Here is a 109,980-nt window from a genome sequence, read left to right as displayed (position 1 = left end):
GCTGTGGCGACGAGCAACGGCTTTGACTGATGTGGAGGTCTTGCAGGCCTCTTTGGCAACCTGCAGTTTGAAACGAGCGTCATATCTGTTCATGTATCCCTCGGGGTTGGATCTGGCGTCCAACTCCCGGGGGTCACTTCAAGGATGGGTTTACGGCGTCCCCCGACCCCCCTACCCACCCGGCAAAGCCCATGAACCCAGCTTTCAGCGACCAACCCAACCCACCACGGAGGGGCTCCGCCGTTCGCCGACCCTCGCCGAAGGCGCGCCTCCCGCGCTGCAACATGCCCACGCGCAGACCTGCGCCATCATGGGCACCCCGCCCCCGCCAGGACCGCGCCATGCAGCAGTACCTGCTCCTGATCTACATCGAGCCTGCCCTGCTGCAGGCCCTGCCCATCGAAGAATTCAACGCGCTGATGCGCGACTGCCTGGCCCATGCCGACAAGCTGCAGGCCGAAGGCACGCTGCTGGCCGCGCAGAAGCTGCAGCCGGTCGACACCGCGCAGACCCTGCGCGTGCGTGATGGCCACAGCCGCGTACTGGATGGCCCCTTCGCCGAAACCCGCGAACTGCTGGCCGGCTTCAACCTGATCGTCGCCCGCGACCGCGACGAAGCCATGCGCATCGCCCGCGACTTTCCTTGGGCACGCTTCGGCAGCATCGAAGTGCGGCCGCTGGAAGACATGGACGCCGAGCGCGAACGCTGCGGCGCGCCGGCTGCGGCTGCGGCTGCGGCTACGGCAGCAGCCGTACCCTGATCTCGCGCGGGCCGATGCCTTCATTGCCGCTGTAGTCGCGCACGCTGGCGCGCACGATGTACTCGCCCGGCGGCAGCGCCGCCGGCTGCCAGCGCCCGGTTTCCATCAGGCCATCGCGCACGGTGTTGGTGGCCAGGTAGCGGAAGCGGGTCACCGCGCTGCCATGCACGGTGATGCCGCTGTCCGGTGCGTAGGCCACGCGCACCGCTTCCCGCTGCGGCGGCATGCGGTTGAACACGATGTTCCAGCGTGGCTGCTCGTAGCCCTGCAGCGGTTGGCCGCCCGCATCGAGAATCTGGTAACCCACCTGGTACATGCCCAGGCGCCGCCGCGGCAGGTTGTTGTCGACCTGGTCCCAGGCTTCGACCACGATCTGCACACCTCGTCCCTGGCGCGCCACCATCACCACGCCATCGCTGCCTGCGGCCATCGGCTGGTCGTTGTCGTCCAGCAACGCCACATCGGTGATGCGCGGTGCGAAGTGGTCGGCGTAGTTCTGGAAGCCCAGTGCCACGGCGTTGGTCTCGAAACCACCGGTGCCGACGGCCAGGTGCACATGCGCCTGGTTGTTGATGCTACCCAGGCGATCGCCGACGTGAATGCGCATGCCGCGCCGCACGCGCATCCGCTCCAGCTTGCCCTGCTCGTCGTACAGCGCCTGCCAGCGCGCATCGAACGGTTCATTGCGTGGGGTGCGGCCCACCCGCATGTGGATGTACTTGAGGCGATCCACGGCCAGGCCCTCAGCCTGCTCGCCCAAGCTCCAGGCCGCCATCGGGCTGCTGATCTTGCCATCGGCAATCGCCAGCACGGTCTGGCCCACATCACCGCGCACGTCGAAGCCCCCGTGCAGGTGATGGCGACTCTCGCCCTTGAAGTTGCCGCGCACTTCGCCGAGCGTGCCGACGACTTCGTGCCAGCCCTGCTGCGGCGCCAGCGGCCAACGGCCGCCGGTATCGGGCAGCGCGGCATCGGCGGCCGGGCCGGCCAGCGCCGGTGCGGGCAGTTCCCCCACCGGTAGCGGGCGCAGGCGGTGCAGGCGATAGGCCGTCGCGTCGGCCACCAGCACGCTGCCGTCGGCGTCCATCGCCAGGCCACTGGGGCGGGCCAGGCGTGGCAGTCGACCGTTGCCGACCAGCGCGATCTGATGGCCCTGCGGCGTCACCTGCACGATGCGGCCATCCATGTCGCCCACGTACAGCACGCCATCGTGGGTGGTGGCCAACGACAGCGGCCCATTGATCACGCCACCACCACCCACCACGGTGCTGACCGTGCCATCGGCACCGACGCGGCGCACCGCGTTGTTGAACAGGTCGGCCACCAGCAACGCGCCCTGCGCGTCGAAGGCCAGTGCCACCGGCGTATCGAAGCGCGCAGCGGCGCCCGTGCCATCGGCCAGGCCCGGCCGATCGCCACCGGCCAGTGTGCGCACGTTGCCATCGGTACCGATCACCCGGATGCGGTCATTGAAGGTATCGGCCACGTAGACCTGGCCCTGCGCATCCACTGCGATGCCCATCGGCGCATCGAAGCGCGCCTGCGCGGCAGGTCCATCAACGTGGCCCTGTTCACCACCGGCCAGCGTGGTCACCTGGCCGTCGGTGCCGATGCGGCGGATGGCATGGTTGCCGGTGTCGGCCACATACAGGTTGCCCTGCGCGTCGGCGGCAATGCCCGAAGGCGTGTTGAAACTGGCCTGCAGTGCCGGGCCATCAACGCGCCCCTCGCCCTGCCCGGCCACCGTTTCGACGCGGCCATCGGGCAGGCGGCGACGGATCCGGTTGTTATCACCGGCATCAGTGAAATAGACACTGCCATCGGCACTGCGCAGCAACGCATAGGGATCGGCGAAGCGTGCCTGCGCGGACGCGCCGTCGCGGTCACCGGGGTGGCCATCGCCGGCCAGCGGTTCGATCTGCGCGGTCCACGCCAACGGCGTTGGAGCCGGGCCCGCCGGTTCAGCCAGCGTATGCAGCGGTGTCTCCCACCAGGTCGCAGCCAATGCCACTACCGTCGCCAACGCTACGCCTGCCGCCATCCATTGCCACCGTGCCATCGTGCTGCGCTGCCTGCCTGCTGCCTGAAGAGGCACCGACAATAGACGCTGAACGCACGATCCGCCATGGCCAATCGTACGGCCAAACGCCAGAGTTCCATCCATCGCGCTTGTTCTCGCTGGCTGCAGCAGGTTCAATGCGGTTCCCACGGATGGAGATCCTCCATGCCCCGCATCCTCCCCCTTGCTGCCCTGCTGGCCGCCGCATTGGCCAGCACATCCGCCACCGCTTCGATCACGGTGGCGCCGCAGAAGCCGTCAATCACCGCCGATGTGATGCACATGGCCTATGCCACGCGCTGGGATGAGGCCATCCAGCAGTCACGCAGTGGCAACACGCTGGGCGCGCTGATCGCGATGGAACGGCTGATGGAAGATCCGATGCTGGATGACTTCGATGCCGAACATCGCGGCCGCGCCGCGCAGGTGGCCGGCTGGACCGCGATGGTGCAGAAGAAGCCGGACCAGGCCCGCCGCTACCTGCAGCGCGCACAGGAAGCACTGCCAGACGACGCGCAGATCCTGCTGACCCTGGTCTCGGTGGAACTGTCCGAGAACCAACCAGCGCCCGCCACGAAGCACCTGGTGCAGGCACTGAAGCATGCCGACGCGCCGTTGCCGGTGGACCACCACGCGATCAACTACCTGCAGTTCCGCCTGCGGGACCAGCCCCAGCAGCGCATGGAACTGCTGCAGGCGCTGTTCGACAACGGCTGGAAGAGCGGCGGCCTGGAACCCACCGGACTGTGGCTGGCACTGGCAACACTGCAGGCCGACAATGGCCGGGGCGACGACATCCCGGCCACGTTGGCGCGCATCACCGGCCCGGCCGAGATCATTCGCCTGCGCAGTGACAAGCGGTTTGATCGCTATGTCGACCGCGACGATGCCCGCTTCGACCCAGTGCAGGCTGCACAGAAGCACCTCGACGAACTGCGGGTTTCCGGCCTGCTCGACCGGGCGCTGGACGCACGCATGGCCGAGTTCAGCAGCACGCTGCTGATGCTGGACCGCAACGAGGAAGTGCTTGCGCTGACCGATGGCATGGCCGGTGTGGCGGCCGAAGGTGAGTCGCCCTCGGCGACGGAAGCCGAATGGGTGGCGTGGCTGCTCAACAGCCGGCTTATGGCGCTGCGCCGGTTGGGCCGTAACGATGATGCGCTGGCCACAGCCAGGCTGGCCGCACGCATCGGTGCGCTGGGCCCGGATGGTGCCGAGCACCAGTTCAACGTCGGCTTCTTGCTCAGTTCGCTGGGCCGCATGCAGGACGCTGCTGTCGCGGTGAATGACATGCCGGGCCTGGCCGGTTACGGCAAGGCGGCCCAGGCACTGCTGCAGTTCGTTGCCGCCCGTGAACGTGGCGATGCCAAGACCGAACAGGCCGCGCGCGCAGCCATCCTGGCCCAGGGCGATGACGCGCGCCTGTTCCAGCGCGAGATGCTGCTGGAGGAAGGCAATCTGGACGCGGCCGCTGCGGTGCTGATCGAACAGCTGCGCTCACCGGTTGAGCGCGGCGAGGCACTGGCCTCCCTGCAGGACATGCGCACCTATCCGTCGCTGCCCGGCGACGTGAAGATCGATGCCGCCTGGCGTGTGCTGAAGCAGCGTGCCGACGTGCAGGCCGAGGTGGCACGCGTCGGCCGCATCGAGCGCTACGACCTGGTCAGCACGTCCACCTCGCGCTGAGCCGATTTCCTGTGGAGCCGAGCGTGGGCTCGGCACTACACCTCCCGCCTAGCGGGCTGGCACTTCGGTGCGGATGCCCATTGCTTCGCGGTAGCGCGCGTACAGCGCCATCACCTTGTCCACATAGGCCAGGGTTTCGGCGTAGGGCGGCACGCCCTTGTAGCGGGTGACTGCACCGATGCCCGCGTTGTAGGCAGCCGCCGCCAACGGGCGATCGCCGTTGTAACGGCGCAGCAGCGCGCGCATGTAGCGCGCGCCGCCCTCGATCGACTGCTGCGGCGAAAACGGATCGCGCACGCCATATTCCTGTGCGGTCTCCGGCATCAACTGCATCACGCCCTGTGCGCCCTTGCTGGACACCGCCAGCGGATCGAAATTGCTTTCGGCATGGGCGATTGCGCGCAGCCAGGCATCGTCGACGCCCGTGGCCTTGGCCGCGGCCTTGAACTGCCTGGCGTGCTGCGCCAGCTGCGGCTTGCCCACCTTGCCCAGGCCTTCGTGGGCAGGCTCGCCCGGCGGCGTGGCCACGGTGAACTTCAGGAATACCCGCGAGCCGGGCAGGTTGCGGGTGGAGTAGACCAGCACGCCATCCTGCTCGCGCTCGTACAGTACGCCGCTGAACACGCCCATGTTGCCCCACAGGTTCGGGGTCTGGATGGCGTTGTCGTCGATTTCCTTCGGGCTACAGCGCGAACCCGGTTCCGGCGCGGTGGCCAGGCTGACGGTGTTGCCCTGCACACAGCGGTAGACGGTGCGTGCGGCGGCCAGCCCGGGCCACAGGCTGGGCAGCAGCAACAGCACAAGCAGGAGAGGGCGACGGGACATGGCGGCCGGATCATCCGGCCGCGCCCGCGAATGTTGGGTGAATGGGGGTCGGCAGGGCTGCGCCCCACACCTGCGCCGGCGCCCGCAGCGGTAGAGTCGACTGTCAGTCGACTATCGCGCGCAGCGCGGGGTTTTCCGGAAGCCCATGGAAGAGCAGTCGACTAACAGTCGACTCTACCGATTTCCGACGTTCTCGATTTCCGGCGTTGCCGAAACCCCGCATTCCCGGTCATTTCACCGTTCTGAGACGCACCCGGTACCCCACGCCCAGCAGCACGAACCACACCGGGCTGGCGATCAGCGCCTGGCGGGTGTCAGCCTGCAGGCTCAGCAGCACCAGCACCGCGGCGAAGAACACCAGGCAGGCCCAGCACATGGCGACGCCGCCGGGCATCTTGAAGATCGACGCAGCGTGGCGTTCCGGGTAGCGGCGGCGATAGGCCATGTAGGCCACCAGGATCAGCGACCACACGAAGATGAACAGCACCGTCGCCAGCGTGGTCACCAGGGTGAAAGCAGTCACCAGGTTCGGAATCAGGTAGATCAGCAGCGTGCCACCCAGCAGGCACAGGCACGAGAACAGCAGGCCACGGGCAGGCACGGCAGCGCGCGACAACTTCGACAGCCCCCGCGGTGCGTGGCCTTCCTCGGCAAGGCCGTACAGCATGCGACTGGTGGAGAAGATGCCGCTGTTGGCCGAGGACGTGGCCGAAGTCAGCACCACGAAGTTGATCAGGCTGGCGGCGGCAGGAATGCCGGCCAGCACGAACAGCTGCACGAACGGGCTCTTGTCCGGCACCACCTGGCGCCACGGGGTGACGGCCATGATCGCAATCAGCGCCAGCACGTAGAAGATGATGATGCGTACCGGAATCGAGTTGATCGCCTTGGGCAGGTTGCGCTCGGGGTCGGCGGTCTCGGCGGCGGTGGTGCCGACCAGCTCGATGCCGACGAAGGCGAACACCGCAATCTGGAAACCGGCGAAGAAGCCGACCAGGCCCATCGGGAACAGGCCGCCGTCATTCCACAGGTTCGACAGCGACGCGGTGTGGCCACTGGGCGAGGTGAAGCCCCATGCCACCAGCCCAGCGCCGGTGATGATCAGCGCGCAGATCGCCACGATCTTGATCAGCGCAAACCAGAACTCCATCTCGCCGAACAGCTTCACGGTCACCAGGTTCAGTGCCAGCAACAGCAGCACGCAGGCCAGCGCCGGTATCCACGCATCCAGCCCGGGGAACCAGAACTGCGCATAGGCGGCAATGGCGATCACATCGGCGATGGCGGTCACGATCCAGCAGAACCAGTATGTCCATCCACAGAAGAACCCGGCCCATGGGCCGAGCAGATCCGTGGAGAAATCGATGAAGGACTTGTACTGCAGATTCGACAGCAGCAGCTCGCCCATCGCGCGCATCACGAAGAACAGCATCGCGCCGATGATCAGGTAGACGAAGACGATGGAGGGTCCGGCCAGGCTGATGGTCTTGCCCGAGCCCATGAACAGGCCGGTGCCGATGGCACCGCCGATGGCGATCAGTTGCAGGTGGCGGTTGGAAAGGCTGCGGCGCAGGTGCTCGGGGGGCGTTGCGGGCTCGGTCATGGGCGCGGGCAAGAGGGCGGCGAAGCGTTCGACGGTAGTCCTCCAGCGCCCGGAGCGCCAGCATCGGACGGGTCAATCACGTCAAACTTGGCCGCTTTCATCACAATGTGACCGAATACCGGATTGATCCCATTCCGCCCGGCCCTGCGCCATGCTCAGATAGCCGTTCCTGCCCAAGGATCGGCCCGCCCATGTGCCCTGCCCTGCCCACCCCGCTGGAGCCCCGGCCATGAGCCGGCTGCGCGTGATCATCGGTGGCACCGCGCTGGCGATTCTGGCCGCGGCCGTGCCGATCGCGGTGATGGCCTATGCCACCTGGGACCGGGCCGTCAGTGTCGAGCAGCAGCGCCTGCGCGATATCGCCGGTCGTACCCTGCGCCGCGCCGACCAGTCCTACCGGGAAGCACTGGCGGCGCTGCAGTCGGCCGAGGCCGGCGCCCAGGACGCCTGCGGGCCGGACCATATCCGGCGCATGCAGACGCTGGTGATGACCTCGCCGTCGGTTGATCAGATGGGCTACTTCGAGGGTGGCAAGCTGCGCTGCACGTCGTGGGGGCCGTTTCTGTCCGACGTGAACCAGCCCAGGGCCGACCACGTCACCAGTGATGGCGCCGGCATTGCCGTGGATGTGCGCCCCGAGGCAAGCGGACGGCGCCAGGTGCTGTCGATCCTGTATGGCAACTACGACGTCCTGGTCGATCCGCGCCGGTTTGTCGATGTCATCGCCGACCCGAACGTGCGCCTTGCCCTGGCCAGCCCGGATGGCCGCCTCCTGGCCAGGCAGAGCGGCATGGATCCCGCGTTGCTGGAGACCCTGCTGCGTGCGCCCGAGGAAGGCCTGGACCACAACACCCTGTACGCCACCGCGCGCAATGAAGAGTGGCTGGCAATCGCAACCACGCCGCGTACCGCGCTGGCTGCAACCTTCCGCCAGCAGGCGTGGCTGTTCGTGCCGATCGGTGTTCTGCTGGCCGCTGCCGGTGCCGGCCTGGTGGTGTGGCTGTCGCGTCGCCGCCTGTCCCTGCGCGGCGAACTGGCCACGGCGATCCGCCGCCGCGAGCTGTACCTGCACTACCAGCCGATCATCGAGCTGGATACCGGCATCTGCGTCGGCGCCGAGGCCTTGGTGCGCTGGCAGCGCCCGGATGGCACGCAGGTACGGCCGGACCTGTTCATTCCGCTGGCCGAAGAGGCCGGCATGATCGGCGCGATCACCGATCTGGTGATTGAGAACGTCGTGCGCGACATGCGCGATCTGCTGGTCGCCGACCGCAGCGCACACATCGCGATCAACCTGGCCGCCGAAGACATCAGCAGCGGCCGTGCGCTGAAGATGATCTCCAAGCACATGACCGGCAGCGGCATCCTGCCGCAGCAGATCTGGATGGAAGCCACCGAGCGCGGCTTCCTCGATCTGGACCGCGCCCGCACGATGCTGGCGCAGGCACGCCGCGCCGGCCACAGCGTGGCCATCGATGATTTCGGAGTCGGCTTCTCCAGCCTGCAGTACCTGGAGCAGCTGCCGCTGGACGCGCTGAAGATCGACAAGTCGTTCATCGATGCGATCGACACCGAGAGCGCGACGAGCCCGGTGACGCCGCACATCATCGACATGGCCAAGGAGCTGGGCCTGTGGGTGGTGGCCGAGGGCGTGGAGACCGAGGCGCAGTTGGCATATCTGCATGCGCGCAAGGTCGAGTTCGCGCAGGGCTGGCTGTTCTCGCGGCCGCTGCCACGGGACGAGTTCGTGGTGTTCCACCACAAGCGGCAGCAGCGCTATGGCGCGGCGCGGGAGCACATGCAGAATCCGCGCAGCGTGCCGATCGAGCGTGAGGGCGCGGAGTAAGGCGGCGAACGGCGGAGCCCCTCGTGGTCGCGCCCGGTGAATCCATCAGTTGGGGCCGGGTGGATGGGGCGCGCAGGAGGCGCTGCGCTCGGTAGATCCACGCCATGCGTGGATGGCGGGGACCACGGTAGTGCGGGCCGCTGGCCGGCACCGCGCCATCACTGACTCGCCGCCTACGCCCAGGCCTTCGGCCGTGCCAGCAACCACGCCACGCTCACCGCCAGCAGCAGCAACGGCAGCCATCCCAACTGGTTCGGGCCGCCCGCCTGCAGCAGCACACCCCCTGCAACGCCACCGGCAGCAATGGCCAGGTTCCAGCCGGTCACCAGCATCGACTGCGCCAGATCTGCGGCGGCACCGGCACGCCGTGCCAATGCGGTCTGGAACAACGTAGGCACCGCGCCGAAGGCCACGCCCCACAGCATGGTCGCCAGCAGCAGCGCGGTCGCTTCGCCCGGCCACAGCAGCAGCGCGAGCACCGGCACGATGAAGCCGATCACGGCCGCCCACACCAGCGTGCGCAGGTGGCGATCCACACCCCAGCCAGCGATACCGATACCGGCAATGGCCGCCAGCCCGAAGGCCAGCAGCAGGCGGTCCAGCCACGGGCCGGCCCCCGCCTCCACCGCCAGCGGTTCGATGTAGGTGTAGAGCACGTTGTGTGCCAGCACGTACAGCACCATTACCGCCAGCGCGCTGCGCACGCCGGGCATGCGCCACACCGTCGCCAGCGAGGTGCGCCGGCCGGCTGCCGCCGCCGGCAGCGCGGGCAGCGCCCAGCGTGCGTAGGCAAGCAGCACCACGGCCAGCACGCTCATCAGGGCGAATGCCCAGCGCCAGCCGAGCTGCTGCCCCAGCAACGTGCCCGCCGGTACGCCCAGCGACAGCGCCAACGGCGATCCGACCATCGCCACCGCAATTGCCCGGCCCTGCAGCGAGGGCACCACCATGCGCGCCGCATAGCCGGCCACCAGCGACCACAACAGGCCACCACTCACCCCGGCCAGGAAACGTGCGGCCAGGATCAGTGGATAGCTGTTGCTCACTGCGGTCAGCGTATTGACCACCACGAAGCCGGCAATGGCGGCCAGCAACAAGGCGCGTCGCGGCAGGCGCTGGGTCAACGCAGTCATCGGCAATGCGGCCATCACCGAGCCCAGTGCGTACACGCTGACGAGCTGGCCCACCGCCGCATCGCTCACGCCCAGGCCTTCGCCCATCGGCCGCAGGACGCCCGCCGGCAGGGTCTCGGTCAGCAGGGTGATGAAACCGCCGCCGGCCAGCGCCAGCAGCCCCGCCCACGGCAGGCGCGTGGCTTCACCGGCCGGGCCAGCCGCATCGATGGCATGGCCGCTCATCGGGCGGCCTCCAGATCGGCGTAGACCGCATCACGCAGCTCATCGACGAAGGCGCCATCCATGCCTTCGTACAGGGTGTTGGTCAGCGCCACCACGCTGAGCCCACGCGCAGGATCGACAAACCAGCTGTGCCCGTAGGCGCCGCCCCAACGCCATGTGCCTGCGCTCTGCGGCGTACCGCTGGCGGCCGCATCGCGCAGCACCGCAAAGCCAAGGCCGAAGCCCCAGCCGGCCGGTTCCGGCGGCCCCTGTTCGCCCACCTGCGGGCTGGCCATCTCCGCTGCCAGTGCCGGCGGCAACAGGCCTGAACGCTGCACATCACGCAAGGCCTCCAGCACCGCCATCACTTCATCGGCGCTGCCGACCAGGCCTGCCCCGGCCGAAGGGAAACGGCTGGCATCGGTGGCGCGCGCGAGGCTGTACTCGATACCGACAGTACCCTCGAACGGAGCGACCACCTCGCCTTCGCGCAGGCGGTGCGGCTGCGGTGTGTCGCTCACATAGGGCGTGGCCAGCCGTGCCGCGTTGCGCGCAGCGAAGGCGGTGTCACGCAGGCCCAGGGGTGCGGCCAGCAAGCGCTCGAACAGTGCCTGCAGGGATTCACCGGTCGCTGCTTCAGCCACGGCACCGGCAACGTCCACGCCCAGCGAGTACAGCCAGTGGCTGCCCGGCGCGAACAGCAGCGGTGCCTGCGCGATGCGGCGCACGTTCTCGGCCAGCGAGAGCGGGTTCGCGTCCAGGCCATCGCTGACCCCGGCGCGCGCATAGGGGCCGTCCACATCGGCTTCGAGGAAGCGGTAGCCCAGCCCGCTGCTGTGGCTGAGCAGCTGGCGCAGGCTGATCGGCGGCGCAGTGCCATCGGCCAACGCCGGGCGGAAATCCGGCAGCCAGCGCTGTACCGATGTGTCCAGGTCGAGCACACCCTCGGCCACCAGGCGCAGGATCACCGTGCTCAGCAGCGGCTTGCTCACCGACGCCAGCCGGAACAGCTGGTCGCGCTGCATCGGCGTGACCGATTCACGATCGGCCAGCCCGGTCGCGCTGGCATGGCGCAGTACGCCGTGCTCGCGCACCAGCGCCACCGCGCCGACCAGGCGCTGCGGGTGGACCTGCTGCAGCAGCCGCTGCACCGAAGGCAGTGTCGGCGCAGGTTCGAAGGAAGGAGCGGCATTCATCGCGGTGATCCGTGGGGGAGAGGCCGCCACGTTAGGCAGCGGGTGGCCGCGCAAAAAGCCGGTTGCCGCTCCGGGCATCATGGACCGTGTAGTCCGCAGTCGGCATGATGGCCGGAACCGCAAGGCCGCAACGGTCTCACCGCAAGGCCGCAACGGTCTCCACGCCACCCCGCACCACAGTGTTGCGATGGCGGAGCCGCCCGCTACAGCCGCGCCGGCCTACCCTGCCGCTTTCATTGCCCGCACGCCCATGTCAGTCCTGGACAACCTCGCCAACCTGCAGACCTTCGTGCACGCGGCCGACACCCGCAGCTTCGTCGAGACCGGACGCCTGCAGGGTATTTCCGCCTCGGCAGCGGGCAAGTGCGTGGCACGGCTGGAGCACGCGCTGGGCGTACGGCTGTTCCATCGCAGCACGCGCAGCATCACCCTCACCGCCGAGGGCCAGCTGTTCCTGGCGCGCTGCCGGCGCATCCTGGACGAACGCGATGCCGCGCGCACCGAGCTGGCACAACCGCACGCCTCGCCCCGTGGCACCCTGCGCATCAGCCTGCCCCTGGTTGGCGACCTCACCCTGCCGTTGATGGCCGAGTTCATGGCGGCGTACCCGGATATCCGCCTGGACCTGGACTTCAGTGACCGCCTGGTTGATGTCATCGAGGAGGGCTTCGATGCGGTGTTGCGCGTCGGCGAACCCAGCGACTCACGCATGAACGCACGGCGCCTGGGTGTGTTCCCGCGCCGCGTCGTTGCCTCGCCGGGCTACCTGCAGCGCTGCGGCGTTCCGCGCACGCCGGCAGGCTTGATGCAGCACACGCTGCTGCACTATCGCTTCCCCACCACCGGCAAGCTGGAACCGTGGCCGATCCACTGGCCCGACGATGAAACGCCGCAGGAGCTTCCGGTGCACATGGTGGCCAACACCATCGAAGCGCGGGTAGCGCTCGCACTGCGCGATATCGGCCTGGCCTTCGTGCCGGTGCACTCGGTGCGCGATGCCCTGGCCGACGGCCGCCTGGTCACGGTGCTGGACGAACACGTGCATTCCTGCGGCACCTTCCATCTGCTGTGGCCGTCGGGCCGACACGTACTGCCGAAGCTGCGGGTGTTCATCGACTTCGTCGGCGACCGCCTGGGTACCGTGCCGTAGATCCACGCCATGCGTGGATGCGTCTCGCGGCGAAAGGAAGCCGAGCATCGGCTCGGCTCTACAGAACCGCCCGACCATCGGTAGCGCCGGGCCATGCCCGGCGGCCGCACACCTGACCATTCAGCCACTGCCGCTATACTGGCCGCTCATTCCTCCAAGAGGCTCGCGACCAATGCGCCATTGATGCCGCCGTCTTCCCACCAGACGGCCTGACTCTTCCCGCCCCCTGCGCGCAGGGGAGAACCCGGCATCCATGGAGGTCGCATGACCCCGCATTCCCTCACGCTCGATCGCGTGTCGTATCGATTGGCCGACGGCCGCCTGCTGTTTTCCGATCTGACGTTTTCCTTCGAACCGGTTGCTACCGGCCTGGTCGGTGCCAATGGCGCCGGCAAGAGTGTGCTGGCACGCCTGCTGGCTGGCCGGCTGCTGCCCGACAGCGGCCAGGTACGCGGCAGTGGCCGGGTGTTCCTGTTGCCGACGCCCGGTTATCCACCCGCCGGCACGGTTGGTGAGCTGGCCGGCGTCGGCGCGGAACTGGCCGCGTTGCAACGCATCGAGGCCGGCAGCGTGGATGAGGCCGACTTCGCCTGCATCGGCGACCGCTGGGATCTGCGCGAATGCCTGCAGCAGCAATGGCAGATGCTCGGGCTGCCCGATGACCTCGACCCCGCCCAGCCTGCCGCGCGTCTCAGCGGTGGCCAGGCGATGCAGGTGGCGCTGTCCGGTGCCTGGGCCAGCGGTGCCGATTGGCTGATCCTGGACGAACCCAGCAACCACCTCGATGCACGCCATCGCCAACAGCTGTACGAGCAGTTGCAGCAGTGGCGCGGCGGCCTGCTGGCGGTCAGTCATGATCGCGAGCTGCTTGGGCACATGCAGCAGATCGTCGAGCTCGATGGGCGCGGGCTGCATCGTTACGGCGGACCGTGGCAGCACTACGCCGATGCGCGCGCCGCCGAGCGCGAAGCTGCCGCCGCCCAGCTCGACCATGCGCGCGCCCAGCACCGGCAGCAGCAACGCAGCGCGCGCGAACAGCACGAACGGCAACAACAACGTCAGGCGCGTGGCAATCGCGACGCGAAGCAGGCCAACCAGGCCCCCATCCTGCTCGGCCGGCAGAAGCAGCGCGCCGAGGCCAGCCACGGCCGCGCGCAGCTGGTACAGGCCGAACGCCTGCAGGCCAGCGCAGAGCAGCTGCGCGCAGCGGCATCGGCGGTGCATGCGGCGCCGGAACTGGCGCTGTTTGCCGGTGCGGGCGAGCGTGGCAGCGCGCGTCTGCTGGAGGCCGAGGCGCTGGTGCTGCCACATGGCTGCAGCGCCCCGCTGCAGCTGGAGATCCGCCGGGGGCAGCGCATCGCCGTGGTCGGTGACAACGGCAGCGGCAAATCGACCCTGCTGCGTGTGTTGGCCGGCCAGCTGCCTGCATGCAGTGGCACCGTGCAACGGCATGCGCCCCTGGCCCTGCTCGACCAGCAGCTGCTGGGGCTGTCCGGCGAGCGCAGCATCCTCGACACCGTGCAGGCCGCCAACCCGCGCGCGGCCCCCGGCGAACTGCGCACACGGCTGGCCCTGCTCGGGCTGGACGCGCAGCGCATCCAGCGGCAAGCCAGCAGCCTCAGCGATGGCGAACGGGTGAAAGGCGCGCTGGCCAGCGTGCTGTATGCCGATCCCGCACCGCAGCTGTTGCTGCTGGACGAGCCGGGCAATGCGCTGGATCTGAGCGCATTGCAGGCGTTGGAAGAATTGCTTGCGGCGTGGCCGGGCGCACTGGTGATGGTCAGCCACGACCGGCACCTGCTGCAGGCATTGCGACCGACGCGGGTACTGCGAGTCACCGCCGACGCTTGGCAATGGCGCGACGCCTTGTAGATCCACGCCATGCGTGGGTTCGATTCTGTAGAGCCGAGCCCACGCTCGGCTGACGCATCACGCATGGCGTGGATCCACTGCAATTGCAGCCGAGCGTGGGCTCGGCTCTACAAGGCGGGCAAAGACCGGTTGAACCGCCATCCACGCATGGCGTGAATCTACTGGAGCCGTTCGCTCACCGCTTCCACACCGGGAACGCCTGCGGCAACTGCTGCCACAGCAACGGCCCCGCACGCAGTTCCTGATCGTTGAGCAGGCACGCGTCCAGCTCCGCTCGCACCGCGCGCTCATCCATGTGCACGCCGATCACCACCAGCTCCTGGCGGCGATCCCCCCACAACGGATGCCACAGGCGCTGCATCGCCGAATGCGCGGCCGCATCCGGGAAGTCCTCCGGCCCCGGCAACGGTGCGCTCCAGCAATCGGCCTGCTGCCGTGCCCAGCCGAGGTCGCTGTACGGCAGCGGCGTGGGCGGCAGCAATGGCGCGGTGTCCTCCAGCCCAGCGCGCACGCGATCACGCGCGGCGTACCAGAACCCCGCCGCCTGCGTGCGCGTTGCTGCGCCCACGGTGTTCAGTTCGCCCACCCAGTCCATGCGGTTGGCCAGCCAGAACCAGCCCTTGCTGCGGATCACGCCAGGCATGCCCGACTGCAGCGCGCGGGCGAAGCGGGCGGGATGGAACGGTCGCCGCGAGCGGTAGACGAAGCTGCCGATGCCGTACTCTTCGGTCTCCGGCGTATGCTCGCCACGCAGTTCCTTCACCCAGCCCGGCGCACGTTGCGCACGCTCGTAGTCGAAGCGGCCAGTGTCCAGCAGCTCGGCCAGTGGCACGTCACCGAAGCGGGACAGCAGCAGCTTCGCGTCGCGGTTCAGGCCGCGCAGCACGGCCAGCGTGTCCTGCAGCAAGTCATCTTCCGTCTGATCGACCTTGCTGACCACGATCACATCGGCGAATTCGACCTGCTCGCACAACAGGTCGACCACGCCGCGATCGTCGTCCGGCCCGGCCTGCTGGCCACGCTCGGCCAGGCGCAGCGTCGAGCCGAAGTCGGCGAGGAACGCGCTGCCATCCACCACCGTCACCATCGTGTCCAGTCGCGCGACGTCACTCAGGCTGAAGCCATGCTCGTCGCGTACGGCGAAGGTGGCTGCCACCGGCATCGGCTCGCCGATGCCGGTCGACTCGATCAGCAGGTAGTCGTAGCGGCCGGCGTCGGCCAGGCGCCGCACTTCCTGCAGCAGGTCATCGCGCAGCGTGCAGCAGATGCAGCCATTGCTGAATTCCACCAGCGTCTCCTCGGTGCGGCGCAGTTCGGCCCCACCCTCGCGCACCAGCTGCGCGTCGATGTTGACCTCGCTCATGTCGTTGACGATGACCGCCACACGCAGGCCCGCGCGGTTGCGCAGGATCTGGTTGAGCAGGGTGGTCTTGCCGGCCCCCAGGAAGCCGGACAGCACGGTGACCGGAAGGCGACGGTCGGCGCGGGAAACAGTGTTCATGTCGGAGCGGGTTGGCTGCGGAACGGAAATGTTACTGTATAACATCTGTCGCGCAAGGAGCCTCCCCCGATGAAGTCGCCGTCTGCCGCCCTGCTCGATGCCGGCGCTGTCGCCCTGTCCAGCCTGTGCCTGCTGCACTGCCTGGCGCTGCCGCTGCTGGCCGCCGCGTTGCCGCTGTTCGGCGCGTGGGCCGAGGCGGAATGGGTGCACTTGCTGTTCGTAGCCATCGCCCTGCCGCTGACCGGCTACGCGCTGTGGCGGGCCGAGCGTCGCCGTCGCCTCCCCGTGCTGGCCTGGGCCACCGCCGGCGCCGGGCTCGGCCTGCTGCTGGCCGGCGCGCTTGCGCTGCCCTCGCACGACTGGGAAACACCGATGACGGTCACCGGCAGCCTGCTGCTGGCCGCCACGCACATCTGGAACGCGCGGCACCGCCACGGGGGGTAGAGTCGACTGTTAGTCGACTATCGCGCGAAGCGCGGGGTCTTTCGTTGGTTGTACGAAGAGCAGTCGACTGACAGTCGACTCTACCGCCCCTCGGCCTATTTGCCGTAGCGGCGCAGCAGCTCGACCAGCACCTCGGCCTCGGCCGCCCGCTGCTGCGGGTCTTCGGCGCCCACCACGTGTTCCTGCAGGTGCTCGTGCAGCAGCTCCATCAGCAGGCTGTGGGCGGCACCGCGCACGGCGGCGACCTGCACCAGCACGTCCGGGCAGTCGCCGGCTTTACCCTCGGGCTGGTCCAGCGCCTGCTCCAACGCCGCCACCTGGCCCGCGATGCGGCGCACCCGGGTCAGCAGCTGCTTACGATTTTTGTGTACGTGCGCCATGGCGGGATCATATACCCTATGGGGGTATCCACTCCAGCTCCCGCCCCCATGCACTTGGACGCCCTCGCCGCCGCCCGTCGCCACGAACACCGCTTCGACGACGGCAACCCGCTGGCCGAACGCAATACCCGCCGCGCCCTGTGGCTCACCGTCAGCATGATGGTCGTGGAGATCGTCGGCGGCTGGTGGTTCAACTCCATGGCCGTGCTCGCCGACGGCTGGCACATGAGTTCGCACGCGCTGGCGCTGGGCCTGGCGGTGTTTGCGTACCGCTGCGCGCGCCGCTACGCGCACGACCCGCGCTTCGCCTTCGGCACCTGGAAGATCGAGATCCTGGCCGGCTACACCAGCGCCATCGCCCTGCTCGGCGTCGCCGCGCTGATGGCCGTGCAGTCACTGCAGCAACTGTGGGCACCGGCGCCGATTCACTACAACGAAGCCATCGCCATCGCTGCGGTAGGCCTGGGCGTGAACCTGCTCTGCGCATGGTGGCTGCACGACGGCCCGGGCCACGCGCATCACCACCACGGGCATGACCATGGCCATCATCACGGGCATGACCACGAACACCACGATCACGGCCATGCGCACGGTCACGACCTCAATCTGCGCTCGGCCTACGTGCACGTGCTGGCCGACGCCGCCACCTCGGTGCTGGCCATCGTCGCCCTGCTCGGCGGCAAGCTGCTGGGCCTGACCTGGCTGGACCCGGTGATGGGGCTGGTCGGCGCCGTGCTGGTCACGGTGTGGGCGGTGGGCCTGCTACGCGACAGCGGCCGCATCCTGCTCGACGCGCAGATGGACGCACCGGTGGTGGCCGAAGTTCGCGAAGTGATCGAACAGGGCCCCTGGCCGGCGCGCCTGGCCGACCTGCACGTCTGGCAGGTCGGTCGCGGCAAGTACGCGGTCAGCGCCAGCGTGGTTACCAGCGACGCCCGTCTGGATGCCGATACCGTGCGCAACGCACTGGCGATCCATGAGGAGCTGGTGCATGTGACGGTGGAGATCCACCGTAGCTGATCCTGCGCGACTGCGGTCGAATCTGTAGAGCCGAGCCCATGCTCGGCTTGCCGTTGCCTTTGCAGCGCCGAGCCATGCTCGGCTGTCGCAGGCCATCAGCCGAGCACGGGCTCGGCTCTACAGTCAGAGCTTCAGCATCATCCGCAGCAGGTACATCAGCAGCGGCAGCGCACTCAGCACCGCACCACCGATGCCGATCCATGGCCAGCGCTCGCCGCGCACGCGCGACGCCACCGCCAGACCGCCGCCCACCAGTGCCGCACCCAGCACGCCCACGCCCAGCCCGGCCGCCATGCCATTGCCGCCTGCGGCCACCGCCGCCTGCGCAGCCAACGTGCCGGCGCCCCAACCCACAGCGATCCCCAGCCAACTGGCCACGCCGCACCACGGTGCCTTGCCCTGCGCCATCCGAAAACCCCTGTGTCCTTGCCGAATTTCTGTACGGGCCACGCCCGCATGCTGCCTACACTAGCCGCACCTGCCTTGTAGGGACATCCCATGCGCACGCTCCGCCTGCTGCTGCCCGGTGCCCTCCTGCTGCTCACCGCCTGCAGTGGCGACGCCGGGCTTCCTTTCAGCGCCGACCCGTTGCAGGGCTGCTTCGCCACCGGCGCGCGCAAACCGGCCGATTTCCGCATCGACAAGGAAGGCGGCCAGTACTTCATCTCCTTCAGCCGCGGCGACCAGTGGCAGCGCGAGCCCAATGCCCTGCACAAGGCCACCCGCAGCGAGATCAGCCGCTACTTCCGCGATGACGCCGAGCAGATCGACAGCGCGTTGATCCGCATGGCCGGTGGCTTCGGCATCTTCCACTTCAACAAGGACGCGACATTGAAGGGCAAGGCCAGTGATAGTGACTACATGGCGCTGATGCTGATCGGTGCTGGGCCGGTGTATGCGGTGAAGTGCGATTGAGCGATGGATCAACATTCAAACTAGTAAGAAAAGTTTGAAATCTGGTCAATTACGGTGCGGGTCACAATCTGAAAACTGAACATTGTTGAGCCTAGTGTCTCCGCAACCGTAGAACGGAGACGCGCAGATGAGTAATCGCACACTGATCCTGTGTCTGGCAATCGCCACGGCCTCGCCTGCATTCGCAGGAACACCATTGAGTGTCGACAGAACGGAGCTCAGCGCCAAAGGAGAGATCATCATTGTTCGCCGTACAACTTGGCCAGACTTCGATGGGGGACAGATTCAAGTTGATCAGCATCTGAAGCCTGATGGATTTGGAAGACTGATCTATCGATACAGCGACCAGTCGGAGGCGACCAAGCTCTATCACCAAGCTTTCTGCCTTTCCATGGATATGGAACCATCTCAAGGGGAAGGGACGATTGAAGGGCCGGCAGCAGGCTGGGTATGCACTCGCGAAAACACCCCTGGAAATCCAACCTCAAAATTGAATTCGAAGAGTATTGACTGGGTTACGGCAACTGCGCCGAATGGACGTGTTCCTGTGGGCGTCTCCTATTACTCAATAGGCCAGATGAACGCAGAGAGCTCCGTCGCGGGAGCCCGAACAGCCAAGATCGGCATTGACAACGGCAGATGCTACTTTAGCGATACACGTCATTATTCATCCCCCTTCTATCTCAGCGAGGGAATTGGCGTCATTTGCACCGTAATGGAGTCGCGATTCGTGAGCACCTCGCTGGACGTGTGCATACCAAGGCAATGCGCTTCCAATCGCGGAACTCAGTTCGCCCAGTAGGCAACTGATTTTAGGCGGCCTTCAGCCTTTCACTGAAGGCCGCGTCGCGGCACCCCGTCATACTGATTAGCTGCACATGCCCCATAGACCGTTGTTTTCAACGACCATGGTAATAAATCACTCTTTCAACCCATCATGCGCCCTGCGGTACCATGCCCTCCCCCGAAACCGCCCCGGTACCCGCCGTGCCCCATTACACCGGCCCCCTGCTGACCCGCGACAGCGCCGACACCCTGCACCGTGCCCATGACAAGGGCGCTGCCGAATGGCAGGGCTCGCTCGACCTCGGCCGCAGCCAGGACAGCGTGGTGCTGGATGCCGACGGCTTCCACTTCCGGGGCCAGCCCTACCCGTGGCCGGGCAAGCTGAAGGACCGCACGCTGTACTACTGGGATGGCGAGGACTTCGCGCCGATCTCGCGCTACAGCGGCTCGCTGATCAAGCTGGTGCCGACCGAATGGGGCGCACCGACCTTCGAGATCGACGGCATCAAGATGCTGCCGACCTCGAAGCTGTCGCCGTTCGAGGATGCGCGCCGCAAGGTGGAGCTGGTCGCCCCGGCCGGCAAGGTCATCCTCGATACCTGCGGTGGCCTGGGCTACTTCGCCGCCTGTGCGCTGGAAGCCGGTGTCGGCCAGATCCGTTCGTTCGAGAAGAACGCCGATGTGATGTGGCTGCGCACGCTCAACCCGTGGTCGCCGGATCCAGACTCGGCTGCCGCCGGTGGCCGCCTGCAGTTCAGCCACGGTGACGTCTCGCAGCAGATCGAACAGGTGGCCAGCAACAGTGTCGATGCGATCCTGCACGACCCACCGCGCTTCGGCATCGCCGGCGAGCTGTACTCCCAGGTGTTCTATGACCACCTCGCCCGCGTCATCCGCAAGGGCGGCCGCCTGTTCCATTACACCGGCGCGCCGAACAAGCTGACCAGCGGCCGCGACGTGCCGCGTGAAGTGGCCAAGCGCCTGGAAAAGGCGGGTTTCAAGGCCGAACTGGCGCTGGACGGCGTGCTGGCCGTCAAGCGCTGAGCGTCACTCCGAGTCGACCTTGGCCAGCTTCATCACCCACGCCGGCACCTCGGGTTCGCCGGCGTAGAAGTCCTTCGGCTTGTTCTGCGCCATCGCCCAGCGGTGCAGCCAGCTCGGGCCATAGCGGCCGTTGTAGCCCTCGGCACCCCGCGCGTAGGCCGGGTCACGCATCGCCTCGTCCAATGAAATGAAGCGATAGCCGCGACGCTTCGTGGCCGCGACCAGTTCGGCAAAGGTCGCCGCGTTGAGCTCATTGGCGTGCATCAGCCACACCTGCGGCAGCGCGTACCCAAGTAGCGCCTGCGACTGCTTCTCGTAATAGTCCAGCTTGTTCAGCATGTACGGCACGTAGCCCTTGCGCAGCTGCGCCAGCGTCGCCGCGCGCGCGGGCGAATCCGCCTGCTCGTTCATCACGTTGGCATAGGCGAACGCCCACACCCACTCGCCGTTGTCCACCGTCACCGGCGCCACGCGGTAGCCAAGCTGCTTGAAGAACACGTCCATTTCCGCGCGGTCTTCCGGCGTGCGCCCCGCGCGCAGATAGGGGTGACGCATCCACTGCGGCTTCAGCCCGCGCTCGGCCAGCAACGGCCGCAGCACCGTCTCGCCACGCAGGAAATCCCGCTGGAACGCAGGCACGCCCTTGGCGTTCAGGTCCATGTGCGAGTAGGTGTGATTGCCCAGCATGTAGCCGGCGTCCAGCCAGTCGCGCAGCATCTGCACCCGCGCCGGCTGCATCTGCCCGTCGATCTCAAGCTTGTTCTCGTTGACGAAGCCGACCACCGGCACGCCTGCCTCGCGCAGCTGGTCCATCAGCGCTTCATGCCGCGCCTGCAGGTCAGGCGGAACGATCTCATCCACCCGCGCCCAGGGCAGGTCGTCGATGGTCACCGCAATCCGGCGATCTACTTCAGCGGCGTGTACCGCCAACGAACAGAGCAGTAGCGGTACAGCGCGAAGCAACCAACGCATCAGCACTTCCTTGCAGGGGCGAAGTACGGACTTTAGCGTGATTGAGAACGCCTGGTCGGGCATGCAGCTGCTATGGGCTGGGCGACTGCACCTCCCGCTCGCGCACGATCGCCCGCCACAACATGAATCCTGCAGCCATCGCCATCAGCATCACTGCGACCAGCACCAGGGCCAGATCATCGGGATTGCGCAGCAGCGGGGCATGCTCGTGGGTGAGGATCTCGAACACCACCTCCTGCGCCTGTGCCAGCGGCAAACTGCCCTGTTCCCCCAGTTCCATCAGGCAGGTTGTCGGCGCCAGCTTGGCCACACTGGTCCATGCCATGTCGTACAGATGCAATGCCCGCACCGCCAGCACCAGTACCGCGCCATGCAGCATCATCAAGACCCGGTTGGCCCGCCGCAGCCGTCCGGACAACCGCCCCAGCCGATAGACGCTGATCGACATCGCGCCCAGCAGCGCCAGCACCACGCCCGCCATCGGAATCCACTGCAACGGTTGCCACGGTGCAAGCGCAGTGGATCGCGCCAGCAGCTGTTCGGCCACCTGTATGCGTGCGGCCGCGTCGGGCCCACCGCATGCGTCATCCACCGGCTCCAGCAGCAGTCCCACACGGTAGTGGAAGAAGCCGGCTGCAATGCCTACCGCCAGCAACGCCACCACCTGCAGGGCCAGCAGGATCGGGCCGGGACCACAGATGCGACAGAAGCGGGCAGCGGCAGAGACCATCGGTTCATCCATGACAACAAAGGACCATCCTAACCAAGCATCCTGTGCCTGTCGGCTGGCGTATACGACAACCACCGCGTGGTCCCGGTAGGATGTAGACGAGCATGGATGGTCGTATGTAGAGGTGTTGTGGATGGTCACGCTGTATCTGTGGGTGCGAACCCTGCTCCCGCTGCTGGCGTTCGTGATCGCGTGGATGCTGCTCTCGCGCCTGATCCAGGCCCGCGTGGCGCGCCTTCCGCGCGTTCCCTTGAACCTGCCTGAGCACAGCAGCAGCCCGCGCAGGAAGGACCGGCGCATTTACGCGCGCAAGCTGCGGCGCAAACCGGGGCTGCGCAACGCGACTCGACCGGCCACCGCGCCGCGCAGCTGGATCCTGGCGGCGGTATTCGTTTCGCTGTGCGTATTGATCGCCGCCGTGCTGGCCGTACCAGATGGCGCGCGCTTCCAGGTCATGGTCGAGAGCCTCACCGGCTACCCAGCCACGATTGCTGAAATACATGTTCCCGCTGCCGGGCAGCCCCTCGTGCTGCAGGCGTGGCAGCCCGCACTGGCGCAGCTGTCACGGCCGGTAACAATGCGCTACCCGATCGGGCGCACCGGCGGCCAGCAGGACGCGCGTGCCACGCTACCGGTACAGGTGAGACATCAGGGTGATCGGCTGCAGGTGGCTACGGCCGTGCCGGTGGATTCCGAGCTGCTGCGTGCAGAGCTTGCGCGCTTGGCGGGGCTGCCGGCTGAGGCCGTCACGGTTCGACAGAACAAGATCGCGCCCTGGCTGGAACCCGGCTGGAAGCCGCTGGCCAAGCTGTAGAGCCGAGCCCACGCTCGGCTGCTCTTGCAGTAGATCCACGCATGCGTGGATGGATGCAGAGCGGAGTCGAGCATGGCTCAATTCTACAGATCACAGTCCGCGCGGCAGCTTGGCGGCCCACATGTTGTCCACCAGATTCGGATAGCGCCGGCCGTTCTCTTCCGCCCGCTGCCGCGCCGCCTCCTTCTGTGCAGGAGACAGCGGCTGCGAGGTCTGGCCCTTGGGGTTGGGCTTCTTCCACGGTGGCATCTTCGGTTCGCGCATGGCCGCAGCTTACCGCTTCAGGAAGTTCAGCAGGGCAAGATTGAAGTGGTCGGCATGGCTGGTATTGCAGCCGTGCGGCGCGCCTTCAAGGATCACCACTTCGCTGCCCGCAATGGCCCGCTGCGTGCGCTGGCCAGAGCCTTCAAACGGAACGATGGCATCGCTGTCACCGTGCAGGATCAGGGTGGGCACTGTGATCTTCTTCAGATCATCGCGGAAGTCCGTGGTGGCAAACGCTTTCATGCAGCCCAGCGCCGCCGTCTGGTCGGACTGATGACACAGCGCGATCGCCGCCTGGCGCGCTTCCTCGGTGACCATCAGCTTGCCGTTGGCGCTGAAGAAATCGCGGGTGAAGCCGTCGAAGAACGCTTCGCGATCCTTCTCCAGACCACTGCGCATTTCATCAGCCTTGTCCTGGGTCAGCGGGCCTTCCGGGTTGTCATCACTGCGCAGCAGGTACGGCGGCACGGCGGCAGCAAACACCACGCTGTGCAGGCGCTCCTGCCCGTGGTTGGCCACATAGCGCGCCACCTCACCGCCGCCCATCGAGAAGCCGACCAGGGTAACGTCGCGCAGGTCACGTTCCTCGATCAACCCCGCCAGGTCCGCCGCCAGCGTGTCGTAGTCATAACCTTCGGCCGGCTTGTCGGAGCGGCCGAAGCCACGCCGGTCGTAGCTGATCACCCGGTGTTGAGCGTCGCGCAGAATCGTCACCTGCGTCCTCCAGGCATCGGCGGACAGCGGCCAGCCGTGGATCAGGATCACCGGGCGGCCGTGGCCCCCTGTGTCTTCAACGTGCAGGCGGATGCGGGAAGCAGGCATGGGCGCTCCTGTGGAAAGGGAGGCGTTCAGGCTAGTGGCCGTGCCCTGTGGCGGCCGTGAGGGAATCCCGGCCGCTCATGACATCGCCTGCACAGCCAGGGCCCCGACGCTGGCGCCGGGCCGCCAATGCGGGCGTTCACTCCGTGGAAGGGCCGTTTCGTCGGACGCCGGCTGCAGTGGCCCAAACGCCATGCGAGCCTGCGTGAACCCTCCCTGGAGCCTCACCATGCTGCTGCCCACCCTGCCCTTGCTGGCCGCCGGCCTCGTTGCCGCGCCAGCGCCCGCCGACTCCCTGCGCGAGCAGATCCACCAGGCCGACACCCAGCTGTTCGCCGCCGCCTTCGAGGCCTGCAATGCCGACAGGGCCGCCGCGATGACGACCGACGACATGGAGTTCTTCCATGACAAGGACGGCAAGTCGGCCAGCAGCCGCGAGGACTTCCGTCGCAGCGTGGCCACCCTGTGCAGCAGCGCGCGCAAGGGTGGCTGGCAGCTGCGCCGCGAGCTGGTGGAATCTTCGCTGCAGGTCTTCCCGCTGCACGATGAGCGGGCGCTCGAAATCGGCAACCACCGCTTCCATGAACGCGGCAAGGATGGCGTGGAACGCTGGACCGGCCAGGCCCGCTTCATCCAGGTCTGGCGCCGCGTGGACGGGCGCTGGTTGGCCGAACGGGTGATCAGCTACGACCATCGGCCGGCGGACTGACCTTTCCGGCGCCCTTCACCGGCCGGATTTATACTGAAGGGGTTCACCCCGACCCACCGCTACCGTTCGATCGCCATGGCAGAACTCACCCCCAACCACCCCGACTACGGCCTCAACCAGCAGGTCCGCCAAGGCGTGGCCGCTCTGGATGCCCAGCATGGCCGTGCGTTCGACCAGACCAGCGAACGCCTGACCGCCAGCCTGACCGTGCTGGCCCGCGAGCAGGGCCTGCAGCAGGTCGACCATGTGCTGGTCAGCAACGCCACGGCCCAGCACCCGGCCGGGCACAACGTCTTCGTGGTGCAGGGCGACCCGGCCAATCCGGCGCACCTGCGCGCGATGATGCCGACCGCGGTGGCGGCGCAGACGCCGGTGGAGCAGTCGATGCAGAAGCTGGGGTTGGCCCCGCAGCAGCCGGCCGTGGGGCTAGTGCCCGAACAGCAGGCCCGTGAGCAGGAGCAGCAGCAGAACCCGGCACACCATCTGGGCTGAGCCGCCTCCAGCGTTACTGGCGGCCCAGCGCGAGTACGGCGGCTCGCCGTGGCGCTTGCTGCGCTAGGCCATGCGCGGACCGGACTGCTCCTGCACCTGGCGCTGCTGCAGCTCATCCTGCGTACGCACCTGTGCAGACTGCGACAGCTGCTCGGCACGCTCGAACGAAGTTTCTGCCGGTGTCTGCGCAGCCACCGCTGTTGGCATGCTGGCGCGCAGCTGTGCCGGATCGTTGCGCTCGCCCTGCACGATGAAGATGTTCTGCGCAGCGTCGGGCTGCGCAGTGCGATCGCTCAACAGCACATGGTCAACCTGGGTCAGGCCATTGGCTTTGGCCAGCGCGTACAGGCTGGCACTGATGTTCTCGCTGGTGGCATCGAAGGCACGGCCCCGCTCTGCATCGAGCCGGGCTACGCCCTGGTGGATCTGCGAGAGCAGCGGGTCGTTGCTGTGCCGGGCCAGACGATCACCGCTTCGTTCGCCCATGCCCTCAGCATCACTCAGCATGTGTTGCTTGAGACTGCGCTCCGGCATGGGATTGGTTTTCCTCTGGTTGAGCTCGCTGTCCGGAAACGGCGGATCAATGCTGTCCACACCGTGGATGTTGCGCAGCGGCCGGAATGCGTCCTTGCCCGCCCCCTTGATGTCAAGAGGAATGCGAACATCCGGAAGAAGCTGGCCAGCGGGACCTCCCAACGCGTTCACGTCGATGCTGCTTTTCCGCTGGATGCCTGCGTGGTTCAAGGCTTCCCAGGTGAAGTCCACGCAGTTGTTGCGCACGTCCTTGTATTGAAGATCGAAGCCGTACTTATCCGGGTGCGCACCGAAGGCCTCAAGCTTTCTGTACTGTTGCTCGCTGATCTCGAGCGTGCGGCTGTAATGCGGGTTCCTGTACTCGACCGCATCGGTCTTCATGACCTCGCCCGGCCCGTTCATGCTTCCATGCTCCGTAGGCGCGAAGCCGAAACTCCGCGTGGTCTTGTCCGGCCCATGGAGCACGTAGAACATGTGTCCGGGCCCGGATGTCTGCGGAACCCCGTCCACAACTTTCTGTACACCTCTCTCGTCCACCAACGGCGTACCAGGTGCGGCAATGACGATTTCTACGGTGTAGCGCGGCTTATCCATAAGAAAAATCCTTCAGTTCCTTCCAGCAGTGGGATGACGTCTATTTTCCAGAGAGTGGGTCGGCATGAACCCGCAGCTGCGCCGGGTAATGCTGGAGCGCAGCGGTGGGCTGCACCGTGCGCACATCCAGGCGGTAGCGGGCACCCATTTCTATCGGCAGCGTGACGATGCTCAACCTGTATCGGCTGGCGTCCATCGATACCTGCTGCGCGTAACGCCAGTCTGCCGACTCATGCCATTCGGGGAGCGGCTCACCCAGATTGCGCGCCCGTGCCTGATAGACATCAGACGTTGCAACGTCCTGCCAGGCACCTGCGACCCAGCGCTGCAGGGACAGCTGAAAGGGAACATGAACATTGTCCATGTCAGGCTCACTGTCAGGCCCGGGTCCATGTCGCTGCACTTCAAGATCCAGAACATAGGGACGACCCGGATAGAAGTTGCGGGCATTCGTCTCGAACTCGAACCGCACCGCTTGGCCGGACCCGGCCACGTCGATCGGCTTGACCAGATCCAGCGGCTCCGGCGCATCCGGTACGCGGCTGCTACAGGCGCCGAGTGCGCCCGCCAGCGTGAAGATCAGGCCGGCGCGCAGCCAGCGGTGGATACCCAGCATGATTCAGATCCTTTGGCTCCCTGCCCTAGGGTTCAACCCTAGCGGGTTGGCGCTCGGCACTGCAACCCGGCAAAAAAGAAGGCAGGGCCTGCACCCTGCCTTCTTCATGCGGCACGCTGCCGGGCGAGCCCAGCGTCAGCGCATCACAGCTGGATGCGCGCCACGCTCTCGTCAGCGCCCTTGTCATCCTTCTCGCCGTTCTTGATGCTGACGAACAGCACGTTGTTCTTCGCATCCAGCGCCAGGCTGTTCGGGTGGGTCGGCACGGTGTAGGTGGCCACCTTCTGGTAGCTGTCACTGTTGTAGGCGGTCACCGTACCGGCTTCGCGGTTGGTCACGTACAGGCGCTTGCGCGGTGCATCCAGCAGGATGCCCAGCGGGCCGGCGTCGGTCGGAATGCTGGCCAGTTCCTTGCCGGTGCTGCGGTCGAGCACCAGCACGCGCTGGCCCGGGTGCTTGCTGACCAGGCCGCTGCTCTTGGCCTGGTAACCACGCAGGAATTCCGAGCCCTGGTCGGTCACGAACAGGCGCTTGCCGGCCGGATCCAGCGCGATGTTCATCGGCTGCTCGGCGGCGATCCTGTGCTGCGCCACTACCTTGTTCGAATCGGTGCCCACCACCACCAGGTCGGCCAGCAGGTTGCTGGTGTAGACGCGCTTGTTGGCCGCATCCAGCGCCAGGCCCGGCGCCTTGGCATTGCCCAGGCCGTCGATGGTGTTGATCACCTTCAGCGTGGTGGTATCGATCACGAACAGGACGCTGCTCACGTCCGGCTGGCTGCTGTGGCCGGTCACGTACAGGCGGTTGGCCGCGCTGTCGACCACCAGCTCGCGCAGGTCGTGGGTGTAGGCGGCCTTGCCGTCCTTGCCGGTCTTCTTCTCCATCAACTGGATGGTGCCCACGGCCTTGTTCTGCGCGGTGTCGACCACGGTCACCGACAGGTCCACGGTGTTGCCCACGTACAGGCGGTTGTGGGCGTCGTCCAGCACCACGCCGAACGCCTTGCGCTCCAGCGGGATGCGGGTTTCCACGGCCAGCGTGGCCGGGTTCAGGCGCAGCACCTGGGCCGGGCCGGCGTCATCGCCGAAGCCGCCGGAGGAGGCCACGAACACGGCGTTCTGCTTCGGGCTGTAGGCCAGCTCGTACAGGCCCTTGGCCACGGCCTGGCGCTGCACAGCGGCGGTGGCACTGGCGGCGGGAGCGTTGTCGGCGAAGGCCGAGGGCGCGCCGAGGCTGAGCGAAACGGCAACGGCCAGGGCGGCCGAGCGGAAGAGAGGAGTACGGAACATGCGAGCGTCCTTGAATGGGCACGGGAGGGTGTCCTGGCTCGCTGGGCCGTACTGCGACGGCCCGCCCCGCATCTGTCTGCGCGGGGTGGGCTGGCTGGGGTTGCGGGGGAATGGTAGCAGGTGGGGGGCGTGACGTGCGCCGGCGCGGGCATGGCCGACGCTCGACCTCGATGCTGCGCCCGCGGCTATGCCATCCGTGGACCGTGGCTCTGCTGAAGCTGCTGCTCCTCCTGCAGGCGCTGCGCGTCTCGCTGCGGCTCGTTCTGCTGCAACTGCGCGACGCGATCGAACGAGGCCTCCACCGGTGCCTGCGCAGCCAAATCCGCCGGCATGCTGGCGCGCTGGTGTGCCGGGTCACTGCGGTCACCCTGCACGATGAACAGCTTCGGTGCGGTATCGCCGCGCTGCTCGCCCAGCACCACTTCGTCCACGCGCGAGAATTGCTGCTCCTTCGACAGCGCGAGCAGGCTGGCACTGACATTGCCGTTGCGTGCACCGAAAGCGCCGAGGTCGGCCACCTGCTGGTGGATCTGGTTGAGGCGGGCATGATCGTCGTGCGCCGGGTCTGCGGGCGTGCCGCTTGCCGCGAGCACGCTGTTGCCGCGCCACTGCTCGCCGTTCTCGGTGAACATCCACTCGCGGAACGTCTGCTTCGGCATCGGGTTCCACTGCACCTTGTCCAGCTCGCTGCCCTTCACCTGCTGCGGAATGGCATTGACGGCGCGGATGTTGTCCAGGACCCTGGTAGCGCCCTCGTAGTTGGTGATCTCCCCGGCCAGCCCCACCGGGCGCAGCCCTGCGTGGTTCAGGGCACCCCATGCGAAATCGGTGCAGGCGTTGGAGAAGAAGTCGTAGTTCATGTCGAAGCCGTGCTTCTTCGGATCAGCCGAGAACTCGAGGATGCGGTCGTACTGCTCCTTGCTGATCTCGATCGTGCGCTCGAAGCGGGGCTTGTCGTAGACCAACACATCCATGTCATCGACTTTGCCCCTGTTCGGCTCGTCCTTGGTGCCTGCGTGGGTGAAACCCATGCTCTCCGGGAAGGGTTCACCCGAACGGCGCAGCGACAGGAACATGTGCCCCGCGAACGATGGCTCCAGCAGAAACCTGTTTCCCTCAGCATCACGGCCGTAGCGCGGCGTGCCGGGGGCCGCCAGATGAATGGTTACGCTGTAGCGTTCGGCATCGTCCTTGTGCATGTCTACTTTCCTAGTGATTGGTAGCCAACGATCAGTTCTGCTTTCAGGCCATTCAGCTGGGGTCGATCCTCCACAAGGTCGACCCGCAGAACGTAGCGCCCGGGTGCAATGCCTCCGACCTGCGCCAACTGCAGCGTGCGATAGAGCACGTCTTCAGAGTACAACCCGGCCTCGGCCAAGCTGTTGATGTCCACGCTCCCCGTCGTCAGGTCTGTTACCACGCCATCCTCCCCGATTTTCTGAGAATCGCGTCCATCGCGAGTACGCTGCCAGAGCTGCACAGGACCAGGTGCACCGCCATCAATACGCTCCAGGCGCAGCCGCGTTGGCAGCCGTCCCAGCGTGATCTTCTCCGAAGCATCCAGCAGCCGTCGCGCATCGGTATCCTGCAGCCGCAACCCGATGTTCAGGATCGGAATGGCCGGCTTCTGGGGCGCCGGCAAATCAAACGTGACCTCGGCAATCCGACCGGCCTTCTGCAACTGCACGGCCCGCGTGAGCGGCACAACCGTGCGCGCCTCGGCCTGTGCGCGCGTCAGCAGGGGCGGCGCAACCTCCGGCGCTGGTGACGCACGGCATGCCGCCAGCGCGCCCAGCATCGCCAGTAACACCAGCCTCCGCCGCAGTGGCCGCATCATTGCTCCTTCAACCGCAGCGAATCGGCCACATCGGTCTTGGCCGCCACCTCGGTGGCGATGCTGGCGCGGCGGTGCCCCGGGTCGTTGCGGTCCCCCTGCACGATGAAGATGCTCTCCGCCGCATGGCTGCTCTTCGTCGGCCGGCTGAGCAGCACGTGGTCCACGCGCGAGAGATTGTTCTGCTTGGCCAGCACCAGCAAGCTGGCGCTGATGCGCTGGCTGGCGGCATCGAACGGGCGCCCGTGCGCGGCATCGAGTTCGGCCACTTTCTGGATCAGCTGCGAGAACAGGCGGTGGTCTGGATGCGAGGGGTCCAGCAGCGTGCCGGCCACTTCAATCGGCGTCGGCGGCGGCTCATCGCTGGCACGGTCGCCCTGGCGATGATGTTCGGCCTCGCGCTCGGGCATCGCGTGGTGGGTTTCGGCATTCAGATCGCTGCCCGGGAACGGCGCAGCAATGCACTGGATTTCCGGCAGGTTGAACAGCACCGCGAACTCGCCCAGGTTGCTGCCGCCGTCCAGCGGCGCCGGCAGCGGATGCAGGCCCGCGTAATGCAGCGCCGCCCATACGAAATCGCTGCAGCGGTTGATGGTGGCCGAGCGATCCACGTCGAATTCGAACTCGGCCGGTTCCTCGGCGAAATCACGCAGGCAGCCGTAATGCTCCTCAGTGATTTCCAGGGTGCGGCTGTAGTACGGGTCCAGATGTTCGTCGGCATCATCGTGGCGCACCTGCGCGTACTGCACGCCGGTGCGGGCTTCGCCCGGCGCGTGGCGCGGTGGCGCGAAGCCGTAGCTGTGGGCCTCGTCGCCCGCGGCCACCTGCAGGTACATATGGCCGCGCGGCGAGATGCCCCCACTCTTCAGCGGGGTGCCGGGGGCGGCCAGATAAAGGGTTACCGTGTAGCGTGTTGCCTGCTCCATGCCTGTTCAGCCTTGATGGGTACTGCGGTCCTGGCTGGATGATGGCATAGGTGGGATCGGGGGTAGGTGGAGGGATAGAAGGCGTCGATCGCGACTTGCTGAATATGTGAGCCAGCATGCAGTAATGGACCCGGGCGCGAGCAAGGTCCCGACAGCGACTGGAGCTTGCCATTCCACCGTTCTATAGTCGTTTCGATCATGCAAGGGAATCGCCCATGAGCAGAGCACCGGCTTGCCGGCTTGCCTCCTTCGCCCTGGTGGCCGTGTTGAGCACCACCGCCTGCGCGAAGGCCCCATCCACGGAAAAGGACCCGAACGGAACCCCCATGTCCGAAACCGCAACCAGCCCACGTACGGTGGGCGGACAGACCTACACAATGCAGCCGGTGGAAGCTCGGCTTGGCCCGCACCGCTTCATGTTCCCGGCCAACCTCTACTACAACCAGACGGGCCCCTTGGCCGATGGGGGCGTCATGCTCACTGTGTTCTGGCCTGATTTCGATGCAGCGCCTCCTGGTGATCGCCCGGTGCGCAGCACGCAGGACAGCCGGCGGCAGGTACTGGTCGAGCTTAGGTACATCGATCGCGTTCCCATCCAGAACTATCTGGCACGTCGGTCCAGCAGTGAGGCCACCAGCGCGCCGGGGTCGCTGGAGCGAAGAGACCCGGTAGAGAATCTTGCGCTACGCGTTGCACAACCCGAGCGATGGGGTCTGACGCCGTATGCGATCGACCCATCGTTGATGGAAGCCTATGCAAAGGAGTCAGAGGCTGCGCTGGGCAGGCCTTACGTGCACAACCCGGGGATGGAGCCAGACTGGTATGTGGCCCGCTCGGCGGAGGGACAACTGACAACGTTCATCAGCTGCGACCCGGCAGATCGCATTCCTGACGGACTTGTAGCTCAGGGAAAGACACTTGAACGCGTCGGAGAAGGCCAGATCGCAATGTGCCGCCATTCCATCGTGGATGTGGGCGACAGCATCGCCATCGAGATGAACTATGCACGCGTAATGCTGAGCGACTGGCAGCGTCTGGAAACCAGCGTGCGTGATCTTCTGAGCCGCTATCGCGTTCAGCCGTAAACCGCATCTCAAGGATGAATCATGAGCGGACTTACCGATAAGGATATTCGTGTCCTGTCCTCCTACGCGAAGGAGGGAAATCGCGAGCTGTATTGGAACTATCTCGCGCAGCTTCCCGACAATGATGGCTACGGCCTGCTTGCGTTGGGTGTTGTGCGCAACGACAGCCTCCCCGGCCGGGTGGCCAACAGCTTTGCAACCGCCGTTGCCGAGCAACAGGCCACGCTGTTCGGCAACGAGAAGAACGTAGCGTTCACCGAGCGCAGGCAAGAAGCCTTCGGCCAGGATCTGATCAGGAACGACCTGGCGGAGCGCAGAAGTTGGATGGAGGCCGGCAGGCCCGATCTGGCACTCAACCTGCCCTACACCAGCACGCTCAAATCCCACGATGTTTCGTTCGAAAAGAACGACCTCAATGTGAACTGCTGGACGCCACGCTTGCTGCTGGTGTCCACGGAGCACAAACGCGGCGAGCAGGCAGCCGAAAAGGTCTGGCAGAACATGCTCGACAACAGCGCTGCCGGCGCATTCCGTGCTGGCAAGACGGCCGTCAGCGTGCACCTGGATATGCCGCAGCCCGCTGGGCATTTCTACTTCGTTGAGCTGAGCAAGTTCGAGGGCGCAGCGCTCCTGCAGCGCGACGCCGTAGATCCGAACGTGATTGGTACCATGTTCGACTATCACAGCTACGACGCCAAAGACGGCAGCTGGAACCGCACAGTGGGCGTTCCCCCGCTCGATAGAACAACCAAAGAGACCGATCCCGCCGAGATTTCCGCGTTGAACGAGACCCGCGAGGTTCGCCTGGAACGCGAGGTCAAGGCGAAGCAGTTTCATCCTGAAGATCCCTACAGAGAGATCGCCAAGAGCCCGCGCGTGGTGTCTACGCAGGAGCCCGAGCCTCTCTTTACGGAAGGACGCCGCATCGCGGCGATAGAGCCAGGCAGCCCGGACTATGCCCTCCATCAGCAGATTCGCCAGGGCGTCGCTGCACTGGACCAGAAGCACGGCCGCCCCTTCGACGCGACCAGTGAGAACCTCGCCGCCAGCCTGACAGTGAGGGCACGCGAGCAGGGTCTGGAACAGGTGGACCATGTGGTGCTGAGCAACGCCACAGCCAATCAGGCGGCGGGTCACACCATCTTTGTTGTACAAGGCGACCTATCTGACCCTGCGCACCTGCGTGCAGGAATGCCCACTGCCGTGGCTGCACAAACGCCGGTGGCTGAGTCGCTGCAGCAACTGGCTGTGGTTGGCGATCAGCGCGAGCTCGCCCGTCAAAATGAGCAGCAGGCGCTGGATGCACGTACGCAGGAACAGCAGAGCCACGCCATGCGCATGGGCTGAGCGCCCAGGTTGAGGCGGCCTCCCTCGGCGCCAGAGATCTCAGTCCCTGAGACCTTCCCAGGTCATCCTCCCCTGCTTCGGGAGGATGACCATGACCAAGATCGACCCTGCATGGCTGGAAGCTTTCGACAAGGAGCTTCTCTACCTGTTCGCCATCGATCATGGTGACGCAGGCATGGATGAGTACCTGCTGGGCTGCTACGCAGACCTTCCTCCACACGACGCGGCGCTGGCGTTCGGCAGCGACTACGACCTAGAGCGCGACGATGCGCTGTGGCCACGGCCGGGCGTGGCGCTGCAAAGTTGAGCTGTGTCGCAATCGGCCCGCTGCACGTGTCAGCTCGGCGGGCTAGGTGTCGCTTTTGGGATTCTACACGGCTGCAAACCGTACTTTTTGAAGCACATTGGGGCGGTAGCTTAACAACGGCCCAAACCGCTGCACCGCAAGGGTTCTGTCGCGCGTGCGCCATGCAACAATGCCGTAAGCGTCAGCATTTGCGGCCTCTGCGGCCTACGGTTTCTTGGCATCTCGCAGCCATGCGAGTACACCTTGGCATGCCACCTCACACAGGGTGGCACGGGCGTCGAAAACCCGGTCAACAACCATGTGTTTGCGCTTGTCAGCCGGCGTCACGTTCGTGTGACGCCGGCTGGCAATCCGTTCGCGGTCCATGGCGGGCGGTGCGTGGGGGTCTTCGGACCCGCCGGATTGGTTGTTGACCGGTTTTCGAGCCTCGCATCGTCCGCCACTTTTATCGGTGGCGCTGCTGTCTGTCCTGTACGGAGCATTGCCATGAACACATCGGACTTCCGTTCCCTGCACGCGCAGTACGATCCGGACAACGCCGAACCCGAGCGCGAACCGTCCGTCGATCCCAACGCCTTCGTCGCCACGCTGCACCGCATCGGAACCGGTGCGGCTGCGGATGGCCAGCCTTGGCCTGAACGGCATCAACTGCCTGGGCGTTGTCTTCAGCTGGCTGATGCGGATTGCGCGCTAGCCGGGCTGCGCGTGGTGGCGGAGCTGATGCTGGCTGCGGAGCGCACCCGGCAGAACGGTGCGCCCGAGGAGTACCTCGGGGATCGGGTGATGGAAGGGTTGAAGATGGCGTGTGTGGCGTTGACTGCACAGGTGACTGAGCGGTTGCAGGTGCGGGAGTAGCACGTGTGCATGAGCGGCCGGCTCAGATAGTTAAGGGAACCCAGCTACTGAGCTCGCCGCTATGCGCGGCGGGTGGGCTCACTTGAGGAGAGACGTTGCCATTCGGCCTCCAGTGTTCAGGCATCACCAGCAATCCACGCTCTAAATCAAAGGGCAACACCCAAAGCTGTAGTTCGGCGCTGAAATCGAAGGCGGAAAGGGGCTGCGCGAATCCCGCGTGCTGCGGATAGACCAGCGCCATCTGCCCTGCTCCACCCAGGTAGCTCTGCCCGTAGGCAAACATTTGATAGAAGTCGGATTGTTTGAGCCCGTACTTCTCACGCGCATCGCTGGCCGTCGCATCCAGCACCTTCCACTTCGTGTCAAGTACGCGGAGCTCATCGCCTCGTCGAAGCAGAAAATCTGGAATCAGATTGAACCAGCTTGCCCCGCCATGGCTGCACAGGTACTCCGACGCTGCACCGCCAACCCGCCACTCCGGCGCGAACTGGCGCGCTAGGCAAGCGCCCACGTAGCGCTCAAACAGCCGCTCCATGGGGAACATCATGCTTGGGCTGCGCCAATCGCCCGCCAATGCCAAGGGGCTCTGGCCCGACAAGATCAGCTCGCATAGCGGACGGACTTCACGATAGTGGGCCATCAGCCGGTCGCTGCCCCAAGCGCGCAGATCGTTAGCCACCTGGGTACTTCGTGGCACGCTAGCCATACGCGTAGAAAACTCCTGGGCAAGTCTCCAGGTTCCCGCGTTGCGCGTACGTGCACACACGCGATCCAGCGCGACGCGCAGTAGCCGGTTCTCAGGCCTGTCCTCGCTAAACACATCGTGCTCGATGTTGAAGATGTGGGCACGAGTGGGCGACTGACGGAGCTGACGCGAAATGTCCAAGCGACCACGCAGGAACAACTGCTCCTCGCGGACCCGTGTGTAGTCGAAGCGAAGTCCGCGCATTAGTAGTTCATCCAGCGCGCCGATGAATCGCCCCATGACCCATTCATTTAATGGCGTATCGAACAGAGTCACGTCGGCAGGACTACCTTCCCTCGGTGGGAGGTCTAGCACGGTGCATAGCATGCGGCGCAGCAACCGCCTCGCGCCGAGCGCATCATCTACATGTGCAACGTGCTTCGGCAGCACCTCCAATGTGGTGCCATCGGGACATTCCACTACACCTACATACTGGTCCAGACGCAGCCAGCGTGCGCCATCGCGCTGCATGAGCGGCGTTCCGCCCGCGCGCAAGCGCTCGAACTCACCACAGAGCCAGTCAAAGGACGCCTGCGGGAAGAAGGCGGCATCCAGCCCCTCCTGCCGCGGACCGCCTTCTGAAACGCCGATCCGCGCATACTCGCGCACAGTCAGCACAGCCATCGGTCAGTCTGCCTGGCCGACGAGAATTCCCCTGTAACTGGCTGCCTGCTCGAACGCTGCCTCATGGATATACCAATTGGCAGTGTCAGGTGCGAGCTGTGCCTCCGGAGCAAACAGGCGATTCAACTGCAACTCGCGCTGGCGCAAGAAGCGCTCACCCTGCGGCTTCGCGTCATCGTTCAGCACCCAAGCGATGCGACGCCAGTCTTCGAAGAAGTACTCCTGCAACAACGGCAGAATGCGCGAGCGGAACGCCTCAGCCAGCCCAGGCAGATCCTTGGCGCCCATCAAGTACGCATGACCGATGAGGTGATCCCGGCCGAGCAATACTTCGATACGATTGTTTAGGGTGCTTAACAGTTCACCCACGCGAATACCGTCGACGTCCCAATTAAGCAACTCCGGCTGGGGCGGCATTTCGATGAACCGGAACCGTCGGCGCAGTGCTACGTCCATCGCAGCCAGCGAGCGGTCCGCAGTGTTCATCGTACCGATGAGATGCAAGTTGGCTGGCACCGCAAAATCTTGCTTGGAGTACGGCAAGCGAACGGACAACGCTTCATCCATCCCCTGCCGCTTGCTGGGCTCAATGAGGGTAATGAGCTCGCCGAAGATGCGGGCGATGTTTCCCCGATTAATCTCGTCGATTATGAGTACGTATGGCAGGTTGCTGTGCTGCGCATCGATGCAGAGTTCGAGAAAGACCCCATTCTCGACGCCATACTCGAGCGCACCGCTTGCACCGGCACGAGCCTTCAGGCCCTCCACGAAGTCCTCATAAGCGAAGCTCTGGTGGAAGGTGACGAAGCGGATGCGTCCTTCTTCATGCAGAGTGTCGAAGCGTTGCTTGAGCACGGCTCGCGCGCCAGCCCCCTGGCCCTTGGTGGCGGCCAGCAACTCCGGATCGAGGATCTCCAGAGCCTGATCCACCACACCATAGGTCTTGCCGGTACCGGGTGGGCCATAGAGGATGGTGTTGGAGGGAGCGCGCATCACCTGCATGTCGTCATCCTGTTCCACAGCTTCATCTTCTTGCTCCTCAGCTTCTGCACCGTCGCCACGCTCATAGGCGATGGCCACCCAAAGGAATGACTGCACGTCGATCATGTCTGCGGGTGGCCAGCCGTCTTCCGACAGGCGATCTGCGAGGCGGCGCGATAGCGCACCAATACGCTCCCACTCTTCGCTGGTCATTCCGCCCTTGCGGAAGTCGAAGGTCGGATCGAGCAGTCCCAGGGCGTGGCGCATCTGCCCCGTCTTGATGAAGAAGTAGCGTTTGGAGTCTTCGAGCGTGAGCAGGAGGCTTGAGAGCGACCGCTGGCCAGCAGCCTGTAGCGGCGGACTCAGGTTGGACGAAGACTCGTTGAAGGCCTCCAGCGCGGCGTCGCCGCGTTTGCCTGCAAGCAGTGAAAGAACCGCGCTGCCCAGCGCTACTCGGTCGTCCTCCGACAACTCGGCCAACTGCGCGACGATTCTCCAACCGACGACGTTCTGAGGCTGCGGATTCTCAGCACCGACACGCACACGCAGTAGCTTGATCAGTGCAGACCACACTTCGACTGGTTGTCTGCCATCCAGGGCAGGAAGCATGATCGCCTGGTACTGCTCTACCAACTGGCGCTTGTAACTGGTCTCCCGCAGCAAACGCTGATCTTTAGAGAAGCCGGTGAAACCGGGGAAACGTGCGAGGAAGCGCTCGCGCAGGCGTACGTAACCGAGATCAAATGTGTCTCGACTGCCCTTGCGCACCTCAACTCGGTACTGCCCGATTGTCTCTTGAATGATGAGCAGCGAATCGCCAGCCGTTACCCCAAGACGTCTAAAGGCAGGCGCAACCCGTGCGCGGATGCGAGCTGAGCCTGGTCCATTGGGCCGCAAATCGGAGGTGATATGATAACCATCCGGGAACGTAAAGGTAGCTTCTCTTCCTGACGCTACGTCTGGACGGCCCAGCATGGCTGCATCGAAGCCTGACCAACTGGGGTCAACTGAGATGTAGCCGTTGCGTATGGCGCCTTCGGCGAGCACGACTTCCCAGATCAGCGGGCCACTCGCCACAGCGGGCGTAGGGGCAGCGAAGGAATTTGCGGTTGCTGGAGGCAGGATCTTTCCGTCACCCTTCAGTCGCACCTGGCGCGCAGAGAACTCGGTTGGGGAGACGCTAGGGCGCCACCGCAGGATCTCGGCCAGGCTGTCGCCATGACCGGTTCCAATGTCGACCGCATCGAACAGGCACGTAACAGGATGCTCCCCGTCCATCGCCACGAAGTCGAGCTTTCCGCAGTAGACGAATGGGACCGCATTGGAGGCGCCGCGAAACTTTGCCCTCATCCGCGCGAACAGATAGGTGGGCGAACCGCCTGAGATCCTGCGGATGATCGGGGAGCTTTGACTGTTCCTATTCTGGCTTTCCCAGTAGAAGTCGGTGCCGTCGAAAACGTCGAGGTAGTTGGCTTCCCCCTCCTTCTCGAGTGTTACGAACAGCAACACAGCGTTCTCGAGTTCTAGGATGCCGTCGGCCCACGGGGTGCCATAGATATCGGAGGGGGCGGGCAAGCCACCAAGCTGTGCAACGTCCTGGCGGGAGTATTCGGAGCCGATTCGGAATTTTTCGATCTTGATCGGCGAGCTGATGCGCCCCATACACTAATCTTCAAAAAATTGATCCAGATCCCATCGTAATTGACAGAGCTGTTAGCGTCACCATGCGACGCGAAACGCCGCAGGACGAACTGGCCTCGGTCATTAGCGGACTCTGATCGCGCCCCAATCAACGAAAGCTTTCAAGGGACTCCCATTCCGGCGAACAGTCTTGCGTGAAAAACAATCGAACAGCTAGGGATAAAATTTCCTTTAACCCCAAAACCTTGCACCTGAAACAAAGAAAAATAAGCCGGTGAAGCTTTTCGCCCTAACGATCAATTGATATCAATAAAACTAAATTCTCCAGTTTTCTCAAATATTCTAATTGAGCATTCTTTCCCACTAGAATTTTTCCAGATGCGAGCATCCTTGGCCGCTGCAGCTACAGCAGATTCCTTAGTAGGATAGGCCGTTCGATGCCCATCGATTTCCACCACCCATCCGGAAGAGACATCTCGAACATCCCAGGTCTTACTGAAACTGGAAGATGCACCCTCGTATTTATCTGATATTTGTACACTTGTAGCCGAAGAAAAATATCTTCCATGCGTCTTACGTAGGGCAGCTTCGTCATCAGCCTCCAGCACAACAACCTCGTAACGCTGCCCAGCACTTAGAACTTCGAGCTCCACACGCAATTTTTCCTCGGACGCCTCCCGCGGATCTACGAACCCCTTGATTGTAAGAGGTGTAGATTTCGACCTGTCGTATTTTATAAGAAAAATCATTTTACTAGATATCCACGAGCCTCATTAATTATGAGCTTTATATTATTGGAAGCCATTCTCAACGCATCGGCGTGCCTCTTTCTTTCCTTCTTCTTCAACTTCAGATAGCCACCAATTTCCGCGCCACTTCCTATTCGATTGAACTCTAGATTCCGACGACCTACAGCCTCAAACTTTGCAACTGCGGCAGAGAACCGCGAGAGAAACTGCACGACATGCCCGGCGCCCTTTCCATACTTCACATCCTGTCCGTGAATATCCGCAAGCCTCTCCGATATGTCCGCCCATACATGCTGAAGCTCAGTTCTGATCTGAATCTCTATGCTACGCCCAGCTATTTTTGGAATGGCATGAAGAGCTCTATATCCATTCGTCGGCAGCTCCCTTTTGTCATCCATGACGATATGATCGAAGAAAACTGACAACGAGTGACTGAGTGAGTCTTGCGCAACAACAGTCGGGACAATTATTCGACAACCTGCAATATCCTGTATCTGACTCAACCTTATTGACTGACGCCGGAGTTTTTCCGTAATCGCAACAGTAGACTTTGCCGGTCGCCCCGTAACTTGATAGCCCAGTCGATCCCTGAGCAAAGTCTCGACTGCCTTGTACGCGCCTGAAAATTCTCCCCGATACTTTTCGAGCGTTTCGATAACACCGCCGTCGACATCTCCAGATTTTAGCCTCTGCCCAACTCGGTCAACCTGCGATTTACTCAGCATCATCCGGTCATTCCTTGGCAAAAAAATGGGCAGCTCGGGCTGCCCATTAATTATTTTACTGCGACTAAATCAAACCCCAACAGGATTAGCCTTCTCCGGATCAATCTTGTACTGCTTGATCGCCCGGGCCACATCCTTCGCGGTCATCTTTCCTTCCTTCGCCAGCGCCGCAATCGCGGCATGCGCGATGTAGTAGCGGTCAACCTCGAAGAACCGGCGCAGGTTCGCACGCGTATCCGAACGACCAAACCCATCCGTACCCAGCACGGTATACGACATCGGCACGAACGCGCGGATCTGGTCCGCATACGCACGCACGTAGTCGGTGGCGGCAATCGCCGGGCCCTGGCGGCCTTCCAGCAGCTCGGTCACGTAGGCCTTGCGCTGCTCACCTTCCGGATGCAGGCGGTTGGCACGCTCCACGTCGAAACCATCGCGGCGCAGTTCGTTGAAGCTCGGGCAGCTCCAGATATCGGCGGTCACGCCGAAGTCCTTGTCCAGCAGCTCGGCCGCGGCAATGGCTTCGCGCAGGATGGTGCCCGAACCCAGCAGCTGCACGCGCAGCTCGCCCTTCTTCGGCTTGCCGGCGTCGGTCAGCAGGTACATGCCCTTGACGATGCCTTCGGCCGCACCTTCCGGCATTTCCGGGTGGGTGTAGTTCTCGTTCATCAGGGTGACGTAGTAATACTCGTCCACCTGGTCTTCCATCATGCGCTTGGTGCCGTGCTGCAGGATCACCGTCACTTCGAAGCCGAAGGTCGGGTCGTAGCTGCGCACGTTCGGGATGCCACCGGCCACCAGATGGCTGAAGCCATCCTCGTGCTGCAGGCCTTCACCGTTCAGCGTGGTGCGGCCGGCGGTGCCACCCAGCAGGAAGCCGCGGGTACGCATGTCGGCGGCCTGCCAGGCGATGTCGCCCACGCGCTGGAAGCCGAACATTGAGTAGTAGATGTAGAACGGCAGCATCGGCACGTTGCTGACCGAGTAGCTGGTCCCGGCGGCCATCCACGAGCTGATCGCACCCGGCTCGCTGATGCCCTGCTGCAGCACCTGGCCGCTCTGGTCTTCGCGGTAGAACATCAGCTGGTCGGCGTCGACCGGCTTGTACTTCTGGCCGAACGGCGCGTAGATGCCGATCTGGCGGAACAGGCCTTCCATGCCGAAGGTACGGGCTTCGTCGGCCACGATCGGCACGATGTGCGGGCCCAGTTCCTTGTCGCGCAGGGTGATGTTCAGGCTCTGCACGAACGCCATGGTGGTGGAGTAGCTGCGCTCGCCGCTGCTCTTCAGCAGGCGTTCGTACGCTTCCAGCTTCGGCGCCACGAAGGTCTTGTCGGCCTTGCGGCGGCGCTGCGGCAGGTAACCGCCCAGCGCGGCACGGCGTTCCTGCAGGTACTGCACTTCCGGCGAATCCGGGCCCGGGTGGTAGAACGGCACCTGGCCGTCAGCCAGCTGCGCGTCGGTCACCGGAATGTTGAAGCGGTCGCGGAAGTGGCGCACCGCTTCGTCGTCCAGCTTCTTGGTCTGGTGAGTCGGGTTCAGTGCCTCACCGGCGCTGCCCATGCCGTAACCCTTCACGGTCTTGGCCAGGATGACGGTCGGCATGCCCTTGGTGTTCACGGCCTGGTGGTAGGCGGCGTACACCTTGTGCGGGTCGTGGCCACCACGGTTCAGGCGCCAGATGTCGTCGTCGCTCAGGCCGGCGACCATCGCGGCGGTTTCCGGGTACTTGCCGAAGAAATGCTCGCGGGTATACGCGCCACCGAAGGCCTTGCAGTTCTGGTATTCGCCGTCGACGGTTTCCATCATCAGCTTCTTCAGGACGCCGTTGGTGTCCTTGGCCAGCAGGGCATCCCAGTAACCGCCCCACAGCAGCTTGATCACGTTCCAGCCGCCGCCACGGAACACGCCTTCCAGTTCCTGGATGATCTTGCCGTTGCCGCGCACCGGGCCGTCCAGGCGCTGCAGGTTGCAGTTCACCACGAAGATCAGGTTGTCCAGGCCTTCACGGCCGGCCAGGGCGATGGCACCCAGGGTTTCCGGCTCGTCGCTCTCGCCGTCGCCGATGAAGCACCACACCTTGCGGTCGGACTTCTCGATCAGGCCACGGTTTTCCAGGTAGCGCATGAACTGCGCCTGGTAGATGGCGGCCAGCGGGCCCAGGCCCATCGACACGGTCGGGGTCTGCCAGTAGTCCGGCATCAGCCACGGGTGCGGGTACGAGGACAGGCCACCGCCGTCCACTTCCATGCGGAACTTGTCCAGCTGCTCTTCGCTGATGCGGCCTTCCAGGAAGGAACGCGCGTAGATGCCCGGGGCGCTGTGGCCCTGGATGAACAGCAGGTCGCCCGGGTGGTTCTCGCTGGGGGCGCGCCAGAAGTGGTTGAAGCCCACGTCGTACAGGGTGGCGCCGGAGGCGAACGAGGCGATGTGGCCGCCCAGGTCACCCGGCTTGCGGTTGGCGCGCACCACGGTGGCCATCGCGTTCCAGCGGATGATCGAACGGATGCGCCATTCCAGCTCGGCATTGCCCGGGCTCTTGGCCTCGAACTGCGGTTCGATGGTGTTGACGTATTCGGTGGTGGGAGAGAACGGCAGGTAGGCGCCCGAACGACGGGTCAGTTCCACCATGCCTTCCAGCAGCTGATGCGCGCGCTCGGAGCCCTCGACATCAATAACGGCCTTCAACGACTCGATCCACTCCTGGGTTTCCACAGGATTCGGGTCGTTGTTCAGCACCTCGTTCAACCAGTTCATTAGCGCTCCCATGACCGCACGCACGCGCGCGACTGTTGTATAGATTTCTAGACCGCAAAGTGTAGCGCACCAAGGGCTTTCGTCACTTGGCTACGCAGGCGTATGGATGCATGCGGCCAGTGTCCGCAAGGCATGTCCCGCCCTGTCCAGCAGCAGGACAGGCCCCTGTTTCCGGCCGCTACGGCCTCTTGCGGCCGGTGCCCCGCTGTCGCATCAGGCCCGCTGCGTCCATGCGCAGGACGCAGTGTTACTGCTGCCGATGACGCTTCTGGGGCAGGTTTGGTGTCGGGGTCGGCCGCTTCCGGCGCCGGGCACTGAACCAGCGGCAACATGCCGCATCCGGCACTGGAAGTGCGCCGCTGGCGGCCGCAGGGTAGAGACCGAGTGCTGGCCCCAAGGCCCCGCTCCCTTCCACAGTTGCTGCCGGGGCGCCCTGCGAAGGGCGCCCCGTTTCTACGCGCGCCGCCCGCCGTGGCCCAAAACAGACCCGCTTGTGGCCGGATCGAGTGTTGTCGCGTTCGACATATCGATATATCGTTTGCACACTCGTTTACCGATATATCGAAATGAGCCGTTCCCCTTCTCCCCGAGCCCGTTCCACCGATCCGGCGGTGCCCCGCCGCAACGGCCAGCCACGCGTGCTGAGCCGCGGTGACCTGCGCCTGCTGGTGCTGGCCCTGATCGGCGAGCAGCCGCGCCATGGCTACGAGCTGATGCAGCTGATCAGCAACCAGTTCATGCAGGCCTATACGCCCAGCGCCGGCACCATGTACCCGCTGCTGGCCAGCTTCGAGCAGGCCGGCTGGATCGAGGCCGAGGAAGTGGACGGCAAGCGGATCTTCCGCATCACCGCTGCTGGCGAGTTCGAGCTGAAGGTGCAGCGCACCCAGGTACGCCTGGCGCAGCGGCGTGCCTTCGACCGTGCCCGCGAGATCACCAAGGCTTCGCTGCCGCCGCCGCTGGCCACTGCCCTGCGCGAGTTCAAGCGGGCGCTGGTGCATCACCACGGCCGCTGGGCCGAGGGTGAGGCGGACGAAGTGGCGGCACTGCTGACGCGGGCCTCGGCCCTGCTCAACGGTACCGCCGGCAGCGAGAGCCCACCGTTTTCAACGACCCAGCCAGACTGACTCCAGCCAGGTCTCCCCCATGCCGCGCGCCCCCGCGCGACACCTTTACAGGTAACCCCCATGACCGAACACAACAACACGCGCCTGCGCCTGGATGTGCGCTTCCGTGAATTGACCGTGCTGCGCACTGAAGAGGTCACCCCGCACATGCGCCGCATCGTGCTGGGTGGCGCAGAGCTGGCCGGTTTCGATTCGCCCGGCGCCGACGACCACATCAAGCTGTTCTTCCCCAACGCTGCGGGCGAGATGGTGCTGCCGGTGCTGACCGCCGAAGGCCGCAGCTACCCGGACGGCAAGGTGCCTTCGCCGTCGCGTGACTACACCCCGCGCTGGTGGGACCATGAAGCCGGCGAGCTGGCCATCGACTTCGTGCTGCACGACCAGGGCGTGGCCGGGCCATGGGCCGAACGCGCACAGCCGGGCGACACGCTGGTGATCGGCGGTCCGCGCGGCTCGTTCGTGGTGGCCGACACCTACGACGCCTACGTGCTGATCGGCGACGAGACCGCACTGCCGGCCATCGCCCGTTGGCTGGACGTGCTGCCGGACGGCGCCGAGGTGCAGGCCTTCATTGAAGTGCGCGACGAAGCCGAACGCCAGGACCTGCCGCAGTACGAGAACGTGCGCATCCACTGGCTGGAACGCAATGGCTTCCCGGCGGCCAGCAGTACGCTGCTGGAAGACATGCTGACCGACTTCGAGGCCCCGGACGGCGATGTCTTCTACTGGATCGCCACCGAATCGCGCCGCGCACGGATGATGCGCAAGTTCATCGAAGGCCACCTGGGCGTGCCGCGGGACTGGATTCGTTCCACCGGCTACTGGAAGGCCCACCCGGACGAAACCGACGGCGATTGACCGGGCGGCCGGTGGGTGCGGACCCTGCTTGGTGGGTGCGGACCGTTGGTCCGCACACCTTTGACCATGTAGAGCCGAGCCCATGCTCGGCTGCTCTTCGTTCCGCGATCGGCGAACCCTCGCGCTGCGCGCGATGAGCCGAGCGTGGGCTCGGCTCTACAGGTATTCCGCCGCCCGGTTCAACGCATCAGCCGCCGAGCAATGCGACAATCGCGCTCCTTTCCTGCAGCAACGAGGCTCACATGGCCAAACTGACCCTGGCCAGCGTGGATGCGCTGCGCACCCGTTTCGCTGATGACGCCGCCTGCGATGCGGCGCTGGCCGCCTTCGCCGACACCGTTGCCCTGCGCACGCCGCTGCGCGAACTGGTGGAAGCACAGCACCGCTACCTGCAGGCCGAGTTCGAAGTGGCGCAGGTGGCCGATGTGCTGCGCCGCGACCAGAAGTACGCACCGGTGGGCCGGCCTTCGATCAACATCGTGCAGCTGCGCAAGCAGCAGGCTGCCACCAAGCAGGCGGCGCTGATCGCCCGCCAGAGGGTGGCGCAGGCGGCGCAGACGTTCGTGCGCGTGAGCGGGATGACGGTGAAGGCCAAGCAGAGCCCCAGCGAGGCGTGCGTGGCATGGTTGGGCGCGTTGCGCTGAGGGATCGTGCGGACCAACGGTCCGCACCCACCGACGTGGTAGTGCCGGCCGCTGGCCGGCAACCCCTGATCATCGGCACCTCGCATGCAGCCGGCCAGCGGCCGGCTCTACCGGAACCCAGAAAAGAAGGCCCGCTTTTCAGCGGGCCTTCTGCCTTCTCACGACGAGTGAGTGGGGTGCATCAGGCCGCCGGCTTTTCGCCGGTGGCTTCGGTGGTGATGCGGATCTTCACTTCATCGCTGACGTTCGGGGCGTAGGCGCCGACGCCGAAATCGCTGCGCTTCAGGGTGGTGGTGGCATCGAAGCCAGCCGCCGGAACCTTGGCCATCGGGTGCTCGCCGCCGCCGTTGACGGTGACGTCCAGGGTGACCGGCTTGGTGATGCCCTTGATGGTCAGGTCGCCGGTGACGGTCAGCTTGTTGGTGCCGGCCGCTTCCACCTTGGTGCTCTTGAAGGTGGCATCGGCGAACTTGGCGGCGTCGAAGAAGTCGGCGCTCTTCAGGTGCTCGTCGAACTTGGCGGTGAAGCTGTTCAGGCCGCTCAGCGGCAGCTTCACTTCCACGGTGGACTTGGTCACGTCTTCGGCGTTGTACACCAGGGTGCCTTCGACGTTGCCGAAGTGCGCGCTCGGGTTGGAGAAGCCGAAGTGGCTCCACTGCGCCAGCACGTCGGTGTGGCTCGGGTCCAGCTTGTAGGTGCCCGAGGCGATCTTGATCGCTTCGGCGGCCGGCGCGGCAGCGGCGGCATCGGCGGCCGGGGTGGCGGCCTGCTCGGTGGTGGCCGGGGCGGCGGCATCGGCAGCCGGGGCAGCGGTGTCGGCCGGCTTGGAGCAGGCGGCGATGGCCAGGGTCAGGGCCAGCGGCAGCAGCAGTTTACGGGTGGCGCTCATCTGAGGAACTCTCCGGATCGTAGGGTGGGTACACGGTGCAGCAATGGCCCGCCGCGGGACAGCGGGCCCGAAACCGATACAGCGACTTACGCGATGCGCGCCGCTTCGTCGAACGACAGGCGCGGCAGGCGCGGGAACAGGCCCGCCGGATCACCGTAACCCAGGTTGACCAGGAAATTCGATTTGATGGAGGTGCCGGCGAAGAAGGCTTCGTCGACCTTGGCCGGGTCGAAGCCGGACATCGGGCCGGCATCCAGGCCCAGCGCGCGCGCAGCCAGGATCAGGTAGGCACCCTGCAGGCTGCCGTTGCGGATGGCGGCTTCGTGGCGGCCTTCCTGCGGGCCGTCGAACCAGGCCTTGGCATCGGTGTGCGGGAACAGGTACGGCAGCTTCTCGTGGAAGTCCAGGTCGAAACCGATGATGACGGTGACCGGCGCGGCCATGGTCTTGGCCAGGTTGCCTTCGGACAGCGCCGGGGCCAGCTTGTCCTTGGCCTCCTTCGAGGTGACGAAGACGAAGCGCGCAGGCGTGGTGTTGGCCGCGGTGGGGCCCCACTTCACCAGGTCGTACAGTTCCTTCAGCAGGCTCTCGGGGACCGGCTTGTCGAGGAAGGCGTTCTGGGTGCGGGCCGTACGGAACAGCTGATCAAGGGCGGCGGCGTCGAGCGCGTGGGACATCGGTGGATCTCCAGGGCGGCGAAAGGAAGTCAGTGCCCGCGGGCGGCGCGGGGCGAAACGACGAGCCGCAGTGTAGAGTGTCGCGACTGTTGCAACACCCAGCAGGGCTGAAACGAATTAATGCCAATGGTGAAACGATCGAGCGCGCCATGGACGGTCACCGACGGCCGTGCGGGCAATGTCCGCCAGGCGGTCGCGCTGGCCTCGGCACTGCGCCAGGGCACCCACCGACCGCTGCTCCTGCAACCGCGCGCACCCTGGCGCTGGCTGTCGCCGCGGCGCCTGCCCGGCGATGTGAATGGCTATGGCGAGGCCTTCGCGACACTGGCTGCCGAGGCCCCGGCGCTGGCGATCGGCTGTGGCCGCCAGGCCGCCGGTGCCCTGCGCGTGCTGCGCGCACGCGGCAGCCAGGTGGTGCAGATCCTCGACCCGCGCATCAGCGCCCGCCATTGGGACGTGGTGGTGGTGCCCGAACACGATGCCCTGCGTGGCAGCAACGTGCTCACCCTGCTCGGCAGCCTCAACCCGGTGGACGACGACTGGCTGGCCTGGGGCCGCGCCGCGTTCGCCGGCTTCAGTACCCTGCCTGGCCCGCGCACGGCGCTGCTGGTGGGCGGGCCGACGCCGCTGGCACCGTGGGACGAGAACGCGATGGTCGGCGTATTCCAGGCGCTGGCCGAGCAGATCCGCAATGAAGGCGGCAGCCTGCTGGCAACCACCTCGCGACGCACGCCGCCGGCCCTGGCCGAGATCCTGCGCGCGAAGTTCGCCAACCTACCGCACGTGATCTGGGGCGATGGTGGCGACGGTACCAATCCCTATGGCGGCCTGCTCGGCTGGGCCAACCGCGTGGTGGTCTCGCCCGATTCGGTGAACCTGCTCTCTGAAGCCTGCGCCACGCGCATGCCGGTGATGGTGGCGCTGGCCGATACCGCGCAGGGTCGGCTGGCGCGCTTCCAGCAGCAGCTGCGCGAGCGCGGGCGGTTGCAGGCGCACTGGCTGGACTGGCAGTACGACCGCATCGAGCCGCTGCGCGAGACCGCTCGGGTAGCGGCGGAAGTGAAGCAGCGCCTGGCATTGGGGTAGTGCCGGCCGCTGGCCGGCAACGCTGTGCGCATTACCGAACACCGCCGATGCCGGCCAGTGGCCGGCACTACCGGGATGCACAGCGATTTCTGAACATTTCAATCTGCCCATACCGTTAGAGTCCGGTGCCCCCCACCGGACCGAATGCCTTCATGCGCACCCTGCTCCTGCTGCCCCTGGCCCTGCTCGCCGCGTGTTCGACCGCGCCCACCGAGCTGGACCCGATCTCCTATCAGTGCCAGCAGCAGCTGGACGCGTACCGCGAGCAGCCGGCGCTGCGCGATCCGAAGACGGGCGAGCGCCCGCCGCTGCCGATCGCCCCGATCAGCGATGCCTGCGACAGGGAACTCCAGCGCAAGGGCGTGGATCGCCCGCTGCGCTGAGCAGCGTATGATCGGCGCGCGGGCCTGCCCGCCGCCGAAGGTACCGACATGGATCGTTTTGCCCGCCTGCCCCGTGCCGCGCTGCTGATCGCCAGCCTGCTGGCGACCGCACCGGCCTGGGCCGACAGCACCGCCTGCCGCGAGCGCTACCCGAGCGTGGCGTCGCAGGCGGCGATGCTGGACGTGGCCTGGACCACCGCCGAACGCCTGGACGCGCTGCCCGATGTGGACGTGGTGGTGGCCGCGCGCGGTGGCCAGGACCTGAGCCGCTACGGCCTGCGCCACAGCCACCTGGCCTTCCTGCTGCGCGAGGACGACGGCCGCTGGCGCGCGATGCACCTGCTCAACCGCTGCAAGACCGACAGCTCGCAGCTGTACCACGAGGGCCTCGGCAACTTCGTCGGCGAGAGCGGCGGCCATACCGACCTGCGCATCGGCGTGCCGTCGGCCCCCTTGCGTGCGGCGCTGCGCGCGATGCTGGTGCCGCCCTCGATCCAGCCCAAGGCGCTGCACGAAACCAGGTACAACGTGGTCGCCTACCCGTTCGCCACCGACTACCAGAACTCCAACCAGTGGGTGCTGGAAGTGCTGGCGGCGGCGATGGCGCAGACCGAAGGCGCGCCGGCCATCGTCAAGCGCGAACAGGCACAGCAGTGGCTGCGCCAGCAGAAGTACCAGCCCAGCGTGCTGCATATCGGCCTCGGCAAGCGCGTGGGTGCGCGCCTGTTCGTAGCCAACGCCACCACCACCGACCATCCAGCCGGCGAACGCATCTCCGGCAACTATTCGGTGGTGACGGTGGAATCGGTGTTCGACTTCCTGCACCAGCGCAGCCAGCTGCAGCAGGAACTGGTGATCCCCCATGTGCCGGTGGCCGGTGCAACTGCCGCCACGCCCTGAATCCCGCAAGGAGAACGACATGCGTCCGCTGCTTACCTCTGTGTTGTCGATGGTGATCGTCACCGGCCTGGCCTGGTCCACGGCCGCCCACGCCGAACGCCGCATCGTGATCATCCACGACCCGGGCCCGCAGGGACCAAGCCTGGAAATGTCCACGCAGATGGTGGCCTCGGCCCGCGCTGCAGCGGCCAAGGAAGCGCAGGATGCCGCCGACGCCGGCCAGCCGCTGGCCCGCCCGCAGCAGATCAAGCTGCCGCAGATGGAGGTGAGTGCCATCTCCACTACCGTGGATGGCCGCCGCGAAGTGCTGCTGCGTGATGCCAACGATCCGCAGAACACCGCATCAATGCAGTATCCGCGCGGCGTCGGCGACCCGGCCGTGCAGTTCACCGTGGGCCAGACCGTGAATTTCGAGCCAACCGGCAACGACCAGGGCTGGCAGCTGAAGGACAACCAGGGGCGCCCGCTGGAGTACCTGCCCGAGGCCACCGGCCCGCGCGATATCTTCGATACCCGGCGCTGAGCCGCCGTCTCCCCCCTGACCAGGAGGTCTCCATGTTCCGTTGCCTGCGCGTTCCCGCTTCTGCATTGCTGCTCTCCGCGCTGCTGGTGCCCACCGTCCATGCCGGCGCCGCGCCGCAGTTGAACAGCAGCGAGGCCAGCGTGCTGATCACCTCGCTGATCGTGGTCTCGGTACCGCTCGCTGCATCGGCGGGCCTGTCCGAACTGTCCAAGGCGCCGTTCAAGGCCAGCGAACGCAACGGCCGGGCCACGCGCACCAAGGCCGTGCCGCTGCCGCCGATGGAGGTGAAGAAGGTGGAGACCACGCCGGAGGGCGAGCGCCAGGTACAGCTGCAGGTGCCCGACAAGGCCGATCAGACCGCCACCCTGCGCTGGCCGGCGCGCGTACATGAAGACCAGACGGCGGCCTTCGTGGTCGGCCAGCGGGTGCATTTCGAGCCCACCGAGGCCGGTGCCGGCTGGACTGTGAAGAGCGCGCAGGGCCAGGCCCTGGCTTACGTCCCCACCGCCTACGCCGCCGGTGACGTGATGAGTGAAGCGCTGTAAAGCTGAACGACCGTTTTTGGTTTTGCCACGGCCCGGGCGGATAATGGGTGATCCCCTTTCTCCCCCTGGCTCGCCATGTCCGTGCGTCCTGCCCCTCTGTTTGCCCCGCTGACCCCGCGCGCCCTGGTGCTGGCGGTACTGGCGATGGGCGCGGTGGTGCTGCTGTCCAACGTGCTGGTGCAGTACCCGATCAACGATTGGCTGACCTGGGGTGCCTTCAGCTATCCGGTCGCGTTCCTGGTCAGCAACCTGATCAACCGCCGCTTCGGCCCGGGCCCGGCGCGCCGCGTGGCGTGGATCGGCTTCGCGGTGGCGGTGTTGTTGTCGATCTGGGTGGCCACCCCGCGCATCGCCATTGCCTCCTGCTCGGCCTTCATCGTGGCCCAGCTGCTGGACATCACCGTGTTCGACCGCCTGCGCCGCGGCAGCTGGTGGCGCGCACCGATGGTGGCCACGACCTGCAGTGCGACGGTGGATACCACCATTTTCTGGTCGATCGCATTTGCCGGCTCCGCGCTACCGTGGGTGAGCTGGGCCGCCGGCGACCTGGCAGTGAAGCTGGCGATCGGCGTGTGCCTGCTGGCCCCGTTCCGCGCGCTGCTGTGGAAGATGGCGCCGCTGCGCGCCACCAGCTGACCGCCATTGCCCTGGTAGGTGCCAACCTTGGATGGCACATGAGCACGGTAGGTGCCGACCGTTGGTCGGCACGCCCCATCAGAGTTCATCACCGCTGACAGATTGTGCCGACCAACGGTCGGCACCTACCAACAGCGGATCATCCCCGGGCAATTGCTCTAATGGGTGCACCACTCACCCGAACGGCAACGCCGCCGCTCTGCACGCCGCCGTAATCGCCGCACACGCGTCTTCAATCGCGGGCGTGGTCGGTGCCAGTCGCGGGCGCCGGTCCAGCGTGCAGGCCAGGCCTACGTCGAGCAGCGTGGCATGCGCGGTATGCAGTGCCTGCGCGGTGGCACCGGGCAGGAAGCCCGCAACCGCCAGCGCATCTATCAACGACGGTGTATCGCGCGGCTGCAGCAGCGCGGGATGCTGCGCACTACGCGCCAGCACGCCGGTCTGCAGCAGGAACTCCAGGTCCACCACGCCACCGGCACCCTGCTTCAGGTCCAGTCGCGCAGCATCGCTGCGGTCCAGTTCGGTGCGCATGCGTCCACGCATCTTCAACACATCGGCATACAGCGTGGCCGGATCGCGTTCGCGGCCCAGCGTCTGTGCACGCACCTGTTCGAAATCGGCCAGCAGGCTGGCATCACCGGCCACGCCGCGTGCACGTACCAAGGCCTGGTGTTCCCAGGTCCACGCGCGTTCGCGCTGGTATTCGGTGTAGCTGGCCAACGAAGAAACCAGTGAGCCCTTGCCGCCATCCGGGCGCAGGCGCACGTCGATGTCGTACAGACGGCCGGCGGCGGTGACCGCACCGAGCAGCGCCATCACCTTCTGCGCCAGCCGCGCATACCAGCGCCCCGGTTCCAGCGGACGTGCGCCATCGCTGGCCTCCACGCCGGCCGGATTGTCGTGCAGGAATACCAGGTCCAGGTCGGAACCGAAGCCCAGCTCAAGCCCTCCGAGGCTGCCGTAGCCGATGATCGCGAAGCGCCCACCAGGAATCACGCCGTGTGCCGCGCGCATGTCCGCTTCGGCCATCGCCAGCACGGTGGTGACCACCGCCTGGGCCAGCTCGGCCAGTTGCCGCGTGCTGTCCACTGCGCCCTGTCGACCGTCCAGCGTGGCCATCGCCATGCGGAAGCTGAGCGCCAGCCGCGTCTCGTTGAGCCAGCGCAGTGCGGATTCGGGGTCTTCCACCGCCAGCACCTGCTGGCACTCGGCCAGCATGCCGGACGCATCGGGCATCGGTCCGGACACGCGCACGTCCAGCAGTTCGTCCAGCAGCAGCGGGTACGCGGCCAGCCGCTCGGCCAGCAGCGCGCTGCGCGCCAGCACATCCACCAGCCGCGCCAACGCGCTCGGTTGTTCGTCCAGCAGCGCGAGATAGCTGGTCCGGCGCAGCACCGCCTGCAGCAGGCCAAGCACGCGCTTGAGCGCGGCATCGGGTTGCGGCGAGCGCGTGGCCGCATGCAGCAGCGCCGGCAGTACGCGATCCAGCCGTGCACGCGCGGCGTCGGACAGGGACTTCACGCCGGTGCCCTGGGCGAAATCGCGCAGCGACTGATCGGCGCCATTGGCATCGAGGAAACCGGCTTCCGCCAGCAACGGCGCGTTGCTGCCCTCGGGCAGGCTGCGCCAGTAGTTGGCCAGCGCGTCGGGCGCGGCCTGGCCCTTGCGCGGGGCCAGCAGCGCGGCGAATTCGGTGCTGACCCGCTGCTGCTGTTCGGCCAGTGCCGCGCGCAGTACCTCCCAATCCGGGTAGCCGAGGCCAATGGCAATGCGCGCGCGGTCCAGCGCGTCGCTGGGCAGCACGTGGGTCTGCGCATCGCGCAGCATCTGCAGGCGGTTCTCCAGCCGGCGCAGGAACAGGTAGGCGTCACGCAGCGCGCTGCCATCCTCGGGCGCGATCTGCCCCGCGGCCACCAGCGCGTCCAGTGCCACCAGCAGGCGGCGCTCGCGCAGCGCAGGTTCGCGGCCACCGCGGATCAGCTGCAGCGCCTGGCACAGGAACTCGATCTCGCGGATGCCACCGGCGCCGCGCTTGATGTCTTCGTGCAGCTCGCGGCGCGCGACTTCGGCGGTGATCGCTGCCTTCATCTCGCGCAGGCCATCGAGCGCGGTGAAATCGAGGTAGCGGCGGTACACGAACGGGCGCAGGGTCTGCAGCCACGCTTCACCGGCGGCGATGTCGCCGGCGACCGCGCGCGCCTTCAGCCACGCATAGCGCTCCCAGTCGCGGCCTTCGCGCTGGAAATACTGGTCCATCGCCGCGAACGACAGCGCGACGCGGCCGGCGCTGCCGAACGGCCGCAGGCGCAGGTCAACGCGGTGGCTGAAGCCATCGACGGTGGTTTCGTCCAGCAGCTTGGCCAGGCGCTGGCCGAGGCGGGCGAAATACTCTTCGGCGGCCAGCGCGCGCGGGCCGTCGGATTCGCCGCCGTGCGGGTAGGCGTAGACCAGGTCGATATCGGAACTGAAGTTGAGCTCGCCGCCGCCGAGCTTGCCGAGGCCGAACACCACCAGCTGCTGCGCGGCGCCTTCGCCATCGCGGACCACACCGTGGCGCTGGGCGAATTCCTGCTGCAGGGCGTCCAGCGCCAGCCGCAGGCAGTCCTCGGCCAGGGTGGTGGCGCCGGCGAGGGTCTGCGGCACGTCGTCGAGGCCGGCCAGGTCGCGCCAGATCAGCCGCGTGGACATGGCGGTGCGCCAGCGCCGTATCTGCGCCGGCCAGTCGCTGGGCTGAAGCGGATCGAGCACCGGCGCCGGGATCGGCGGGCAGCCGGGCGCGGCCAGCTGCGCCAGCAGCGCCGGTTGCCGCACGAGGGTGTCCAGCGCGAAGTCACTGGTCACCGCCAGCCGGGTCAGCAGCGGCAGCAGTTCGGCAGGAATGGGCTCGGGCAGGACCTGGGCCAGGCGCGCCAGGGCGCGGTCGACAACGGGCTGGAGGGCGGCGGACAGTTCGGCGGGGGCGAGGGTCATGGGCGGATTGTATCGACCCGGTCGGGACGCGACGGACCCGGTAGTGCCGGCCGCTGGCCGGCAGATCCCATGATCCTGCCGAAGGTTGCTGCAGTTGCCGGCCAGCGGCCGGCACTACCGATAATGGAGGCCGCGCATTCATACTGGGCGACAGGCAATAAAAAAGCCCGCTTGCAGCGAACTGCCAGCGGGCTCTGCTCCCTCCCCCACGTCGGGATGCAGGGCCATCGTGCGGGCTGCGAAAGCACTTTGCACGCTGCACTGCAAAACAGAACCGATGGGTATGGGTGAGCCCCTTGGGGGAAAAGCCATTCCACGAAGGTAGAACCCCCCGTACGGATGAGGATGGCCGATAATCGGGATTCCCCCCAGAAACACTGTCGTCATGTCTGTTGATCGCATCGCCAACGCGCGTCTCCGTGACCGCGTGGTCTCCGCCGAGGCCGCAGCCGCGCTGATCCAGCCCGGTGAAACCGTGGCCATGAGCGGCTTTACCGGCTCCGGGTATCCCAAGGCCGTTCCCGTGGAACTGGCCCGCCGCATCGAAGCGGTGCACGCCCAGGGCAATCCCTTCCAGATCAAGCTGATGACCGGCGCGTCGACCGCGCCGGAACTCGATGGCGCGCTGGCCAAGGCCGATGGCATCGCCATGCGCATGCCGTTCCAGAGCGACCCGGACGCGCGCAACCGTATCAACGAGGGCAAGCTGGATTACATCGACATCCACCTCAGCCACGTTGCCCAGCACGTGTGGTTCGGTTTCTACGGCGAGATCGACACCGCCGTGATCGAAGTCTCGGCCATCCGCGAGGACGGTTCGCTGGTGCCCTCCACTTCGGTCGGCAACAACAAGACTTGGCTGGACCTGGCCAGGAAGGTGATCGTCGAGGTCAACGAATGGCAGCCGGCCGGCGTTGACGGCATGCACGACATCTACTACGGCACCGCGCTGCCGCCGCACCGCAAGCCGATTCCGCTGGTGAACGCCAACGACCGCATCGGCGACACCGCGCTGCGCTGCGACCCGGACAAGATCGTGGCCGTGGTGCGCACCAACGGCCCGGACCGCAACAGCCCGTTCAGCCCGATCGATGCAACCAGCGAACAGATCGCTTCGCACCTGATCGAGTTCCTCAAGCACGAGGTGAAGAAGGGCCGCCTGCCGCCGAACCTGCTGCCGCTGCAGTCGGGCGTGGGCAACATACCCAATGCCGTGCTGGCCGGCCTGGCCAAGAGCGGTTTCCGCGACCTGGCCGCGTTCACCGAAGTGATCCAGGACGGCATGCTCGACCTGCTGCGCGACGGCGTGCTGAGCTACGCCTCGTGCACCGGCTTCGCGCTGAGCCCGCAGGCCAACGAGACGTTCAAGGAGAACATCGATTTCTACCGCGAGCGCATCATCATGCGCACGCAGGAAATCTCCAACCATCCGGAACTGGTGCGCCGCCTGGGCTGCATCGGCATGAACGGCATGATCGAGGTGGACATCTACGGCAACGTCAATTCGACGCACGTGATGGGCACGCGCATCATGAACGGCATCGGCGGTTCGGGTGACTTTGCCCGCAATGGTTTCCTGTCAGCGTTCCTGAGCCCGTCCACCGCCAAGAACGGCACCATCTCGGCGATCGTGCCGATGGCCAGCCATGTCGATCACACCGAGCACGATGTGTCGGTGATCGTCACCGAACAGGGCCTGGCCGACCTGCGCGGGCTGACCCCGCGCAAGCGCGCGCAGGTGCTGATCGACAACTGCGCGCACCCGGATTTCCGCCCGCAGTTGCAGGATTACTTCGACCGTGCCAGCCGCGAGAGCTACGGCAAGCACACCCCGCATCTGCTGCCGGAAGCGCTGTCGTGGCACCAGCGCTGGCTGGATACCGGAACGATGAAGGGCTGACCCCAGGGTCCGGACATCGGGTAGAGCCGGCCGCTGGCCGGCTTCCCCAACAGCCGGCCAGCGCCCGGCTCTACAAAGGGGCCGCTCCGCAGAATCCCTGTAGAGCCGAGCCCACGCTCGGCTCCACGGCAAGCGGTTTACCCGCGCAGCGCCGCCAGCGATTCGGCCTGCAGCCGCTCGTAGATCTCGAACTCGTCGTTCACCGCCACGCCCAATGCCTGCTCGAAGGCCTCGCGGTTGGCATGCGCGGCATAGGCGCGCTGTTCTTCGCCACCCAGGTTCGACTGGAAAATACCTGCGGCGCTGACCGGCAGGAAATCCTCGTAGACGATCGGATCGGCCGTGGCCAGGCCGGCGGCCACCAGCACTTCAGCGGGAAGATCGGCCACGCGCTCCGGCGCGGCGCGGCCGGCGTCGGTCAGCTGGTAGCGGTAATACCCCAGGCCTTCCTGGCGCAGCGTGTCATGGTCATCCGGGAAGCTGGCGAACACCGCCTGCAGGCGCTGGCCGTAGTCGCCGCCGGTGCTGCCTTCGCCACCGGCGTCGCGGGCCTGCGACAACAGTTGGTCGTACAGCGCGCGGCCCTTCGGGGTCAGCGCCAGGCCGCGTTGTTCGATCTCGCCGAAGCGCGCGGTATGCGTGCCGGCGTCACCACCTTCGGCATCCGGGAAATGAACGGCTTCTTCCAGGGCCTTGAAGCTGGTCTGGCGCAGCAGGATCGGGCAGGCACGGCGCGGCGGACCTTCGATGACCGCCTTGGCCGCCATGCCGTGCTCGATCATTGCCGCCTGCGCCGCGTCGATGTCCAGCGTGCGCGGGGTCAGGTGGTTGATGTGCGGGCCACGGAAGCTGACCACGTCGGCCACCAGCCGGTGCGCGTTGTGCAGCGCGCGGTAGGTCGGCAGGTCGACCGTGGCGTCACCATGCCAGCGGAAGGTTTCCAGTGCTTCATCGACGAAGCGCTCGGCATCGGCCTGCGACAGGCCGCCGTCACGCTCGGCCTGCTCGATCAGTGCCAGTGCGCCGTCGGTAAAGATGCGGCGGCGTGCCAGGATCTTCGCCGACTCGGCACGCAGCGCTTCATCTTCGATCAGTTCCAGGCGCAGCAGCGAGGTGAACACGCGGAACGGATTCTGTGCCAGCGCCGCGCCGGTGAGTGGGCGGAACGCGGTGGAGTGCACCGGCACGCCGGCCACCGACAGGTCGTAGTAGCCGACGGGGTACATGCCCATCACCCCGAACAGGCGGCGCAGCGTCGCCAGCTCCTGCGCGGTGCCGACGCGGATCGCGCCATGACGCTCTTCATCCAGGCGCGCACGCTCGTCGTTGCGCTGCAGCTGCGCGGCCAGCGCCGGGTCATGGGCAAGCACCTGCGCGTTGATCCGCTCCACCAGTTCCACCAACGTGCCGTACAGCGGCACTTCGGTGCGGTACATGCGGGACATGGCCTGCGCAAACAGGCGGCGGATCACATCAGGCGAAACGAAAGAGGCGCTCATCAGTCACTCGATTACGGGAACGGGGAACAGCTCGGACCCGTATTGTCGCCGGAGCGCCCGGCGGCGGCGATACGCAGAGCAACATAAGGAAACCGGTAGTGCCGGCCGGTGGTCGGCAACCTCCGGATGCCTGGAATGGTGCAGGTGCCGGCCAGCGGCCGGCACTACCGCTTGAGCTGGCGCTTCAGGGTGGCATCCAGCGTGATCGGCCGGTCCCAGTGCTGGTAGCTGGCCACGATGGCATGGCGCACAGCCCGGTAGTGCAGATTGTCCGGCTTGGTGGGCATGCGCTTGACCACCGCCTCCCAGCCGCCCTCCGGGTCCTGGCTGAAGGCACGCACGCTGTCGCGGCAGGTCTGGCCACTGGCCTTGGCCCAGAAGCAGGCGAAATAGATGTCTCCGGCCTGCCAGCCGTGGGTGGTGAACAGCGCGCTGATGTAGCCGCGCGGCACGTCGGCATAGCGCGACACTTCGTCGAGGAAAGCGTCGGGGTAGCGTTCGGCGTAATGGTTGATGTCCCGCAGCTGGGCATCGACCCAGCTGTCGCCGGTGTCCACTTCGTAGGCGCTTGAGCGCTCGGCGGTCTGCTGGGCCAGCACGGTGGCCGGCGCCAACAGCAGGGACAACATCAGCGCGCGCAGTCGGTGGTTCATGCCCCGATTCTGCCGCAGCCGACGGGCCCTGTCAGGCCGCAGCGGCCTTGGCCTCGATCGCCGCCAGTGCGGCCGGCCAGTCGTGGGCGGTATCGGCAGTGACCATGCGCGGTTCGTCGTCGGCCACGCCATGCTGGGTCTCGTGGGCCCAGGTCACTGCGTACGGGGTATGCACGCCCCAGCCACCCAGGGTGACCACCGGCTCGATGTCCGAGCGCAGCGAGTTGCCGACCATCACGAAGCGCTGCATCGGCAGGTCGAATTCGGCCAGCACGCGGGCGTAGGTCTCCGGGTCCTTCTCGGAAACGATCTCGATGCGCGGGAAGAGCTCGGCCAGGTTGGCGACCTTGATCTTCGCTTCCTGGTGGAACAGGTCGCCCTTGGTGATCAGCACCACCGGGTAGTGCTCGGCGATGGCCGCCACCGCTTCGCGCACACCGTCGATCAGCTCGACCGGGTGGCGCAGGGTGTCGTGGCCAATCTCCAGGATGCGCTGGATGTCCTTGGCCTCGATGCGCTGGCCGGTGATGTCGATGGCCGCTTCGATCATCGACAGGGTCATGCTCTTGACGCCGTAGCCGAAGGTGCCCAGGTGGCGCTGCTGCACTTCCAGCAGGTGGCGCGCGGTCTGGGTGTCATGCACGTCGACGTAGCGCGACAGCAGGTCAAGATAATCCTGCTCGGCCTTGCGGTAGTAGTCCTCGCTCTTCCACAGCGTATCGTCACCGTCAAAACCGACCAGGCCGATGGCGCGCGACGGCGCAGGCGTGGAGGTGTTCATCGCGCAAGGATACAGGGGCCGTGGTGACGAAAAAAACCCGGGCGGCCGAAGCCGCCCGGGTTCCCATACGCCCCGATACAGGTCTTACCTGCCCTGCGCACCCTGCGCTGCGCCGCCGGCGCCGGCCTGCTGGGCGGCCACATAGGCCTTGTACTCATCGGCGCTCAGCTCACCGTCCTTGTTGGTATCGGCCTGGTCGAACACCTGGGCCAGGCCGGCGTTCACCTGCGCCTCGGTCTTGCTGATGGTGCCGTTGCCATCGGTATCGATGCTGGCCCAGGTCTGGCCACCGCCGTTGGCCTGGGCCGAGGCCGCTGCGGCCGCATTGGTTGCCTGGTCAGCCGCCTGGCCCGCCTGTGCCGCTGCCTGCTGCGCCTGGGCGGCCTCGTTCTGTGCCTGCGCGGCCTGCTGCTTGGCCGACTGGGCCATCGCCGGGATGGCCAGCACGCTGCCGGCGGCGACGATCAGGGCGATCAGGGGCTTGCGGTTGCGAATAGTCATCAGGGGTGTCTCCTACCGATTGGGTGGTGTTGCGCGGCGTGTTGATTCCGCACGGCACCTACCCTGCCACCGCGTTTCTGAATCGATTTTGCGCCGCGACCGGCGCCCACACGCGCGATTAACCACTGGCCTCCACGCATGCTTTAGCGCGGTGGTTAGGGTGAAGTGAGTGGCTCATAAGATGCGCATTCAGCGCCTCTGCATTTAACCGGCAGGCAACGAAAAACCTGCGTCAGTCGACGGTTTTTTCCGATGACCGCGAACTGAACAACACCCATGCAAGAGCAACACCGGCGAGCGCACCGGCGATTTCCAGCACCACACGGCTGCCGAGCTCGTTGGGATCGTGGATGGTGGCCAGGAAGATGCGCGCGTACAGCGGCGATTCCAGCCGCACGATGCCCATGTAGAACAGCTTCCATGCATCGATGCCGGCGGAGATGATCACGGCGATGACGCAGGACCAGCCGATCGCATGCCCCGCTGTCCAGTGCAGGAGCCGGCACAGCTGCGACCACAGGAAGTACACCAGCAGCCCGACCAGCATGGCGATGGCGCCGGCTTCCAGGGTACCGAGCAGGCCGAAGTGCAGAGGAAGGTTCATCGGGTGGGCAGGGATGAAGAGGCGGCCAGTGTAAGGGATCTGCGCCGGACCCAATCCGGCAGCCATAGTAGATCCACGCCATGCGTGGATGAATCTCCATCCAAATCGAATATCTCGACGATTGAACAAGGAGCAGCCGAGCATGGGCTCGGCTCTACAACGGACCACGCGGGAAACTGCCAGAGGCGGGGCGGTGCCCTGCCGATACCGCCTAAAGCACTGGCACGTCGTACGCGGTGCCGGAATCCGGTTCGGGCTGCAGGGTGTAATGCCACCACTCCTGCGGATAGTTGACGAAGCCACGGCGCGCCATCGCCTGCACCAGCTGCTGGCGGTTCGCCTGCTGCACAGTGCTCAGCCCGCTCGTCTGCGTATGCGCACGTGGCCCGAAGAAGTCGAAGTCGGTGCCCATGTCCAACGGCGCACATGCACCGCTGCGGCAATCCAGCAGGCCCAGATCCACCGTGGCACCGCGGCTGTGGCCGGAGCGCTCGGCGATGTAGCCGTCAGCCAGCAGGCGTGGCTTGTCCAGATCCGGGTACTGCTGCGCCTTGCGCGAGCGCTCGCGCGGATCGTTCACCCAGGCCATGAACGCCTGCACTGAACGCACCGGCCGGTAGCAGTCGTAGAGGCGCAGGCCGAAGCCATCGGCGCGCAGGTCCTGTTCCACCTGTGCCAGTGCCTTTGCCACCGGCGCCAGCAGATAGCACGATGGCGCCTCGTAGCCGGGCACGCGCGCACCGGTGAAGTTGTTGGCACCCGCATAGCGGATATCCAGGTCGATTCGCGGCGACAGCGTGCGGATCTCCACCAGTCCGGCGCTGGCCGCGTCGGTGGCCGGTGAAACGCGCGGTGGCTCAGCGGCGCCGGTGGTCGCCGCCAGGGCAATCGCCAGTACGAGTGAAATGCAGGTCCTGGAAGTCATAGCTGAAGTCGATGTCCGGATCGATGGCGCGCAGGTCCAGTGTCGGTGCCGGGCCCTCGCCCGGCCGCAGCCACGCCTGTGCATCGTCACCCAGCGTATCCCAGCGCAGCAGCCAGCGCCCCTGCAGCTGCAGCACGGCTCCCTGCAGGCGGGGCGACTTGTCCACGCTGAAGCGCAGGCCGTCCTTGCCTGGGCACAGCGATGCGGGCCCCAGCCAGGGATCGCTGTAGCGCCCCTGCCAACGCGGCAGATCGGAAGCCGACGCCTGCCGCGCATCCGACGTCGGCGGCCGCTGGTGCCCGGTTGCCGCACGAGCGGCCTGGTCCGCCTTCAGTTCGGCCAGGTATTCCATCGCCGGGCGCGCATCATTGGGGGCGGTGAAGCGTTTCAGTGCGGCCTGCATCAATGCGGTGCGCGCATCCTCGCCTTCACCGTTGATCAGCATCACCACGCCCACCTTGCGGTCAGGCAACAGCGCCAGCGACGAGTACATGCCCGACAGGGTGCCGGTGTGCGCCACCTTCCACTGCCCATCCATGTCCGACACCCGCCAGCCATAGCCGTAGCCATAGAAATGCGCGTTGTCCCAACGCCGCTGGCGTTCACCCAGCGCCATCGGCATGTGCAGGGTCCACAGCGTACGGCGCTGCTCAGCGTCCAACCAGCCAGGTGCCAGGGCGGGATCGAGCAGCACCTGCATCCAGCGCGTCATGTCGCGCAGCGAACAACGGATGCCGCCGGCCGCCATCGACGGCAGGTCCGGGCTGATCGCTCCATCCGCGTTCACTACCGCGTTGCGATCACCGCGCCAGGCATGCGGCTGCGCCACGTTGCCCACGCGCTTCACCGACCACGCCCCCACCTGGCAGCGCGTCATGCCCAGTGGTTCGAACACCTGCTCGCGCATCAGCTGGTCGTACGGCTTGCCACCCGCTGCCGCCGCCACTTCCCCGGCCACCACGTACATCAGGTTGTCGTAGGCGTAGCGGCTGCGGAAGCTGCTGACCGGTTTCAGGTGCGCCAGCCCCGCGATGATGTCCGCACGGGTGAACGCGTTCGGTTCCGGCCACAGCATCAGGTCACCGGCGCCCAGGCCCAGGCCGCTGTTGTGGATCAGCAGGTCGCGCACCTGCATCTGCTCGCCCACCCACGCATCGTGCATGCGGAAGCCCGGCAGATATTGCTGCACCGGATCCTCCCAGCGCAGCTTGCCCTGCTGCACCAGCCGCGCCAGCAGCGCGGCGGTCATCGCCTTGCTGTTGGAGGCGATCTTGAACAGCGTGTCCTGGTCGATGCGGCCGCCGTCGCCACGCGCGCCTTCGGCGTGGCGATAGACCACCTGCCCGTTGTCGACCACCGCCATGGCCAGCCCGGGCAGGTGCTCGTGCTGGACCACGGCGGCGACGTCGGCATCGAGGGAGGCGATATCGGTCGGCGAAGCGGACGGTGCGGCCAGTGCCGCCGCGACGATCAGCAGGTGGTACATGCGCGCAGCCCCTCCATTGCCCGCGCCGTCACGGTGGGCGGCGCGGATCGTGGCCTCAGAAGTTCCAGGTCACCACCAGCTGTGTATAGCGAGGGGCCTGCCAGCGCGTCCCGGTGGCGAACGTCGCTTCGCGGTACTGGCCGGGCTGCGCTTCATAGCGCTGGTGCACGTTGATGGTCTTCTGGTTGTTGAACAGGTTGTACACAGACAGCCGTGCACTGAGATCGATGCCCTCCACCGGCAAACGCCAGGTCACGTTGGCGCCCATGGTCCAGGTCCACGGCAGGCGACCGAACGCACCGCGTGGGCTGTACTCGAACTGCCGCTGGTTGTACGGGCCGGAACAGTTGGCCACGCACAGCCAGCCGGTACCACCGCCGCTACCCTCGCTGGAAGTACTGCCACCGGCGATGGAATCGTTTGGCCACATCACGCCGTAGGCAGTGATCGGGCCACCGGACTGCACCTGCAGCGTGGTACCGAACGACCATTGCTTGTTCAGCGCGTAAGCGGCACGCAGCTTGAACTGGTGGCGGAAGTCGTTGAACAGCACGCCATAGCGCTCGTTGGTGGCCGGATGGTCCCAGAACTGGACCATGCCGGTGTCGCCGTAGTTGGTATCGGAATTCACCGGGCCTTCGAAATTGCCCTCGCTCTTCGACCACAGGTAGGACGCGTTGAACATCCACTTCTCGTCCCAGGCACGGTCGATCTGGAACTCCAGTGCCTTGTAGGTGCGCTTGGGCTTGGAGTAACCGATCACCTCGCCGCTGCCGCCCTTCCGATAGCCGCTGTTGGCGGTGTCAATGGTGATCCAGCCTTCGGTGGCGCAGCCGATGCTCCTGTCGCCCCAGATCGTCAGACTCTCGCCCGGGTTGGCGATCGGCCACAGCGTGCTGGGGGTCGGGCCGCATGGGGTGTAATTGATGCGGATGTCGTCCAGCGCACGGGTCATGCGTCGATAGGTGGCGTTGACGCCCCACGACCATGCCTGGTTGATCATGTTCTGGAAGCCCAGGATGTACTCGTCCTGGTAGACCGCCTTGAGGTCGCGATCCACACTCTGGCGCAGGTCGGCACCGCCGGTGTTCATGCGGGTGTCGGTCGGCCCGATCTGCTGGCCGACGACCGGTGCCATGTACGGTGAGCCGGTCGGCGAGGTTTTCCGCTCCCAGCCATTGAGCACGTAGTAGCTGTACTCGTCGGTCAGGCCACCTGCGAAATTCACGTTGATGTTGTTGGTGACAGGCAGGTAGTAGCGGCCGGCGTTGCCGAACAGCTTGGTGCTGCCATCACCGCGCATGTCCCACGAGAAGCCGACGCGAGGTGCGATCAGGTCATCCATCTTGATGAACGCCTTGCCGGCGGCGGTACGGTTCTCGAAACGGTCCCAGCGCACGCCCAGGTTCAGCATCAGGTTCGGGGTGATGTTCCAGATGTCTTCCACGTACAGCGCATTGGCTTCGGTCTCGAACGTGCCGCCCGACTTGCGGTTGCGCGCACGCAGCATTTCGGTAACGCCAGCCGGTACGTAGGCATTGGCACCGTCCCAGACTTCATCGCCGGGGCGCGCCACGTAGGCGGTGTAGCTCAGTTCGGTCGGGCCGGGGTAGCGGGTGGACTGCTTTGTGGTCATCAGCTCACGGTCGACACCGAAGCGCAGCAGGTGGTCACCCAGCTGCCATTCGAAGTCCAGTCGCGCCACGTCACGGGTATCGTCACGCTCGGCCACTGCCGTGCCCGTGGGGTGGCAGCCTGCGCGCAGGCCCTGCAGCTTGCCCAGGCGCGGGCCGTAGGTACTGTCGGTGAACACGGGGCTGCAGGCCTGATCCAGCGATGAATTGGTGAAGGCACGCTGGTTGTTCTGGCCGACCATGGCGCGCGCGGTGAAGTTCTGTCCGAAGTGGCCGGTGTAGGTGGCCGACCAGTTGCGGCCGCCGGTCTCGGTGACCGAATCGCCGCCCCAGGCGCCGAGCTGGTCGGCGTTCCAGTTGTAACCGTACGACGCATTGGTGACATCGCCCTCATCCGAGAACGCCAGCAGCGCCAGGCTGTGGTTGTCGTTGATGTTCCAGTCCAGCTTGGTGCCCCAGAAGCCGTTGCCGGAATCGTTTTTGAACCAGGTACTGCCATCGGACGAGGTGTTGTGTCCCTTGTCGCTGCGGTCTTCGTACATCGCGAACAGGAACAGCTTGTCCTTGACGATCGGGCCGGAGCCCCACACGTTGGTCTTCAGGAAGGAGTTGTTGTCGCGGCTGCCGTAGGAATGCGGGGTGCCGTCGCGGTGGAAATGATCGCCGCCACTGGCGCGCCACGCACTGGGCTCGGCGGTGACTTCAACACCGCCCTCGAATTCGTTGCTGCCCGAACGGGTCACCGCATTGATCACGCCACCGGTGGAGCGGCCGAACTCGACCGAGTAGCCACCGGTCTTGACCTGGAACTCCTTGAAGAAGGCGAACGGCGCGGTGCTGAAGCCGCGACGGGTATACATGTCGGTGACATTCAGGCCATTGATGAAGACCGCATTCTCGGCCACCGATGAACCAGCGAATGACAGGCCGCCGAATGACGAGTTGCCGCCGACCACGCCCGGCGCCATCAGCGCGACCGCAGACAGGTCCTGCGCCACCGGCAGCCGCGAGATCTCCTGGCGGTTGATGTTGAAGGATGTCTCGGTGGAGTAGACATCCACGCGGTTGACCACGCGGGTGCCGACCACCTGCAGCGCATCGAGATTGGTGACGCCGCCGCCACTGGCCAGGTTGACCGTGGTGGTTCCGCCTACTGCCACACTGACAGCAATCTGATCGCCCAGCTTCTGGCCATCGCGGCTGAGCTGCAGCTGGTAGTCACCTACCGGCAGCTGGCCGAGGCGGTAGCTGCCGTCGGCGCCGACGGTGACGGTACGGGTCAGACCCGTACTGTTGCTGACCACGGTCACCTGGTCGCCCGCGGTTGCACGGCCGGCAACTGCGCCGCTCACGTTCTGTGCCATCGCGATGCCGGGCAGCACTACGCCCAGACACGCCCCAAGGGCGACGCACAACGCCGCCCGCTTGATGCTGTAAGCCTTCATCCCCTGCTCTCTCCTGCAAGAATTGAATGGTGTGGAATGCGGTGTGTCGCGCTAGCGTTGCCTGGCTGGCAGTACCCGCCACTGGAAGTCGTAGCTCCATTGGTCGAAGTACAGGTTGCCGCCTGCCCACTCGGCCTCGCCGCGCTGCGAGTCGACCGTTTCCGAGCGGAAGTGCTGCTTGGCCGGCACGAAGGGCTGGCCGAAATCGTCGTTGAAGGCGATGCGGTAGCCGTCGAGGCCACCCAGGTAGAAATCGCGCAGTGCAGGCACATCGCTGGCAAGCGCGCCGGTGGTCACGTCCATCGGCAGCCAGCCATACGGCGCCAGGTAGACCTGCCCCCAGTCATGCAGGTTGTTGTAGCCGCTGCCATCGCCGGAGAACACCATGCCCGACTGCCAGCGCGCGGGAATGCCGTTCATGCGCAGCAGCGCGATCAGCAGCAGGGTCTGTTGGCCGCAGTCGGCATGGCCGGCATGCAGCGCGTAATCGCTGATGTTGCTGAGCGTGGAGTATTCGCGCGCACCGGCCCAGGGAATGCGATCCACGGCAGCAAACAGCTTGCGCAGCACTTCATACGGACGTGTCTCGCCCTGCAGTACCTGGTCGGAGAACAGCTTCAGCGCCGGGGTGAAGCGCACATGCGGCAGCTGCTCGGCCAGATAGGGCTTCAAGGCCGGATCAGCCGGGGTTGGCTGTACCTTGGCCGGGTCGATCGCGGTATGCCGGGCGAGGATCGTGACCGCGTAGCGGATCTCGAAGCGCGTCGGCTGCCCAGCCACTGCCTTGGCTTCCAGGTACGCGGTGCGCTGCAGGGTACTGGCCGGTGCCACCCGCGCCTTGCCCGGGGTGCTGCCCAGCCACTGCACCTGTTCCTGCTGCCCGGGGATTTCGCGCGGGTACGGAATCCAGGCCCGTACAGTTTCGCCGGCCGGGACGGCGTCGGCCTTTACCGTGAGCGACTGGGTGAATTCGTAGCGCTGCGGCAGTACCGACGCCTGGCCACTCTGTTCGGCCGCGGCAACCACGCCTGCGTGGTGGGCGTTGAGCACTTCGTTGGGGCCCGGAGGCGGCATCGGTGCATCCGTGCGGCGGCGCGCGCGTGCTTCGTCGCTGAGCAGGAACAGGTTCGACGGTGCGCGCTTGAAGTACCAACGCTCGCCATCGGTATCGAGATGCTCGATCAGGCCGAGTTGGTCCCAGCGCGCAAATTCCTCGTCGGTCAGATCGGGAATCCAGCGGCGCACGGCCGCCTTGGCCGCGGCCTCGTCGAGGGAAAAATCCAGGCGGATGCGGCGCATGCGCTCGCGCTGGAAGGTCCCCTCGGTGGTATCGCCTGCCGTTGCCAGCAGCGCTTCGGCATCGCTGAAGCGACCGCTGTCGATCAGGTCGATCACCTGCGTCTGGCGCGCCCGCTGCTGGCTGCTATGCCCATCCGTCGCGTGCGTGGCCGACACCCACAGCAGCAACACGGCACCCAGGCCGGCGGCGGCAGTCAGACGCGGTTTGCGAACGGCAGGATCCACAGCGACACTTCCCCAGCGCGGGTGGTAATGGCTGTGTAACACGGGCCGGGATGCCGGTCAATAATTTATTCTTGCTTTCCATGCCGAAAGGAATAAATATTCCAACAGGCATTCGAGGAGGGTGTTCACCGCATGAGCCTGGCTTTCCGCGAACGGCACCGGCATTGGCCGCGCCGCTTGACCCTGGCCCTGTGCCTGCTGGCCGCTCCGGCCTTTGCACAGGCGGCCCCACCGCCCGACCCGGGTGCGCCGCTGCCCTATGTGATCGGCCTGCACGAGGCCTATCTGACCCCGCAGTACTGGGCCGCGCGCCTGGACAACGCCGATGCGCCGATTCTGGATCGCGCGCAGATCGAAGCACAGAACGCGCGGATGCGGGCGCAGGACAGCCACATCCAGGACATCGCCGCACTGCCCGCCCAGCTTGATGCGGCGACGGTTCGCGCCAGCATCACCGCGCTGTCGAGCTGGCCCACCCGCGCCCTCTACAACGACAAGGGCCAGGCGATCGCACCCGCGCTGCGCAGCGCGATCGAAGCCAACCTCGGCCTCGATGCGATCCCTGCCAAGGTGGCACCGGCCTACGGGCTGGTGGTGAAGCGCGCGGCACTGCGTACCTTCCCCACCCGCGAGCGGGTCTTCAGCACTGCCGGTGACACCGACATCGACCGCTTCCAGGAATCGGCACTGTTCCCCGGCGACAAGGTCGCCGTGGTCCACCGCAGCGCCGACGGCCGTTGGCTGTTCGTGCACAGCGAGCGCTACAGCGCGTGGATCGAAGCCGACGCCATCGCCGGCGGCGACAAGGCCACGGTGCTCGGCTACGGCGCAAAGGGCCCGTACCGGATCGTCACCGGCGCCACCGCACAGACCGCCTATACCCCGGAGGAGCCGCGCGTCTCGCGCCTGCAGCTGGACATGGGCGTGCGCCTGCCGGTGCTGGCCGACTGGCCCGCTTCAGAACCGGTGAACGGCCAGCAGGCCCACGCCTCGTGGGTGGTGCAGTTGCCGGTGCGCGAAGCCGATGGCCGCCTGAAGCTGGTACCAGCGCTGCTGCCGCGCTCGCAGGACACCGCCGCCGATTACCTGCCGCTGACCCCACGCCTGTTGCTGCAGCAGGCCTTCAAGTTCCTCGGCGAGCGCTACGGTTGGGGCCACGACTACGACACGCGCGACTGCAGCGGTTTCGTTTCCGAGATCTACCGCAGCTTCGGCGTGCTGCTGCCGCGCAATACCAGTGCACAGGCGGTCAGCCCGGCACTGGATCGCCTGCCCTTCACCGACAAGGTCGGCAAGGCCGCGCGCGACCGTGCGGTCACCGACCTGAAGGTCGGCGACCTGGTCTACATCCCCGGCCACGTGATGATGGCCATCGGCCACGTCGACGGCCGCACCTGGGTGATCCACGATACGGCGGGCGGCAGCTGGTTCGGTGCCGACGGCACGCGCGTGCAGGCCCATCTCAATGGTGTTTCGGTCACGCCGCTGGAGCCGATGATGGCCAGCGACACCGTCCGCTACATCGACCGCATCACCAACATCCAGCGCCTGCGGGCCAAGACTCCCGAATGAAGATCACCGCCATCGAACTGGGCATGCTGCGCGTGCCGTTGAAGACACCGTTCAAGACCGCGCTGCGCACGGTGGAAACCGTGGAAGACGTGGTGGTGCTGATCCGCACCGACAGCGGCAACACCGGCTATGGTGAAGCCCCGGCCACCGCCGTGATCACCGGCGATACGCACGGCTCGATCATCGAGGCGATCCGCCACTTCATCGCCCCGCGCCTGATCGGCCAGGACGTGGTCAACCTCAACCACCTGTGCACGCTGGTGCAGACCGCGATGGAGCGCAACACCAGCGCCAAGGCCGCGGTGGAGATCGCCCTGTACGACCTGTGGGCGCAGCTGCACGGTGCGCCGCTGTACCAGATGCTCGGCGGCGGCGACCCGGTGATCACCACTGACATCACCATCAGCGTGGACTACATCGACAAGATGGTGGCCGATTCGTTGTCAGCGATCGAACGCGGCTTCGAGTCGTTGAAGATCAAGGTCGGCAAGGACATCGGGCTGGACATCGAACGGGTCAAGGCGATCCATGCCGCCGTGGAAGGCCGCGCCCTGCTGCGCCTGGATGCCAACCAGGGCTGGACCGCCAAGCAGGCGGTGCATGCGATGCGCACGCTGGAGGAAGCCGGCGTGGTGCTGGAGCTGCTGGAGCAGCCGGTGAAGGCCGCGGACATCAGTGGCCTGAAGTACGTCACCGACCGCGTCAACACGCCGGTGATGGCCGACGAAAGCGTGTTCAGCCCCAGCCAGGTGATGGACCTGATCCAGCAGCGCGCGGCCGACATCATCAACATCAAGCTGATGAAGACCGGCGGCCTGTCCAACGCGATCCGCATCGCCGACATCGCCGGCATCTACGGCGTGCCGTGCATGATCGGCTGCATGATCGAATCGAGCATCAGCGTGGCTGCGGCTGTGCACCTGGCCGTGGCCAAGAGCGATGTGATCACCAAGGTCGACCTCGACGGTCCCTCGCTGGGCCAGTTCGACCCGGTCAGCGGCGGCGTGCATTTCAACGAATCGGAGATCAGCATCAGCGACGTGCCGGGGCTGGGCATTACTGAGGTGCGTGGGCTGGAGATGCTGGGGTGATTTCTGCCTTGCGGCTGACGTTGCGTGCCACTGGCGCTGGGTCGCGCGTTACTTTTCTTTTCGCGAAAAGAAAAGTAACCAAAAGAAACGCTCCGCCGGCCGCTAGCCGGTGCTACGCACCGGTTCCCTGCGCTCCTCGGCCCGTCGAGGGACGGCGCGGGAACTCGCTACGCTCAGACACCCGCGCCTCTTCGCCCTCGCCGGACCTGCGGTGCCCGGCTCGCTTGAAGGCGGACTCAACGTCAAAAGCAACAACTGCGCTCCGTAACCTCTTCGAGGCTGGAACCCGCTCGACCCATTCCATGACACGCTCTACGCTGCCAGCCGCAACGCGCCCACACATGCCCGGACACCCCGCATGCCGCCCCTGCTGAAGATCCGCACCGAGCGCGGGCAGATGTCGGCCATCGAGCGCCGCATCGCCGACTTCATCCTCGACAACGCCCACCTGCTGCGCGACTACTCGTCACAGCAGCTGGCCAGTGCGCTCGGCATCAGCCAGTCCAGCGTGGTGAAGTTCAGCCAGAAGCTCGGCTTCAAGGGCTACCCGGACCTGAAGTACTCCATCGGCCAGGACGTCGCCCGCGCCGGTGCCGATCCGCAGCAGGCGCCCGACGAACCCGACAGCGGCGATGACTACCTGCGCCTGGGCGAGGCGCTGCGCCGCAGCAAGGCGCAGGCCGAGGAGGAAACACGCCAGGCCAATCCACGCGCGGAGATCGAGCGCATCGTGCAGCTGCTCGACGGTGCGCCCAAGCTGTTCGTGTACGGCCTGGGAGACGACGGCCTGTTCGCCCGCGAGTTTGCCATGCGGCTGTCGCTGCTTGGCCTGCTGGTGGTACCCCACACCGACCCGATCCTGATGCTGGCCAACCTCTCGGCCGCGCGCCCGGGCGATGCGCTGCTGGTGTTCTCCGAATTCGGCAACCTGCCGCAGCTATCGCAGCTGTCGCGCCAGTTCCAGGACATGGGTGGCAAGATGATTTCCATCACCCGCCATACCGCCAACCCGCTGCGCGCGCATGCTGACGCAGCGCTGGTGGTGTGCGCGCACGATCGCACGCCGCAGGTCGCGCAGCTGCTGTACCGTAGCGCCATGCACGCCCTGCTCGATTTCCTGTTCGTGCTGCTCTGCCACACCAATCCGGACCGCCAGCAGCAGCTTGCGGTGAACCTGGAGCGGATCGACCACCTGCTGGATTCCTGACCGGAGCACCTGTTGATGAAATCACTGGTCCGTCTCGCTACCGCTGCACTGCTGCTTGCTACGGCGGTGTCCGTTCACGCGGCGCCGCTGGATGGCGCGCGCCAGCTGATCGTGGTCACCAGCGAAGGCTGGGACAGCACCCAGGGGCAACTGCAGGCCTATGTGCGCGACGGCAAGGGCTGGCACGCGCATGGACAGGCGTTCCCGGTGGCGCTCGGCCGCACCGGCAGTGCCTGGGGCCTGGGCCTGCACCCGGCGCAGGCCGACGGCCCGCAGAAGCAGGAAGGCGATGGCCGCAGCCCGGCCGGCATATTCGCGCTCGGCAGTGCGTTCGGCTATGCCGTCACCCGCCGCGGCACCGCCATGCCCTACCAGCCGATGCTGGACAGCAGCTACTGCATGGACGTGCCCGGTTCGCCGTTCTACAACCGCATCGTTGATGAAAAGAAGGTCGGCAATGCAGCGGTCAAGGGCTCCACCGAGCCGATGCGGCTGGATCTGCACAACAAGGGCGACGTGCGCTACCGGGAGGGCTTCGTGATCGCCCACAACCCGCACAACCAGCCCGGCAAGGGCAGCTGCATCTTCGCCCATCTGTGGCGCCAGCCCGGCGAGGCCACCGCCGGCTGCACGGCCATGCCGCAGGAACGCATGCAGGCACTGCTGGACTGGCTGCGGCCGCAGGACGCGCCGCGTTTCGTGCTGCTGCCGCGCGCCGAGTACAGGCGACTGCAGGCGCAATGGGAGCTGCCTTCATTGAATGGAGACGGCCATTGAGCGCACAGGACGAACCGCAGCTGCAACGCGCGGTCAGCCGCTGGCAGATCGTCGGCCTGTCGATCAACGATGTGATCGGCAGCGGCATCTACCTGCTGCCGGCCGCCACCGTCGCCCTGCTCGGCCCCTTCAGCCTGTGGGGCGTGGTCGCCGCCGGCATCGTCGTGGCCTTGCTGGTGCTGTGCTATGCGCAGGCCGCCAGCTACTTCGATGAACCCGGCGGCAGCTACCTGTATGCACGCGAGGCGTTCGGGCGCTTCGCCGGTTTCGAGATCGGCTGGATGATCTGGCTGACCCGCATCAGCTCGGCGGCCGCACTCAGCAACGCGCTGGCCGATGCCGTCGCGCGTTTCTGGCCGTGGGCCGGTGCCGGCATGGGGCGCATCGCGGTGATCGTGGTGTCACTGGGCTTCCTGACCGGCGTCAACATCATCGGCGTGCGCTCGGCCGCGCGTACCGGCGTGGTGCTGGTGATCGGCAAGATGCTGCCGCTGCTGCTGTTCGTGGCCATCGGTGCGTTCTACATCGACCCACAGCTGGCCTTCTCCGGCCAGCGTCCGGACCCGCATGACCTGCAGCGCATGGGCGAGGCCGCCTTGCTGCTGCTGTACGCCTATGCCGGCTTCGAGAACATCCCGGCCGCCGCCGGCGAGTACCGCAATCCGCGTCGCGATATTCCGTTCGCGCTGATCACCATGATCATCACCGTCACCGTCATCTACGGCGCGGTGCAGGTGGTGGCACAGGGCACGCTGGTCGGCCTGGCCAGCTCGGCCACGCCGCTGGCCGATGCCGCTGCCGGCTTCGGCGGCGAAGCACTGGCGCTGATCCTGACGGTCGGCGCCACCATCTCCATCCTCGGCACCAACAGCAACACGATGATGATGGGCCCGCGCTTCCTGTTCGCACTGGCCCGCGATGGCTATGGGCCGAAGATCCTGGCGCAGGTGCATCCGCGCTTCCACACGCCGGCCGCGTCGATCCTGTGCCAAGGCCTGATCGCGCTGGGCCTGGCCCTGTCCGGTTCGTTCGTGCAGCTGGCCCTGCTGTCGATGACCACGCGCCTGTTCGCCTACATCGGAACGGCCGCTGCGGTACTGGTGCTGGCCAAGCGCTATGCGGACCGGCCGGGCGCACTGAAACTGCCGGGTGGCCCGCTGATTCCGGTACTGGCGCTGCTGCTGTGCCTGGCCCTGTTCGCCAGTGCCAGCTGGCAGAACATCGCAGCTGCACTGATCGCGTTCGCCATCGGCGCGGTGATCTACAAGCTGCCGCGCAAGGATGCCGACGCCGGATGACCGGTAGCGCCGGGCCATGCCCGGCGGATTGATCTGGTGATCACGCTGCCGGACCGGGCCGTTAACCGCCACGCAGGCACGATCAGGCTTCGTCCACAACGGAGCCTTCCATGACCGAGTACCAGATTCCCGGCCGCGTACCGGACGACAGCACGCCGCGCGATGCGGTCAGCAACTACTGGCGCGAGCGCTACACGGCCGAGCCGTACTACGACGACCAGCTGTTCTTCGAGGACTACGAGCCGGCCTACCGCATCGGCCACGCCGCGCGTGCGCAGGACATGATCCGCGCCTACGAACAGGTCGAAGCCGAGCTGGAATCGCGCTGGGCCAATGAACGTGGCCGCAGCCGGCTGGAATGGGCGCAGGCACGCAATGCCGTGCGCCGTGGCTGGGACGACGCGCACCTGGCGGACCCGCTGTTGAAGCGATAGCGCCATGCTTCTGTAGAGCCGGGCCTACGCTCGGCTCTCGCACCACGTCTGTAACGTCGAGCCATGCTCGACTGAGCCGAGCATGGCTCGGCTCTACACCGGATCGATCATTCCTGTTCCGGCAGCGGCGGCACGATCGCGCTGTGCTTGCTCCCGCCACCACCGGCGGCGATCAGGTCGCGGGTGTTCTTCTGCACGGCCACCGCGCCGAACAGCGACAGTGCATACGCCATGCCGTAGAAGCCCTTCTCGCTCGGTGCCAGCGTGGCATTCCACAGGCCAACCAGCAGCAGCATCAGCGCCGACAGCAACGCGAACCAGCACAGCGCGTAGTACAGGCCACTCACCGCAATGCCTTCAACGCGGTCGCGCACGCTCTTCTGCAGCGACACCGCCGCGAACAGGCCGAACAGCAGCAGGGTCAGGTAGTAGCCCTTCTCGTTGAGCGCCATCGTGGCATTGAACAGGCCGATCAGGTAGGCCGCCGCACCCAGCAGCAGGGCCACCCATGAGGCGGCGATGAAGGCGGTGGAGGGCTTGTGGGGCATGGCAGTGTTCATTGCAGGTCCTTGGCAGGCAGACGGGCACGCTTTGCCCGGGCGTGCCCACCCTAGACGATCCCGCCGCGCTCGCACAGGGGTCGCAGGACCTTCGGGCCACGACGCTCACGGCGCCAGTGGTATACAAGGGACAGCCCGGCCATCCGCATCCCCGCACTGGAGATACCCATGACCCGCACGCCCCTGCTGCTCGCCCTCGGCCTTGTGCCGATCCTTGCCACCTCCGCCTGCAATGCCGCCGACCCGGCCGCCAACGGCGCCCAGACCGCAGCGCCCGCAGCCTCCACCACTGCCGACCAGCGCCCGTTCACCGCCACCGAAATCAGCCGCTTCGACCAGCCGTGGGCGATGACCTTCCTGCCGGACGGCAGCCTGCTGGTCACCGAAAAGCGCGGCAAGCTGCAGCACCTGGACCTGGCCAGCGGCCAGAAGCATGAGATCACCGGCGTTCCGAAGGTCGCTTACGGCGGCCAGGGTGGCTTCGGTGACGTGATCCTGCACCCGCAATTCGCGAGCAACCACGTGATCTACCTCAGTTATGCCGAGGAAGGCACGCTGGACACCCGCGGCGCTGCCGTGGCCCGTGCCACGCTGGCGCTGGACGCCAACGGTGCCGGCCAGCTGAAGGACCTGAAGGTGATCTGGCGGCAGAGCCCCAAGGTCAGCGGCGAGGGCCACTACGGGCATCGCCTCGCGTTCGGCCCCGACGGCAAGCTGTGGATCAGTTCCAGCGAGCGCCAGAAGTTCGATCCGGCCCAGGACATGGGCGGCAACCTCGGCAAGATCGTCCGTCTCAACGACGATGGCAGCCTGCCCGCCGACAACCCGTTCGCCTCACAGGGCGGCGTTGCCGCGCAGGTGTGGTCGCTGGGCCACCGCAACATTCTGGGCATGGCCTTCGACGCGAACGGCAAGCTGTGGGCACACGAGATGGGCCCGGCCGGCGGCGACGAACTGAACCTGATCGTGCGCGGCGCCAACTACGGCTACCCGATCGTTTCCAATGGTGACCATTACGACGGCCGGCCGATTCCCGACCACGACACGCGCCCGGAATTCGCCGCGCCGAAGGTGACCTGGACGCCGGTGATCTCGCCGGCCGGCTTCGTGATCTACAGCGGCAACCTGTTCCCGCAGTGGAAGGGCAGCGGCTTCATCGGTGGCCTGTCGTCGACCTCGCTGGTGCGTGTGGCCTTTGACGGCGACGGCGCGCGCGAAGCTGAGCGCTTCAGCATGGGAGAGCGCATCCGCGAAGTGGAACAGGGTCCGGATGGCGCCCTGTGGCTGCTGGAAGACGGCAGCAAGGCGCGCCTGCTGAAGCTCACCCCGAAGACCTGATGCCCCGGTAGTGCCGGCCGCTGGCCGGCACCTGGATCCTTCCGGCATCCGGCGGTTGCCGGCCAGCGGCCGGCACTACCCTGCCAAACGGCCCCGCACGCGGGGCCGTCTGCGTTTACTGGATGGTGATGACCTTCACCTCGGTCTTCGTGCAGGCCTGGTCCAGGCACTGGCCGCTCAACCACACCTGGCCGCTGCCGATCATCACGCCCTGCTGGTTGACGAACACCTTGCCGAAGTCCTGCTCGGACACCGCCTTGACCACCTCCGGGGTGATGATCTTCTCGTAGTTGCGCTGGAACTCTCCGGGGCCGGAGATCTTCTTTCCGCCGCTGATGTTCAACGGGAATCGCACTTCCTCGACCACCGCAGCGCGATGCCCGCCAACCACGGCGGTCTTGAACGCATTGAAGACCTTCTCGAACTGCGCGGCATCGCCAAGCAGCGACTCGATGCGCGCACGCGCATCCGCGGCGGGCGCCTCGGCTGCCGGTGCGGGCGGTGCTAAGTCGGCGGGTCCAGCAGCCGGCGCTGTCGGTTCAGCGGCAGGCGTCGCTGCCGCGCTGGCCTCCATCGGCGGCGGCGCATCCGCCGCAGGCTCGGCCGGCGGTGCCGCCGGCTGCGAACAGGCGGCCAGCATCAGGGCGGGAATCAGGTAGGCCATCCGGCGCATGCGCGCACTCCATCGAAACAGGAGGCCCGATGGTAGCGCCGCCACAGTGACGGCAACAAAAAGGGGACGGAGGGGATTAAGTCGTTTGTGCCACTAACGACTTAATCCCCTCCGTCCCCTTTTTCTTCAATCAGGCCTTCAGCAGTTCGAACTGCACCGCTTCGCCAGCCGCCGAGGACGCGCACACCCACAGGTCGAACAGGCCCGGCTCGGCACGCAGCACGCCGTCGCGGCCGGTAAACGCCAGCTGCTCGCGGGTCAGGGTGAACACCACGTCGGTCGACTCGCCCGGCTGCAGTGCCACCTTGCGGAAGTCCTTCAGTTCGCGCACCGGACGCACGCGGCTGGCCACACGGTCGTGGATGTACAGCTGCACGACTTCCTCGCCAGCAACGCTGCCGGTGTTGGTCAGCGTGGTGGTGATGGTCAGGGTGTCGTCCCAGCCGAGCTGTGCAGTGCTCAGCTGCGGCACGCCGTAGGCGAAGGTGGTGTAGCCGATGCCATGGCCGAACGGGTACAGCGGTTCGTTCGGAATCTCGCGCCAGCGGGCCTTGAACTCCGACATCGTTGGCAGTTCCGGGCGACCGGTGCGCGGGTGGTTGTAGAAGTACGGCTGCTGGCCGGACACCTGCGGGAAGCTGACCGGCAGGCGGCCGGACGGGCTGTAGTCGCCGAACAGCACATCGGCCACGGCATGGCCGGTCTGCGTGCCCAGGTACCAGGTCACCGCCACAGCCTGTGCATTGCGCACCGCGCCCTGCAGCGCCAGCGCGCGGCCATTGCGCAGCAGCACCACCAGCGGCTTGCCGGTCATCGCCACGGCCTCGGCCAGCGCCTGCTGTGCCGGCGGCAGGGTGATCTCCACGCGCGACTGTGCTTCGCCGCTGTAGCGCTGCGGTTCGCCCAGCGCCAGCACCACCACATCGGCGCGCAGCGCGGCAGCCACCGCCGCTTCGGTACCGCCCGGAATGGCCGCTTCCAGTTCGCAGCCCGGCACGATTTCCAGCATCGCTTCGTCGCCGATGGCGGCACGCACGCCGGTCTCCAGGTCCACGTAACGCTGCTTGTCGCCGAACAGCGTCCAGCAGCCTTCGATGTTCTCGCGGTCCTGCACGAACGGGCCGATCAGCGCGATCTTCTGCCCGGTCTTCTGCAACGGCAGCACGTTGTCGCGGTTGTTCAGCAGCACGATCGAACGCCGCGCGGCGTCGCGCGACAGTTGGTCATGCGCGTCGAGGTACGAGGTATCGGCTTCGCGTGCCGGGTCAAGCGAACGGTACGGGTCGTCGAACAGGCCGATGGTTTCCTTCAGCCACAGGATGCGCCGCACGCCCTCATCCAGCACCGCCATCGGCACCTCGCCGCTCTCGACCAGGCCCGGCAGGTGCTCAGCATAGAAGCCGCTCTGCATGCTCAGGTCCAGGCCGGCGGTGAACGCCTTGGCGGTGGCATCGCGGTCGTCGGCGGCATAGCCGTGGGCGACCAGCTCCATGTCAGCGGTGTAGTCGGAGATCACCACGCCCGGGAACTTCCATTCGCCGCGCAGGATGTCGGTCAGCAGTTCAGCGTTGGCACTGGCCGGCACACCGTTGATGTCATTGAACGAGGACATCACGGTGATCGCGCCGGCGTCGAAGGCGGCCTTGAACGGTGGCAGGTGCACGTCGCGCAGGGTCTGCGGCGAGATGTCCACCATGTTGTATTCCATGCCGGCCATCACCGCGCCGTAGGCGGCGAAGTGCTTCGGCGTGGCCAGCAGCGAATCGGCGGCGCGCAGGTCGCTGCCCTGGAAGCCGCGCACGCGGGCGGCGGCGAACGCACAGCCCAGCACCACGTCCTCACCGGCCCCTTCGGCGCCACGGCCCCAGCGCTGGTCGCGGGCGATATCCACGGCCGGGGCGTAGGTCCAGTGCAGGCCAGCGGCCGTGGCCTCGATGGCGGTGGCGCGCGCGGTGCGCTCGGCCAGGTCCGGCTCGAAGCTGGCGGCCTCGCCCAGCGGAATCGGGAACACGGTGCGCATGCCGTGGATGACGTCGGCGGCCAGGATCACCGGGATGCCCAGGCGGCTCTCCTCGGTGGCGACCTGCTGGATGCGACGGCCCAGCTCGGCGCCCACGCCATTGAACAGCGAGCCGACCTTGCCCTCGCGCACCTGCTGCAGCACCTGGTCGGCATTGCGCACGTTGGCTTCCGGGTTCACGTCCGGGGCGAACGGGCGGACCATGTCCGCGAAGACACCCAGCTGGCCGACCTTTTCCTCGACGGTCATCTGGGCAATGAGGGATTCGATGCGTTCGGAGGCCACCGGCAGTCCTTGATGAAAACGTTTACAAGCCCGGCATTCTAGCGATCCCGAGCCATTTGGCGAGAGGTTTCTTCATTCAGTTTCAGCCACCAGCGGGGTCCGTATGGCTCCGCCGGGGCCACCGCAGCTTACTCCGAGCCGGCCAACTGGCGCTGCCCGGCCATCAACATGGCGTCGCTGGACGCCTGGAACACGCGCAGCCCGAAGGCTGGCAGGATCGCCAGCAGGTGGTCGAAGATGTCCGACTGCACGGCCTCGTACTCGCCCCAGGCGGTGCTGCGGGTGAAGCAGTACAGCTCCAGCGGCAGGCCCTCGGTGGTCGGCTGCAGCTGCCGCACCAGCAGGGTCATGTCGGTATGGATGCCCGGATGGCTGCGCAGGTAGCGCTCCACATACGCGCGGAACGTGCCCAGGTTGGTCACCCGGCGGCTGTTGACCTCGGCCATGCCCTGCTCGCGCAGGCGCCCGTTCCACTGCCCCAGTTCCTGTTCCTTGTCGCGCAGGTAGTCGCGCAGCAGCGCGACCTGGCCGAGGAAGGCCAGGTCGCCCTCGTCCAGGAAGCCGACGCTGTGCTGGTCCAGGTACAGCGCGCGCTTGATCCGGCGGCCACCAGCTTCCTGCATGCCGCGCCAGTTCTTGAACGACTCGGTCACCAGCTTCTTGGTCGGGATGGTGGTGATGGTCTTGTCGAAGTTCTGCACGGTGATGGTGTGCAGCGCGATGTCGATGACGTCGCCGTCGGCGTTCTGGCTGGGCATCTCGATCCAGTCGCCGATGCGCACCCGGCCATCGCCGCTGATCTGCACGCTGGCCACCAGCGACAGGATGGTGTCCTGGAAGATCAGCATCAGCACCGCCGTGGCCGCGCCCAGGCCGGTGACCAGATAGCGCAGGTCGACGCCCGCCAGGGTGGCAACGATCGACAGGCCGGCGATCACGAAGAGGACGATCTTGGCGACCTGCAGGTAGCCCTTGATCGGCTTGTTGCGTGCCTCGGGGCGGCGCTCGTACAAATCGTTGGCCGCATCCAGCGCATGCGAGATGGCCAGCACCACGGTCAGGATCGCCCACGCCTGGCAGGCGCCGATGATGAAGCTGACCAGGCCCGGCGGCAGGTCCGGCACGATGCGGATGCCCGAGGCGATCACCTGGCTGGGCACCACGTTGGACAGGCGCGAGATCACCCGCATCAGATGGCTGCCGCGGCCGGTGTCAGCGCCGGGGAGGCGGCTGAGCAGGCGCCGCAGGCCACGCAGCAGGATGCGCTTGGTCACCCAGTTGGCCAGGCCGGCCGCGATCAGCAGCGCCGAGATCATCAACGCCAGGTAGGCGCCGGGATAGGGTTCCAGTGTGTTCTGCAGCCGTTCCAGCCACTGTACCGCCACCACCGCATCCACCATCAGTTGTCTCCTGTCTGTTTCGTTGTTGCCAAGGTTGCTGGCCAGCGGCCGGCACTACCGGGGTTTCCCGCCGTCAGCCGGATTTACCGGGTCAGTCCCGCGAGCGTTCGATGATCACGCCCACCGCGCGCGCGCCGCGCACCGCGCCCGGTTTGCTCAGCTTCAGGCGCAGCCACTTCACGTCGAATTCGTCCAGCACGATCTGCGCGCAGCGCTCTGCCAGCGTCTCGACCAGGCCGAACTCCGACTCGCGCACGAACTGCTCCAGGCGCTTGCTCACCGCCTTGTAGTTCAGGGTGTGGGCGATGTCATCGGTGGCTGCGGGGCGACGGTTGTCGAAACCCATTTCCAGGTCGAACACCAGGTCCTGGCGGATCCGTCGTTCCCAATCGTAGATACCGATCAGGGCGTCGATCGTCAGCCCTTCGATGAAAACCTTGTCCATTGCGCTTACCGGCACGAATACAGGCGGCCATGGTAACGGCACGGCGGTGAGCCTGCCCGGAACGGGCGGTGGGCCACCGGCGTGGGGCGGCCCGGAAAAAACAAAGGGCCCTGCTAGCGGGGCCCTTTGGTACTACCGTTTGTCCCCAGGGGGAGCTGGAATCCAGCCGCGAGTCCCGGTGGCGCAGGCACGCAGATTAGGCAAGGACCAGATCGCCGGTCAAGGCCAAATCCGACAGGACAGGTCAGGTATTCGTCCGAGGCAAAACGCAGAAAATCAGCCGCGCGGACAAGGACGTTCCCTGATGGTCGCCGCCGCCCACTCTCGCGAACATCGATCCCTCCTTCACCACCGCACATGACGATGGCTCCATACGATGTACTGCGGCGCGCGTTGTCAGCGGAGCGTCTGTCTACTTACGAGAGAATCGCATCGACCTGCGGCCCCGACGTCACAGCCGAATCCCTCTACCTCTGGAACATGCGGCTGTGCAGTGCACTGATGATGCCGGTCCATCTGTGCGAGGTGGTCACCCGCAACGCCGCGGCAATGGTTCTTGTTCGGCAGCACGGTCCACGTTGGCCCTGGAATGATGCCTTCAGACGCAGGCTGCCAACTTCGTCCAGTACTTCTCCACGCACGGCACTGGAACAACTTGCCAGTCGCGCAAGCGATACACCTGAAATCGTCGCCAACCTGCCTATGGTGTTCTGGCAGCAGCTATTCACATGTCGCTTCGATTCCACGCTGTGGATACCGGCACTCAGCGGAGTCCTGCGCCATGCGCCTTGCGCCCACCCCAGTGTCATCCGGAAAGCCATCCACGCGGATATTGGCCGCATCCGCCACCTGCGCAACCGCATCGCCCATCACGAGCCCATCCTCGAGCGCGACATCGGCGCCGACCTGGCCGCGATCGGGCGGCTGATCCATGCCCGCTGCCCACACACCCTTGGCTGGCTGCAGCGCCATGAGCGGGCGACAACCGTGCTGGCGGCGTCGCCGTTGGCAGTGCATCGGTAATGCGTCCGCCGGGCATGGCCCGACGCTATCGGTTCACACCGCCGGCAGGGTCGCCATGTCCCAGCGCGGGGTCACATCCACCTTCGGCGGGCTGTGCTGGCCAGCCTGCAGCCGCAGCGCGCCAGCGAAGGCGATCATCGCGCCGTTGTCGGTGCACAGTGCAGGCCGCGGGAAGCAGGCGCGGCCGCCGAGGCGCTCGGCCATCTGCTGCAGGCGGGCGCGCAGGCGCTTGTTGGCACCTACACCGCCGGCAACCACGATCACGTTGGTCCCGGCCGCTTCCAGCGCGCGCTCGCACTTGATCGACAGGGTCTCGACCACCGCGTCCTCAAAGCCCCGGGCAATATCGGCGCGGGTCTGCTCGCTCTGGTCGCTGTCGCGCCAGGCCATCAGGACCTGGGTCTTCAGGCCGGAGAAGCTGAAATCCAGCCCCGGGCGGTCGGTCATCGGCCGCGCGAAGCGGTACGCGCCCGGCGTGCCCTGCTCGGCCAGCCTGGCCAGCTGCGGGCCGCCCGGGTACGGCAGGCCCATCAGCTTGGCGGTCTTGTCGAATGCCTCGCCAGCCGCATCGTCCAGGGTTTCGCCCAGCAGCCGGTACTGGCCGATCGCATCCACCGCCACCAGCTGGGTATGGCCACCGGACACCAGCAGCGCAACGAACGGGGCCTGCGGCGGGTCGTCTTCCATCAGCGGTGCCAGCAGGTGCCCTTCCATATGGTGTACGCCGACGGCCGGGACCTCCAGCGCCCAGGCCAGCGATCGGGCCACGCCCGCACCCACCAGCAGCGCGCCGACCAGGCCGGGACCGGCCGTATAGGCGACGCCATCGATATCGCCTACACCCAGACCGGCGTCGGCCAGGGTCTGGCGCACCAGCGGCAGCAGCTTGCGGACGTGGTCGCGGCTGGCCAGTTCGGGCACCACGCCACCGTATTCGGCGTGCAGGGCGATCTGGCTGTAAACCGCATGGGCGCGCAGGGCTGCGCTGCCGGCCAGGTCGGTGTCATACACCGCCACGCCGGTCTCATCACAGGAAGATTCGATGCCAAGGACTCGCATGCCTGCTATTATGACGCCCCTGCCGTCCCCTCGGGGAGCGTGCAGATCTCACTGCTTTCGAACCGCCGGCCCGTATTCAGGGTTGGCCGCTTGCAGTTTGTCGATTCGCCGCTATAATGTGCGGCTCGCCGGGCGTGACCCGGTTCTACTGTGTCCCGGAGATTCCATGCCCAGCGTCAAAGTCCGCGAGAACGAGCCCTTCGAGTTTGCTCTTCGCCGCTTCAAGCGCACTTGCGAAAAGGCCGGTGTGCTGGCCGAAACCCGCAAGCGCGAGTTCTACGAAAAGCCGACCCAGGAGCGCAAGCGCAAGGCCGCCGCTGCTGTGAAGCGTCAGCTGCGCCGCTCGTCGCGCGACGTCACCAAGCGTCAGCGCCTGTACTGATCGGACGCATCTTCATTGCGGCGGGCCTGCCCGTTGCGATGGAGCCGAAGCCGGCACGCGCGAGCGTCGCCGGCTTTTTGCGTTTCCGGGTTCGGGCATTCGCCCCGCCCCACCTACCACCACGAGGTTCCTCATGAGCATGAAGCAGCAGCTCACCGAAGACATGAAGGCCGCCATGAAGGCGGGCGAGAAGCACAAGCTGGGCGTGATCCGCCTGATCAATGCCGCCATCAAGCAGCGCGAAGTGGACGAGCGCATCGAGCTGGACGACACCGCCGTGATCGCCGTGCTCGACAAGATGGTCAAGCAGCGCAAGGACTCGGTCAGCCAGTACGAAGCCGCCAACCGCGAAGACCTCGCCGAGATCGAGCGCGCCGAGATCGTGGTCATCGAAGCCTACCTGCCGGCCAAGATGGGCGAAGCCGAGATCGTGGCCGCCATCCAGGCCGCCATCGCCGAGACCGGCGCCTCCGGCCCGGCCGACATGGGCAAGCTGATGGGCGCCCTGAAGCCCAAGCTCGCTGGCCAGGCCGACATGGGCCTGGTGTCCAAGCTGGTCAAGCAGCAGCTGGCGTAATCCGGTACACGGAGTCGGATCCCTTTCGCAACGCGAAAGGGCTCTGGCCCCATTGATGCACCCGCTTCACCGCACCTTCGTCGGTCGCCTGCTACAACCACACCCATGGTTGAACCCGAGCCCAACGTTCCCGTGTCCCTGCACAAGTACCTCAAGCGCCTGCAGGACAGCTTTCCGATGGCGGTGGCCAAGCGCTTCATCGACGTCGACGTGCTGACCCAGGCCGCCTCCGTTTCCTTCTACGCCCTGCTGTCGATGGCCCCGCTGCTGGTGCTGCTGCTGTGGTTGACCGCTTCGCTGTACCCGCCGGCACAGCAGGCGCTGATCGACCAGATCAGCTCGGTGGCTGGCAGCAGCGCGGCTACGGTGGCCGAAACCGTCCTGAAGAACGCCGACAACCAGCCCGACGTCGGCTCGTTGGCGGGGCTGTGGAGCACGCTGCTGCTGTTCGTCGGCGCCACCGCCGTGTTCGCGCAGCTGCAGAACGCGCTCAACCTGATCTTCCGCACCAGTGGCGAGCGCCTGGAGGGCATCAAGGCCTGGCTGCGCAAGCGTGTGTTCTCGTTCGGCGTGGTGCTGGCCCTGGGCTTCCTGCTGATCCTGTCGATGACGGCCACCACGGTACTGCAGGTGGCCTTCGCGCAACTGCCCTCGATCCTCCCCGCGCTAGGGTACGTCACCAGCCTGCTGCTGTACGCGGTGGGGTTCGCCTTCATGTACCACTACCTGCCCGACCGCCGCGTGGCATGGCGCCAGGCCTTCATCGGCGGTGCCATCACCTCGGCGTTGTTCGCACTGGGCCGCTACGGCATCGGCGTCTACATCGCCACCGTGGCCCCCGGCAGTGCCTACGGCTCGATGGGTGCGCTGGTGATCTCGCTGGTCTGGATCTACTACGCCACCGTCGTGTTCTTCGTTGGCGCCCTGATGACGGCGGTGATCGATGAGCGCCTGCGCGCGCGCCATCACCTGGCCGCCGCCGGCATCGATCCGGCCACCGCCAGCTAGGTGCCCGACAGGGGGTAAACTAGGCCGACCGCCCCCGGTTCCGTCGCGTGGTCCTGCACCGCGCCCTGCCCTGTTGCCCATGGCCCGTATCCCCGACGCTTTCATCGACGACCTGCTCGCCCGCACCGACATCGTCGAGGTGGTGGGCAGCCGCGTGCCGTTGAAGCGCCAGGGCAAGGAATACGCCGCACGCTGCCCGTTCCATGACGAGCGCTCGGCGTCGTTCACGGTCTCGCCCACCAAGCAGTTCTATCACTGCTTCGGCTGCGGCGCGCACGGCACCGCGATCAGCTTCCTGATGAACTACGACCGCCTCGAGTTCCTCGACGCGGTGGATGAGCTGGCCAAGCGTGCCGGCATGGAAGTACCGCGCAACGAAAACCCGCGCAGCCCCCAGCAGCAGGACGACAGCCGCGAGCTGTACTCGGCGCTGGACGCCGCCACCAGGTTCTTCCAGAAGAATCTGGAAGGCAGCGAGAAGGCACGCGCGTATCTGGAAAGCCGTGGCGTGGACGAAGCGAACCGCGCGCGCTTCCAGATCGGCTACGCACCGGATGGCTACAGCGGCCTACGCGATGCGCTGGGCAAGGACGAGCGCCGCATGAAGCTGCTCGACCGCGCAGGCCTGTTCTCCAAGAATGATCGCGGCCACGTCTACGACAAGTTCCGCGACCGGGTGATGTTCCCGATCTTCGACCGTCGTGGCCGGGTGATCGCCTTCGGCGGGCGCGTGTTCGAGAAGGACGACGGCCCCAAGTACCTCAACTCGCCCGAAACCGCGCTCTTCCACAAGGGCCGCGAACTGTACGGCCTGTGGCAGGTGCGCCAGGCCAACCAGAAGATCGAGCGGTTGATCGTGGTCGAGGGCTACATGGACGTGGTCTCGCTGTTCCAGTTCGGGGTCACCCAGGCGGTGGCCACGCTGGGTACGGCGACCACGCCGGACCACGCCGAGCTGCTGTTCCGCAACGCACCGGACGTGTTCTTCTGCTTCGACGGCGACGCCGCCGGCCGCCGCGCCGGCTGGAAGGCCCTGGAGTCGGTGCTGCCACGCATGAAGGATGGCCGCCAGGCCTTCTTCCTGTTCCTGCCCGATGGCGAGGATCCGGACACCATCGTGCGCAAGGAAGGCGCCGAGGCCTTCAACGAGCGCCTGAAGCAGGCCACGCCGCTGTCGCAGTTCTTCTTCGATGAACTGACCCGCGAGATCAACCTGGGCACGCTGGACGGCAAGGCGCGCCTGGCCGAACGCGCAAAGCCGATGCTGGCGCAGATTCCCGACGGTGCCTTCGGCGACCTGATGAAGCAGCAGCTGGCGCAGCTGACCGGCCTGGGCGGCACTGCCCAGGCCACGCGCGCGCCGATGCCGCAACGCCAGCCACAGCGGACGATCCAGCCGGTGGCCAGGCGCAGCCTGGTGCGCGGCGCGATCGCCGTGCTGCTGCAGCAGCCGTCGCTGGCGCTGACCCTGGGCGGAAAGCATCACTTCCAGGGCCTGCGACTGCCGGGCGTGGAGCTGCTGCTGGAACTGCTGGGGCTGGTCGAACAGCGCCCGGACATCAGCACCGGCGCCCTGCTGGAACACTTCGACGGCCGCGAGGAACAGGCGTCGCTGCACACCCTGGCGGCACAGACCCTGCCTGGCACCGAGGCCAGCTGGACCCAGGAACTGCACGACGCGGTGGCACAGCTGGAGAAACAGCTGCTGGTGCAACGTCTGGAGGAGTTGTTGGCAAAGCAGCGCCAGCAGGGCCTGGATGATACTGACAAATACGAACTGCGCGAGCTGCTGAAGGCCCGCGCCGGGCTGCGCCTGTAGCGGCAGAATGTTTTCACGGAGAGGACCATGCTGCTGCGCCTGACCTGCCTGCTGTTGTTGTCGCTCTGCCTGCCACTGGCGGCCCTGGCCGCAGATGGCCCGCTCAGGGAAGTCCGGCCGGGCCTGTATGCCGGCGGCCAGCCCTCCGCCGCACAACTGCGCGAACTTGCCGCGCAGGGCGTGCGCACCGTGATCGACCTGCGCCAGCCCGGCGAGGACCGGGGGTTCGACGAAACGCGCGTTGCCGAATCATTGGGCCTGCGCTACGTGCGCATTCCGGTGGCCGGTGCCGAGGGGCTCGATGCCGCCAACGTGCGCGCCGTGCACCAGGCCCTGCGGCAGAGCCAGGGGCCTGTGCTGCTGCACTGTACGTCCGGCAACCGCGCCGGCGCCGTGCTCGGCCTGGTCAACGCACGCTACGAACATGCCAGCCCCGAACAGGCCCTTCAGCTGGGCCAGCGTGCTGGCCTGACCTCGCTGGAAGCCGCCACCCGCCAACGCCTGGCCACGCCATCCATTTCGCCCTGACTCCACCGCACCAAGGACTCTGCCCACCATGACCCGCTGGTGGTCGCGCCTGCGACCGGACAACTTCACCCTCGCCCTGCTGTGCACCGTCGGTCTGGCCTCCCTGCTGCCGATGAAGGGCGCCGCCGCCATCGTCCTCGACGATGTCACCACGGTCGCCATCGCGGCATTGTTCTTCCTGCATGGCGCACGCCTGCCGCGCGAGTCGATCATCGGCGGCATGCTGCACTGGCGGCTGCACCTGACCATCCTGGCCTGCACCTTCCTCCTGTTCCCGCTGCTGGGGCTGATGTTCAAGCCGCTATCGGGCTGGCTGCTGACCCCGGAGCTGTACCTGGGCGTGCTGTTCCTGTGCACCCTGCCCTCCACCGTGCAGTCGTCCATCGCGTTCACCTCGATGGCGCATGGCAACGTGCCCGCAGCGGTGTGCAGTGCCTCGTTGTCGAGCATTCTCGGCGTATTCCTGACCCCGCTGCTGCTGACCGCGCTGGCCGGCACCTCCGGCGGCGTGCACGACCCGCTGCATGCGATCGGCGGCATCATGCTGCAGCTGCTGGTGCCGTTCGTGGCCGGCCACCTGCTGCGGCCGTGGATTGCCGGCTGGGTGGAGAAGCAGCGCGCGCTGCTGCGCTACACCGATCAGGGCACGATCCTGCTGGTGGTGTATTCGGCGTTCGGCGAAGCGGTGACCGAAGGGTTGTGGAGCAAGACGCCGCTGCTTTCGTTGCTGGCCGTGGCCGTGGTGGCTGCCGTGCTGCTCGGCATCGCCATGCCGCTGATCACCTTCATCGCGCGTCGCCTGCGTTTCAACCGCGAGGACGAGATCGCCATCGTGTTCTGCGGCTCGAAGAAAAGCCTGGCCACCGGCGTGCCAATCGCCAAGGTGCTGTTCGCCGGCGGCAGCCTCGGCGCCATCGTGCTGCCGGTGATGATCTACCACCAGATCCAGCTGATCGTCTGCGGCGTGATCGCGCAGCGGTACGCGCGACGCAAGCCCTGACCCGATGGGGAGAACATCCACGCATGGCGTGGATCTACTGCAGAGCCGAGCCCACGCTCGGCTGACACCTGTGATCCGGAGTAGATCCACGCCATGCGTGGATGGCTTGCCTGACGCTACGGATCCACCAGCGTCCCGACGCTCAGTTCCGGCATCCATACCCATAGGTCGTGCTGCCGGCCTGCATGGGCATCGACCCGAGGCCCACGGGCCACCCGTTCGGGCAATGACCGCGCCATGCAATGGTCCGCGCACGCCCACGCCTGGCCACGCAGTGCACCCAACCGCACGCTGTAGATATCCAGGTCCCGCAGCTGGGAGGCCATCGGCCGCCTCTGCATTTCCGGCGGCATACCTTCCGGCCGCCGCAGCATGGCGTGGACATTGCCAGTCAGCACCAGCATGCGTGCATTGTCTGGCAACCCTCGATAGAGCCGTCGCAACTCGGCTGCCATGAAGTCATCGCGCGCCTGGTTGCCGCCACTGCTGGCATTGACGTCATAGCCAACCACTTCGATCACGCGCCCCTGCGCCTTCAGCACACGCAGGCCTTCGATCATCGCCAGCATGTCACGGCTGCGGCGACCATCATGCTGGTCATCGCGCACGGTCCAGAACGCGCGGCCGCGCAGGTGCCGGCGCGCCGTGGCCCCGCCATCGGATTCCAGATAGCCGCGCAGCACAGGGTTCTCGGCGCGTGGCAGTTCCAGCGCCAGCAGGACCGGGCCGTTGCGGCTGTAGTCGTCCACCAGCTGGCGTACCAGCAATGGGGTCTCGCGGGTGCCGTGGAATTCGCCCAGTACCAGCAGGCGGTGCTCACCGGCATGCTGGCGGATCTGCGCGGCGGTGTCATCGGCATGCGCGGTGAGGGCCACACCCAGCGCCAGCAGCAGCGCAGCGGTCCAACGGAAGATCGAATGCATCCCTGCGCCTTCCTTTCCTTTGCGGTCAGGAACAGCAATGGCGACGCCGCTGGAAGAGATCAAGTGTAGAGCCGAGCCCACGCTCGGCTGCTCTTCCAACCACCCCTCAGCCGAGCATGAGCTCGGCTCTACAGGTGGCGCTTTACAACCAGGGCAGGATCCAGTGGTCCACCAGCAGGAAGGCGAACAGCGCCATCAGGTAGACGATGGAGTAATAGAACATCTTCATCGAGAACAATTCGTCCGGCGGGTTGAGCATGCGCCAGGCGTACCAGAGGAACACGGCGTTGAGCACGATCGCGCCGCCCAGGTAGAACGCACCGCTCATGCCCACCAGGTACGGCAGCAGGCAGACCAGCGCCAGCACCACCGAATACACCATGATCTGCTTGCGGGTGTGCGCCACGCCGTGGGTCACTGGCAGCATCGGGATCTCCGCCTTCGCGTAGTCCTCGCGGCGGAAGATCGCCAGCGCCCAGAAGTGCGGCGGGGTCCAGATGAAGATGATCAGCACCAGCAGCGACGAATACGCCCAGTCCGACGAACCCTGCATGCCGGTCACCGCGGCCCAGCCCAGCATCGGTGGCATCGCGCCGGCCAGGCCACCGATGACGATGTTCTGCGAGGTCGCACGCTTGAGGTACACGGTGTAGATCACCGCGTAGCCGATCAGCGAGGCGAAGGTCAGCACGGCGGTGATCAGGTTCACCCACAGCACCAGGATGGTCATCGACAGCACGATCAGCACGCCGGCAAACACCAGCACCTGCCATGGCTTGACCTTGCCCACCACCAGCGGACGCCACGAGGTGCGCGCCATCTGCGCATCGATGTGCGCGTCCAGCAGCTGGTTGATGGCGGCTGCGGCCGAGGCCGCCAGCCAGATGCCGAGGAAACCGAGCAGGCCGGCGCGCACCTGCTCCCAGCTGGGCACGCCCGGGATTGCCAGGACCATGCCGACCAGGGCGGTGAAGACGATCAGGGCAACGACCTTGGGCTTGGTCAGGTCCCAGTACTGGCGGTAATTGGAAAACATGGAGTCAGTCCGGGGCGCGCAGGCGGGCCAGCAGGCTGACCAGCACGAACAACAGGGCAACGGCCACGCCGTTGTGGGCCACCGCCACTTCCAGTGGCAGCGCCAGCTTCACATTGAGGATGCCGAGGGTGACCTGCAACACCAGCAGCGCGATCAGCGCGCTGGCCCAGCCGCGCATGCTCGGCAACCGGAACAGGCGCACGCCCAGCCACAGCAGGTAGATGGCCACCACCGCCGCGAACAGGCGGTGCGCCATCTGGATGGCGATACGCGAGGCGCCATCCAGCACGCCGCCTTCGTAGTCCACGCCGATGCCACGCCACAGGGTGAAGCCTTCGACGAAGTTGTGCTGCGGCCACCACTGGTTGGCACAGCGCGGGAAGTTGTCCAGCGATGCACTGCCGCCGCCGCAGGCCAGCGCCGCGTAGTTGGCACTGACCCAGCCGCCGAGTGCGATCTGGGTGACCAGCACCGCCAGGCCGATGCGCAGCAGCCACTTCAGCTTCGGTGCCTCGGCCAGAGTGATCGGCATGTGCGTCGCACGCCAGGCCATCCAGGCCAGCAGCGCGAACATCAGCATGCCGCCCAGCAGATGGCCCATCACCACGATGGGCTTGAGCAGCAGGGTCACCGTCCACATGCCCAGCAGGGCCTGGAAGATCACCACCGCCAGGGTCAGCAGTGCAGCGCGTGCCAGGTCGATGTTGCTCCAGCGCAGCGCGGCGATCAGCAGGATCGCCTCGCCGACCAGAGCCAAGGTACTGGCGGTGCCATGCCAGCCCATCATGTACAGCGGTATGCCGGCGGCCACCAGCACGCAGGCGGTCACCACCGCCGTGCTTCCGAATCGCCGCTTGCGCGTGGCCAGCAGCGCCAGGGTCAGGATCTCGATGCCCAGTGCGCCGGCCAGGAACCGGTGCACCTGTTCACGCCAGGCCTTGTGGGTCTCCAGCGGGCGGATCTCCGCCGCCGGGTGGCCGATGGTCTCTTCCACGTGCTGCGGCCAGGTGGCCTGGCCATAGCAGGTCGGCCAGTCCGGGCAGCTCAGGCCGGCATCGGACAGGCGCACGAAGGCGCCGAACATGATCGTGCTCGCGGTCATGATCATGGCGAACCACGCCAGGCGGTGGAAATTGCGGTGCAGCGCCGGACGCGCGGAAAGGCTCATCAAACGGGACTCACTTCAGTTTCAGCAACGTGGCCATGTCCTTGCGCAGGCCGCCCAGATCACTACCGGGGGCATGGCGCATGATCACGAAGCCGTTCGGATCGATCACGTAGACCGGCGGTCCAGCCGGATCATCGACGCCGGGCAGCGCCGCGCGCAGGGCTGGCGACGGAGCCAGCGGCCGCAGCGCGGGCAGCGAGGCGATCGACGCCGGTGGCGTTCCCAGCCACAGGATCTCGACATTATCGGCGTTATGGCCGAACAGCTGCCACACCTTGCCCAGTCCCTGCGACAAAGTGACGCACGGCGCGTCGCAGGCGCCGGACGGTGCCACCAGCAGGCGCCAGGTACGGGCTTCGGGGTTCCACGGGTAGGGCTGGCCGTTGGCCAGGGTTGGTGCCTGCTGGCGCAGGTCCACGGGCGGCTTCAGCAGTTGGCCGGCATTGCGGTGCCCGGTGGGCTGCCAGCCAGAGAAGCGCAGCACGGCGGCCAGCGCCATCGCCCCGAAGAACACGGCAAACAGCAGCACCAGGGTCCGGCGGCCGGAGCCGCGCGCCTGCGGGGACGTAGCAGTGTTCATGCGGGGCATTTTCTCATGGTTGGGTGAGGGATGCGGGTGTGACGCTGCGGTAGTGCCGGCCGCTGGCCGGCATCCAGGAATGCGGGGGTTGCAGGCCAGCGGGCGGCACTACCGGGCAGCACGTCGCCTGCGCCACTCCAGTACCAGCACGACCACCAGCACGGTCAGGGCCAGGCCGAACCACTGCACGGCGTAGCCCAGGTGGCGCTGCGGCGGCAGCGTGTTCGGTAGCAGGTCCAGGTCGCGCTCATCGCCGAAGGGCAGCGCCGGGTCCAGGCGCAGGACCCGTTCCGGCAACGCCGGCACACCCAGTGCTGCGGCCAGGCCCTCGGCCGGCAACCGGCTGGCCAGCCAGCGCCCCGCCTCACTGGTGGCAGAAAATGCCGGCCCCAGCACCAGTCCCGCCGACGGTGGCGGCGCGAGCAACCCGCGCACGGCCACCGGCGAAGGCGGCGACGGCACCTCAGGAAGCGTGCGATCCGGCGGCAGCGCGCGCCAGCCCAGATCGACCAGCAGCACGCTGCCCTCGTCACTGCGGAACGGGCGATAGATCTTCACGCCGGCGCGGCCATGCCGGATCTGGTTGTCCAGCAGCACCACGCCGGGCAGGAAGCGGCCATGGTCGACCACGCCATGCAACGCGCCCGGTGCGGCCAGCGCCTGGGCCAGCGACAGCGTCTGAGCCACGGCTGGACCCTGTGCATCCAACATTGCCTGTTTGGCATGCATGCGCTGCAGCTGCCACAGCCCCAATGCGGTGAATCCGGCCATCGCCAGCACGGCCAGCAGCCATCCGAACACGCGCGTGTGCTGGCGCATCATGACAAGTCCGCGCAAACGCGGTCAGATAGGCACATCCACCCTGCCCTCGAGGCGCGCATGAGTGATTCGCTGAAGACCCTGCTGGTAATCGCGTTTCTGATCGTCATCGTCTGGAATCTGGGCGCCGGCCTGTACTACCTGCTGGTCGACCGCGGCCAGACCAAGCGCACGGTCAACGCGCTGACACGTCGCATCGCGGTGTCGGTGGCATTGATCGTACTGGTGATCGTGAGCATCTACATGGGCTGGATCAAGCCGCACGGCGTCGGCGGCTGAGGCCACCGATGCGTGCGCGGTCAAAGCACGTAGACGAACAGGAACAGCATCAGCCACACCACGTCGACGAAGTGCCAGTACCACGCGGCGGCTTCGAAACCGAAATGGTTGTCGCGGGTGAAGTGTCCCTTGGCCGAACGCAGCCACATCACGATCAGCATGATCGTGCCCAGCAGCACGTGCGCGCCGTGGAAGCCGGTCAGCATGAAAAAGGTTGAACCGTAGATGCCCGAGCCGAGCGTCAGGTTCAGTTCCTTGTAGGCGTGGATGTACTCCTCCGCCTGCAGGGTCAGGAAGCCCAGGCCAAGCACCACGGTCAGGCCCAGCCAGATCAGCAGCTGGCGGCGGTTGCCGGCCTTCAGCGCGTGGTGGGCGATGGTCAAGGTCACGCCGGAGGTCAGCAGGATCAGCGTATTGATCAGCGGCAGGCCCCAGGCCGGGATGGTCTGGAACGCGCCACCGATCGCCGCCGGCCCGTTGGTCGGCCAGCCGGCGGAATAACCCTGCCAGAGCAGCTCGTTGGTCATCACCCCGCGGCCTTCGCCGCTCAGCCACGACAGGCCCAGGTTGCGGGTGTAGAACAGCGCGCCAAAGAAGGCGCCGAAGAACATCACTTCGGAGAAGATGAACCAGATCATCCCCATCCGGAACGAGCCATCGACCTGGTGGTTGTAGTTGCCCGCCTGCGATTCGCGCACCACGTCGCTGAACCACCAGAACAACGTCAGCACCAGCATCGCGATACCGATGTAGAACGTCCAGCGCCCCCAGCTGGCATCGTTGAGCCAGCTGGCTACGCCCACCATGGTCACCATCATCGCGATGGAGCCCACGAACGGCCATTTGCTCTGGGCCGGGACGAAGTACACGTTGGCGTCGGTCGGTGTCTGGGCCATGTCGGTATCCGGGTCAGGGTGCGGCGTGCGCGCCGTCCGAGGTGGCGGCCGGGGCCAGCCGATCGGACAGCGCGTCGTTGCGGTAGAAGGTGTAGGACAAGGTGATCGTCTTGATCTCCGGCGGCAGGTCCGGATCGACGATGAAACGCACCGGCATGTCGCGCTTCTCGCCGGCCTGCAGCGTCTGCGCGGTGAAACAGAAACATTCGGTCTTGCTGAAGAAGCCCGAGGCACGCGCCGGCGCCACCGAAGGCACCGCACTGCCAACGACTGCCTGCTGGCTGTCGTTGCGGGCGAAGTACAGCGCCTCGTTGAGTTCGCCGGGCACCACATCCATGGTCAGCTGCTCGGGATGGAACGACCACGGCAGGCGCGAATTGACGCCGCCATCGAACTCCACCCGCACGGTGCGCTTGCCAGCTGCAGCACCCGTACTGGCTTCACCACCCGGGCCGCGTTCCAGGCGCACGCCGAATACCTTTTCGCAGGCAATGCGGTACAGCGGCACCAGCGAGAAGGTCAGCAGGAACACCGCCACCGCCACGCCGATCAGGCGCGGCAGCCCGGCACTGCGAGACGGTGTGCTGGCTGGCGCCTCGCTCATCGGCCGATCACCCCGCTGAGGATGAAGCCGACGTAGACCAGCACCGCGATGGCGCCCACCCACATCGCCGTGCGCCTGGCGCGCTGGCGCTGCTGTTCGATGCCGTTTTCCGGGGCGTCGCCCGGGCTGTTGTAGAGCCGAGCCATGCTCGGCTGCTCCACGTCAGCCGAGCATGACTCGGCTCTACAGGTCTGCAGTGGGCTCTCGTTATGCATGCCCCACCTCAATGCGTGATGTCGTCATGCGCCAGATCCCCCGGGCGGATGGTCGGCGGCGTGGTGAAGGTGTGCGCCGGTGCCGGCGACGGCAGCGTCCACTCCAGCCCGCGTGCACCTTCCCAGCTGCGTGCTTCGGCCTTCTCACCGTTGCGCAGCGACGACAGCAGGATCGCGGCCATCATGAACGGGGTGACGAACATGCCGAACGCACCGATCGAGCTGATCAGGTTCCAGTCGGCAAACGCCACGCTGTAGTCGGGAATGCGGCGCGGCATGCCGGCCAGGCCGAGGAAATGCTGCGGGAAGAACAACAGGTTGACGAATACGATCGACCACCAGAAGTGCACCTTGGCCCACTTCTCGCTGTACATCCGCCCGGTCCACTTCGGCCACCAGTAGTACACCGCGGCGATCAGCGCGAACACCGCACCGGTCACCAGCACGTAGTGGAAGTGGGCGACCACGAAGTAGGTGTCGTGGTACTGGAAGTCGGCGGCGACGATCGCCAGCATCAGGCCGGAGAAGCCACCGATGGTGAACAGGATGACGAAGGCCACCGACCACAGCATCGGTGCCTCGAACGTCAGCGAGCCACGCCACATGGTGCTGACCCAGTTGAACACCTTCACGCCGGTCGGGATCGAGATCAGCATGGTGGCGAACATGAAGTAGATCTCGCCGCCCAGCGGCATGCCCACGGTGAACATGTGGTGGGCCCAGACGATGAACGACAGGAACGCGATCGCGGCGGTGGCGTACACCATCGCCTGGTAGCCGAACAGCGGCTTGCGGCTGAAGGTCGGGATGATCTCGCTGACCACGCCGAAGGCGGGCAGGATCATGATGTAGACCTCGGGATGGCCGAAGAACCAGAAGATGTGCTGGTACATCACCGGGTCACCGCCACCGGCGGCGTTGAAGAAACTGGTGCCGAAGAACTTGTCGGTCAGCAGCATGGTCACCGCACCGGCCAGCACCGGCATCACCGCGATCAGCAGGAAGGCGGTGATCAGCCAGGCCCAGCAGAAGATCGGCATCTTCAGCAGGTCGATGCCCGGCGCGCGCATGTTCAGCACAGTGGCGATGATGTTGATCGCACCCATGATCGAACTGATGCCGGCCACGTGGATGGCGAACACGCTGAAGGCCACGTTGTAGCCGCCCTGCAGCGACAGCGGCGGATACAGCGTCCAGCCACCCGCCGGGGCACCACCGGGTAGGAACAGGGTCAGCAGCAGCAGGCTGAAAGCCACCGGCAGCAACCAGAACGACCAGTTGTTCATGCGCGGCAGCGCCATGTCCGGCGCGCCGATCTGCAGCGGGATCATCCAGTTGGCCAGGCCGACGAAGGCCGGCATCACGCCACCGAAGATCATCACCAGCGCATGCACGGTGGTCATCTGGTTGAAGAACTCGGGCTTGACGAACTGCAGGCCCGGCTGCGCCAGCTCGGCGCGGATCACCACGCTCATCGCCGCGCCGATGATGAACATGATGAAGCTGAAACCGAGGTACAGCGTGCCGATGTCCTTGTGGTTGGTCGAGAAGAACCAACGCTCGAAGAAGCTCTGGTGGTGATGGTGATCGTCGTGCCCAACTGCCGAGTGCGCCATTGCAAAACACCTCTCAGAATCGGTTGTCACCACGGCCGCGAGCGGCCGCGGGCTTTACATCACGCTCCGCTGGCCGCGCTGGCAGGCGCGCTGCCCGCTTCGGCAGCAGCAGGCGCAGCCGGTGCCTCGCCCGCCGGTGCAGTCGGTTCGGCAGGTGCCGCAGGCGTGGCGGGCTCGGCGGGCGGCGCCGGCTTGCGCTGCGCCAGCCACTTCCTGAAGTCCTCCTTGGACACCGCCTCGACCACGATCGGCATGAAGCCATGGTCCTTGCCGCACAGCTCGGCGCACTGGCCGCGGTAGACACCGGGCTGCTCGATGCGGGTCCAGGCTTCGTTGATGAAGCCGGGGATGGCGTCCTGCTTCCAGCCCAGCGCCGGCACCCACCAGGCGTGGATCACATCATCGGAAGTGATGACGAACCGCACCTTGGTATCGACCGGCAGCACCAGGCGGTTGTCGACATCCAGCAGGTAGTGCGGATGGCTTTCGCGGGTCGGCACGATGCCACTCTGCCGCACGCGGTCGGACTCGCGGTCCAGGCGGCTGGTGAAGGTGACGTTCTCGCCAAGGTATTCGTATTTCCACATCCACTGGTAGCCGGTGACCTTCACCGTCATCTCGGCATCGCGGGTGTCGTACATCTTGATCAGGTTGGCGGTGGCCGGCCAGGCCATCACGATCAGGATGATCACCGGGATCACCGTCCAGATTACTTCGGCCTTGGTGTTGTGGCTGAAGGTGGCGGCGACCGCGCCCTTGGATTTGCGGAACTTGAAGATGGCATAGGCCATCGCGCCGAACACGATGACGCCGATCACCGTGCAGATGATCAACGAGAGATTGTTCGATTCCCAGGCCAGGCGCGAGGTCTGGGTCACCCCCTTGCCCATGTTCAGCTGCCACGGCTTGGGATCGGCCGCCTGGGCCCAGGCCAACGCCGGCATCAGTCCCCCGGTCGCCAGCACTGCGGCAACCGCGTTCACGCACTTCGTGCCCCACCTGCTGCTTTGCTTCATTGCCTAGACCCTTAGCGTCGTCGGTTGCCGCCATCGCTGGCGGCGAGCAAGCTTTCAAGTGTCTCTGCAAGCGTCTGACGTTCGGCCGGCGCGAGGAAACTCCCCACCTCCACCTGCCGGCCGCTGGACGCCAGCCGGACCCTCTCATCGTCGGTGAGCAGGCGCACCCAATGGGGGTGGGCCCGGAACACCGGCGATCCACCGGGTACGGGGATGACCTCCACGTACGCCGGCACTACCCGGATCTCCTCCTGCCGTTCACCGCTGCGCCACAAGGCACGCAGCGCCGCCGCCAGCACCAGGCTGTACAGCAGCGCGAACAGGGGGGCGAACGCATTGCCGGCCAACCACCCGAGGGCGGACACCAGCCACATCGCACCCGACAACACGGTGAACAACAGGACGAACTGCCGGGCATCGAGCGCCCGTGGGGGACGCAGCCGCAGCTGCGTACCTGACCCATCCGGAGCTGGAAGCACCTCGATCATGTCGCAACCGCGTTCCTGCCGCGGGAAACGTCTCGATGGTAGCCCCGCCCTCTCGCCGGTAGCAAGGGTGCATTCACACTTTTTCCGATGCTGCAACACAGCATGCGGTCGGCGGCACGGATGACGAATTCAGCACAAATATCGCCGGGTTTGCTGAACACGCCGAATCCACCACCGTTAGTGGCTATCAGCCCTTCATGAAGGTGTCTGCGTGGCACTTCCGAAGGCCGCAAAAATGATTAAAATCGCCAAGTTTTCCACTGGCCGGACCGGCATGAACGCACCTTCCTCCTCCCCTGCCGCCCACGACGCCCCGCGTCCGGGCGCGCTGCTGTCGCCGGAACTGCCGGCGCCCCCCAACCCGTTCCGCCAGGCCATCACCGATGCCTGGTTGAAGGACGAGGCCAGCCACGTCCGCGAGCTGCTGGCGCAGGCGCGCCTGCCCGCCGAGGAACAGGCCAGGGTGCAGGCGCTGGCCGCCGACCTGGTCGGCCGCGTGCGCGTGCGTGCCAAGGACCAGGGCGCGATCGAAGCCTTCATGCGCCAGTACGACCTGGGCAGCGAAGAAGGCGTGCTGCTGATGTGCGTGGCCGAAGCGCTGCTGCGTATTCCGGACCAGGACACCGCCGACAAGCTGATCCGCGACAAGCTGGCCGATGCCGACTGGGAAAAGCACCTGGGCGGCAGCGACTCGGTGCTGGTCAACGCCTCCACCTGGGGCCTGATGCTGACCGGCAAGCTGGTGCAGATGAACGACGCCACCCGCGCCGATGCCCCCAGCGCGTTCAAGCGCCTGGTCGGCCGCGTCGGTGAGCCGGTGGTGCGCCTGGCCGTGCGCCAGGCCATGAAGATCATGGGCCACCAGTTCGTCATGGGCCGCACCATCAGCGAAGCGCTGGCGCGCTCGCACAAGGGCGACAACGCCAGCTACCGCTACTCGTTCGACATGCTGGGCGAAGGCGCGCTGACCATGAAGGACGCGCTGCGCTACCTGGAAGACTACCGTCGTGCGATCCACGCCATCGGCGGCGATCACAAGGCCCGCGGTGGCCGTCCGGACGGCGACGTCAACAACGCGCCGGGCATCTCGATCAAGCTGTCGGCGCTGTACCCGCGCTACGAGCACGCCAAGCGCGAGCGCGTGCTGAAGGACCTGGTGCCGGGCGTGCTGGAACTGGCACAGCTGGCCAAGAGCTACGGCATCGGCTGCACCGTCGACGCCGAAGAGTCCGACCGCCTGGAACTGTCGCTGGACATCATCGAGCAGGTGTTCTCCGACGCCTCGCTGGCTGGCTGGGATGGCTTCGGCGTGGTCGTGCAGGCCTACCAGAAGCGCACGCCGTACACGATCGACCACCTGGCCGACATGGCACGCCGTGCCGGTCGCCGCCTGCAGGTGCGCCTGGTCAAGGGCGCCTACTGGGATGCCGAGATCAAGCGCGCGCAGATCGAAGGCTACCCGGGCTACCCGGTGTTCACCCGCAAGCAGAACACCGATGTGTCCTACCTGGCCTGCGCCAAGCGGCTGTTCACCCATGCGGACGCGATCTACCCGATGTTCGCCACGCACAACGCGCACACCATCGCGGCCGTGCGCAGCATCGCCAACGGCGGCGTGTACGAGCACCAGAAGCTGCACGGCATGGGCGACGACCTGTACGCCGAAGTGGTGCCGGCCGATCGCTTGAACCTGCCCTGCCGCGTGTACGCCCCGGTCGGTTCGCACGAAGACCTGCTGCCGTACCTGGTGCGCCGCCTGCTGGAAAACGGTGCCAACTCCAGCTTCGTCAACCGCATCACCGACGAGCGCGTGCCGATCGCCGACCTGATCCGCGATCCGGTCGAGATGGTCGCCTCGTTCGAATCGATTCCGCATCCCAAGATCCCGCTGCCGGTTGACCTGCTGCGCAGCCAGAACCACGACAGGAAGAACTCCATGGGCGCCAACCTCGCCAACGACAACGAACTGCGCGCCCTGGCCGAGCAGCTCAACGCCGCCGTGAAGCCGTGGCAGGCCTCGCCGCTGGTACCGGGTGCCAACCCGGCCGGCGCCGCGCTGCCGGTGACCAACCCGGCCGACACCCGCGAAGTGGTCGGCCAGTGGCTGGCCGCCGATGCCGCCACCGTGCAGAAGGCCCTGGCCAACGCCGTGGCCGCACAGCCGGCCTGGAACCGCACCCCGGCCGCCAGCCGCGCCGCCATCCTCGAACACGCCGCCGACCAGCTGGAAGCGCGCATGCCGGAGTTCATGGCGCTGTGCGTGAAGGAAGCCGGCAAGAGCCTGCCCGACAGCATCGCCGAAGTGCGCGAAGCCGTGGATTTCCTGCGCTACTACGCCAAGCAGGCGCGCGAGCAGTTCAGCCACGCCGAGAAGCTGCCCAGCCCGACCGGTGAATCCAACGAGCTGCAGCTGCACGGCCGCGGCGTGTTCGTCTGCATCAGCCCGTGGAACTTCCCGCTGGCGATCTTCCTGGGCCAGGTCGCCGCCGCACTGGCCGCCGGCAACAGCGTCATCGCCAAGCCGGCCGAGCAGACCAACCTGATCGGCTACTACGCGGTGAAGCTGCTGCACGATGCCGGCGTGCCGGCCGAGGTGGTGCAGTTCCTGCCGGGCGACGGTGCTACCGTCGGTGCCGCGCTGACCGCCGACCCGCGCGTGGCCGGCGTGGCCTTCACCGGCTCCACCGAGACCGCCCGTGCGATCAACCGTGCGATGGCCGCGCGTGATGCCGCCATCGGCGTGCTGATCGCCGAGACCGGTGGCCAGAACGCCTTCATCGCCGATTCCTCGGCGCTGCCGGAACAGCTGGTCAAGGACGCGATCGGTTCGGCCTTCACCTCCGCCGGCCAGCGTTGCTCGGCCGCGCGCGTGCTGTTCGTGCAGGACGACATCGCCGACAAGGTGATGACCATGCTGGCCGGTGCGATGAAGGAACTGAAGGTCGGCAACCCGGGCCTGCTGTCTACCGACGTCGGCCCGGTGATCGACGCCGACGCGCTGAAGATCCTGCAGGAACATGCTGAGCGCATGGACCGCGAAGCGCGCCTGATCGCCGCCGCCGAGCTGTCCGCCGAAACGGCGCACGGCACCTTCTTCGCGCCGCGCGCATACGAACTGAAGGACCTGGGCCAGCTGCAGAAGGAAGTCTTCGGTCCGGTCCTGCACGTGATCCGCTGGAAGGGCGACCAGCTCGACGCGGTGATCGACCAGATCAACGCTACTGGCTACGGCCTGACCCTGGGCGTGCATTCGCGCATCGACGAAACCGTTGACCGCATCAGCAATGGCGTCCATGTCGGCAACGTGTACGTCAACCGCAACCAGATCGGTGCAGTGGTCGGCGTGCAGCCGTTCGGCGGCCAGGGCCTGTCCGGCACCGGCCCGAAGGCCGGCGGCCCGCACTACCTGCTGCGCTTTGCCACCGAAAAGACGGTGACGGTGAACACCACCGCCGCCGGCGGCAACGCCTCGCTGCTGACCCTGGGCGACTGACCGCCTGCTTGGTGCGGTAAACAAGAAACCCCGCGAATGCGGGGTTTCTTGTGTTTTGCTTCCTGTAGCGCCGGGCCCATGCTCGGCTTTTCCGGCGCAGCCGAGCGTGGGCTCGGCTCTACAGGAATTCAGGTGCCGTCGTGGCCTCGGCCTGCATCAGATTGCGCCAGTGCCGGAGGGCGACCAGTGCGTTGATCCAGAAACCGATGTACAGGATCGAGGTCAGGTGCAGGCCACGGCTGTAGTACAGCGGCACCGCGACGGTATTCACCAGCAGCCACACCCACCACGATTCCAGCTTGCGCCGCATCATCAGGATCTGGGCGATCACGCTCAGCACCAGCACCGCCGAATCGATGTAGGGCGCGTAGGCGTTGGTCAGGCGGGTCAGCATCCAGCCGTAGCCGAAGGTGGCCACCACAGCCAGTGGTGCCAGCCACGCCCAGGCACGCGGTCGCAATGAAGTAATCGGCAACGGCGCACCATGATCGCCGCGCAGCCACTGCCACCAGCCCAGCACGCTGATCGCGATGAAGAAGAACTGCAGCACCATGTCCGCGTACAGGTGCGAGCGTTCGAACACGGCAGCAAACAATGCACAGCCGACGATGCCCAGCCACCAGGTGTGCACGTTGTTGCGGCCGGCCAACAGGATCGAGCCGGCGACGGCGATGTTGGCGGCCAGCTCCAGCTGGAAGCTCGGGTCGGACAGGTTCATCGCACCATTGTCGCGTAGATCCGCGCCCTGCGTCGTCGGACCAATAGATCCATGCCATGCGTGGATACCCTCCGCAAAAAGAAAGCCCCGCTTGCGCGGGGCTCTCCTCGTACTGCTTCAGGCCATCGCCCGAATCAGAACTTGTACTGCATCGACGCCGCCAGCACGTCGCCGCTGACCTTGTACTTGCCGGTCACGGTGTTGCCGGTGGCCGAGGTCGAGGTGATGTTCGGATCCTTGGTGAACAGGTGGGTGTAGCCCACGCTGTATTCCATCTTGTCCGAAGCGGCGTAGGTCATGCCCAGCGACAGCCACTTGCGGGTGGTGTCCGGCACGCGCACGTCACGGTGGGCGTCGGTGGTCGGGGTCTGGTCGTAGGCCAGGCCGCCACGCAGGGTCAGCTTGTCGTTCACGCGGAAATCGGTACCGATCGACGCGAAGGTGGTGTCGCGGTAGTGGAACGGCAGCACGCTGTCCGGCTGGTTGGAGTCATAGTCGACGGTGACCTGGTCGAACTTGCTCCACGCCGTGCGCGTGACCTCGGCCATGATCTGCCACTGGTCGTTCACGCGGTGGGTGAAGCCCACGGTGGCGCTGGCCGGCAGGGTGATGGTGGCGCGGCCGTTGCTGTCGATGAAGGTACCCGGGGCAGCAGTGGCCAGGAAGGCCGCCGCATTCTGCGGAGTGCTGAAGTGCGCCTTGCCGTCGGTGATCTTGTGCTCGACCTTCGAGCGGTAGCTGAAGGCGATGTTGGTGCCTTCCACCGGGGTGACGGTCATGCCCAGGGTGTAGCCCATCGACACTTCGTCACCCTTGATGCGCAGGAAGCCATCGGCGGTGCCCGGGGCGAAGCCCTGCTGGGCCAAGGCCGCAGCGGCCTGCTTCGAGGCAGCAAGGGCCTGAGCCGGGGTGCCACCGGCGGCCAGCACGGCAGCGGCTGCCTTCTGCTGGGCGCTGGCGTTGATCGCAGTGCCGGTGTCGACAGCGCTGGTCAGGTCGACGTTCAGGCGCTCGGCGAACACCGACGCACCGAACGACAGGTACGGGTTGACGTCATAGGAGAACGCCACGCCCAGGTCGATCGCCTGCAGCTCGGTCTTGACGCCATTGTAGCGGCCGACCCAGTCGCGGTCGTATTCGGTCTTGAAGCCGAACGGCACGGTCAGCGATGCACCGAAGTGCATGTTGTCGTTCTCGCCAAACGGCACGTGGAAGTACGCGGCCGGAACCGGGGCGATCATGCCGGCGTCGCCGCCGTTGCCACCGGAAATCGGCGCGCCGTTGCCGTACTGGCCCTGGCCGCGGAACTTGGCGCCGAAGCTGATGGCGCTGACGTCGCCCTGGACCAGGGTGCCGTCGAGCAGGCGCATGGAGGCCGGGTTGGTGGCGATGACCGAGGCGTCACCTTCGGTCGAGGTGGAGCCGGCGAACGCGCGGCCCAGGCCCTTGGCGCTGTTTTCCTTCAGCTGGAAGGCGGCAGCATTGGCATCGGCGGCGGCCAGCGCACCGGCAACGCCGACGGCCAGCAGGGTCAGTCGGGCAATGGTGGAAGCGGTTTGCATCGTAGTTCTCTCTCTCTCCGGTAAGCGGTGATGGTGCTCTGAGTGCGCCTGCGCCCGACAGGTCCTGGGACCCATCGGAGCGCGCCGGATTCCCCTCCCGACATACGACGCCGTATGCGAGTATTACCCAGAGCCGTTAATGAAACAATAACGGTGCGGTCGGTTTTCTCGTCTCGAAAGCTGAACAGGACAATCCCCGCCGCAAGCGCCCGCACGCTAGGCTAGTGCCATGTTCGTCTCCCTCCCGTCCCGCAAGAAGGCGGCCCTGCGCTGGGCCACGCCCGTGCTGTTTGCGGCACTGTGGTTGGCGTTCCTGTGGTCGATCTCGCGGCCGGACGATGCCCGCGGCAGCCTCTGGCTGGACTGGGGCGCCCTGTCCACCGGACTGACCCACCCGCTGGACTGGTGGGCGACCCTGCAGGACGGCAGCGTGCTGCGCCTGTTCACCGCCCTGTTCCTGCACGCCGACTGGTCACATCTGCTGGGCAACCTGGTGTTCCTGCTGATCTTCGGCCTGCCCGCCGAGCGGGTGCTGGGGCCGTGGCGGCTGCTGCTGCTGTTCCTGGTCGGCGGCGCAGTGTCGAACCTGGTCGCGATCTACACCATGGGCAGCCCGGACCAGATCATCATCGGCGCCAGCGGCGCGGTGTCGGCCCTGATCGGCGCCTATCTGGCCCTGTTCCCGGGCGCGCGGCTGGGCGTGGTGATCCCGCTCGGCCTGTTCCTGGAGTTCGTGCGCGCCCCGGCGTACCTGCTGATCGGCGTCTGGGCGGCACTGCAGGTGGTGTTCGCCCACATCGGCCCAAGCTTCGGCATGGTGGCCTGGTGGGCGCACATCGGTGGCTTCGTGTTCGGCGTCGTGTACGGGGTCTACGTGCGGGCTGCGATCGCGCGCCGACTGCGCAAGCGCCACGGCTTCTGACGCCGGGTAGTGCCGGCCGCTGGCAGGCATTTGTTTTCTTCTTCCGCCCTTGAGCCGACGCCGGGCACGGCCCGGCGCTACCGTCAGGGCTTGGCCGGGGCCGGTGCGGGCTTTGCTTCCGGCTTTGCTTCCGGCTTAGGTTCGACCTTCGCTTCCGGCTTCGCCGCAGCGGCCTTCGCGGTCTTGGCGGCATCCGCCTTCTCGGCCTCGGCCTTCAACCGTACAGCCACCGAACCGGGGTTCTTCAGCTCGGCCAGCGCGTCGTTGATCGGGCCGTCGCCCGGCAGCACCGCACCGGCGTGGTAGCCCTCGGTGCCTTCGTCGTCGCCGCGCAGATGGCCTGGCAGGGTGGCTTCGCTGTAATCGCTCAGGCTGGCCGGCAGGGCATCCTCCGCCGACGTAGCGGCGGGCTTCAACTCAACATCCGGCACGATGCCGGTGGCCTGGATCGACTTGCCGCTGGGCGTGTAATAGCGCGCGGTGGTCAGCTTCACCGAATCACCGTTGTCTAGCGGCAACACGGTCTGCACCGAGCCCTTGCCAAAGGTGCGGCTGCCAACCACTCGGGCGCGCTTGTTGTCGCGCAGCGCGCCGGCGAGCACTTCCGAGGCACTGGCCGAACCGGCATCGGCCAGTACCACCACCGGTGCACCCTTCAGCAGGTCGCCTGGGGTCGCGTCGAATCGGGCATCGCTGATGCTGATGCGGCCACGGGTGCTGACGATGTTGCCCTTGTCGAGCAGATCGTCGGCTACCTGCACGGCGGCCGTCAGCAGGCCACCCGGATTGCTGCGCAGATCCAGCACCAGGCCCTTGAGCTGGCCACCGGACTGCTTCTGCAGCTGCTGCACGTGCTTCTGGAAGTCCGAGCCGGTATCGGCCTGGAAGGTGCTCAGGCGGATGTAGCCATAGCCGGGTTCCAGCAGGCGGCTGCGCACGCTGGTCACGCGGATGGTCTGGCGGGTGAGGCTGACATCGAACGGCTTCGGCTTGCCTTCGCGCACGATGGTCAGCACCACCTTGCTGCCGGCTGGGCCGCGCAGCGGTTCACTCGCATCGATGGCGCTGATCGGCTTGCCGTCGATGGCGATGATCAAATCGCCGGCAAGGATGCCGGCCTTGGCTGCCGGCGTGTCGTCGATCGGCGCGATCACCTTCATGCTGGCGTTGTCCGGCTGCTGCTGCAGCTCCACGCCGATGCCCTCGTAGGCACCGTTGGCCTGCTCGTCGAAAGCCTGCGCGTCTTCCTTGTTGAAGTAGGTGCTGTGCGGATCAAGGTCGAGCAGCAGGCCACGCACGGCTGACTGCATCAGCTTCTTGTCATCGACCGGGTCGACATAGGCGGCGCGCACCGCGTTGTACACGGCCACGAACCGGCGGATTTCCTCCAGCGGCACCTTCGAGGTCACCGCCTCCTCGCTGTTCGCTGCCTGCCCGCTGGTTTCCTGGCTTGGGGCAGGCGCGGTCTGCTGCGCCCAGGACAGCGCTGGCAACAGGGCCAGCAAGAGGGTGGCGGTACGGGCTGCGCGCATGGATCACTCCTGTCGACGGTGGCATGGTGCCCAAGGCACATGCACCGATTATGCGCGAAGCACAGCTAAATTCCCGTTGAATCCGGCCCGTGCGTAACGAGCCGGGTTCAGCGCCGCTGCAGCCAGCTGTCCGGGTTGACCGGCTGCCCGCCACGACGCAGCTCGAAGTACAGCGCGGTGACACCTTGGCCACCCGAATTGCCGACCTTGGCCACTGCATCACCGCGGCTGACCCGCGCACCGGCATCCTTCAGCAGGGTGTCGTTGTGCGCGTACAGGCTCATGTAGCCGTTGCCGTGGTCGACGATCAGGATCATGCCGTAGCCGGTCATCCAGTCGGAGAACACCACGGTGCCATCGGCCACGGCGGTGACCGTGCTGCCAGCCGGTGCGCCGATCAGCACGCCACTGCTGGTGCGGCCATCGGGCAGCTTGCCGCCATAGCGGGCCAGCAGGTTGCCGGACAACGGCCAGCCCAGGCCGCCCACCTTCGGCGCCGGTGCCGATGCGACCGCAGGCGGCACCTTGGTCGGTGGCGGTGGCGGCCGGCCCTGTGCGGCGGCTTGGCGTGCAGCACGTTCGGCGGCGGCCTTCTCCGCTGCCGCACGGCGTGCAGCCGCGCGGCGCTCGGCCTCGGCACGGGCAGCGGCCGCTCGCAGGTTGGCCAGCAATGTTTCCAGCGCCTTGGCGTCCTGGCCCAGCGCCTGTTCCTTCTCGCGCTGGTCCTTGAAGCGCTCTTCCAGCGAGGCAACGGTCTTTGCGCGATCGCGGCGGTCCGCTTCCAGGGCGGCTGCCTGCTGTTTCTGGTCCTGCTGCGTCCCCTGCAGCTTCTGCTTGCGCTCGGCGATCTGCGCCTGCAGTGCTTCCAGTTCCTTCAGGTCGGCGGTCAGCGTGGTGATCCGCTGCGCACGCTCGCGCTGCAGGTAGCGATGGTAGGCCAGGGCGCGGTTGGCATCGGCCACCGTGTCTTGCGACAGCAGCAGCTTCAGCGGTGCGTGGTTGCCCAGCTGATACGCCGCGCGCAACAGCCCGGCCAGTTCGCGGTGCTGCTGGGCCAGGTTGCCCTGCAGCGTGCTGCGGCGCTGCTCGGCTTCGGCCAGGGCGCGGCCCTGCTCGCGCAGCGCGGCTTCCGTCTGCGCAAGGGCACGGCCGGTGCGGGCTACCTTCTCGTCGGCCTCGCGCAGCTGCCGCGATGCCTGCCCGCGCTGGCCCTCGATCTGCCGTCGCTCCTGCGCCACGCCCTTCAGTTCGGTACGCAGTTTCTGCAGCTTGCGCTCGGTCTCGCGGGTGGTCTGCGCACCGCTGGGCAGCGGCAGGGCCAGCGCAAACGCCAGCCCCAGCAGCAGGCAGCGACCGCCGCGGGCAGCGGCGATGTGATGTCGGCGTGATGGGAAGACGTTGTCGCGCAAGGGCTTTCCAGTGACTTCAGGCAGTTGCGGGGGCTACCGGGGAATGGTGACATCTCCGCACGCGGCCTGCCAGCCGCACTTCCATCGAGGTCGCCATGAAAATTCTTTCCATTCCGCTGCTGTTGGGCGTACTGCTGGCCACCGGGCCGGTCTGTGCGCAGGAGAACATCAGCAAGGTCAACGGCAGCATCAGCGCCGAACCCGGCCAGCGCTACGGCAAGCTGGACACCGTCAACGGTGGCATCCGCGTCGGCGAAGGCGTCGAGACCGGCAGCATCGACACCGTCAACGGCGGGGTCAAGGTCGCCGACGGCGCGCGCACCGGCAAGATCGAAACGGTCAACGGCGGCGTACGCCTGGGCCGCGAAGTGATCGCCAGCGGCGGCGTCAGCACCGTCAACGGCAGCATCTTCACCGATCGCGGCAGCCAGGTCGAAGGCGGTGTCGAGACCGTCAATGGTGGCATCGGCCTGGTCGAAAGCCGCGTCGGCAAGGATGTGGAGACCGTCAACGGTGACATCACCGTCGGTATCGGTTCGCAGGTCAACGGCGGCGTGCATGTGCGCAAGCCGAACTTCAGTGTCTCGCTGACCGCCAGCCGCAAGCCGCGTGTGATCATCGGCCCGAATGCCGTGGTCAAGGGTCCACTGCAGTTCGAACGCGAGGTGGTGCTGTACGTGCATCGCACTGCGCGCATCGGCCCGGTCACCGGCGCCGAGCCGATCCCGTTCGACACCGAAACCGCTCCCGCGGACTGAGCGCACCGCGCCTTCGGGTTCGGTGATACTCGCTGACACCGGTCGTGCACGACGCGCGGCCGCCCTTTGTTACCCAGGAATCGACGATGCCCCGCAAACTCCTCCTGTGCCTGGCCGCTGCGGCCGCGCTCAGTGCCTGCAAAGGCGAAGACACTCCGGCGCCCGCGCCGGCCACCGATACCGCAGCTGCCAAGCCGGCTGCGCATGCGTTCTCCCCGGAGATCAATGCCGGCGACTTCGCCGAGATGGTCAAGACCCTGGCTTCGGATGAGTTCGAAGGCCGCGCGCCGGGCAGCAAGGGCGAAGAACTGACGGTCAACTACATCCGCGACCAGATGCAGCGCATCGGCCTGCAGCCCGGCAACGGCGACAGCTGGTTCCAGGATGTACCGATGACCGAGACCACGGCCGACGAATCGACCGTGCTGAAGATCACCCAGGGCGGCAAGACCACCGAACTGAAGTTCGGCACCGACATGGTGGTCGGCACCCGTACCGGCCAGGCCGAGGTGAAGGTCGATGCCAGCGATCTGGTGTTCGTCGGCTATGGCGTCGATGCGCCGGAGCAGAAGTGGAACGACTACGCCGGCCAGGACTGGAAGGGCAAGACCGTCGTGATGTTCGTCAACGATCCGGGCTTCCATGTCGACGACGAGAAGCTGTTCGACGGCAAGCGCATGACCTACTACGGCCGCTGGACCTACAAGTTCGAGGAGGCTGCCCGCAAGGGGGCCGCTGCCGCGCTGATCGTGCACGACACCGCCGGCGCGTCCTACGGCTGGGACGTGGTGAAGAATTCCTGGGCCGGCCCGCAGTACGACCTGCCGGCCAAGAATGACCCGGAAGCCCGTATTCCGGTGCAGGGCTGGCTGAGTGCCGACGCGGCCAAGGCGCTGTTTGCCGGAGCCGGCCTGGACCTGGCGCAGGCCTACAAGGATGCCAGCAAGCGCGGTTTCAAGCCGGTGCCGCTGAAGGCCACCGCTGCGGTCGACCTGAAGAGCCAGATCGCACAGAAGCAGTCGCGCAACGTGGTGGGTGTGTTGCCGGGTAGCAAGCGCGCTGACGAGGCGGTGCTGTACATGGCGCACTGGGATCACCTGGGCAAGCATGAGGGCGAGACCGGCGACAACATCTACAACGGCGCCGTCGATAATGCGACCGGCGTCGCCGGTATTCTCGAAGTGGCCGAAGCCATGGCGCACCAGGATCCGAAGCCGGAGCGCTCGGTGGTGTTCCTGGCGGTGACCCTGGAAGAATCCGGCCTGCTGGGTTCGAAGTACTACGTTGCCCATCCGACTTTCCCGCTGGACAAGATTGCTGGCGTGATCAACATCGACGCGATGTCAGTGGCCGGCCGTGCCAAGGACGTGACCGTCACCGGCTTCGGCAGTTCGGAGCTGGAGGACATCCTCAAGCCGCTGGCCGCTGCCCAGGACCGCACGCTGCATGGTGAGACGTCGGTGCAGAGCGGCTTCTACTTCCGCTCGGACCACTTCAACTTCGCCAAAGCCGGCGTGCCGGCCCTGTACGCCGATGGCGGCGAGGACCTGCGCGAGGGCGGCGTTGACGCTGGCCGCAAGGCCGCAGCCGACTACGGCGCCAACCGTTACCACGGCCCGAAGGACGAGTTCGACGCGGCCACCTGGAAGCTGGACGGTACCGTCGAAGACCTTCAGTTGATGTACGGCGTGGGCAAGGAACTGGCCGGTGGCGATCGTTGGCCGAACTGGTACGAAGGCAACCCGTTCAAGGCTGCCCGCGACGCGATGATGAAGGACAAGGCTGCGGCCGCTGCAAAGTAGGGTCGAGCCATGCTCGACTGAACATCGTTGAGGTCAAAGCGGCGCCCCGTGGGGCGCCGCTTTTTTTGTACGCTCTGCCATTGGTGGGTGCCAACCTCGGTTGGCACCGCCTTCCGTGGGGACCATCTTACCCACGCATGGCATGAATCTACCGGGCGATGTAACGCCATCGGGTTGCCGGCCAGCGGCCGGCACTACCGGCGTTTGCTACGCACAAAGAAAAACCCCGCTGCGTAAGCAGCGGGGTTTGGGGTGTAAACCCTGGCGATGACCTACTCTCGCATGGCTTGAGCCACACTACCATCGGCGCAGCTGCGTTTCACTTCCGAGTTCGGGATGGGATCGGGTGGTGCCACAGCGCTAATTTCACCAGGGAGACGGTTGCAGCAGCGCTTGCAGCGCCAGCTCGCGATCTTGCCCTTGGGGCGGAAGGAACCCGGAAAACGCAGTGCCTTCACTTATAAAGAAAAACCCCGCTGCGTAAGCAGCGGGGTTTTGGGTGTAAACCCTGGCGATGACCTACTCTCGCATGGCTTGAGCCACACTACCATCGGCGCAGCTGCGTTTCACTTCCGAGTTCGGGATGGGATCGGGTGGTTCCACAGCGCTAATTTCACCAGGGAG

General features: G+C 66.3%; 103 protein-coding genes and 2 rRNA genes. 46 read left to right on the top strand and 59 right to left on the bottom strand.

From position 1 onward, the window contains the following. On the bottom strand, positions 1-93 hold a 93-nt coding region (locus AC5P6A_RS19635), incomplete at its 3' end, for a transposase (protein ID WP_332328542.1). Between the two features lie 248 nt (positions 94-341). Between AC5P6A_RS19635 and AC5P6A_RS19630 the strand changes: the two genes are divergently transcribed. Continuing rightward, the gene (locus AC5P6A_RS19630; protein ID WP_155028886.1) at positions 342-761 is read left to right on the top strand and encodes a YciI family protein; all 420 of its coding nucleotides are present in this window, start codon (positions 342-344) and stop codon (positions 759-761) included. Here the strand turns inward: AC5P6A_RS19630 and AC5P6A_RS19625 are convergent. Then, complete coding sequence (locus tag AC5P6A_RS19625) at positions 739-2,820, bottom strand: NHL repeat-containing protein (protein WP_346714953.1); 2,082 nt, start codon at positions 2,818-2,820, stop codon at positions 739-741. The genes AC5P6A_RS19630 and AC5P6A_RS19625 overlap by 23 nt on opposite strands. Positions 2,821-2,985: 165 nt before the next feature. On the opposite strand from AC5P6A_RS19625, the gene AC5P6A_RS19620 reads away from it, so the two are divergent. Then, positions 2,986-4,506, top strand: coding sequence for a tetratricopeptide repeat protein (locus AC5P6A_RS19620; protein WP_346714954.1), 1,521 nt, complete (start codon positions 2,986-2,988; stop codon positions 4,504-4,506). Between the two features lie 48 nt (positions 4,507-4,554). Here AC5P6A_RS19620 and AC5P6A_RS19615 read toward each other — a convergent pair whose 3' ends face one another. Then, entirely contained in the window at positions 4,555-5,331 is a 777-nt protein-coding gene (locus tag AC5P6A_RS19615) for a lytic transglycosylase domain-containing protein (RefSeq protein WP_019660891.1), read from the bottom strand. A 229-nt stretch (positions 5,332-5,560) separates the two neighbouring features. Then, positions 5,561-6,934 (bottom strand): D-serine/D-alanine/glycine transporter, encoded by a 1,374-nt coding sequence (gene cycA / locus AC5P6A_RS19610; protein WP_021204435.1) that lies wholly within the window; start codon positions 6,932-6,934, stop codon positions 5,561-5,563. A 229-nt stretch (positions 6,935-7,163) separates the two neighbouring features. On the opposite strand from cycA, the gene AC5P6A_RS19605 reads away from it, so the two are divergent. Next, positions 7,164-8,780: an EAL domain-containing protein gene (locus AC5P6A_RS19605; protein WP_164144203.1), complete on the top strand. Its 1,617-nt coding sequence runs from the start codon at positions 7,164-7,166 to the stop codon at positions 8,778-8,780. A gap of 173 nt (positions 8,781-8,953) precedes the next feature. Here the strand turns inward: AC5P6A_RS19605 and AC5P6A_RS19600 are convergent, their stop codons facing one another. Further along, positions 8,954-10,138, bottom strand: coding sequence for an MFS transporter (locus AC5P6A_RS19600; protein ID WP_171953354.1), 1,185 nt, complete (start codon positions 10,136-10,138; stop codon positions 8,954-8,956). Further along, a complete protein-coding gene (locus tag AC5P6A_RS19595) occupies positions 10,135-11,313 on the bottom strand; it encodes a serine hydrolase domain-containing protein (protein ID WP_134734989.1) in 1,179 nt (392 codons plus the stop codon). Before AC5P6A_RS19595 ends, AC5P6A_RS19600 begins: the two co-directional genes overlap by 4 nt. 250 nt (positions 11,314-11,563) lie before the next feature. On the opposite strand from AC5P6A_RS19595, the gene AC5P6A_RS19590 reads away from it, so the two are divergent. Further along, a complete protein-coding gene (locus AC5P6A_RS19590; RefSeq protein WP_058980865.1) occupies positions 11,564-12,463 on the top strand; it encodes a LysR family transcriptional regulator in 900 nt (299 codons plus the stop codon). Between the two features lie 264 nt (positions 12,464-12,727). After that, on the top strand, positions 12,728-14,335 hold the full coding sequence (locus AC5P6A_RS19585; protein ID WP_346714955.1) for an ATP-binding cassette domain-containing protein: 1,608 nt from the start codon (positions 12,728-12,730) through the stop codon (positions 14,333-14,335). A 175-nt stretch (positions 14,336-14,510) separates the two neighbouring features. On the opposite strand, the gene AC5P6A_RS19580 is transcribed toward AC5P6A_RS19585, so the two are convergent. After that, positions 14,511-15,836: a GTP-binding protein gene (locus AC5P6A_RS19580; protein ID WP_058980869.1), complete on the bottom strand. Its 1,326-nt coding sequence runs from the start codon at positions 15,834-15,836 to the stop codon at positions 14,511-14,513. Positions 15,837-15,905: 69 nt separating this feature from the next. Between AC5P6A_RS19580 and AC5P6A_RS19575 the strand changes: the two genes are divergently transcribed. Further along, on the top strand, positions 15,906-16,280 hold the full coding sequence (locus tag AC5P6A_RS19575; RefSeq protein WP_021204442.1) for a MerC domain-containing protein: 375 nt from the start codon (positions 15,906-15,908) through the stop codon (positions 16,278-16,280). Between the two features lie 95 nt (positions 16,281-16,375). On the opposite strand, the gene AC5P6A_RS19570 is transcribed toward AC5P6A_RS19575, so the two are convergent. After that, entirely contained in the window at positions 16,376-16,660 is a 285-nt protein-coding gene (locus AC5P6A_RS19570) for a metal/formaldehyde-sensitive transcriptional repressor (RefSeq protein ID WP_346714957.1), read from the bottom strand. Positions 16,661-16,708: 48 nt separating this feature from the next. Between AC5P6A_RS19570 and dmeF the strand changes: the two genes are divergently transcribed. Continuing rightward, the gene (gene dmeF / locus AC5P6A_RS19565) at positions 16,709-17,680 is read left to right on the top strand and encodes a CDF family Co(II)/Ni(II) efflux transporter DmeF (protein WP_495222367.1); all 972 of its coding nucleotides are present in this window, start codon (positions 16,709-16,711) and stop codon (positions 17,678-17,680) included. A 123-nt stretch (positions 17,681-17,803) separates the two neighbouring features. Here the strand turns inward: dmeF and AC5P6A_RS19560 are convergent, their stop codons facing one another. Continuing rightward, entirely contained in the window at positions 17,804-18,088 is a 285-nt protein-coding gene (locus AC5P6A_RS19560) for a hypothetical protein (protein WP_049454421.1), read from the bottom strand. Between the two features lie 90 nt (positions 18,089-18,178). On the opposite strand from AC5P6A_RS19560, the gene AC5P6A_RS19555 reads away from it, so the two are divergent. The 3 genes from AC5P6A_RS19555 to AC5P6A_RS19545 all read left to right on the top strand — a co-directional run bounded on the left by AC5P6A_RS19555 (position 18,179) and on the right by AC5P6A_RS19545 (position 20,425). Beyond that, positions 18,179-18,595 (top strand): hypothetical protein, encoded by a 417-nt coding sequence (locus tag AC5P6A_RS19555; protein WP_346714959.1) that lies wholly within the window; start codon positions 18,179-18,181, stop codon positions 18,593-18,595. A 127-nt stretch (positions 18,596-18,722) separates the two neighbouring features. Then, a complete protein-coding gene (locus AC5P6A_RS19550; protein WP_143994735.1) occupies positions 18,723-19,397 on the top strand; it encodes a hypothetical protein in 675 nt (224 codons plus the stop codon). 185 nt (positions 19,398-19,582) lie between these two features. Then, positions 19,583-20,425, top strand: a complete 843-nt coding sequence (locus AC5P6A_RS19545) for a class I SAM-dependent methyltransferase (protein WP_429001273.1) — start codon at positions 19,583-19,585, stop codon at positions 20,423-20,425. 3 nt (positions 20,426-20,428) lie between these two features. On the opposite strand, the gene AC5P6A_RS19540 is transcribed toward AC5P6A_RS19545, so the two are convergent. Together AC5P6A_RS19540 and AC5P6A_RS19535 are read right to left on the bottom strand one after the other, a co-directional pair. Continuing rightward, on the bottom strand, positions 20,429-21,397 hold the full coding sequence (locus AC5P6A_RS19540) for a polysaccharide deacetylase family protein (protein WP_134731148.1): 969 nt from the start codon (positions 21,395-21,397) through the stop codon (positions 20,429-20,431). Between the two features lie 70 nt (positions 21,398-21,467). Then, positions 21,468-22,127: a hypothetical protein gene (locus AC5P6A_RS19535; protein ID WP_346714961.1), complete on the bottom strand. Its 660-nt coding sequence runs from the start codon at positions 22,125-22,127 to the stop codon at positions 21,468-21,470. 133 nt (positions 22,128-22,260) lie between these two features. Here AC5P6A_RS19535 and AC5P6A_RS19530 point away from each other — a divergent pair, with 133 nt between their 5' ends. Then, positions 22,261-22,941 (top strand): hypothetical protein, encoded by a 681-nt coding sequence (locus tag AC5P6A_RS19530; RefSeq protein WP_346714962.1) that lies wholly within the window; start codon positions 22,261-22,263, stop codon positions 22,939-22,941. 90 nt (positions 22,942-23,031) lie between these two features. Here the strand turns inward: AC5P6A_RS19530 and AC5P6A_RS19525 are convergent, their stop codons facing one another. Next, entirely contained in the window at positions 23,032-23,205 is a 174-nt protein-coding gene (locus AC5P6A_RS19525; protein WP_167692772.1) for a hypothetical protein, read from the bottom strand. Between the two features lie 9 nt (positions 23,206-23,214). Continuing rightward, positions 23,215-24,027: an alpha/beta fold hydrolase gene (locus tag AC5P6A_RS19520; protein ID WP_346714963.1), complete on the bottom strand. Its 813-nt coding sequence runs from the start codon at positions 24,025-24,027 to the stop codon at positions 23,215-23,217. Between the two features lie 226 nt (positions 24,028-24,253). On the opposite strand from AC5P6A_RS19520, the gene AC5P6A_RS19515 reads away from it, so the two are divergent. Together AC5P6A_RS19515 and AC5P6A_RS19510 are read left to right on the top strand one after the other, a co-directional pair. Beyond that, a complete protein-coding gene (locus AC5P6A_RS19515; RefSeq protein WP_134731156.1) occupies positions 24,254-24,733 on the top strand; it encodes a nuclear transport factor 2 family protein in 480 nt (159 codons plus the stop codon). 75 nt (positions 24,734-24,808) lie between these two features. Next, the gene (locus tag AC5P6A_RS19510; protein WP_346714964.1) at positions 24,809-25,225 is read left to right on the top strand and encodes an XVIPCD domain-containing protein; all 417 of its coding nucleotides are present in this window, start codon (positions 24,809-24,811) and stop codon (positions 25,223-25,225) included. 63 nt (positions 25,226-25,288) lie between these two features. Here the strand turns inward: AC5P6A_RS19510 and AC5P6A_RS19505 are convergent, their stop codons facing one another. From AC5P6A_RS19505 to AC5P6A_RS19480, 6 genes are all read right to left on the bottom strand, one after another. Beyond that, positions 25,289-26,353 (bottom strand): XVIPCD domain-containing protein, encoded by a 1,065-nt coding sequence (locus AC5P6A_RS19505; RefSeq protein WP_171953341.1) that lies wholly within the window; start codon positions 26,351-26,353, stop codon positions 25,289-25,291. A 40-nt stretch (positions 26,354-26,393) separates the two neighbouring features. Continuing rightward, positions 26,394-26,969, bottom strand: a complete 576-nt coding sequence (locus tag AC5P6A_RS19500; protein ID WP_019660872.1) for a hypothetical protein — start codon at positions 26,967-26,969, stop codon at positions 26,394-26,396. 143 nt (positions 26,970-27,112) lie between these two features. Then, positions 27,113-28,258, bottom strand: a complete 1,146-nt coding sequence (locus tag AC5P6A_RS19495; RefSeq protein WP_346714965.1) for a YncE family protein — start codon at positions 28,256-28,258, stop codon at positions 27,113-27,115. A 185-nt stretch (positions 28,259-28,443) separates the two neighbouring features. Beyond that, a complete protein-coding gene (locus tag AC5P6A_RS19490) occupies positions 28,444-29,457 on the bottom strand; it encodes an XVIPCD domain-containing protein (RefSeq protein ID WP_346714966.1) in 1,014 nt (337 codons plus the stop codon). Positions 29,458-29,459: 2 nt separating this feature from the next. After that, entirely contained in the window at positions 29,460-30,056 is a 597-nt protein-coding gene (locus AC5P6A_RS19485; RefSeq protein ID WP_346714967.1) for a hypothetical protein, read from the bottom strand. Between the two features lie 35 nt (positions 30,057-30,091). Further along, on the bottom strand, positions 30,092-31,018 hold the full coding sequence (locus AC5P6A_RS19480) for an XVIPCD domain-containing protein (RefSeq protein WP_346714968.1): 927 nt from the start codon (positions 31,016-31,018) through the stop codon (positions 30,092-30,094). A gap of 215 nt (positions 31,019-31,233) precedes the next feature. Between AC5P6A_RS19480 and AC5P6A_RS19475 the strand changes: the two genes are divergently transcribed. The 4 genes from AC5P6A_RS19475 to AC5P6A_RS19460 all read left to right on the top strand — a co-directional run bounded on the left by AC5P6A_RS19475 (position 31,234) and on the right by AC5P6A_RS19460 (position 34,612). Then, positions 31,234-32,103 carry a hypothetical protein gene (locus AC5P6A_RS19475; RefSeq protein ID WP_164144173.1) on the top strand — a complete coding sequence of 290 codons (870 nt, stop codon included), beginning with the start codon at positions 31,234-31,236 and terminating at the stop codon, positions 32,101-32,103. Between the two features lie 21 nt (positions 32,104-32,124). Further along, positions 32,125-33,450, top strand: coding sequence for an XVIPCD domain-containing protein (locus AC5P6A_RS19470; protein WP_346714970.1), 1,326 nt, complete (start codon positions 32,125-32,127; stop codon positions 33,448-33,450). 91 nt (positions 33,451-33,541) lie between these two features. Next, positions 33,542-33,757 (top strand): hypothetical protein, encoded by a 216-nt coding sequence (locus AC5P6A_RS19465; RefSeq protein WP_204323380.1) that lies wholly within the window; start codon positions 33,542-33,544, stop codon positions 33,755-33,757. Positions 33,758-34,243: 486 nt separating this feature from the next. Continuing rightward, positions 34,244-34,612: a hypothetical protein gene (locus tag AC5P6A_RS19460; RefSeq protein ID WP_010484179.1), complete on the top strand. Its 369-nt coding sequence runs from the start codon at positions 34,244-34,246 to the stop codon at positions 34,610-34,612. A 22-nt stretch (positions 34,613-34,634) separates the two neighbouring features. Here AC5P6A_RS19460 and AC5P6A_RS19455 read toward each other — a convergent pair whose 3' ends face one another. The 5 genes from AC5P6A_RS19455 to aceE form a co-directional block, all read right to left on the bottom strand. Continuing rightward, positions 34,635-35,981 (bottom strand): McrC family protein, encoded by a 1,347-nt coding sequence (locus AC5P6A_RS19455; RefSeq protein WP_495222366.1) that lies wholly within the window; start codon positions 35,979-35,981, stop codon positions 34,635-34,637. A gap of 3 nt (positions 35,982-35,984) precedes the next feature. After that, the gene (locus tag AC5P6A_RS19450; RefSeq protein WP_346714972.1) at positions 35,985-38,624 is read right to left on the bottom strand and encodes an AAA family ATPase; all 2,640 of its coding nucleotides are present in this window, start codon (positions 38,622-38,624) and stop codon (positions 35,985-35,987) included. A 275-nt stretch (positions 38,625-38,899) separates the two neighbouring features. Then, a complete protein-coding gene (locus AC5P6A_RS19445; protein WP_164144166.1) occupies positions 38,900-39,256 on the bottom strand; it encodes a hypothetical protein in 357 nt (118 codons plus the stop codon). A 92-nt stretch (positions 39,257-39,348) separates the two neighbouring features. After that, positions 39,349-40,080 (bottom strand): RelA/SpoT-related domain-containing protein, encoded by a 732-nt coding sequence (locus AC5P6A_RS19440; RefSeq protein ID WP_346714973.1) that lies wholly within the window; start codon positions 40,078-40,080, stop codon positions 39,349-39,351. A 66-nt stretch (positions 40,081-40,146) separates the two neighbouring features. Then, positions 40,147-42,834: a pyruvate dehydrogenase (acetyl-transferring), homodimeric type gene (aceE, locus tag AC5P6A_RS19435; protein WP_012478970.1), complete on the bottom strand. Its 2,688-nt coding sequence runs from the start codon at positions 42,832-42,834 to the stop codon at positions 40,147-40,149. A gap of 566 nt (positions 42,835-43,400) precedes the next feature. On the opposite strand from aceE, the gene AC5P6A_RS19430 reads away from it, so the two are divergent. The 3 genes from AC5P6A_RS19430 to AC5P6A_RS19420 all read left to right on the top strand — a co-directional run bounded on the left by AC5P6A_RS19430 (position 43,401) and on the right by AC5P6A_RS19420 (position 45,463). Beyond that, positions 43,401-43,961 (top strand): PadR family transcriptional regulator, encoded by a 561-nt coding sequence (locus tag AC5P6A_RS19430; protein ID WP_099604733.1) that lies wholly within the window; start codon positions 43,401-43,403, stop codon positions 43,959-43,961. A gap of 60 nt (positions 43,962-44,021) precedes the next feature. Continuing rightward, positions 44,022-44,819, top strand: coding sequence for a siderophore-interacting protein (locus AC5P6A_RS19425; protein WP_155028863.1), 798 nt, complete (start codon positions 44,022-44,024; stop codon positions 44,817-44,819). 242 nt (positions 44,820-45,061) lie between these two features. Further along, positions 45,062-45,463, top strand: a complete 402-nt coding sequence (locus tag AC5P6A_RS19420) for a hypothetical protein (protein WP_346714974.1) — start codon at positions 45,062-45,064, stop codon at positions 45,461-45,463. 181 nt (positions 45,464-45,644) lie between these two features. Here AC5P6A_RS19420 and AC5P6A_RS19415 read toward each other — a convergent pair whose 3' ends face one another. Next, positions 45,645-46,352 carry a YceI family protein gene (locus AC5P6A_RS19415; RefSeq protein WP_005415047.1) on the bottom strand — a complete coding sequence of 236 codons (708 nt, stop codon included), beginning with the start codon at positions 46,350-46,352 and terminating at the stop codon, positions 45,645-45,647. Positions 46,353-46,438: 86 nt separating this feature from the next. Continuing rightward, the gene (locus AC5P6A_RS19410; protein ID WP_005415046.1) at positions 46,439-47,029 is read right to left on the bottom strand and encodes a malonic semialdehyde reductase; all 591 of its coding nucleotides are present in this window, start codon (positions 47,027-47,029) and stop codon (positions 46,439-46,441) included. 126 nt (positions 47,030-47,155) lie between these two features. Between AC5P6A_RS19410 and AC5P6A_RS19405 the strand changes: the two genes are divergently transcribed. From AC5P6A_RS19405 to AC5P6A_RS19380, 6 genes are all read left to right on the top strand, one after another. After that, a complete protein-coding gene (locus AC5P6A_RS19405; protein ID WP_171953332.1) occupies positions 47,156-48,115 on the top strand; it encodes an ELM1/GtrOC1 family putative glycosyltransferase in 960 nt (319 codons plus the stop codon). 152 nt (positions 48,116-48,267) lie between these two features. Beyond that, positions 48,268-48,498: a hypothetical protein gene (locus AC5P6A_RS19400; protein WP_005415044.1), complete on the top strand. Its 231-nt coding sequence runs from the start codon at positions 48,268-48,270 to the stop codon at positions 48,496-48,498. Positions 48,499-48,546: 48 nt separating this feature from the next. Then, on the top strand, positions 48,547-49,398 hold the full coding sequence (locus tag AC5P6A_RS19395) for a DUF2145 domain-containing protein (protein ID WP_329846755.1): 852 nt from the start codon (positions 48,547-48,549) through the stop codon (positions 49,396-49,398). A 19-nt stretch (positions 49,399-49,417) separates the two neighbouring features. Then, entirely contained in the window at positions 49,418-49,921 is a 504-nt protein-coding gene (locus tag AC5P6A_RS19390) for a hypothetical protein (protein ID WP_031269949.1), read from the top strand. A 32-nt stretch (positions 49,922-49,953) separates the two neighbouring features. Then, positions 49,954-50,466, top strand: a complete 513-nt coding sequence (locus tag AC5P6A_RS19385) for a hypothetical protein (RefSeq protein WP_019662190.1) — start codon at positions 49,954-49,956, stop codon at positions 50,464-50,466. A gap of 75 nt (positions 50,467-50,541) precedes the next feature. Next, positions 50,542-51,102: a queuosine precursor transporter gene (locus AC5P6A_RS19380; protein WP_019662191.1), complete on the top strand. Its 561-nt coding sequence runs from the start codon at positions 50,542-50,544 to the stop codon at positions 51,100-51,102. A gap of 174 nt (positions 51,103-51,276) precedes the next feature. Here AC5P6A_RS19380 and glnE read toward each other — a convergent pair whose 3' ends face one another. Further along, entirely contained in the window at positions 51,277-54,072 is a 2,796-nt protein-coding gene (gene glnE / locus AC5P6A_RS19375) for a bifunctional [glutamate--ammonia ligase]-adenylyl-L-tyrosine phosphorylase/[glutamate--ammonia-ligase] adenylyltransferase (protein ID WP_495222365.1), read from the bottom strand. Between the two features lie 385 nt (positions 54,073-54,457). Here glnE and scpC point away from each other — a divergent pair, with 385 nt between their 5' ends. Then, complete coding sequence (gene scpC, locus AC5P6A_RS19370; RefSeq protein WP_021202957.1) at positions 54,458-55,972, top strand: succinyl-CoA:acetate CoA-transferase ScpC; 1,515 nt, start codon at positions 54,458-54,460, stop codon at positions 55,970-55,972. 137 nt (positions 55,973-56,109) lie between these two features. Here scpC and hglS read toward each other — a convergent pair whose 3' ends face one another. The 9 genes from hglS to AC5P6A_RS19325 form a co-directional block, all read right to left on the bottom strand. Beyond that, positions 56,110-57,471: a 2-oxoadipate dioxygenase/decarboxylase HglS gene (hglS, locus tag AC5P6A_RS19365; RefSeq protein ID WP_346714976.1), complete on the bottom strand. Its 1,362-nt coding sequence runs from the start codon at positions 57,469-57,471 to the stop codon at positions 56,110-56,112. A gap of 164 nt (positions 57,472-57,635) precedes the next feature. Then, the gene (locus AC5P6A_RS19360; protein ID WP_155028856.1) at positions 57,636-58,124 is read right to left on the bottom strand and encodes a hypothetical protein; all 489 of its coding nucleotides are present in this window, start codon (positions 58,122-58,124) and stop codon (positions 57,636-57,638) included. A gap of 31 nt (positions 58,125-58,155) precedes the next feature. After that, entirely contained in the window at positions 58,156-58,905 is a 750-nt protein-coding gene (locus AC5P6A_RS19355) for an HAD family hydrolase (RefSeq protein WP_021202954.1), read from the bottom strand. 84 nt (positions 58,906-58,989) lie between these two features. Then, complete coding sequence (locus tag AC5P6A_RS19350; protein ID WP_019662197.1) at positions 58,990-59,406, bottom strand: EF-hand domain-containing protein; 417 nt, start codon at positions 59,404-59,406, stop codon at positions 58,990-58,992. 232 nt (positions 59,407-59,638) lie between these two features. Further along, positions 59,639-60,010 (bottom strand): hypothetical protein, encoded by a 372-nt coding sequence (locus AC5P6A_RS19345; RefSeq protein ID WP_019662198.1) that lies wholly within the window; start codon positions 60,008-60,010, stop codon positions 59,639-59,641. A 211-nt stretch (positions 60,011-60,221) separates the two neighbouring features. Further along, positions 60,222-60,935, bottom strand: coding sequence for a M15 family metallopeptidase (locus AC5P6A_RS19340; protein WP_194445580.1), 714 nt, complete (start codon positions 60,933-60,935; stop codon positions 60,222-60,224). Next, positions 60,868-62,421 carry a serine hydrolase domain-containing protein gene (locus AC5P6A_RS19335; RefSeq protein ID WP_019662200.1) on the bottom strand — a complete coding sequence of 518 codons (1,554 nt, stop codon included), beginning with the start codon at positions 62,419-62,421 and terminating at the stop codon, positions 60,868-60,870. Before AC5P6A_RS19335 ends, AC5P6A_RS19340 begins: the two co-directional genes overlap by 68 nt. A gap of 55 nt (positions 62,422-62,476) precedes the next feature. After that, the gene (locus AC5P6A_RS19330) at positions 62,477-65,500 is read right to left on the bottom strand and encodes a TonB-dependent receptor (RefSeq protein WP_346714978.1); all 3,024 of its coding nucleotides are present in this window, start codon (positions 65,498-65,500) and stop codon (positions 62,477-62,479) included. A 51-nt stretch (positions 65,501-65,551) separates the two neighbouring features. After that, positions 65,552-67,024 carry a transglutaminase-like domain-containing protein gene (locus AC5P6A_RS19325; protein ID WP_329843257.1) on the bottom strand — a complete coding sequence of 491 codons (1,473 nt, stop codon included), beginning with the start codon at positions 67,022-67,024 and terminating at the stop codon, positions 65,552-65,554. Between the two features lie 132 nt (positions 67,025-67,156). Here AC5P6A_RS19325 and AC5P6A_RS19320 point away from each other — a divergent pair, with 132 nt between their 5' ends. From AC5P6A_RS19320 to AC5P6A_RS19295, 6 genes are all read left to right on the top strand, one after another. Continuing rightward, the gene (locus tag AC5P6A_RS19320) at positions 67,157-68,596 is read left to right on the top strand and encodes a C40 family peptidase (protein WP_346714979.1); all 1,440 of its coding nucleotides are present in this window, start codon (positions 67,157-67,159) and stop codon (positions 68,594-68,596) included. After that, positions 68,593-69,687, top strand: coding sequence for a dipeptide epimerase (locus AC5P6A_RS19315; protein ID WP_005415027.1), 1,095 nt, complete (start codon positions 68,593-68,595; stop codon positions 69,685-69,687). The genes AC5P6A_RS19320 and AC5P6A_RS19315 overlap by 4 nt, the downstream gene beginning before the upstream one ends. Before the next feature lie 358 nt (positions 69,688-70,045). Next, positions 70,046-70,894, top strand: a complete 849-nt coding sequence (locus tag AC5P6A_RS19310) for a MurR/RpiR family transcriptional regulator (protein WP_019662204.1) — start codon at positions 70,046-70,048, stop codon at positions 70,892-70,894. A 15-nt stretch (positions 70,895-70,909) separates the two neighbouring features. Further along, positions 70,910-71,671 carry a L,D-transpeptidase family protein gene (locus AC5P6A_RS19305; RefSeq protein ID WP_495222364.1) on the top strand — a complete coding sequence of 254 codons (762 nt, stop codon included), beginning with the start codon at positions 70,910-70,912 and terminating at the stop codon, positions 71,669-71,671. Then, complete coding sequence (locus tag AC5P6A_RS19300) at positions 71,668-72,969, top strand: amino acid permease (protein ID WP_171953322.1); 1,302 nt, start codon at positions 71,668-71,670, stop codon at positions 72,967-72,969. The genes AC5P6A_RS19305 and AC5P6A_RS19300 overlap by 4 nt, the downstream gene beginning before the upstream one ends. Positions 72,970-73,079: 110 nt before the next feature. Beyond that, positions 73,080-73,403: a hypothetical protein gene (locus AC5P6A_RS19295; protein ID WP_021202945.1), complete on the top strand. Its 324-nt coding sequence runs from the start codon at positions 73,080-73,082 to the stop codon at positions 73,401-73,403. 107 nt (positions 73,404-73,510) lie between these two features. On the opposite strand, the gene yiaA is transcribed toward AC5P6A_RS19295, so the two are convergent. Then, positions 73,511-73,963 carry an inner membrane protein YiaA gene (gene yiaA / locus AC5P6A_RS19290; protein ID WP_171953321.1) on the bottom strand — a complete coding sequence of 151 codons (453 nt, stop codon included), beginning with the start codon at positions 73,961-73,963 and terminating at the stop codon, positions 73,511-73,513. Positions 73,964-74,131: 168 nt separating this feature from the next. On the opposite strand from yiaA, the gene AC5P6A_RS19285 reads away from it, so the two are divergent. Beyond that, the gene (locus AC5P6A_RS19285; protein ID WP_346714981.1) at positions 74,132-75,301 is read left to right on the top strand and encodes a PQQ-dependent sugar dehydrogenase; all 1,170 of its coding nucleotides are present in this window, start codon (positions 74,132-74,134) and stop codon (positions 75,299-75,301) included. Between the two features lie 115 nt (positions 75,302-75,416). On the opposite strand, the gene AC5P6A_RS19280 is transcribed toward AC5P6A_RS19285, so the two are convergent. The 4 genes from AC5P6A_RS19280 to folB all read right to left on the bottom strand — a co-directional run bounded on the left by AC5P6A_RS19280 (position 75,417) and on the right by folB (position 80,124). Beyond that, positions 75,417-75,974, bottom strand: a complete 558-nt coding sequence (locus tag AC5P6A_RS19280; RefSeq protein WP_346714982.1) for a hypothetical protein — start codon at positions 75,972-75,974, stop codon at positions 75,417-75,419. 130 nt (positions 75,975-76,104) lie between these two features. Further along, the gene (locus tag AC5P6A_RS19275) at positions 76,105-78,279 is read right to left on the bottom strand and encodes a glycoside hydrolase family 3 N-terminal domain-containing protein (RefSeq protein ID WP_171953318.1); all 2,175 of its coding nucleotides are present in this window, start codon (positions 78,277-78,279) and stop codon (positions 76,105-76,107) included. Between the two features lie 128 nt (positions 78,280-78,407). Further along, complete coding sequence (locus tag AC5P6A_RS19270) at positions 78,408-79,679, bottom strand: mechanosensitive ion channel family protein (protein ID WP_346714983.1); 1,272 nt, start codon at positions 79,677-79,679, stop codon at positions 78,408-78,410. A 91-nt stretch (positions 79,680-79,770) separates the two neighbouring features. Next, positions 79,771-80,124 (bottom strand): dihydroneopterin aldolase, encoded by a 354-nt coding sequence (gene folB / locus AC5P6A_RS19265; RefSeq protein ID WP_005415016.1) that lies wholly within the window; start codon positions 80,122-80,124, stop codon positions 79,771-79,773. 357 nt (positions 80,125-80,481) lie between these two features. Here folB and AC5P6A_RS19260 point away from each other — a divergent pair, with 357 nt between their 5' ends. After that, on the top strand, positions 80,482-81,147 hold the full coding sequence (locus AC5P6A_RS19260; RefSeq protein ID WP_021202940.1) for a hypothetical protein: 666 nt from the start codon (positions 80,482-80,484) through the stop codon (positions 81,145-81,147). 33 nt (positions 81,148-81,180) lie between these two features. Here AC5P6A_RS19260 and tsaD read toward each other — a convergent pair whose 3' ends face one another. After that, entirely contained in the window at positions 81,181-82,206 is a 1,026-nt protein-coding gene (gene tsaD, locus AC5P6A_RS19255) for a tRNA (adenosine(37)-N6)-threonylcarbamoyltransferase complex transferase subunit TsaD (protein ID WP_058981476.1), read from the bottom strand. Between the two features lie 166 nt (positions 82,207-82,372). Here tsaD and rpsU point away from each other — a divergent pair, with 166 nt between their 5' ends. The 6 genes from rpsU to AC5P6A_RS19225 all read left to right on the top strand — a co-directional run bounded on the left by rpsU (position 82,373) and on the right by AC5P6A_RS19225 (position 87,520). Continuing rightward, on the top strand, positions 82,373-82,588 hold the full coding sequence (gene rpsU, locus AC5P6A_RS19250) for a 30S ribosomal protein S21 (protein WP_002808376.1): 216 nt from the start codon (positions 82,373-82,375) through the stop codon (positions 82,586-82,588). A gap of 133 nt (positions 82,589-82,721) precedes the next feature. Then, positions 82,722-83,165, top strand: a complete 444-nt coding sequence (locus AC5P6A_RS19245; RefSeq protein WP_005415013.1) for a GatB/YqeY domain-containing protein — start codon at positions 82,722-82,724, stop codon at positions 83,163-83,165. A gap of 105 nt (positions 83,166-83,270) precedes the next feature. Next, positions 83,271-84,173: a YihY/virulence factor BrkB family protein gene (locus AC5P6A_RS19240; protein WP_346714984.1), complete on the top strand. Its 903-nt coding sequence runs from the start codon at positions 83,271-83,273 to the stop codon at positions 84,171-84,173. Between the two features lie 79 nt (positions 84,174-84,252). Further along, entirely contained in the window at positions 84,253-85,992 is a 1,740-nt protein-coding gene (gene dnaG / locus AC5P6A_RS19235; protein WP_180877737.1) for a DNA primase, read from the top strand. Positions 85,993-86,019: 27 nt separating this feature from the next. Beyond that, positions 86,020-86,520 (top strand): protein tyrosine phosphatase family protein, encoded by a 501-nt coding sequence (locus tag AC5P6A_RS19230; RefSeq protein WP_134735027.1) that lies wholly within the window; start codon positions 86,020-86,022, stop codon positions 86,518-86,520. 28 nt (positions 86,521-86,548) lie between these two features. Next, a complete protein-coding gene (locus AC5P6A_RS19225) occupies positions 86,549-87,520 on the top strand; it encodes a bile acid:sodium symporter family protein (protein WP_049453414.1) in 972 nt (323 codons plus the stop codon). Between the two features lie 116 nt (positions 87,521-87,636). On the opposite strand, the gene AC5P6A_RS19220 is transcribed toward AC5P6A_RS19225, so the two are convergent. From AC5P6A_RS19220 to AC5P6A_RS19200, 5 genes are all read right to left on the bottom strand, one after another. Further along, entirely contained in the window at positions 87,637-88,443 is an 807-nt protein-coding gene (locus AC5P6A_RS19220) for a calcium-binding protein (protein ID WP_164144981.1), read from the bottom strand. Positions 88,444-88,585: 142 nt separating this feature from the next. Then, positions 88,586-89,479: a heme o synthase gene (gene cyoE / locus AC5P6A_RS19215; RefSeq protein ID WP_111127774.1), complete on the bottom strand. Its 894-nt coding sequence runs from the start codon at positions 89,477-89,479 to the stop codon at positions 88,586-88,588. Positions 89,480-89,483: 4 nt separating this feature from the next. After that, a complete protein-coding gene (locus AC5P6A_RS19210) occupies positions 89,484-90,647 on the bottom strand; it encodes a COX15/CtaA family protein (RefSeq protein ID WP_227854387.1) in 1,164 nt (387 codons plus the stop codon). 10 nt (positions 90,648-90,657) lie between these two features. Continuing rightward, on the bottom strand, positions 90,658-91,227 hold the full coding sequence (locus AC5P6A_RS19205) for a redox-active disulfide-containing membrane protein (RefSeq protein ID WP_134735030.1): 570 nt from the start codon (positions 91,225-91,227) through the stop codon (positions 90,658-90,660). A gap of 108 nt (positions 91,228-91,335) precedes the next feature. Beyond that, a complete protein-coding gene (locus AC5P6A_RS19200) occupies positions 91,336-92,049 on the bottom strand; it encodes an SURF1 family protein (RefSeq protein WP_346475021.1) in 714 nt (237 codons plus the stop codon). Positions 92,050-92,106: 57 nt separating this feature from the next. Here AC5P6A_RS19200 and AC5P6A_RS19195 point away from each other — a divergent pair, with 57 nt between their 5' ends. After that, positions 92,107-92,325 (top strand): twin transmembrane helix small protein, encoded by a 219-nt coding sequence (locus AC5P6A_RS19195; RefSeq protein ID WP_049416782.1) that lies wholly within the window; start codon positions 92,107-92,109, stop codon positions 92,323-92,325. 20 nt (positions 92,326-92,345) lie between these two features. On the opposite strand, the gene AC5P6A_RS19190 is transcribed toward AC5P6A_RS19195, so the two are convergent. The 6 genes from AC5P6A_RS19190 to AC5P6A_RS19165 are packed head-to-tail and all read right to left on the bottom strand — an operon-like array spanning position 92,346 to position 97,160. After that, complete coding sequence (locus AC5P6A_RS19190) at positions 92,346-93,221, bottom strand: cytochrome c oxidase subunit 3 (protein WP_005407793.1); 876 nt, start codon at positions 93,219-93,221, stop codon at positions 92,346-92,348. Positions 93,222-93,234: 13 nt separating this feature from the next. After that, positions 93,235-93,825, bottom strand: coding sequence for a cytochrome c oxidase assembly protein (locus tag AC5P6A_RS19185; protein WP_019662223.1), 591 nt, complete (start codon positions 93,823-93,825; stop codon positions 93,235-93,237). After that, positions 93,822-94,040: a hypothetical protein gene (locus AC5P6A_RS19180; RefSeq protein ID WP_111102238.1), complete on the bottom strand. Its 219-nt coding sequence runs from the start codon at positions 94,038-94,040 to the stop codon at positions 93,822-93,824. The genes AC5P6A_RS19185 and AC5P6A_RS19180 overlap by 4 nt, the downstream gene beginning before the upstream one ends. Positions 94,041-94,048: 8 nt before the next feature. Continuing rightward, positions 94,049-95,656: a cytochrome c oxidase subunit I gene (gene ctaD, locus AC5P6A_RS19175; protein WP_005407790.1), complete on the bottom strand. Its 1,608-nt coding sequence runs from the start codon at positions 95,654-95,656 to the stop codon at positions 94,049-94,051. 59 nt (positions 95,657-95,715) lie between these two features. Next, positions 95,716-96,672: a cytochrome c oxidase subunit II gene (gene coxB / locus AC5P6A_RS19170; RefSeq protein WP_134731209.1), complete on the bottom strand. Its 957-nt coding sequence runs from the start codon at positions 96,670-96,672 to the stop codon at positions 95,716-95,718. A gap of 11 nt (positions 96,673-96,683) precedes the next feature. Beyond that, positions 96,684-97,160, bottom strand: a complete 477-nt coding sequence (locus tag AC5P6A_RS19165) for a DUF2244 domain-containing protein (RefSeq protein ID WP_004153894.1) — start codon at positions 97,158-97,160, stop codon at positions 96,684-96,686. Positions 97,161-97,434: 274 nt separating this feature from the next. Here AC5P6A_RS19165 and putA point away from each other — a divergent pair, with 274 nt between their 5' ends. Beyond that, positions 97,435-100,653 carry a bifunctional proline dehydrogenase/L-glutamate gamma-semialdehyde dehydrogenase PutA gene (gene putA / locus AC5P6A_RS19160; RefSeq protein ID WP_111102235.1) on the top strand — a complete coding sequence of 1,073 codons (3,219 nt, stop codon included), beginning with the start codon at positions 97,435-97,437 and terminating at the stop codon, positions 100,651-100,653. 118 nt (positions 100,654-100,771) lie between these two features. Here putA and pnuC read toward each other — a convergent pair whose 3' ends face one another. Then, the gene (gene pnuC, locus AC5P6A_RS19155) at positions 100,772-101,371 is read right to left on the bottom strand and encodes a nicotinamide riboside transporter PnuC (protein ID WP_155028841.1); all 600 of its coding nucleotides are present in this window, start codon (positions 101,369-101,371) and stop codon (positions 100,772-100,774) included. Positions 101,372-101,505: 134 nt separating this feature from the next. Next, the gene (locus AC5P6A_RS19150) at positions 101,506-102,933 is read right to left on the bottom strand and encodes an outer membrane protein transport protein (protein ID WP_155028840.1); all 1,428 of its coding nucleotides are present in this window, start codon (positions 102,931-102,933) and stop codon (positions 101,506-101,508) included. Positions 102,934-103,162: 229 nt separating this feature from the next. On the opposite strand from AC5P6A_RS19150, the gene AC5P6A_RS19145 reads away from it, so the two are divergent. After that, the gene (locus AC5P6A_RS19145) at positions 103,163-103,855 is read left to right on the top strand and encodes a rhomboid family intramembrane serine protease (protein WP_019662230.1); all 693 of its coding nucleotides are present in this window, start codon (positions 103,163-103,165) and stop codon (positions 103,853-103,855) included. A gap of 83 nt (positions 103,856-103,938) precedes the next feature. Here the strand turns inward: AC5P6A_RS19145 and AC5P6A_RS19140 are convergent, their stop codons facing one another. Together AC5P6A_RS19140 and AC5P6A_RS19135 are read right to left on the bottom strand one after the other, a co-directional pair. Then, a complete protein-coding gene (locus AC5P6A_RS19140; protein WP_111102234.1) occupies positions 103,939-105,387 on the bottom strand; it encodes a S41 family peptidase in 1,449 nt (482 codons plus the stop codon). A 107-nt stretch (positions 105,388-105,494) separates the two neighbouring features. After that, complete coding sequence (locus tag AC5P6A_RS19135; protein ID WP_134731217.1) at positions 105,495-106,796, bottom strand: murein hydrolase activator EnvC family protein; 1,302 nt, start codon at positions 106,794-106,796, stop codon at positions 105,495-105,497. A 95-nt stretch (positions 106,797-106,891) separates the two neighbouring features. Here AC5P6A_RS19135 and AC5P6A_RS19130 point away from each other — a divergent pair, with 95 nt between their 5' ends. Together AC5P6A_RS19130 and AC5P6A_RS19125 are read left to right on the top strand one after the other, a co-directional pair. After that, on the top strand, positions 106,892-107,554 hold the full coding sequence (locus AC5P6A_RS19130; RefSeq protein WP_019662232.1) for a DUF4097 family beta strand repeat-containing protein: 663 nt from the start codon (positions 106,892-106,894) through the stop codon (positions 107,552-107,554). A gap of 86 nt (positions 107,555-107,640) precedes the next feature. Beyond that, positions 107,641-109,356, top strand: coding sequence for a M28 family metallopeptidase (locus AC5P6A_RS19125; RefSeq protein ID WP_346714985.1), 1,716 nt, complete (start codon positions 107,641-107,643; stop codon positions 109,354-109,356). 259 nt (positions 109,357-109,615) lie between these two features. Here the strand turns inward: AC5P6A_RS19125 and rrf (AC5P6A_RS19120) are convergent. Together rrf (AC5P6A_RS19120) and rrf (AC5P6A_RS19115) are read right to left on the bottom strand one after the other, a co-directional pair. Then, positions 109,616-109,730 (bottom strand): 5S ribosomal RNA (gene rrf / locus AC5P6A_RS19120). 132 nt (positions 109,731-109,862) lie between these two features. Continuing rightward, positions 109,863-109,977 (bottom strand): 5S ribosomal RNA (gene rrf, locus AC5P6A_RS19115). Between the last annotated feature and the right edge of the window lie 3 nt (positions 109,978-109,980).

It is taken from the genome of Stenotrophomonas sp. YJH_SMC_20 (assembly GCF_059367845.1).
The sequence above is the reverse complement of the archived record's forward strand: the minus strand, read 5'-3'. Positions and strand labels throughout refer to the sequence as shown.

Coding starts and splice junctions, on each gene's coding strand:
- AC5P6A_RS19630 (WP_155028886.1), top strand. CDS start 342: ATGCAGCAGTACCTGCTCCTGATCTACATCGAGCCTGCCCTGCTGCAG.
- AC5P6A_RS19625 (WP_346714953.1), bottom strand. CDS start 2,820: ATGGCACGGTGGCAATGGATGGCGGCAGGCGTAGCGTTGGCGACGGTA.
- AC5P6A_RS19620 (WP_346714954.1), top strand. CDS start 2,986: ATGCCCCGCATCCTCCCCCTTGCTGCCCTGCTGGCCGCCGCATTGGCC.
- AC5P6A_RS19615 (WP_019660891.1), bottom strand. CDS start 5,331: ATGTCCCGTCGCCCTCTCCTGCTTGTGCTGTTGCTGCTGCCCAGCCTG.
- cycA (WP_021204435.1), bottom strand. CDS start 6,934: ATGACCGAGCCCGCAACGCCCCCCGAGCACCTGCGCCGCAGCCTTTCC.
- AC5P6A_RS19605 (WP_164144203.1), top strand. CDS start 7,164: ATGAGCCGGCTGCGCGTGATCATCGGTGGCACCGCGCTGGCGATTCTG.
- AC5P6A_RS19600 (WP_171953354.1), bottom strand. CDS start 10,138: ATGAGCGGCCATGCCATCGATGCGGCTGGCCCGGCCGGTGAAGCCACG.
- AC5P6A_RS19595 (WP_134734989.1), bottom strand. CDS start 11,313: ATGAATGCCGCTCCTTCCTTCGAACCTGCGCCGACACTGCCTTCGGTG.
- AC5P6A_RS19590 (WP_058980865.1), top strand. CDS start 11,564: ATGTCAGTCCTGGACAACCTCGCCAACCTGCAGACCTTCGTGCACGCG.
- AC5P6A_RS19585 (WP_346714955.1), top strand. CDS start 12,728: ATGACCCCGCATTCCCTCACGCTCGATCGCGTGTCGTATCGATTGGCC.
- AC5P6A_RS19580 (WP_058980869.1), bottom strand. CDS start 15,836: ATGAACACTGTTTCCCGCGCCGACCGTCGCCTTCCGGTCACCGTGCTG.
- AC5P6A_RS19575 (WP_021204442.1), top strand. CDS start 15,906: ATGAAGTCGCCGTCTGCCGCCCTGCTCGATGCCGGCGCTGTCGCCCTG.
- AC5P6A_RS19570 (WP_346714957.1), bottom strand. CDS start 16,660: ATGGCGCACGTACACAAAAATCGTAAGCAGCTGCTGACCCGGGTGCGC.
- dmeF (WP_495222367.1), top strand. CDS start 16,709: ATGCACTTGGACGCCCTCGCCGCCGCCCGTCGCCACGAACACCGCTTC.
- AC5P6A_RS19560 (WP_049454421.1), bottom strand. CDS start 18,088: ATGGCGCAGGGCAAGGCACCGTGGTGCGGCGTGGCCAGTTGGCTGGGG.
- AC5P6A_RS19555 (WP_346714959.1), top strand. CDS start 18,179: ATGCGCACGCTCCGCCTGCTGCTGCCCGGTGCCCTCCTGCTGCTCACC.
- AC5P6A_RS19550 (WP_143994735.1), top strand. CDS start 18,723: ATGAGTAATCGCACACTGATCCTGTGTCTGGCAATCGCCACGGCCTCG.
- AC5P6A_RS19540 (WP_134731148.1), bottom strand. CDS start 21,397: ATGCGTTGGTTGCTTCGCGCTGTACCGCTACTGCTCTGTTCGTTGGCG.
- AC5P6A_RS19535 (WP_346714961.1), bottom strand. CDS start 22,127: ATGGTCTCTGCCGCTGCCCGCTTCTGTCGCATCTGTGGTCCCGGCCCG.
- AC5P6A_RS19530 (WP_346714962.1), top strand. CDS start 22,261: ATGGTCACGCTGTATCTGTGGGTGCGAACCCTGCTCCCGCTGCTGGCG.
- AC5P6A_RS19525 (WP_167692772.1), bottom strand. CDS start 23,205: ATGCGCGAACCGAAGATGCCACCGTGGAAGAAGCCCAACCCCAAGGGC.
- AC5P6A_RS19520 (WP_346714963.1), bottom strand. CDS start 24,027: ATGCCTGCTTCCCGCATCCGCCTGCACGTTGAAGACACAGGGGGCCAC.
- AC5P6A_RS19515 (WP_134731156.1), top strand. CDS start 24,254: ATGCTGCTGCCCACCCTGCCCTTGCTGGCCGCCGGCCTCGTTGCCGCG.
- AC5P6A_RS19510 (WP_346714964.1), top strand. CDS start 24,809: ATGGCAGAACTCACCCCCAACCACCCCGACTACGGCCTCAACCAGCAG.
- AC5P6A_RS19505 (WP_171953341.1), bottom strand. CDS start 26,353: ATGGATAAGCCGCGCTACACCGTAGAAATCGTCATTGCCGCACCTGGT.
- AC5P6A_RS19500 (WP_019660872.1), bottom strand. CDS start 26,969: ATGCTGGGTATCCACCGCTGGCTGCGCGCCGGCCTGATCTTCACGCTG.
- AC5P6A_RS19495 (WP_346714965.1), bottom strand. CDS start 28,258: ATGTTCCGTACTCCTCTCTTCCGCTCGGCCGCCCTGGCCGTTGCCGTT.
- AC5P6A_RS19490 (WP_346714966.1), bottom strand. CDS start 29,457: ATGCACAAGGACGATGCCGAACGCTACAGCGTAACCATTCATCTGGCG.
- AC5P6A_RS19485 (WP_346714967.1), bottom strand. CDS start 30,056: ATGCTGGGCGCGCTGGCGGCATGCCGTGCGTCACCAGCGCCGGAGGTT.
- AC5P6A_RS19480 (WP_346714968.1), bottom strand. CDS start 31,018: ATGGAGCAGGCAACACGCTACACGGTAACCCTTTATCTGGCCGCCCCC.
- AC5P6A_RS19475 (WP_164144173.1), top strand. CDS start 31,234: ATGAGCAGAGCACCGGCTTGCCGGCTTGCCTCCTTCGCCCTGGTGGCC.
- AC5P6A_RS19470 (WP_346714970.1), top strand. CDS start 32,125: ATGAGCGGACTTACCGATAAGGATATTCGTGTCCTGTCCTCCTACGCG.
- AC5P6A_RS19465 (WP_204323380.1), top strand. CDS start 33,542: ATGACCAAGATCGACCCTGCATGGCTGGAAGCTTTCGACAAGGAGCTT.
- AC5P6A_RS19460 (WP_010484179.1), top strand. CDS start 34,244: ATGAACACATCGGACTTCCGTTCCCTGCACGCGCAGTACGATCCGGAC.
- AC5P6A_RS19455 (WP_495222366.1), bottom strand. CDS start 35,981: ATGGCTGTGCTGACTGTGCGCGAGTATGCGCGGATCGGCGTTTCAGAA.
- AC5P6A_RS19450 (WP_346714972.1), bottom strand. CDS start 38,624: ATGGGGCGCATCAGCTCGCCGATCAAGATCGAAAAATTCCGAATCGGC.
- AC5P6A_RS19440 (WP_346714973.1), bottom strand. CDS start 40,080: ATGATGCTGAGTAAATCGCAGGTTGACCGAGTTGGGCAGAGGCTAAAA.
- aceE (WP_012478970.1), bottom strand. CDS start 42,834: ATGAACTGGTTGAACGAGGTGCTGAACAACGACCCGAATCCTGTGGAA.
- AC5P6A_RS19430 (WP_099604733.1), top strand. CDS start 43,401: ATGAGCCGTTCCCCTTCTCCCCGAGCCCGTTCCACCGATCCGGCGGTG.
- AC5P6A_RS19425 (WP_155028863.1), top strand. CDS start 44,022: ATGACCGAACACAACAACACGCGCCTGCGCCTGGATGTGCGCTTCCGT.
- AC5P6A_RS19420 (WP_346714974.1), top strand. CDS start 45,062: ATGGCCAAACTGACCCTGGCCAGCGTGGATGCGCTGCGCACCCGTTTC.
- AC5P6A_RS19415 (WP_005415047.1), bottom strand. CDS start 46,352: ATGAGCGCCACCCGTAAACTGCTGCTGCCGCTGGCCCTGACCCTGGCC.
- AC5P6A_RS19410 (WP_005415046.1), bottom strand. CDS start 47,029: ATGTCCCACGCGCTCGACGCCGCCGCCCTTGATCAGCTGTTCCGTACG.
- AC5P6A_RS19405 (WP_171953332.1), top strand. CDS start 47,156: ATGGTGAAACGATCGAGCGCGCCATGGACGGTCACCGACGGCCGTGCG.
- AC5P6A_RS19400 (WP_005415044.1), top strand. CDS start 48,268: ATGCGCACCCTGCTCCTGCTGCCCCTGGCCCTGCTCGCCGCGTGTTCG.
- AC5P6A_RS19395 (WP_329846755.1), top strand. CDS start 48,547: ATGGATCGTTTTGCCCGCCTGCCCCGTGCCGCGCTGCTGATCGCCAGC.
- AC5P6A_RS19390 (WP_031269949.1), top strand. CDS start 49,418: ATGCGTCCGCTGCTTACCTCTGTGTTGTCGATGGTGATCGTCACCGGC.
- AC5P6A_RS19385 (WP_019662190.1), top strand. CDS start 49,954: ATGTTCCGTTGCCTGCGCGTTCCCGCTTCTGCATTGCTGCTCTCCGCG.
- AC5P6A_RS19380 (WP_019662191.1), top strand. CDS start 50,542: ATGTCCGTGCGTCCTGCCCCTCTGTTTGCCCCGCTGACCCCGCGCGCC.
- glnE (WP_495222365.1), bottom strand. CDS start 54,072: ATGACCCTCGCCCCCGCCGAACTGTCCGCCGCCCTCCAGCCCGTTGTC.
- scpC (WP_021202957.1), top strand. CDS start 54,458: ATGTCTGTTGATCGCATCGCCAACGCGCGTCTCCGTGACCGCGTGGTC.
- hglS (WP_346714976.1), bottom strand. CDS start 57,471: ATGAGCGCCTCTTTCGTTTCGCCTGATGTGATCCGCCGCCTGTTTGCG.
- AC5P6A_RS19360 (WP_155028856.1), bottom strand. CDS start 58,124: ATGAACCACCGACTGCGCGCGCTGATGTTGTCCCTGCTGTTGGCGCCG.
- AC5P6A_RS19355 (WP_021202954.1), bottom strand. CDS start 58,905: ATGAACACCTCCACGCCTGCGCCGTCGCGCGCCATCGGCCTGGTCGGT.
- AC5P6A_RS19350 (WP_019662197.1), bottom strand. CDS start 59,406: ATGACTATTCGCAACCGCAAGCCCCTGATCGCCCTGATCGTCGCCGCC.
- AC5P6A_RS19345 (WP_019662198.1), bottom strand. CDS start 60,010: ATGAACCTTCCTCTGCACTTCGGCCTGCTCGGTACCCTGGAAGCCGGC.
- AC5P6A_RS19340 (WP_194445580.1), bottom strand. CDS start 60,935: ATGACTTCCAGGACCTGCATTTCACTCGTACTGGCGATTGCCCTGGCG.
- AC5P6A_RS19335 (WP_019662200.1), bottom strand. CDS start 62,421: ATGTACCACCTGCTGATCGTCGCGGCGGCACTGGCCGCACCGTCCGCT.
- AC5P6A_RS19330 (WP_346714978.1), bottom strand. CDS start 65,500: ATGAAGGCTTACAGCATCAAGCGGGCGGCGTTGTGCGTCGCCCTTGGG.
- AC5P6A_RS19320 (WP_346714979.1), top strand. CDS start 67,157: ATGAGCCTGGCTTTCCGCGAACGGCACCGGCATTGGCCGCGCCGCTTG.
- AC5P6A_RS19315 (WP_005415027.1), top strand. CDS start 68,593: ATGAAGATCACCGCCATCGAACTGGGCATGCTGCGCGTGCCGTTGAAG.
- AC5P6A_RS19310 (WP_019662204.1), top strand. CDS start 70,046: ATGCCGCCCCTGCTGAAGATCCGCACCGAGCGCGGGCAGATGTCGGCC.
- AC5P6A_RS19305 (WP_495222364.1), top strand. CDS start 70,910: ATGAAATCACTGGTCCGTCTCGCTACCGCTGCACTGCTGCTTGCTACG.
- AC5P6A_RS19295 (WP_021202945.1), top strand. CDS start 73,080: ATGACCGAGTACCAGATTCCCGGCCGCGTACCGGACGACAGCACGCCG.
- yiaA (WP_171953321.1), bottom strand. CDS start 73,963: ATGAACACTGCCATGCCCCACAAGCCCTCCACCGCCTTCATCGCCGCC.
- AC5P6A_RS19285 (WP_346714981.1), top strand. CDS start 74,132: ATGACCCGCACGCCCCTGCTGCTCGCCCTCGGCCTTGTGCCGATCCTT.
- AC5P6A_RS19280 (WP_346714982.1), bottom strand. CDS start 75,974: ATGCGCCGGATGGCCTACCTGATTCCCGCCCTGATGCTGGCCGCCTGT.
- AC5P6A_RS19270 (WP_346714983.1), bottom strand. CDS start 79,679: ATGGTGGATGCGGTGGTGGCGGTACAGTGGCTGGAACGGCTGCAGAAC.
- folB (WP_005415016.1), bottom strand. CDS start 80,124: ATGGACAAGGTTTTCATCGAAGGGCTGACGATCGACGCCCTGATCGGT.
- AC5P6A_RS19260 (WP_021202940.1), top strand. CDS start 80,482: ATGACGATGGCTCCATACGATGTACTGCGGCGCGCGTTGTCAGCGGAG.
- tsaD (WP_058981476.1), bottom strand. CDS start 82,206: ATGCGAGTCCTTGGCATCGAATCTTCCTGTGATGAGACCGGCGTGGCG.
- rpsU (WP_002808376.1), top strand. CDS start 82,373: ATGCCCAGCGTCAAAGTCCGCGAGAACGAGCCCTTCGAGTTTGCTCTT.
- AC5P6A_RS19245 (WP_005415013.1), top strand. CDS start 82,722: ATGAGCATGAAGCAGCAGCTCACCGAAGACATGAAGGCCGCCATGAAG.
- AC5P6A_RS19240 (WP_346714984.1), top strand. CDS start 83,271: ATGGTTGAACCCGAGCCCAACGTTCCCGTGTCCCTGCACAAGTACCTC.
- dnaG (WP_180877737.1), top strand. CDS start 84,253: ATGGCCCGTATCCCCGACGCTTTCATCGACGACCTGCTCGCCCGCACC.
- AC5P6A_RS19230 (WP_134735027.1), top strand. CDS start 86,020: ATGCTGCTGCGCCTGACCTGCCTGCTGTTGTTGTCGCTCTGCCTGCCA.
- AC5P6A_RS19225 (WP_049453414.1), top strand. CDS start 86,549: ATGACCCGCTGGTGGTCGCGCCTGCGACCGGACAACTTCACCCTCGCC.
- AC5P6A_RS19220 (WP_164144981.1), bottom strand. CDS start 88,443: ATGCATTCGATCTTCCGTTGGACCGCTGCGCTGCTGCTGGCGCTGGGT.
- cyoE (WP_111127774.1), bottom strand. CDS start 89,479: ATGTTTTCCAATTACCGCCAGTACTGGGACCTGACCAAGCCCAAGGTC.
- AC5P6A_RS19210 (WP_227854387.1), bottom strand. CDS start 90,647: ATGAGCCTTTCCGCGCGTCCGGCGCTGCACCGCAATTTCCACCGCCTG.
- AC5P6A_RS19205 (WP_134735030.1), bottom strand. CDS start 91,227: ATGAACACTGCTACGTCCCCGCAGGCGCGCGGCTCCGGCCGCCGGACC.
- AC5P6A_RS19200 (WP_346475021.1), bottom strand. CDS start 92,049: ATGATGCGCCAGCACACGCGCGTGTTCGGATGGCTGCTGGCCGTGCTG.
- AC5P6A_RS19195 (WP_049416782.1), top strand. CDS start 92,107: ATGAGTGATTCGCTGAAGACCCTGCTGGTAATCGCGTTTCTGATCGTC.
- AC5P6A_RS19190 (WP_005407793.1), bottom strand. CDS start 93,221: ATGGCCCAGACACCGACCGACGCCAACGTGTACTTCGTCCCGGCCCAG.
- AC5P6A_RS19185 (WP_019662223.1), bottom strand. CDS start 93,825: ATGAGCGAGGCGCCAGCCAGCACACCGTCTCGCAGTGCCGGGCTGCCG.
- AC5P6A_RS19180 (WP_111102238.1), bottom strand. CDS start 94,040: ATGCATAACGAGAGCCCACTGCAGACCTGTAGAGCCGAGTCATGCTCG.
- ctaD (WP_005407790.1), bottom strand. CDS start 95,656: ATGGCGCACTCGGCAGTTGGGCACGACGATCACCATCACCACCAGAGC.
- coxB (WP_134731209.1), bottom strand. CDS start 96,672: ATGAAGCAAAGCAGCAGGTGGGGCACGAAGTGCGTGAACGCGGTTGCC.
- AC5P6A_RS19165 (WP_004153894.1), bottom strand. CDS start 97,160: ATGATCGAGGTGCTTCCAGCTCCGGATGGGTCAGGTACGCAGCTGCGG.
- putA (WP_111102235.1), top strand. CDS start 97,435: ATGAACGCACCTTCCTCCTCCCCTGCCGCCCACGACGCCCCGCGTCCG.
- pnuC (WP_155028841.1), bottom strand. CDS start 101,371: ATGAACCTGTCCGACCCGAGCTTCCAGCTGGAGCTGGCCGCCAACATC.
- AC5P6A_RS19150 (WP_155028840.1), bottom strand. CDS start 102,933: ATGCAAACCGCTTCCACCATTGCCCGACTGACCCTGCTGGCCGTCGGC.
- AC5P6A_RS19145 (WP_019662230.1), top strand. CDS start 103,163: ATGTTCGTCTCCCTCCCGTCCCGCAAGAAGGCGGCCCTGCGCTGGGCC.
- AC5P6A_RS19140 (WP_111102234.1), bottom strand. CDS start 105,387: ATGCGCGCAGCCCGTACCGCCACCCTCTTGCTGGCCCTGTTGCCAGCG.
- AC5P6A_RS19130 (WP_019662232.1), top strand. CDS start 106,892: ATGAAAATTCTTTCCATTCCGCTGCTGTTGGGCGTACTGCTGGCCACC.
- AC5P6A_RS19125 (WP_346714985.1), top strand. CDS start 107,641: ATGCCCCGCAAACTCCTCCTGTGCCTGGCCGCTGCGGCCGCGCTCAGT.